This window comes from Halobacillus sp. H74, assembly GCF_052246715.1.
In the GTDB taxonomy this organism is placed as follows: Bacteria; Bacillota; Bacilli; order Bacillales; family Halobacillaceae; genus Halobacillus; species Halobacillus litoralis_A.
Genome location: NZ_JBQQCI010000003.1, coordinates 403700 through 519042 on the forward strand (window position 1 = coordinate 403700; position 115343 = coordinate 519042).

The window sequence follows — 115343 nt, forward strand, 5'->3', positions numbered from 1 at the left end:
TGATGCGAACGGAGCGATCAGCGGAGACATTGACTTTAATGATGCCGTGGATACGTCGATGACCGAGAAAGTGTTAGAAATAATCGGTCGTTACGAAAAATAGAGAGGAATGAACCTCAATGAGGCTAAAAATCCACTTCTTCAGAGGAGTGGATTTTGTGCTTTTTTTACAGAATAATATGTAATTTTTGATATTTTATTTCAAAATGATTCCATTGTATTAGGAGTAAAGTTTTGGAAATGAAGGTTTTTTGTGTATATAGGGTCATAAGTGGTATAGACGACTAGAAGGTAAATGAGTTACGCTTGTTACTACAATGTGTAAACGCTTACATATGGGGCGGTGGTATTCAGAGTACAATGTCCACTGTTTTTCGCCAAGGTCATCTAAGTTAAAAGAGTTTGGAAAAGATGGGACGTTTTCCGTGTGGGTAAGCGCCCCGTCTTTTACAAATAGATATGACAAGGAGGAATGTTGAATGTACAGGAGTGGGAGATGGTTGCTCATTTTGATGCTCGCCCTTTGTTTAATGCTGCCTCATATGGTGCCAGAGTCGCAAGTAGCCGCGGCTGAAACATCGGGGGTTTCGGACATGATCATTTTGCAAAATGTCCCAGAGTCGGATGTGACGGTAGAAGGAGATACGTTCACACTTAGTGCCTTGAACGTGTATGAGGAAGGTCATTTCAAAAGAGTGGAGGAAGGAATCCAGTGGTCGTCTAAAAATCAAAATGTAGCCACAGTGGATAAAGGCGGTGTAGTTACGTTCACCGGGCAACCAGGGAGAACATGGATTTCTGTAAGTGACGGTGTTCATAAAGATAGGATTGCCTTAGATTATAAGCCGGTTCGTTCGGACCAAGGCAAGGGGAAACCGGAATTTAAACCGACAATCAAAAAAGGGAAGGGGGAACGGTACAATATTATTTCCCATGCTCTTGAAAACATGACAGTTGAAGAAAAAGTCGGACAAATGCTGATGCCGGACTTCCGTACGTGGGATGGAGAAGACGTAACGAGTATGCTTCCTGAAATCGAAGAACAGGTAGAAGAGTATCACCTCGGCGGAGTTATTTTGTTCCGGGAAAACGTCGTGACGACAGAGCAGACAGCTGAACTGGTTTCTGACTACCAAGCGGCAGCTGAAAAATTTGGTCTTTTAATGACAATTGACCAGGAAGGCGGCATCGTCACGCGCTTGCAATCAGGGACGGATATGCCTGGAAACATGGCCTTAGGCGCTACAAGATCCGAGGAAATCACCCGAAATGTAGGACGAGCGATCGGGGAAGAACTCTCAGCTCTTGGCATCAACATGAACCTCGCGCCTGTGATGGATGTGAACAATAATCCGGACAATCCTGTCATTGGGGTCCGCTCTTTCGGTGGGAACCCCGAGCTGGTTGGAGAAATGGGTGTCGCTTATACGACAGGGCTCCAGGAAACAGGTGTGGCAGCCACGGCTAAACATTTCCCAGGACATGGGGATACAGCGGTCGACTCCCACCTCGGATTGCCAGAAGTCCCTTATGATTTGGAGCGCTTAAAAGAAGTAGAATTGTATCCGTTCCAACAAGCGATGGATGCAGGAATCGATGCTATCATGACCGCTCACATCACATTCCCTGAAATTGATGATACACAAGTCACTTCGCAGAAAGACGGATCGCAAATCGCCTTGCCTGCTACTTTGTCTGAAAAAGTACTTACAGGATTGATGCGCGAGGATATGGGATATGATGGAGTGGTCATTACGGATGCTATGAATATGAACGCTATAGCCGACCACTTTGGCGCTGTTGATGCAGCTATTCGCGCTGTTAAGGCAGGCACAGACATTGTTCTCATGCCTGTTGGTTTAGAAGAAGTTGCGACTGGCTTGTATGATGCGGTTGACGAAGGTGAAGTGGCGATCGAGACAATCAACGATTCTGTCAATCGTATTCTGACACTGAAGTTGAATCGCGGTATCATACAATCGGAACAACCATTACCAGTTAATGAAAAAATTGAACAGGCACAGCAAATCGTCGGGTCTGAAGCTCATCAGCAAGTGGAAAAAGAAGCCTCTGAACGATCGATTACAATGGTGAAAAATGATGGTGTATTGCCACTTGATCGCATCCAGGAAGAGAAAGTGGTTGTGATCGGCAGTTCCTTTGTGGATTCGCTCGGTAATGCCATCATCAATGAACATCCTAATACAACGGTCATCGAAGCTACTTCCTATGACCAATTATCAGAAGATCAAATGCAAGAGATAGGTGAGGCAGATCAGATCATTTACAGCACCTACACATATAACGTATGGACACGCTCAGTGGATCATCCCCAAATGAGGATGATGGGCCGAATCATGCAAGAGACGGATACACCGATCATCGGTGTCGGTATCCGTAATCCTTATGACATCATGGCCTATCCGGAAGTCGATGCGTACTTGGCACAGTATGGTTTCAGAGACTCGAGTTTTGAAGCGACTGCTGCGACGATATTCGGGGATAACAACCCTACTGGACAACTTCCTGTCACGATTCCAGGGGGAAATGGAGAAGTTCTGTATGAGTATGGAACAGGCTTAAGCTATTAAATGAACAGACAGAGGTATCTGAAAATTCATATCGAAATATTGTACACGAGTTCAGGGGTGGTGGAGAAAGAGTTGCATTTACCGTCCAAGCGTATTAAGCCCCTACAAGTTATTCCAAGAGGTCTAATTAGTCACTCAGATTAACACAGAAATTAAAAAAGGGAGAGGTTTTTTTGAAAAAATGGTTAGTATTCGCTCTTGTACTCACGATGACATGGTCTACTTTCTCAGTCGTTTTTGCCGATCATAATGGCAATCCGGGCAAGCATAAAGGGCATGACAAGAAAAAGGAACAGCCTTTCAAGCTTGGTGTTGAGATCCTTTTAGATGAAGAGAAAGAGCTGATCGAAGGCAAGAAAGTCGGATTAATCACGAATCCAACAGGAATCGATCAGGATTTTAACAGTATTGTCGATGTGCTTCACGAAGATGACGACGTTGATTTAACAGCATTATATGGTCCGGAGCATGGGGTCCGTGGAAGTGCTCAGGCTGGAGATTATGTTGAATTTTATACTGATGAAAAGACAGGCCTTCCTGTATACAGCTTGTATGGTGAGACACGAAAGCCTACGCCGGAGATGCTGGAAGATATTGAGGTTCTTTTATTTGATATTCAAGATGTCGGCACTCGTTTCTATACGTACATCTACACGATGGCTTACGCGATGGAAGCTGCTGAAGAAAATGATATTCCTTTCATCGTCCTGGACCGTCCGAACCCGATTGGTGGGGAGAAAGTAGAAGGGCCTGTCCTGGATCCTGAATACAAATCTTTTGTTGGGAATTACCCGATTCCTCTCCGTCATGGAATGACAGTGGGAGAGCTGGCGAAGTTGTTCAACAAGGAATTTGATATCGGGGCGGATTTAACAGTTGTTGAAATGCAAGGTTGGGAGCGGAATATGGACTATGAAGATACAGGTATGTCCTTTGTCGCTCCATCCCCGAACATGCCGACAGTAGAAACGGCGTTTGTTTACCCAGGTGCAGCATTGATCGAAGGTACGAATGTATCTGAAGGGCGGGGGACGACCAAACCATTTGAATTGATAGGTGCTCCCTTTATTGATAGTACAGAACTGGCAGCGGAATTGAACGATCGGAACTTGCCAGGTGTGAAGTTCCGGGCCGCTTCATTCACTCCTTCATTTTCCAAGCATGCAGGTGAACTGGCTCATGGTGTTCAACTGCACATTATTGATCGGAAGGAATTCAATCCTGTGGAGACAGGCCTCAATCTCGTGAAAACGATCCATGACCTGTATCCGGAAGATTTCGCTTTCCGTTCTGAAAACAGTGCAGGAATTTCCTTTTTCGATTATTTGATCGGGAACGGATGGGTGCGTGAAGCCATAGAAAAAGGAACCCCTGTCGAAGAAATTCAAAAAGAATGGAAACATGAACTTAAAGACTTCAAAAAAGTAAGAAGTCAATACCTCCTTTACAAGTAAACTATCTTCCACCTCAGGTCATCCAGATTCTGGATGACCTGAGGTGGTTTTTATTTTCCATATAGAGGAATCATGTAAGTCTTATCTCTTATCTGAAAGCGTTTCTATTACAAACAATGATGAATTATGATAAAATTTGTAAATATTCATACAAATTCGACTATTTTAATACAAAGAAAGCGTGGGTGAACCTATGAATGATCAATCAACTTTAAAGACTTTTTGGCAGCGTCTCTGGGGTATGCATCACCAGGCCAAAGACCTGATGAAATTCATGGCTACTGGTGATTCGGAAAGGTCCAATCCATCAAATTCTAAAGAACAATCCGTCGAGGAGGGAAATGGTGGCCCATCATTCGACATGAGGCAAAAAATCGGACTGCTTTTAGGGCCGCTTTTATTTGTGCTAACGCTGATTTTTTTAGAAGCGGACGGGCTCTCTGATAGTGCTGTAGCGATATTAGCAAGCACGCTTTGGATAGCTACCTGGTGGATTACTGAAGCAGTGCCCATTCCTGCTACTTCATTGCTTCCGCTTATTCTCTTTCCTGTTACCGGAGGTCTTGAAGGGGGAGCGACCGCTTCTTCATACGGAGATAATACGATCTTTTTATTTATGGGCGGTTTCCTGATTGCATTAGCGATGCAAAAGTGGAACCTGCACAAAAGGATGGCATTGTTCATTATTGCCTCTGTAGGAACGAGTACCGAGCAAATCGTGCTCGGTTTCATGGTAGCTACCGGGTCGCTTTCCATGTGGATTTCCAATACAGCGACAGCGATGATGATGGTACCGATCGGGATGGCGGTCATATATCAAGCATCTGAACAGTTGAAGAAAAAGGGGGAAACTGTTGATCATTCTGACTTCCACTTTGGCAAGGCTGTCATGCTCGGGATCGCCTACAGTGCCTCCATCGGTGGTTTAGCCACATTGATTGGTACGCCTCCTAATACGATATTCAAAGGAGTGGTTGAGCAGACATATGGCATAGAAGTAACGTTTGCCGGCTGGATGGCATTCGGAGTCCCTCTGGCAGTTATCTTCTTAGCAATAGCCTGGTTTTATCTAGTGAAAATGGCATACCCTATGAGAATTAAAGAGCTTCCAGGTGGGCGTAAGGTCATCAGAGAAGAACGTCAATCTTTAGGGGTGATGTCCTCAGAAGAAAAAATCGTCATGACTGTGTTCTCTATTACTGCACTTGCGTGGATTTCAAGGTCATTCATTTTAGTGGAAATCAATGAAAATATTAATGACACGATGATTGCCATGACTGCTGCCGTGCTTTTATTTCTGATTCCTTCCAAAAACAAAAAAGGGGATTTCCTTCTCGACTGGGACACAGCCAAGGGACTACCATGGGGGATTTTACTTCTTTTTGGTGCTGGATTAGCGATTGCCACTGGCTTCCAGGAAACTGGGCTTGCTGAATGGATAGGAAACCAGCTTACGATATTAGAAGGGGTCAATCTGATTCTCATTGTCGTAATAGTGGCAACGCTTGTCATTTTCTTAACAGAGATTACATCCAATACAGCGACAGCGACTATGATGTTCCCGATTATGGCCTCTCTTGCAAGCGCCCTCTCTGTACACCCGTATAGTCTGATGATCGCTGCAGGAGTAGCAGCTAGTTGTGCTTTCATGCTTCCCGTTGCGACGCCGCCCAACGCTGTTGTTTTCGGTTCCGGTTACTTAAGAATTCCAGACATGGCGAAAGCTGGATTTCTACTGAATGTAATCGCTGTTATTCTCGTTACGCTTGCCATCTATTTTTATTTACCTCTAGTATGGGATATCGATTTAACGTCGTTCCCAGAAAGGTTCAATCAATAAATAAAGGATGATCAGAATGGAAGCGAATTGCGAAAACGTTACACCCTACACACCGGACGAAATGAGTTTTTGGCGTGTAACCATTGCATTGATGCTCGCTTCCTTATCCGTTTTCTCAACACTTTATGTTTTCCAGCCACTGCTCCCCGTTTTTACGAGTCAGCTGAACATTTCAGCAACAGAAGCAAGCTTTCTTATGTCCGCTTGCGTACTGGCCATGGTGGCGGGTCTTTTCGTGTTAGGCTTCGTTGCCGATCGTTATGGACGCTCCCTTGTCATGAAAGGGTCCCTGATTATCACAGCCTTGTCCTTACTTGTCATTCCTTTCACACCTTCCTTTGAGTGGATGGTGACTTTCAGAGTGATACAAGGTTTCTTTCTAGCTGGGATTCCGGCTGCTGCCATGGGTTATTTGGGAGAGGAAATGGCGCATAAACACTTAGGTCTTGCCATGACTTTGTATATTTCGAGCAATGCTCTTGGAGGGATGGGAGGACGAATTGTCGGTGGTTATATGACCGATTTTTTCGACTGGAGAGTCACCCTATGGTCTTTTGCTGGATTCAGCTTAATTGCCACCTTCTCATTTATGTTTATGCTTCCTGAGGAGCGATTTTTCAGGGAAACAGATCAGCGTATAGTTGAGGATCTGCAAGGAATGCTTGTGCACTTAAAAAACGCCTATATGCTCGCGTTGTTTTTGCTGGGAGTTTTGCTGCAAATTGTATTTACAGCTATCTGGACTTATGTACCTTTCTACTTACAAGAAGAGCCATTCACATGGTCCTTGAAATGGATAGCGCTCACATACTCTGCCTACATCTTCGGTGTTTTGGCGCCACCTATAGCCGGGAGATTCTCAGATGCTTTCGGTTTGAAAAAAGTCATGTTTACAGGCGTCATTCTGCTGATCATCGGAGTAATGTTGACCTCTATTTCATCCGGGACACTGATTCTGTCCGGGTTATCTTTAATTTGTATGGGGTTCTTTGTCGCTCACTCAATGGCAGCAGCGCTTGTAAGCAAATCTGCGACACACCACCGGAGCGGGGCCTCAGGATTCTATTTAATCAGTTACTATATCGGTGTCGCCATCGGCAGTACAGCCGTAGGCACCTTATGGGAACAATTTCAATGGAACGGAGTAATCAGTGTAACTTTCTTGTTAATCATTCTTTTCCTCTTACACCCCTTGTACAAAGGTGAATGAACCATTCTCTTATTTTCCTTTCCCTTCGTTTTCCTCAGGTCATCCAGATTCTGGATGACTTGAGGTGTCTATTTTTGGAAGGGGATGAAATGTTATAATAGTAGGAATTATGTAAGTGGATTCATCTTAGTCGTTTAACCTTAATTAAAAAGAGAGTTTAATAGGAATGAAATAGGGCCGATAAGAATTTGAGTGAAAGCTCTTTAAATTATGGGGGGAGTTCTTATGAATCTTCATGTCAAAGGTACAGCAGTTGACCCACAAACCCGATGTGCTCATTACAATACCGAAGTGGACATCATCGCGATCAAGTTCCACTGCTGTCAGGAGTATTACGCCTGCTACTATTGCCATCAGGATCATGCTGATCATCCTCCTACAAAGTGGCCTCAGGAAAAGTGGAATCAACAAGGTATTTTATGTGGAAATTGTCAGCATGAATTAACGATTCAAGAGTATATGGAAGTGAGAGGTTGCCCGAAATGCCATCACACATTCAATGAAAGATGCAGCCTGCATCACCCGCTTTATTTCAATATTTAAGCGGCCGATTATGTTGGAATTGGACGTTTTCAACCACAAAATAATAATGTGAATTTATCGTGGGATTGGCATGACGTTATGAAATTGATTGTTTACCAAATATGAACCAGGGAATCTGCCACTAGAAGAAAAACAGCTGAGCTCATGTAATATGAGCTCAGCTGTTTTTCTTATGGGATGGATTTTTTCGTTTACTGCTCTACGACGAATTCAAAGTTTCCTTCGAATTTAACATCCTTTCCTAACAACATACCGCCTGTTTCGATGGCGGCATTGTATGTCATACCGTACGCTTCACGGTTGATTTTTCCGGTGACATCAAAACCGGCTATTGTGCTGCCGTCCAGCGGGCTTTTGGAAGTTCCGTTGTACTCGACGGTGAAAGTTTCTTCGTTCGTCACACCTTTGATTGTAAAATCTCCTGTCACTTCGTATTCTTCGTCAGAGATTTTTTTAATGGATTTACTTTCGAACACGAGATGCGGGTGTTTCTCTGCTTCAAAAAAGTCACCTGAACGGAGATGCCCATCGCGTTGTTCGTTCCTTGTATTGATAGAAGTGACTGGGATGGATACTGTAACCTGGGCAGAAGTAAGGTCATTTATGTCGCCAGCGAACTGAACGTCAAACTTCTGAAATTCACCTTTTGCCTTGGAAACCATCATGTGTTTGATTTGAAAATTAAGACTGCTGTGAACTTGGTCTAATACTAATTTAGTCATAAAAAAACTCCCCCTGTATATATTTATTTTGGATTCTAAATAAAATAATACTCTCTATTTATTTCGAAGTCAAGATATATTAATTGAAAGTATTTAGCAGACACCTATCAAGTGCTTCCGAATTTCCGATTGGTCCTAATGATTGCGTTATGCAGGGAATAGGAGATATAAAAAAGCCCTAGACCTAGGGGTGTCTGAGGGCTGCCTGAACAGATGAGGAATTTATTTATTCAATTTGAAGTGGGCGTTCAATTGACCGCGCAACATTCTTTCCATTACTTTTCCTTTGTTAGATCCTAAAAGATCTTTCCTTATTTCATACGTCTGGACGCCTTCTTCCCGTTTATCTGCAATTTGCATAAGCATCTCGACATCGGAAAATGAATACTTCCGTGTTCCTCTTTTCGTCCTCTCTGGATAAATCAATTGTCTTTCTTCGTAATAGCGGATCTGTCTCAGGGACAAACCGGTTAATTCGTTGACGGTTCCTATAGAGATAACCTTTTTGTTCTTATATGATGACATCACTTCTCCTCCTTAAAGATACTTGAGTCTTAAGGGCGGTGAATCCGTTCAACTAAGGTCTCTAATTCAGTCAATGTAAGGGAGCGGAGCGCCTTGTCGGAATGATGATACATTCCTGAATCGATGAGTTTTTTAATGTAATGTTCTTTCATACTTTTTACAGCGATTCTTAAGTGGTTTTTTATGGTATTTCACTCCCGTTTTATTGTAGTGAATTCGGTGATTAGCACGACTGGTGTTTACCTCCTATTTGATGTATTGACTATAGAATAATGGAATCGAAGCTTGATGTCACTATTTATGTTAGGAAATCTAACATAAATATTTTAATATGTCATGATTCCTGACATGAAGTTAATCTTGTTCCATTGCCCGCATACTATTATTTTCAGACTATTTGTTAGAGTATATAGAGAAATAAGGGAGTTGGGTTTTGGGAAAAAGGGGCCGGAAAAGTAGCGACCCTGAGAATGACAGGTCCATTGGATAACATTTCGTTGCCAATTCTTACTATGATTTTGCTTGGTTGAATAAGGAAAAGAAGAATCTCGTTTCACATATTGGTGTGGCAGGAAGTAGAAAATAATATGCACTCCGTTATGCAGTACGACATAATTATCGCACCGCAGATTTTTCTGTCTGGGAAACGGTTGGTCAATAACCTGTACCTCCAGCTGCATCCTCTCCAGTGTAGTAATTAACCCCCTTCGCTGGATTAAATAAGTGTGTCGTGGCCGGATAGGACGGTTCGCTTTTGTTATTTCGGTTTAATCCTTGGTGAAAAAGTGAATGAATGGGGTATAGGTGGTGAAATTAAATGTGGATCAAACACTCATTCTTCAAATACATAACAGCGGCAATCCTCATCTTGATTCTATATTATTTCCTGGAAAAATTGGAACTGCTGCAACCGGTTAAAACGATTATTGGTACGCTGTTCTATCCATTGTTGATCGCGGGATTTCTTTTCTATATATTAAGGCCTGTTGTTCATTGGATCGCTAAGGTGGTTCCTTTGCCTGTTGCGATTTTAGCAGTGTATGCGGCTATAGGGGGTATTCTTTACGGTGCATTCCGGCTGTTGGCAGGAACAATTCAAAAGCAAGTAAGCAATATTTCTCGACTCCCTGATAAATTAAAACAAACAGCTGAAGAAGCGAGTAAAAAAATCGAGGAAAACGATATGGGGGTAGTGTCCGCGGTATCTATACGTCAACGAGTGACGGAATACTTCGGGAACCTCACTACGAAAATCGGTGAACATATGACAGAGGTATTTTCTACGATTGCCGGGGCTACGACGGTTTTGGTCATCGTACCCTTTGTTTTATTTTTCCTCCTGAAAGATGGCCATAAGTTGATCCCTTTCTTGAAACGGGCCTTACCTAGTAAGCATAAGCCTAGAGGCGAAAAGCTGTTGCAGGACCTAGATTATATGGTATCATCCTACATCGTCGGTCAAGTGACTATCGCAGCGGTGGATGGGGTGCTGACGTATATCGGTTATGTGTTGATTGGACTGGACTATGCTTTACTGTTAGGTATATTAGTGCTTTTCACTTGTGTCATTCCATTTGTCGGCCCCGTGATTGGTGCGATTCCAGCCATAGTAATCGCGCTGATGCAGGCACCATCCATGGCGATTTACGTAATCATTATCTTTATCGTCGTTCAACAATTGGAAAGCAACCTTGTCGCTCCGTTTGTATTTGGAGAGCGTTTAGATATTCATCCTTTGACTGTCATTCTTTTGCTCGTTGTAGCTGCCCCTTTATATGGGGTGGTAGGAATGATTGTTGCTGTACCTACCTACTCCGTACTGAAGGTGCTGGCAAAGCATATATATCAGTTTTATCGATTGTACCATCCAACGTGAGGTGAACCCATGGGGTTCACCTCATTTTTTTGGTGCTTGCATTCCATCCACGTCCTTTAAAGAACTATCTCCGGGATCGGTCTCTTTCGTAATTACTGAAAACGACCCATCTGTTTCAAGTACTACCGCTTTCACTCGCCCTAGCGAATACACTCCTTGTGATCGGATCGCCTGCCTGATCTCATCTGCTTTCACACGCTCCTTTTTCATAGCTGTTTCCACCATCTCCCCCTGGTACATTAGCAATTGCGGTTCGCCTTTTACAAAAGAAGTGAATGTTTTTGAACGCACCTCCAGCCATGTTACAGCGTATTGAAGAAAGATAAGGGAGGATAACGCAGCGACCCCATCCAGCCATTTGACTTGACTCGATAAAAGGATAGTAGCAACGGTCGATCCTATAGCTACAGTAATAACCAAGTCAAACATGTTCATTTTTGATAATGTTCGCTTTCCTGAAATTCTTAATAGCAAAATAACGGCAGGATAAATGAGCAGCGCCATCATAATTATTTTGAAAACACTTATCCAACTATCAAAAAGCATTTTATTCTCTCCTCTATTGGTATGTGAGTAACGAATAACGCTCAGAGCCTTTGCCCTGAGCGCCTCGTTGTAACCCCATTCATTTATAATGGACATTCTTCATAATGAACCCGCTTTTCGGAAGGGCGGGCATTTTTTTTAAGCTGTAGCTATAATCCTGTTTCGGCACCTCATAACCGAGGTGTTTTGTCATATAACGAAAACTCGCCTGAAGCACTTCGATTGTCGCCCATTCGCCTGGACAGCGGTGTCCCTTATAATAACCGCCGCCCCCTTGCGGAATGAGATCAAACAATCCTCCGTCCCAATTCAAAAACCTTTCTGGGTTGAATTCGTCCGGCTTCTCCCATATCCGTGGATCGTGATTGATTCCATAAACATCAATCAAAACTAGCTGATCTTTTTTGAAAAGGTACTCCTGCCATGTGAAGTCATGGTCGACTCTCGCCCCAAGAAATGGGACGAATGGATAGAAGCGTCGGATCTCTTGAGTGAACATGAACAAATATTCATCATCTAAAGAAACGCGAGTTCGTGTTTCGGGGTATTCCTCCAGCGCAACAGCGCCGAAAGTCAGAAACTTCGAGATGGCGACGAGTGGCCTAATTACGTTAAGCGTTTCAATAGCTGCCATACGTGCATCTAATGACTCGCCCTCTACATTTCGGTGCATAGCCATCTCATATACAGCTTTTCCTTTTTCAGCTTCCATTTCTCCATTTCTGACTTTTATGATCAAGTCCTCGATCCACGCTTCCGACCGTTTCCGTGCACGTCGGCTTTCAATATGTTTCGGCCCGATGGCACTGAAGCCATCGATCATGTTGCTCAGGTCACGCGTGCGTTTATTCACTTCTTTTTCATTTAAAGGAATACCAGCCCAATCACACGCTGTCCGGCAGAGGAGTTCTCGTGACTCATCATAGAGGTTGACCTTTTTCATCTTGCTCCACTTTTTCGTGAATTGTGCCCAGTTTTTGGTCGTGATTTCGTATAAGTGTTGCAAAGATTCAGGAGTCATCAAGGACATGAACAAAAGCTTACGGTGGGTATGGGGGTCGCCGTCCATCGTCTGGATTCCACCTTCGCCGAATAGTGTTTTCAAAACTCTTGTCGGCAGTGCTCCTGACCGGTTCATCCGATTTCTGTCATAAAAAAGCTCCGCCCCTTCGATTCCGCTGAGGAGGGCGACTTTTTCTCCTAATACTCTCGTTTCATATACATCCAAATGATGATTCTGTACACGGTTGGGGATGAAATTGTAACCATCCTTGAAAATAGCCAATGTGTTGTCAATCGTCTTATCTTTCGGTACTTTGACGGCCATATGTACTCCTCCTATCTATCAGTCTCTTATTGTTCTAGATTCCTCCTTCTAGAAGAAGATAAACCGATATTAGAATCTTTTAAAATACTATTGAATTTTTATGCGATAAATTGTATAGTTACTAACTATCGAATAATGTTTATTTATGCATTTATTTGTATGAAAATGATAGAGGGGGAAGAAACATCATGGCAATTGAACAGACGAAAGTTACAGAACCAATTCAGCAATCCTCATCCTTTACAATGAAGCAATGGATGAAATTTCTCATCCCTTCGTTTATCGGTGTCCTTTTATTCCTAGTCCCAATTTCCATAGATGGTCGAGTGACCATTGGGTTAGGAGTCCTTGCAGATGGCCTCCAGGCTGCTATCGCTGATTATATTCCTTTATTCATGACGAGTATTATCGGAGCATCAGCTGTAGGGAGTATCGTTATTAAAGCTTTACCAAAAGGAAGAATAAGAGAGAATTCATTCATATCTAATGTATTTGATATAAGTCCGCTTTGGATCAGCTTGCGCTTTTTGGGGGCAGCCTTTGCGATTATGACGTTAACAGGATTTGGACCTGGGTTTGTTTCCTCAGATATTACAGGTGGAGTTGTGCTATACGATTTAATCCCTGTATTGATGGTGTGGTTCTTGTTTGCAAGTTTGTTCATGCCATTACTATTAGAATTCGGGTTGATGGACTTCATCGGAACGGTCGTTCGAAAGGTTATGCATCCATTATTCAAACTGCCTGGTCGTTCATCCGTTGATGCAATGGCATCTTGGATGGGGAGCGGAACTGTTGGGGTTTTGCTCACAACACAGCAATATGAAGGTGGATATTATTCAAAAAGGGAAGCTGCTGTAGTTGCAAGTAACTTTTCCATTGCTTCGATTGCGTTCAGCTTAGTGATAGCTAAATTCCTTTCAATCGATCACATGTTCATTTCGTTTTATTTCACAGTTGTTGTGTGTGGAGTTGTGGCAGCGGTCATCTGCCCGAGAATCCCGCCACTGTCCAAGAAAAAAGAAACCTATCATGAACCAGTGGGTAAGAAAATTAATGAAGTTGTACCAGAAGGTGTTTCCACTTTAAGGTGGGGGCTTGATAAAGCTATTGAAAAAGCTGACCAAGTGAAGAGCGCAGGATCCGTCGTGAAAAAAGGTGTCTATAATGTAGTGGATATCTGGTTCGGTTTGATTCCCCTTGTCATGGCACTTGGAACGGTCGCCCTTGTCATCGCGGAGTTCACACCAGTTTTCACCTACTTGTCTTATCCGTTTATACCTTTCATGAATCTTCTCCAAATACCTGAAGCAGCAGAAGCAGCCCCGGCAATGATTGTAGGATTTGCGGATATGTTCCTGCCGGCGGTCATCGGGAGCGGCATCGAATCTGAGTTGACGCGTTTTATCATTGGGGTCATGTCTCTGACACAGCTCATTTATATGTCTGAAATCGGTATTCTTTTAATTAAATCGAAGATCCCGATCAACTTTTTCGAGTTGTTTGTCATTTTCTTGCAACGTACGGTGATTACCTTGCCGATTGCAGCACTCCTTGCCCATCTATTATTCTTTTGAACATAGTAATGAGTACTTTGAGTTGGTTTTCTTAGCCTATGATAATGGATTAAGAGAATCGGGGAGTTTTTCAAGTAGAAAGGGCAGGGATATAAATCAGCTCACATTGGTGTACACTGACTCTGCTTGGGGGAGCTCAATCTGAATAATTGAAAAGTAAAAAGGCGCAGCTGAATTCCAGCTGCGCCTTAATATTTATCAATAGGGGAGGTCATTACATTCAGAGGTTTCGGATCTGCATATTTCTTTGGGGGGGTCTTTTTAATTTATTCCTGAAAAAATTATCGCTCAGCGAAATGTTTTACATCAGCTTGTTTTGCAACTGATAGAGCTGCTTGCTATTATGGATTGGTGTATTGTAGTGTATGAAAGAGCTTGGAATTTAAGAAAGAAGGAATTTTCATGGAAGATATTCAAAACAAACAAGGGAATGGATGGAGTTTACTTCCCTTTGGTGTATTTATATTACTCTTCATCGGTTCGGGAATCCTCACCGGGGATTTCTATCAAATGCCGGTCTTGGTGGCTTTGTTTGTCGCCATTCTCGTCGCCCTGTTCATGAACAGGCGCAAAGACTTTCACTCAAAGCTTCAGCAGTTGACGGAAGGAGGGGGCCATTCGAATATCATTTTGATGGTGATCATCTTTCTCTTGGCTGGGGCATTTTCCACTGTTGCTGAAGGGATGAAAGCAGTCGATTCGACTGTCAATTTAGGATTGAGCATATTGCCAGGTAATCTTTTGATTGTCGGTCTTTTCATTATCGCTTGCTTCATCTCCATTTCGATGGGTACATCTGTGGGAACGATTGTAGCCCTGGCTCCAATCGGGATGGGGATTGCTGATCAGACAGATGTAGCCGTCGCTCTCACGATGGGGGCGGTGGTCAGTGGTGCGATGTTCGGGGATAATCTTTCCATCATTTCTGATACGACTATTGCTGCTGTGCGAACCCAGGGCACAGAAATGAAGGATAAGTTCCGGGCGAATTTCTTTATTGTTTTGCCTGCCGCCATCGGAACGGCAATCATTTTTGGTGTACTGACGGCAGATGCTTCTACAACACTTCAAGGCGAGCATCCTTTTGAATTGGTGAAAGTTCTTCCTTATTTAGGGGTCCTCATCTTTGCGCTCATCGGTGTGAACGTGATTTATGTGTTGATGGGAGGTATCGGTTTCGCTGGGATCGTGGGTCTGATGATGGGAGACTTCACCTTAATGGAATTCGTCACGCTTGTGGGTGACGGCTTCTCAAGTATGCAGGAGTTGGCCTTAGTCGTTATACTTTTAGGCGGACTTGTAGAACTAATTCGTCAAAACGGCGGGATCGAGTATTTGTTGCATAAAATAAGTCGTGGTGCCAACTCCAAGCGAGGAGGGGAGTTCAGCATCGCTGGTCTTGTGAGCGCTGTTAACGTATCTACAGCGAACAATACAATTTCGATTATCACGGCAGGTCCTTTAGCCAAACAGATATCTGCAAGGTTTGATATTGATGCTAGAAGGTCTGCCAGTATTTTGGATATTTTCTCAAGTTCTGTCCAAGGATTACTTCCTTATGGTGCGCAAATACTTTCTGTGGCAGGAGTGGCGAGTATTTCACCTGTCTCAGTCGTTCCTTTCTGTTTGTATCCGATCCTTCTTGCATTATCAGGGATCATCGCTATATTCATCCGTTTTCCAAAGTTTACGACTCGATGAAAATGGTTGGTATTCATGTGAATAGGGAATAAAGCGAGTACCAGGGGGAACCCCTGGTACTCGCTTATATTATAGAGGTGAACAAACGATGAGTGTAGAAATTGTCAATATACAGCTTCATCATTTAAAGACATTACATAAATGGGAGATGGATGAAGAACTGCAAGTAAAGACTGGAGTGGATGTTCCCAGGACTTTTGAGCAATTCAGGCATTCTTATGGTGCTTACTTCAGAGGGGAAAAGCCTAATTTACTACTGAAAGCAATTGAAACTGAAGGACGGGTCATAGGAAAGTTAGAGCTTTTTCGTACCCAAAAGAGAGACTTTCTGGGTATCGTAGTCGCCGAAGAGCGAGGAAGTGGTATTGGAACAAAAGCGTTGCAGCTGTTCCTTGATGAAATCAATAGAGATTTTGGAGTAAAAGATATATTTGCCGAAGTGTATGAAGATAATTTGGAAAGTCTGCGTTTTTTCCAAAAAAACGGTTTTGAATGGAATGGAGAGCAGAACGAAGAATTATTCAGAGGTATGCCCCGCACATTACTTACCCTTCAAAAAGAAATTAAAAGAACGCCCATCTTTCCTCATTGAAAGACGGGCGTTCTTTATAACTTCTTCTTTATGCTTTAATTTCCACACGACAACCCTCTTGATGGGAAATAGCTGCTGCTTCATTCACAAGTGTGAGATCCTGAGCATCTTTCACTGTGATGGACGGAGGAGTGCCATCTATTATTTCCTTGACCCACTGTTCAAAAGGAGTTTCCAGGGGCAGCGGCAGCTCATCAGGGGTCGTCCACTTTTCCAGTCCATGTTTTTCACTTTTCACACGAATTTGGTCGCTCTCAATTAATAGAGTGCCTTCTGTACCATACAACTCTAATTGAAAAGGACTCCCTGTAGATATGAAGCTCGTTTCTAAGACTGAAAGTATCCCTGAATCATATTCAACCGTAACGGCAGCATGGTCATCGACCCCTAGCCCCATCAGTGAGTGGAGTCTTGCGCTTACATATTGTGGTTTTCCTGCTAATCGGTTTGCTAAATAAATGGGATGGGCACCTAAATCAACAAGCGATCCTCCGCCACATTGTTCGGCATCGAAGAAACGTTCAGGAAGCCACCCGGTTGAATGTTGCTCGTTCGGAACAGCCCCGTTATGGGCTACCCGGCAGCGGATCATGTTCACTTGTCCGAGCACACCTTGATCCATCATTTTTTGCGCATACAAATAATAATCAGCTGTCAATCTTGGCATCGAAATCATGAACTTGACCTGGGCTTCTGCAACCGCAGTCAAGACTTCTTCACCATCGTTCTTAGTTAAAGTTAAGACCTTCTCTGTAAAAATGTGCTTTCCATATTTTGCTGCTTCCACCAATAGATCGTGATGACGGGCAGTAGAGCTTGTAAGGATAATGGCGTCAATGTCCGGGTCATGGAAAATGGAACTAACATCATCTTCAAAAGGAACACCCAGCTCATCTGCCCATGACTTTCCTCTCTCAGCATCTTCATCCCATACTTTGTCGATCGAGACAAGCGGGTGAGCGGACGCTTCTGCAGCATAATCATCAGCGTGGACATGCCATCGGCTTAATAAGGCGACACGAAGCATTGTTATCCCCCCTTATACTTTTGAGTCATTGATGGTAATTAGTGCCTGCTTCAAATCACTAAAAGTTTCTAATTCTTCGAAATTCATTTCTGATTGGATAGCTGCCGCGGCCATTTCAGTGCGAATTCCTGTCAAAACAGTGCGCGTGCCCAGCAATTTAATCGTTTTTGTCAAATTGAATAAATCGTTGATGAATACTTCATCAAAGGTTGCGATTCCTGAAAAATCGATAAACAAGAGACGGAGGCCGTGTTCTTTTACCTTGTGCAAGGTGTGATCTTTGACGACATCGAAACGCTCAGGTGAAAACTCACCGACTAAAGGAAGGACAGCTTGAAATTCATCAATCAAGACTACCGGAGAAGAAACCGTGTTAAAGTGTTTTTCCATTTCTTCATGTTCCGACTCCTTCGTACGGTTATAACTATCCGTCGTGGCCCGGATCGCAGCATCAAATGCGGTTACGACTTGTTCCGTTACTAGGAAACCCTCTTCCACTTCTGCTTCTTGGATCAAATCGGACCTTCGCATATGTTTTATTAAAGAGAGTCTGAAGACGCTGAGCACGTCGACGGTTTGTTTCAAAAGAACTCCTTGTGAGTATAAATAATTCTCTGTATCATAACCGATTTCAGCTGCACTCATTTCTTCAGGGGGCTGCAGTAAACTTTCCCCGACCCGATCCAAAAGTAGACGCAACATTTCAAAATGATAATTCAAGTCATTATCATTATAGACGATTTCAAGTTCATCGAGAGTTTGCGGTAAAAGTTCATTGACTAATTTAGTTTGGTTATTTTTAAAGTATTTCGCTAAACGTGCGTTCAAATTTTCCATATCGTTCTCCTCTCCTATCCGTTGTTCTTCCTATTCCCTATTTCAAAATACTATAACTATTTTTTTAGATTAGGAGAGATGAAGGTATTGGAGGTGGATACAATCAAGGAAACTAATTATCATGCCAAAACAGTAAAAATACCTGGCACAATAAAGGCATGTGGTACCAGGTATTTAATGCGATTGTTATGAAGAGGGATGACCGCATCAAGAGTCTGTTGCCGTTCCGAGGACAGCTGCGTATTGATTATCAAAAAATGGACTGAAGCGCTGCCCATCCCAGCTTAATGGCGTCTGGACCAGTCCAAGTCCATCTGCATTATATTGACCGACGATTCTTTGTAAAGCATATAAATCATATACCCCGTCGCCATCAAAGTCGACAGGATAAAGCTGGTTCAATCCGGAAACCCATCCTTGCAATGGTGCTTTCAGAGTTCCATCCTGGTTATAAATTCCATTTAAATACTCCTGGTCCCGGTTGCTCAAATCAATGATGAAAGTTAGATTCAACGTTTGATTGATTAATTCAACTTTGTAATGATCTTGATAATTGACCTCATATTTGTAAGTTTCGTCAAAGGTCTCGTAATCGAAAAGCACCATCGGTTGGTTGTTAACAAAAGAATAAAGGTAATAGTAACCAAACCCGCCGCTTCCCCCTGAATCCATACTTATCAATATGTCATCGGTGCCATCCCCTGTGAAGTCTCCCAGGAACAGACGAGGTTGATACCCCATGTTTGTTTTCAGAGGTACATTATAGAACAAATTAGTCCGGCCATCTTGAATGATTAAAGTGATGTCAGTGATATAAGGACTATCCGACGTTTTTTGTCCTACAAGATAAACTTGATCTTGAATGTAATCACCATTCACGTCTCCTTGAGCGAACGCAAAAATATTTGAAGTTCCAGCAGGTTGCTGCCGAAAATTATAGGAATATGTGTACATAGAAACCTCCATCGTTTTTCAATAGCATATGCCTGATGAAGGAAGTGTGACTTGCATGGCAGGTTATTTACAGAATGGAGTAGCTGAAAGTTATTCAATAGGGGGCCGAGAAAAGAAAAAACGTAGGGGGCACTGTTTATGAAAAGAAGTGAATCTCAAAAGGACATAAAAAAGAGCAACAGAGTGGGAATCATTCTCCTCTGTTACTCATCCTATGTCATCTGACAGACTGTTTTTTATAAGCGGCTGAACCCTTCTTGCTCCAGGAAGTTTACAGCTTCTTCATAAGAATTGAACGCACCTTCCAACTGCTCATCTGCATACACATTGAAGCCATCGTCTTCTCTCATCAGTATGAGAGCCTGGTCATTTGTATTCAGCCACTCTTCCATGACGGGGTTTTTCTCGGCAGGGGATAGGGAAAGGGATTCAATCGCCTCCCGGATAAGTTCGCGAAGCCCTTCAGCACTGAAATCTTTGATGTTGACCATTCCTTTGTCATCTGTGGGGTGGTCTTCGATCTCACCAGCAAATACAAATCCATTGCCATTCGGGTGCAGGCGGTAAACGACGATTTGCTTTTCATAAAGACTTTCCTCATAGTGGAAGTTAACACGACCAAGGGAAATTTCTTTCTTTTCAAGTTCTGGGAATTCTTCGATGATGCTGAGCTTTTCTTCAAATGTAAGCATATAATCCTCCTGAGGTTTGTTCTTTTATCGTAAATAGACCAAGTGTAATTTATAAAATTAAGCCCGAGATCTTGTCTATCATAATCCAGTTGCAGAAGCCGTTCTCATATCATCCCTTTGTTTCCGAAGTTGCTTCCTATCGTGTTTATGACCAAGTATAGCACAAAGGATGTCTTGCAAAAATATCATTGCTTTCTATTTTATAGGATGGTATAGTATTAGAGCGATGAGCTGTTTGTGTAAGACGAAGTATATGCTTTTTATAAAGCTAAACGACGAATGTGGTCGTCGGTACATTCGCGACAAAATTCGAAAAGCCTTCCCTGATCAGGGGAGGCTTTTTTTGTTGTCAGGAAATTGATGAAACAATTGTTCCTATGCTTGTCGGGGGTGAACAAGGCGCTTGCGCTTTTAATTCATCCAGCTCCAGCGCCTACCCCCTCGAGGTCTTAAGCTAGCCCTTTGCAATGGCAAAAAAGCGCTGCCACTTCAAAGGTTTGCTTAAGCTTGTCGGGGGTGAACAAGGCGCTTGCGCTTTTAATCTGGAATCATTCATTTTTTCCGAAGTTCATTCTTGTATATCTTCCTCTTACCATTTGATAAATTCCATAAAGGATCAATCCTACCGCAGCAACAGCTAAGAGCCATTGTCCGTGTGGTTGTTGAGAGAGCTCTGATAATGCTCCATCTAACCCCTTAGCTTCGTTGGGGTTTGAAGAAAGTGCCGTTTGAACGAAGAAGAAACCTATGAGGCCAAGAACTATGCCACGAGCCGATAGACCAAAGCGTCCTGCATTTTTAGCGGTCTTCTGTTTCTTTTTATCCATATCGCTAATATGGAATTTTTTCATGAAGCTGCATGAGGCTCCCTGATAAAACTCATAGATTCCATAACCGATGATGATCACTCCAACGAGGCCGACTATCCATTGACCGAAGGGTTGGGAAAGGAGTCTGGCAGACATGGTCTGCTCTGTATTCCCACTTCCAGCTCCTACGCTGATTGCAATTTTGAATGCATTGTAAGCCAGGCCGGAATATATGATGCCGCCGACTAAATAACCGGTGCGAGTAATCACACCTTTTGTATCATTTCCATGATTTTCAGGATCTTTGAATGCTTTGATGAAGATCCATAGTATGTACCCGATCAATCCGGTTCCGATTGCCCAAAGAAGGACTTCCCCAAACCGGATACTGGCTAATGAACGAAACATACCATTCGTGCCGGTTGTTTGCCCGCCTAAGCCCAGCACGGCCATTATCGTCAGGATTCCAATGAAAAAGTAGACAGTCCCCTTGGCCATGAACCCGACTCGCCCTACTCGACGTATCCATGGCTTGATTTCTTCTTTGGCTTCTCTTATTTCCTTGCTGTTGTTCATTGATGCATCCATTATGATCACACCCACTTATAAGTTTGTTTGTCCATCATAAACCTTCCCTTGAGGGGGAAGAAACAAACCCCGGGCTTTTTAGTCATAGAATAGAGGAGGGAAAAATGATATTATTGAGGTGGTAAAGAAGGTGAATAGATGTATTTGACAGTCAAAGAAACCGCCGCGTACTTGGAATTATCGGAAGACTATATTTTGCATTTTATCCGGCACAATAAAATCAAAACCTTACATGACGGAGATCGCTATTTAATCAATAAAAATCAATTTGATAACCATCTCGATCAAATGGAAAAGTACCGGATGATGATTCAAGAATATTTGAGTGAACCTATCCCGGAGGACCCGGATGTAAAAGATGAGGATTAAAAAAGCAGAGCCTAATTGTATGCTCTGCTTTCCTTCTATATAGGTAGTATGATTCAACTTTACCGTTTGTAAAACACATATTTTCAAATGTACTAAAAGACCGGTTACCCTCGTGCGGCAATAGCTTCGATTTCAACTTTTGCCCCTTTAGGAAGTTTACTGACCTCGACAGCTGCGCGTGCAGGATATGGTTCATTTAAGTAACTGGCATAAACTTCATTGACAATAGCGAAATTGTCCATGGAATCAAGATAAATGTTCATTTTGACAAGGTTTTGATAAGTAAGTCCAGCTTCTTTCAGGATGGCACCAATATTTTTCATTACCTGTCCTGTTTGTTCTTTTACATCATCAGATACAAATTCCATTGTTTCTGCGTTCAAAGGAATTTGACCAGAAATGAATATAAGGTTTCCCAGGTCGGTTGCCTGTGAATAAGGTCCAATAGCGCTCGGGGCTTGATCAGTAGATACAGATTTGAACATGACATTCACTCCTATGATTATTTTTCATTAATCCTAACACTTTTCGACTTGATGTGAAATTATTTTCATTTCCTGGGCAATAAACGACATTTTTATCCGGAAATAAATAGTGAAAAAGGCTTACGTTATTCTCCCTAAGACCGATAAAAGAAAAGAGAGATCCCCATTCGATAATTAAAGAAATCATCTCGGAAAAAGTTTTGGAAATAATCGTTTAACCGCATCAATTGAGGGTATTTTATAATTAAGAGGAGTGAACATTATGTACAAGGAGAAATTAGAACAGCAAATTGAAGAACTGCGAATTCGTATGTATGAGTTATATAATAATAATCCTGCTGATGAAGAGTTGGTGCGTATTTCTCAAGAATTAGATGGTTTATTGAATCGATTCAGAAAAAGAACAGCTGATGTGCAAATCGATATGAATCGTGTTAATTAAGGATACATAGTTGAAGTTCAAGTTCCATATGCCAAAAGTTGAAATGCCCAAGTTTCTATGGTAACTTTAATTTAATGCCACTCTTGCATTCGGAAACGACTGCGGGAAACTTAACCATTTCTAAAAAGGGTGGCAGGTTTTTAATTTAAATGATGACCCCCTGTGAATCCACAGGGGGTCTTTTTCTATAATTCGTGGAATTTTTCAATTTCGACCTGCGATATCATGTACTACACGACCATTCTTTTCCTACACCTTGACTGGTATGATTTCTTGTTAACACTATAACTTTTTTCACAAATCATTTAATAATCAATATGAAGTTTATTCGAGAGAAGAGGCCCTGTTTATGAGGGGACTCAAATATTAATACTAATTAAGTGCAAACGCTTTATTTCTAAGAAAAAAAAGATAAAAAAATCAATTTTCAGAAAATGGGTTGTTTTTCGACAAAGCTATCGCTAGAATACTCCTTACATTAATGTTTGAGAGGAGGCTCAGCGATGATTACATTTATCGCATCAATTGTACTACTAATAGTCGGATATCTTGTATATGCAAAAGTTGTCGAACGGATCTTTGGAATCAATGATCAGAACACAACCCCTGCATACAAGAAAAATGACGGATTTGACTACATGCCAATGAGCTGGTGGAAAGCGAGTCTTATCCAATTACTAAATATCGCTGGGCTGGGACCTATTTTCGGAGCAGTATTAGGAGCTTTGTATGGACCGGTCGCTTTTATATGGATTGTTGTCGGCTCGATATTCGCTGGAGCCGTGCATGATTACTTTTCGGGGATGCTATCACTTAGACACAACGGGGCGCAGTACCCGAGTCTTGTGGGGAAATACTTAGGCAGACCTGCCCAGTCAATCATCAATCTTTTGTCCATTGGTTTGATGGTATTAGTAGCTGCTGCATTTACAGCTGGGCCTGCCCAGTTGATGGCAGAAGTGACACCACTCGGTTTTTTCACATCCATCCTGATCATTTTTGCTTATTTTTTAATAGCGACATTGCTGCCAATCAATAAAATTATCGGAAAAGTATATCCTATTTTTGGTGCCGTTTTGATTTTTATGGCTGTTTCTATCGGTGTAGGCATGTTTTTCTTCGATCAGCCTATTCCGAACTTAACGTTGAGCAATCTCCATCCAGAAGAATTACCCGTTTGGCCGATGTTGATGGTAACAATCTCTTGCGGGGCCATTTCAGGTTTCCATAGTACCCAAAGTCCAATCCTTGCCCGTACGCTGAAAAAAGAGAGTGAAGGACGCAAAGTCTTTTACGGTGCAATGATTGCTGAAGGAATTATTGCGCTGATTTGGGCTGCTGCTGGAATGACCTTCTTTGGCAGTACGGGAGGCTTGCAATCTGCCCTTGCTAATGGAGGCCCGGCAGGTGTGGTCAACGAAATCAGCACAACTACACTTGGAACATTTGGTGGCATTTTAGCTGTACTCGGAGTTATTATTCTTCCGATCACAACTGGGGATACCGCTTTACGTTCTTCACGGATGATGCTTGTCGATTTTGCAAGACAAGTGAGTAAGAAGAGCTTGAATGGTAAATGGATACCTATCATATTCGCTCTCCCAGTAGCAGTACCGACGTTTATGCTTACACAAATGGATTACAGCTTTCTTTGGCGTTACGTAGGCTGGTCTAATCAGGTGGTCGCTACAGTCATGCTTTGGACAGGTGCTATGTATCTTTTGAAAAATCACAAGTTCCACTGGATTTGCAGTGTTCCTGCATTATTCATGACAGCAGTTGTAAGTTCGTATATCTTTTACGCTCCAGAAGGATTCGGCCTATCTTATTCTACCTCAATGGTGATTGGTGCAATCATTTGGCTGGCTGTCGTTTTATGGTTCATAAGGCAGCTCCTTAAGAATAAAGGAAGAAAAGAAAAGAAAATCATTACTTCAAAAGCTGGATAATTACTATTTGGAGAAGAACCCGCTTTCCCTTAGTGAAAAGCGGGTTCTCAATTTATTGAGGTTTATTCCTAGTAACCCTATAGGTTTTATTGATAAAATGAAGGTAAGAATTATTTAGAAAGGAGCCGGTTCGATGAGCAAAATTTACATTCTCCATGAGAACGATGAGTGGACCGATCATTTAACACAGCGATTAAAAGAATTAAATCTTCCGTTTGAGTTGTGGCATTTGGATGCAGGCACCCTTGACCTGACAAGTGTGCCGCCGGAAGGGGTTTTTTATAATCGGATCAGTGCCTCTTCACATACAAGAGATCACCGCTATGCACCAGAATTTACAGAGGCCGTCTTGGCATGGCTGGAACGTCACGATCGTACGGTCGTCAATGGAAGTCGCGCGCTGCGGTTAGAGGTTAGTAAAGTCAATCAGTATATGGCTTTGAATCAAGCCGGTATTCAAACCCCGGAAACCATTTCAGTAGTAGGGAAAGAAAATATCCTGGAAGCCGCTCACCAATTAGATGAGAATTCGTTTATAACGAAACACAACCGTGCAGGGAAAGGGCAAGGGGTTCAACTTTTCCATTCCAAAGAAGCCTTGCGTGAATATTTGGATGGTGATTCGTTTGAAGATCCCGTGGATGGGATTACACTGATTCAGCAATATATAGAAGCCCCTGAACCCTATATTGTGCGTCATGAATTCGTAGGTGGGGAATTTGTTTATGGAGTTAAAGTTGATACCTCGGAAGGTTTCGAGCTGTGCCCGGCTGATGCTTGTTCGATTGAGGACCTTTACTGCCCGACTGACGCTGAATCACAAAAAACGAAAGCGAAATTCGAAGTTTTAGAAGACTACAATCCGTCCATTGTGGACCAGTATAAAGCATTTTTGAAAAAACAGAATATCCAGGTTGCTGGTATTGAGGCGATTAAAGACAAGGACGGAAATTTGTACACTTATGATGTGAACACGAATACAAACTACAATTCTGATGCAGAAGAAAAAGCAGGTATTTATGGCATGTTGGAATTGGCTGAATATTTGGGTGGACTTCTCGAAAAGGCTGAGGATAAAAAAGGGGCTGGGACAAAACACTAACTGCTACAGGAAAAGACGAACAATAGGTTGCAATGGATCAAATGGAGCGTAGGCATTTATTGTTTCATAAAGAAAACCCGAACGAATTTCGTTCGGGTTTTCTAGCGGAAAAATTCTTTCGTCCCAGCCTCTTTTTATTACATGTGCAGGCACTTTTAATGCCGTTTGCTTAACCAGAGGACGCCTGACTTAGCTAACCTCGGGAGCACACCTGTCATCGGTTTTTGCAGCATATTGCCGAAACCGTCGTTTTTTCCGAGAGAACCGAGTGCGCCTTTCAGCTTCACATGACTTGGACGTTCAGGTACTCGCCCTTTTAGAACAGATGCGAGGACTTCCGCTGCATTTTCACCTTGTTGTCCTGCTAGTTGTGCACTTGGAGAGTGTTCAGATGAAGCACAATCTCCGACAATGTAAACGTTCTGATGGGAAGGGACCTGGTAAAAATCGTTGACAATCACTTTTTCCTGGTCGTCTTTTTCAAAAGGCAATTCACGTACAAGGTAGTTCGGACGTACACCAGCTGTCCAGACAGTCACATCATTGATGTAACATACGCCATTGTTACATACGCCGTCTTTTTCAACATATTCGACATTAGCACCGTGGATTACTTCCACGCCATTCTCTTTGAACCATTTTTCAACATAATTTTGAATCTTCGAATCGAAAGCTTTTAGTACAGTTTCACCGCGGTCCAATAAACGGATGTTTAAATCAGGCCGGCTTTCACGAACTTCTGAAGCAACTTCTATGCCGCTCAAGCCTGCTCCGACAACGGTTACTTTTCCATAGGCTTTCAAATTGTTAATAGCGTAGCCAGCGCTTCTCGCCTTAGAGAAAGTTTGTACACTTTCTGTAAATTCACGCGCACCTTCGATACCATGATAATTGTCTTCACAGCCAAGCCCGATGAGCAAGTAATCATATGGAATAGCTTCTACTCCACCTTTAATCAGTACCTTTTCATTTTCTGTATCGATTTTTTCAATTTCATCAAAAACATAGTCTACTTGCTTGTGCTCTGGAAAATCCACTCGTGCATGACGGTCGGATTCTGTACCAGCTGCTATGGTGTAGAATTCTGTTTTTAATGAATGATATGGGTTTCGGTCGATTACGGTAATATGTACATCTTCTGATAAATCATCGAGCAGTCCGTGCAAAATATTCATACCACCATAGCCGCCCCCCAAAATAACGACTTCTCTCATCTTTGTTTCACCGCCCTTTTACTAAATGAATCCCTGTCGCAGCAGGTGATTCCCCCTAATATCCGAAAACGCTTCCTGTTTTCTTACATTTTTAAGACTACCAAAAAAAGCGTCGAAAAACTAGAAGAAGTAAGCATTTATTCATACGTTTAGTCAAAAGTTCTTCTTTTTACTACTTTACCCAGAAGAGGAGCAAGATAAAAGTACTGAAACAAAATCATCTTATATTCGTATCTAAAGGAAATAAAAAGAGAGGGAGGAAAGAGTTTGAAGAGTAATCGGTTTGTTTTGTTGGATTTGATTTGTTATGTCGTTTTTCCACTTGCTGTTTGGAATATCACCAGAGATTATATCGGTGATTATTATGCGATGTTACTTTCATCAATACCGGGAATCATTTATGCCATTTATCGTTTCAAAGCATTAAAGAAAGTAGGAGGGTTTTTCTATATAGGAAAAATTATTAAGAACTCCCCTGGACTAATCCATGAAGTTCAAAAAGAAGTGGGACAGGAAAAAAATAAGATGAGGGAAGCCTGAAGTAAGCAATTAGCCAGCTTTAGTCATTACCAGGACGAACAAAGTGTAGATAAAAGGGGGGACTGATTGCTTTGTCGAAGAAATTGAAAAGTGGTAAATTAAAGTCACAGTCTTGCAGAAGAAAGGAAATTTGGCATGAAACAAATACATAGTGATCTATTACAATTCCGGGGCACTCATTATGATTTTGGGGTCTACCAAGGGAGTTTGATAAAAAAGTCTTTAACTGTGAGTAATCGTGAAAAGCAATGGCGCGTTCGCAAACCGCGCTTTACTGTGCAGGAAGAAGAGGTGAGGGATGCAATCACCCGGTTCGCTCCTGGTGTATGGGATGAGCTTTTAGGACTTCGTGATGCGCTAGAATGGCCAATGGAACGAGTCATGATGGAATTTGGAGGGTACCGAATCGACTACAAACGATCCGGGTGCTCGATCATGACGGGGGAGGGTTATTTCATCCGTAATTATGACTATATGCCAAAAACATATGAAGGGCGTTATAGTTTGTTCCAACCGACGGATCAAGGTTATGCAATTATCGGACCGACCCAGAGAATTACAGGACGGATGGATGGAATGAATGAAAAAGGACTTGTAATGGGCTATAACTTTATGCACCGTAAACGTCCGGGTGCTGGCTTCATTTGCTGTATGATCGGTCGTTTGGTACTGGAATCATGCGCTGATGTTCACGAAGCAACGGAAATGCTGCGGAATATACCCCATCGTCATTCTTTCAGTTACACAGTATTCGATTCAACCAACCAGTCTTTTGTGGTCGAAGCTTCTCCGAGAGGTGTGGAAGTACGCCAATCTGATGTGTGTACAAATCATTTTGAAATCATGACTAAGGAAAACCGTAATCATCTCGTCGATTCGATGAAAAGAATGAATGTGATCAACTCAAATCGTGACCAGTTGAAAGACGCTTACGAAGCATTCCGTTTGATGAACGATACAAATCGAGGTGTTTTTTCCAAGCTATACAACAACTGGGCGGGCACGATCCACACATCCGGCTATTTACCACAAAAGTTAAGGAGCTGGTTCGCCCTTGGTGGTGACCAGCAACCGGTTGAACTCAATTTTATGAACTGGTTGGAGGGGGATGACATCTGTGAGCGGAAAATATACGGCGAAGTCGATACAGATCTACCTTTTGCACATATGGAAGATGGAGCTTACTGGACAGGGAAAAAGTGATCTCAGAGCTTTCGATTAATAGAAAGGAGTCCTTCGTATGTCTGAAAAAGTAATCGTATCCTGGAGCGGCGGAAAAGATAGCGCTCTTGCTCTGCATAGGATGATAGAAGATAGAAGATACGAAGTGAAAGGTTTGATTTCAACAACCTCTGAAGCAACGGGACGCTTGCCTATCCATGAAGTGAAGACAGCATGGCTGCGCAAACAAGCGGATGCGGTCGGTCATCCGCTCTATGAAGTTCCATTGCCTCCCCATGCGTCAAATGTGATATATGAAAACAAACTAAAGGAACAATGGCATACTTTCAAGAAGGATGGAATAGATACTATTGTCTACGCAGATCTTTTCTTAGAAGATATAAGGAAGTATCGAGAGCAGCTGTTAACAAAGGGTGGAATGAAGGGACATTACCCTTTGTGGGGAAAGGGTTCAGCAAAAGTCTCAGAAGATATTATTCAGCTTGGGTATGAGGCATTGTTGACAACTATTGATACAGAGGTACTTGATCACAAATGGCTCGGCCATCACTATGATCGTCATTTTCTTACATCCATATCAGCCGACATCGACCAGTGTGGAGAACATGGAGAATTCCATACGTTTGTCTTTGCTGGTCCTATCTTTCAAAATTCTGTTCCCGTTAAGGGTGGGGAAGTCTTCGAAACGATGGAAGGAAGGTTTGCCCATGTCGAACTGAAGGGGAGACAGATAGGGTTGTAATTGTCTTCCTCATTTCTTAAAGATGTATGGGAGCTGTTATGATAAGATAGAAGAAATCTTTGTGTTAGATGGAGGTCACTATGGAAGACTTATTAAAATTGAAAGATAAAAATATCGTAGTCATGGGCGTGGCTAACAAAAGAAGCCTTGCGTGGGGTGTGGCTAAATCCCTTTATCAGGCAGGAGCCAATCTGATTTTTACATATCGTAAAGACCGCTCACGGACGAAGTTGGAGAAGCTTTTAGAAGAAGACAACTTGCAAGCGGAAGCGATCATCCAATGTGATGTGAACAGTGATGAAAGTATCCAAGAAGCTTTTCGATTCATTGGTGAAAAAGTTGAGGTCATTCATGGGATCTGTCATAGCATTGCTTTTGCTCATGCAGAGGATTTGAAAGGTGATTTTCTTGATACCTCTAGAGACGGTTTCGCTTTTGCTCAAGATACAAGCGCTTATTCGCTGGTTGCCGTCGCTAAAGCAAGTCAACCTTACATGACAGAAGGCGGGTCACTGATTGCGATGAGTTATCTTGGTGCTGAACGTGTGGTAGAAGGATACAACGTCATGGGCGTGGCAAAAGCCTCCCTGGAAGCTGCAGTCAGATACTTAGCCGCTGACCTGGGTGAAAACAACATTCGTGTAAATGCTATTTCTGCGGGAGCTGTCCGTACTCTGGCAGCTAAAGGTGTCCCGTCCTTCAATGAGATTTTACGTAAAATTGAAGCAACCTCACCACTTAAAAAGAATGTCACACAAGAAGAAGTGGGCGACATGACCCTCGCTATGATGAGTCACCTTTCCAGAGGCGTAACAGGAGAAATCGTATATGTGGATTCAGGCTATAATATTTTAGGATAACCATTTTCAGACTCCCTGCTTTAAGGGAGTTTTTTATTTGCAGCGAACTAGAGTGAGTGCGTTTTTTGTCAATTCAACCGATGGAAACGTTTCATTAAGCTGAAATGGGGAAAGATGTTTTTAGACAAGGAGAAATATCACAGGACAAAATCATCAGAACGGAGGCTGACGGAATATGCAAAGACAACAATCGATTATAGAAGAATCACTGAAAGCAGTCATGGAAGATGAGGAGTTTCTTCCTGATTTAAAGGCTCAGACCCGCGATCAGGCTTATAAATCCTTAGTTGCCCTTCTTTCAACACCTAACCACATACATAAGTCCTTTTTGAGGGTAGCTTTAGAAAATGGGACCATTGTCCGTATTCCCGCATTCCGGGTCCAACACAGTGATACAGTGGGACCTTATAAAGGTGGTATTCGTTTTCACCATTCGGTAAACGACGAGGAGGTCGCTAATCTAGCCAAATTAATGACATTGAAGAATGCATTGCATGAACTTCCTTTTGGTGGAGGAAAAGGCGGTGTAGTCATCAATCCGAAAGAATACACAGTCAAAGAGCTTAACTTGATTTGTAAAAAATATGTGCAATATTTCAATGATATCCTCGGACCGGATAAAGATATACCGGCTCCGGATGTGGGCACAGGTGAAAGAGAAATGGACTGGATGATGGGGGAATTCAAAAACATTCACCCAGGAGAGCCATATCGTAACAGTTTTACAGGAAAGAGTGTTGTAAATGGTGGTTCGCTCGGACGTCGTGAAGCCACTGGAAAAGGCGTGTATTTCACTTTCCGCTATATGATGCATAACTTTGTGAAAGAAAATAAAAAATGGTTAGGTGATACTGAAAATATTTTCGCTCATGCAGCTCTCGATCATGTTGAAAAGAAATCTAAAATTGCAGTGCAGGGTTTCGGTAACCTTGGGTCTGTGGCAGCCTTAGAGGCCTACCAGTGCAATTATCTTCAAAACAAAGTGGTAGCCGTAAGTGATGCGAATGTGATGCTGTACAATGAGGATGGACTTGATATCCCCGCGCTTGTTAAGTTCACTGAAGATCATGACGGTGAACTTCCTAAAAATGAAGAAGAGTTAGTAGAATGTGAATCGAAAGCAGAAATAAAGAATCGTGATGATCTATTGGAAATGGATGTAGATGTCCTTATTCTTGCAGCACTTGAGGACCAAATTCATGAAGACAATATGGAGAATATCAAAGCAAAAATCATCGTTGAAGGTGCCAACGGTCCGATTACAGAAAAAGCAGATTCTTATTTAGCGGATAAAGGAATACTGATTATCCCGGATATTCTAGCCAATGCCGGCGGTGTCATCGTTTCCTATTATGAATGGGTCCAGGGCAGAGAAGCCCAATTCCTGACTGAAGAAGAAGTGTTCAAACGCCTATACGATAAAATGAAAGTGACGATGGATACGATTTTACCGCAATTTTTCGGGGATCCGTTCCCGCTGCGTCAAAATTGTTATATCCATTCCGTGATGAAACTTTCTACAATCATGTATCGCCAGGGTAAACTATATTAATAACTGGAACTCAGCCATTTTCATGGCTGAGTTCTTTTGTAGTAATTCAGGAAATAATAATATATCAACACTTCCCCTGACACTGCCATCGTACAGGTAAGGGAATAGTTTCCTGATTATTATTTCAGTATAGATTCTTCAACCCTGCCAAATCATTAAAAATTCTTTAGCGGATATATCATTAAATAAGGGGCTGGGTCAAAATACTAACTGCCACTGGAAAAGACGAACAATAGGGGAGAATGGATCAAATGCTGCCGGAGCGGCGTAGGCATTTATTGCTTCATAAAGAAAACCCGAACGAAAAAATTCGTTCGGGTTTTCTAGCTGAAATTTTCTTTTGTTACAGCCTCTTATTAATAAGTTATCATTTTAACAATCAACCGGTGTTCCGCAGTCCTGCCGCAATACCACTTATCGTCAGCAATACTTCTGTCAGGATATTGTCATTCTTATCTTCAACGTTGCGCAATTCTTTTATCAATTCCACTTGCAAAAAGTTGAGTGGATCAACATAAGGGTTACGCAGACGGACAGATTCTTTGATTGTCGGCTGGTGGTCGAGCAGTTCCGCATCTCCTGTAATCCGGAGGAGAATATCCTTTGTGCGGTCATACTCATTGACGACGTTTTGGAAAATTCGTTCGCCAAGTTTTTCGTCATTAACGAGCGCTTTGTATTCTTTAGCTGTTTGAATATCCGCTTTTGTCAAAGCCATCTGTAAGTTGTTGATGGTGGAGCGGAAGAACGGCCAATTCTGATACATTTTTTGAAGTTTCTCTAGATGTTCCACACTGCGATCAGCATACTCTGTCAGGCCTGTCCCAGATGCGTACCATGCAGGAATCAGATGACGGTTCTGGGTCCAGGAGAATACCCAGGGAATCGCTCTTAAATTTTCGAACTTTGAACTGTCTTTTCGTTTCATCGGGCGGGATCCGATGTTCAATTCGCTTATTTCTTGTAATGGGGTTGCTTCGTTGAAGTAAGTCAAGAAATCTTTATCCCCGAACACAAGTGACTGGTATTTTTTCAGAGAAATTTCGGAAATATCTTCAAGCGCTTGTTCCCATGCTTCTTCACGATGGTAAGCCTGCTCTGATTCTTGTGAAACATTTGCTGCACCTTCAAGAAGAGTAGAAGCACCTTGTTCAAGGCTACGATAAGCGATATCCCTCAATAAGTAACGGGAGGATAGTACTTCACCTTGCTCGGTAATCTTCACCCCATCGCCTAATGTTTCAGCCGGCTGGGAAAGCAGACTGCGGTTTAATGGGCCGCCGCCGCGACCTAATGATCCGCCGCGTCCGTGGAAGAACTTAAGTCCTACGTTGTACTCGCGGGCCATATCGTGAATTTCCTGTTGGGCTTTGTACAACCTCCAGTTGGCGGTTAGTGTACCACCGTCTTTACTGCCATCAGAATACCCCAGCATAATTTCCTGGTGATTGCTTCGTTTGTTCAAGTGTTTATGATAAACATCCATTTCAAACAATGTTTTCAAAATTTCTGGACCAGCCACTAAGTCATCGACGGTTTCTAACAATGGAGCAATATTAAGGTTGCTTTCAACAGTACCATCGGCGTGAAGACGATAAATACCTGCTTCTTTGGCGAGCACAAGAACTTCCAATAGATCACTTGCAGACTCAGTCATACTGATCAGATACACTTCAATTGAGCGTTTGCCATATTCCAAGTGTGCTTTGCGGATCATTTGGAAGACGTTCAACATTTCTTGGGTGGCTTCTGAATAGTCTTCATTCAATAAGGAAATCGGTCGCGGGTCTTTCAATACCTCTTGAAGAACCTCTAGTTTTTTCTCTTCGGATAGGGAAGCATAATCATTCTGAATCCCCACCTTACGCAATAGTTCCGTTACAGCTGATTCATGTTCACCGCTATGGTTACGGATATCCAAAGTAGCTAAGTGGAAACCGAATAGTTCCACCTGACGAATCAACTTACGCAGCTTTTTCAATTCGTTCTTTCCAGGCTGGTGAGTTTTTGCACTATCACGAATTTGCCGTAAGTCATCAAGTAACTGTTCTTCAGAATCATAGCCGATTTCTGATTGACCGACCTGACGTAAACGTTCTAAAATAATCGCGAATTTACGGCGGTAAATCTCTTTTTCGACACGCCATTTCTTCCCTTTAGGAAGCATTGGTTCTTCGTTTTCAATGGCGTCCTTCAGTTCATCTGTCACCGTTACTTGAGCGGAAGAATGGCTGAAACGCTTCATCAATTCCACAAGCACTGCGTCATATTTCTTCAGGACGAGCTTACGTTGTTTTTGCAGGGTCTGCCACGTGATGTCAGGTGTTACATTCGGGTTTCCGTCACGGTCACCGCCGATCCATGACCCGAAGCGAAGGAAGTTCGGTACAGACCAATCTTCATCCGGATAGTGATCTTCCAAACGGGCTTCAAGCTCCTGGTGAATATCTGGAAGTACGTCGAATAGCGTTTCATCGAAATAATAAAGGCCATTCCGCACTTCATCCATGACAGTCGGTTTGCGTTCCCTAAGCTCGTCAGTTTGCCATAGGGCAGTTACTTCGTTTTGTAAACTGTCTTGTAAATCTTCACGTTCACTTAGTGTCATTTGCGGGTGATCCAGCTGCTGTAGAATGGTAGCAATCCGTTTTTGAATTTCTAAAACTGTCCGTTTTGTTGCTTCCGTAGGGTGAGCAGTGATAATCAACTCTAAGGATAGCTTGTCCAGCACATCCTGGATGACATCTTTAGAAAATTCGTTGTTTTTCAAGTTAAGGACAGCGCTCTCTAAAGAGAATGGTTGTGCCCCATGATCTTCACGCAGCTGATATTCGCGACGGCGGCGAACTCGGTGGTTTTGCTCAGCAATGTTTACGAGGTGGAAATAAATTGAGAATGCGCGGATGACTTGGGAGCGCATTGGTGGTTCGAGGCTTTGCATTTCTTTTTTCAGTTGTTCATAAGTTGATGGATCTGGGTTTTTACGCAGGTCTTTCGTCAATTGACGTATCGTTTCTACTTTATTCAGCAGTTCTTCTCCCCCATGATGGACGAGAATGTTACCAAGCATTTTTCCTAATGCGTGGATATCACGTCTTAGTGGAGTCGTATGATCGTTCGTATTTTTTACGGTAGTCACACTTTCACCTTCCTGTCAGTTCTTTAAGTAATTTTGATTGTCTATGTGTTTCATAATGTTATCAGAATAATTTGTATAGTCAAATGCTTGGAATCGTGATAGTATCAGTGGTTAAAATGAGTTTTATTCTGAAAAAAATGGTAAATGTATTTATAATCATATTTGTAAGCGCTACCTTTTTAAGAAGGTAGGTTTGATTACTTTCATTGTAATTTTTTTAAGATTAAATGACAAAATGATTGCTTGTGCATTTGAACAGGAAATAAATGTTACCATGAAACATAAGCCACATTCAGGAGGGTTTATATGGCTGTCGAATTAGTTTTGAATACCAAGTCGTCGCTGGGAGAAGGCCCGAGTTGGGACTCAGAGAAAGAAGTCCTCTATTGGGTGGATATTCTGCAAAAAAAGATTCATCAGTATGACCCTGCAAAAAATGAAAATAAAACGGTTGAATTAAATCAAATGCCTGGCACCATCGCTCCGCGGGAAAGTGAGGGAGTTATCCTGGGATTAGAACAAGGCATCTATTTTTATAATTGGATATCAGAAAAATTAGACCCGATTGTTGATCCGGAAGAGCATATGCCGGAAAATCGTTTTAATGATGGAAAATGTGATCCTGCCGGAAGATTCTGGGCCGGCACAATGGAGTTGGACGGAAATCCAGGCGAGGGTTCGCTTTATTGCTTGGGAACTGATCTTGAACTTATGAAAAAAATAGAAGGTGTAAGTACCTCAAATGGACTTGGATGGTCACCTGACCTCAAATCGATGTATTACATTGATACACCGACAGAACAAGTCGTCCACTACGACTTTGATTTAGACACAGGGGAAGTTAAGAATCCGAAACCCGTGATCCATTTTTCTGATGAAGAAGGCTTTCCGGACGGAATGACAGTTGATGAAGAAGGCATGCTGTGGATTGCTCACTGGGGTGGTGGGGGAGTCTCGAAATGGAACCCTGAGACAGGGGAGAAACTTGAATTCATCTCTGTACCGGCTGTTAACGTCACCTGCTGTGTTTTCGGGGGAAAAGACCGGAATGAATTGTTTATCACTACCGCAAGAAAAGACATGACAGAGGATCAATTGGAACAATATCCGGAAGCAGGAGGCCTTTTCAAAGTTTCTACGAAGACAAAAGGCATGCCCTCTTATCCATTTAAAGGGTAAAGAAGAGTAAGTAAAAAACAAGCAGGGGTGAACATCAATTGTTCACCCCTGCTTGTTTTTTTCCCACTCCATTTTGGTCATACTCATTTCAAGAAGGTTCCAATATTCATTTCCGACTTTTCGATGGTTTCTCAGGAGGTTTTTCTTTTTGAAACCAACTTTTTCATAACAACAAATGCCTGCTGTATTAAAATCGAATACTCCCAGTGTAACTTCTTTCAAGGATAATTCATTGAACGCGAATGCTAACATCTTCTTCATTATTTCTGTGCCGAGACCACGTCCGCGTTTCGAAGAAGGAACCATGATTTTCCCAATGCGAGCTTTTCTTTGTTCGGGATCGATGCGTCCTATTGAAATATGCCCTGTGGTTTCCCCGCTATTCTTGTGAATAACTTTAAATGAGATGCGATCACTGGTTTGCGAATAATCCTTCAACTGTTCTTTATTCAAAGGATAATGGAAGGTGGGACCGGCCCATTGCATCAGAAAGGCAGGGGTGTCGACCCATTGAATCAGCTGGTCATAATCATCCGCCGTGAATGGTTTTAATTCAATCATTCAGCTTTCCCTCTGACTGCTGGTTCTTTTTGATCCCTTTATAAGCTTTTTTGAATCCTTCATAGGAATCGATCATGCAGGCAATGGCTATACCAATCAGCACACTGACCCCTAACCAAATTAGAACCTCCGTGCTTTCCATATTTAAATTATCTCCTATTATCCTGATGGCACTATTGTTGAATAGTCTGGGATCGGTGATTATGATCCAAGCGAAAATAAAAAAGACTGCATTGGTACATGCATTGATCCATGCAAGGCGTTTCGTCCATTGTCGTACCCGCCATTTATAAACAGCTATACCGATCTCCAGTACAACGGACAGGCTGACAATACCCCAATAGGCAAGCAAGATGTCTTCATTAATAATAGAGGTCGCAAATTGTAAGCCATTATTCGAATTCTCATAAATGGCAATCAACCTGGGGGTATTAAAATACAATGATGCCCATATAGCCGTCCATAATAATCCTAGAAGAACCTCCCATCTTTTTATTTCACGTTTCTCGTGGATGATAGGACGTTCTTTCAACTGTTCCGGTGTCCATTTTCTATTGAAAATATTTTGATGCTCTTCCTTTCGGGGAGCGAACCTTTCTATCAAAATGAACACAATTGTAATCCAGAAAAATACGTGGATCGCTGCATTGATGGCAGATCCCGATAATTCAGCGAGTAATCCTGCGAAAATGGAAAACAAACCAGTATCACCTGAATAAATGAAAATCTCTTCAATTGCCGTCACTAAAAGAATGATGAAGAGAATGATAGGCATCGCCATTTTTAATATCGACAAATATTTGTCATATAAACCCGGCCCGATCAAATAGGAAGGGCGATCATTGTATCGACTTGCAAGCAGTGCCGGGTCACCGAGTGTTACTAAAACTTTCTTTATCTCTTCCTCTGTATAGTTCTCCTCTGGCAACATATCTAAGATCGTCGAACGGAGCTCCATTTCTATGTCATCCCTGTTTTTTTCAGGCAGACGGCGGGTCACTTCATGGATATACAAATCAATGAGATTCATAATCTTCCTCTCCTTGCAATAGGTTGTTTAGTTCAGATGTCGTCTTTTTCCACTCCTCTTTCAGTTCTTTAAACACTTTTTCTCCATAAGTGCTGAGCACATAGTATTTTCGAGGTCGGCTTTCGGTCGTATTCCATGTACTAGTTACAAGTGTTTGTTTTTCTAAACGACGGAGAAGCGGATAAAGGGTGCTTTGATCAATAGCGATACCTGAGGATTCTAGTCTTTGGACTAAAGAGTAACCGTATTGGGGAGAGGAGAGCTGACTGAGGACGGCTAAAGTCAGATACCCTCTCCTCATTTCTGTAATCAATGATTGAGATAGCCTGGTCATAATTTCACCTCTCCTTATACTGTATATAATACACTAATGTATAATAACTAACAATTATATATTAAAACTATCCTTATTATTGCCACTTATTTACTTTAAAGTGTTAAATATTCGCTATTTATTAAGGACGGGTGGAGGTGTTAAACTGTAATGGTGCAGTAATGTATAAAATGGAGGAGGGAGTCTAGTGGCAGATCAAGAAAAAGATCAAGTTATCGATGAAGCATTAGGAGAAAAATCCATTCAACGATTAGAGTTTCGGGGAGGCGTATTTGCCGCCACCATCCCTTTAGTGTTTTTCATTATATGGGCGATTGTGTTAAGTATCACTGAACTCGTGACTGAACAAGCACTTGTATTGGGAATGGTCATTGGTATAGCACTAGGACTATTTTTTTGTAAATCTAAATGGGCGGATTACGCTCAAAGCCTGATTTCAGGAATGGCACAGCCGGTCGGGGTCGTGGCGATTATTGCCTGGTTTTGGGCTGGGATGTTCGCCAATATGCTTTCTGCAGGTGGATTAGTGGACGGACTGATCTGGTTCGGATTCCAGTCTGGCCTTGAAGGCGGAGCTTTCGTCGGAATCACTTTTCTTTTGGCCGGTTTATTTGCGACAGCCGTCGGTACTGGTTACGGGACGGTTGCAACTTTCGGTGTACTTATGTATCCAGCAGGGGTCATACTAGGTGCAGACCCTGTTATTTTGTTAGCAGCTATTTTGAGTGGTGCGGTATTCGGTGATAACCTGGCACCTGTCTCAGACACCACCATTGTTTCCGCCACAACCCAGGAAGCGGATGTTCCTGGAGTCGTTCGCTCAAGGTTCAAATATTCTATAGCAGCAGCTATCCCAGCACTTATATTATTTGTTATTTTAGGTGGAGGTGGCGACGCTGGAAGCCAGCAAGTCGTCAATCAATTACAAAATGAAGTTTCACCAAGTGGATTGCTCATGTTGGTGCCATTCATTTTGGTGCTTTATTTGGCACTGAGTGGCCAACACTTATTGACCTCTCTTTCATGGGGCATACTAGCATCCGTGGTATTCATATTCCTGAGTGGAAGATCATTGACTGAAGTGCTTCATATTTATAAAAACGACGCTGGTGAAGCAGTTGTTGAAGGTGCTTTGATTAATGGAATCGGTGGATATTTCAATATGGCGATATTGATCTTATTCATCTTAGCGGCGGCTTATTTATTGGAAGTGGCTGGAACGATGGACGTTATCAAGAACTTTTTCCTTCGAATTATCAATAATGTCGTCCGTCGGGCTGAGTTGTCAATTTTCGGAATCGTTGCTTTCTTGAATATGTTTATTACAATCAATACGGCGGCAGAAATAGCTGCGGCGCCATTCGTAAGGAAGTTAGGGACGGAATTGAATATTCATGCATACCGCCGGGCGAACTTCTTGGATACTGTCACATCCTCTCTCGGTTATATTTTCCCTTGGAGTGGTGGAGTCCTGCTCGCCTGGGCAACAGTTCAAGGTGCAGCAGAGCAATATGATTTCCTTCCTGTGGTCGGCCCTGCAGAAGTCTTCCCATTCGTTTTTCAGGGCTGGGGACTATTGATTGTCATGTTCATCGCTGCCTGGACAGGCTGGGGGCTTCGTTATTCTGGCAAGAATGGAGAAGAAATCAAACCGAAGGATTATAAAGCTCAAGAATAAACGGAAACCCCTGAGTCATTACGCAATGACTCAGGGGTTTTCGTTTTTCTCGCGAAGAAATTCATCTAGTAATCATACGTATTTTAATGATTGAGTGCCGCTCTCACTTCTTTCATTTGATCCAAGTGGCGTAATTCATGCCATCCAATGAATTCAATCCATTGTTCCAAACTCAGATCACCGAATGCTGGGTGAGGAAAAGCACGATTTTTCAAGGTTTCCTGCTCTTTATTATTAACGAGGGATAGAGTGGACTCCCGGGTCTTTTTCAACCCTTCCTTGGCATCATCAAGGTTCATGAATTCTCCTTTTGGCCGCACCGAAGCGGGAGCTTCCACTTTATAGTCCCGGTCCGTCGTACGATGGAGAGGCTTTTCGGAAGCCTGGTGGTCGTCACCTTGTTTGATGGCTTGGTTAATTTGATAAACGACAAGTTGTTCCATCAAATAAAGATGTTCAAGTACTTCTAATATGGACCACTGATCTTCGCCAGGTTTAAGATGTGCTTGTTCTTCAGGTACTTCATTTACAAAGTCTAACACTTGATTTCTTTTTTCGTCTAAGCCATACATGAAAACTCTTCCTTTCACCATTAAGTTTACCTCGAGTCTATCATAATAAAAACGGATTGTTCTTATAAGAAACCTCAAATCCTTTGAAACTTTGCTTTACTATGTACGTATATAAGTAAAGGTGGCGTAATTATGAAGAAAATCATGTTTTCACTCTCGATTTTCCTCTTGTTTATCGGGGTTGTCGTGTTTCTCGTTAAGTGAATTCCATTGAAAGAGAGTGGCAGTGTAATAACTGCAAGCTTATAAGGGAAGCGCAATTTCACTTGGAATCACTCCATCATGGTATAGGGAAGCCCTTTATCATAGAATAAAAGGGAGCATACATAAGGAGGAGAAGAGATGAGTAATTATTCGATTAATGAGTTCATAAGGCAGACAAAACAGGATGATACAGAAAATGATTATTTTGAGTTAGAAACTCCAAGGATTTTAGAAGTCAATTTACTTGATCAGGTTTGGGCTAAAGCAGGATCGATGATTTCTTATAATGGGGGCATCAAATTCGAACGCGAAGGGATATTAGAACATGGAGTCGGTCGCCTTTTCAAAAAGGCAGTGACAGGGGAAGGCAGTTCGTTGATGAAAGCTACCGGACGCGGACGACTTTACCTCGCCGATCAAGGAAAGAAAATAACGATTTTCGATTTAGACAATGAAGCAATTACGGTCAATGGAAATGATTTACTTGCTTTTGAGCCAAGTATTGAATGGGATATCAAGTTGATGAAAAAAGTTGCCGGGATGGTTTCAGGAGGATTATTCAATGTGACCTTGAAGGGCAGTGGCCGTGTGGCGATCACTTCCCATTATGAACCATTGACTTTACTTGTACGACCCGGTCAACCGGTCATCACAGACCCGCACGCAACGGTTGCTTGGTCCGGTCATCTAGAACCTGATTTCAAGACGGATATCAGTTTCAAAACGTTTATCGGACGGGGAAGTGGTGAATCGATCCAAATGGAGTTTGAAGGGGACGGTTTTGTGATTGTCCAGCCGTTTGAGGAGGTTCATACCACAGGAAGTCAGTGAAAAAGCACATTTTTTTTCGGACAGGCATGAGTATGGTACTCTGTGAATACAATGGTAGCAGGAGAATGGGATAGGCTGTTTTTGAAAATTTTTAAGCAGTAATCCTTTACTTCGATACAAAAACATTGTAGGATGATAATTAACAAAAAATAAATAACGGAAACTTCTTATCCAGAGAGGCGGAGGGACTGGCCCTTTGATGCCCGGCAACCATCGAATCAATCCAAGGATTGACGAGAACGGTGCCAATTCCTGTAGGATGGTTAACATCCTAAGAGATGAGAGGATCGTGCGGATATTAGCGACCCCTTTTCTTACTGGATAAGAAAAGGGGTCTTTTGGTTAATTAAAACCGTCAGGCTCTCGGAAGAAGTTGCGTTAAGGGAAAGGAACGATGTCAAATGGCAACAGCTATTTTCGGTGCAGGATGTTTTTGGGGTGTAGAAGCTTTCTTTGAAAAATTCGAAGGAGTCACAATGACTAAAGTCGGCTATATAGGCGGCAAATTAGAACACCCTTCATATGAGCAGGTAAAAGCAGGCGGTACAGGACATGCAGAAGCGGTGAAAATCAATTATGATCCAACAGTGATCACTTACGCAGAACTGGTGAATATCTTTTTTGAAGCTCATGATCCGACCTCTCGTAATAGACAGGGGATTGATATAGGTCACCAATATCGTTCAGTTATATTCTATTCTGAAGCAAGTCAAAAGTATATTGCGGATGAAAAGATTAAAGAGTGGGAAGAAAAAGGAGTCTTCAAACGTCGGATTGTCACAACAGTCGAGAAAGCGACGACTTTCTATGAGGCAGAAGAACACCATCAGAAATATTTACAAAAAAACGGTTCCGTCGCTTGTGGAATTGGCTGAAGTTAAATTTAAGGTCTCTTGAAAAAGAGGTCTTTTTTTATCGTCCATGAAATTATAAAATATTTAATAACTTTCAGGATTTGGTGAAAGGTCAATCGTCAGTAGTCTGAAAAAGGAGGGAGGCAGCGTGTGGTTCAATGATGGCATTTTAATTGTTATGTGCATATTCATGATGCTCGGGGCTTTGGATTACTATGTCCTTAATCATCGTTTATCTTTAGGGTGGAGGTTTTATGAAGCCTTCATGATGATGGGTCCATTAGCCTTATCCATGGTCGGAATCATTTCCCTTGCTCCTGTACTATCGAGATGGCTGGCGCCGATTATTTCTCCCCTTTTTCATTGGTTCGGTGCAGACCCTTCCATGTTCGCCTCCATGCTGCTGGCTATTGATATGGGAGCGTACCCTCTAGCAAGTTCACTGGCATTGGAGGAAAGAGCGGCGGTATTTTCCTGGTCTTTGTTAGGGACGATGATGGGACCTACCCTCGTTTTCACCATTCCGGTCGCTTTGACGATTGTAAAAAAGAAAGATCGTCCTTTTTTTGCTAAGGGTATTCTAGCTGGCTTGGTAACCGTCCCGATTGGCTGTTTAATAGGAGGGTGGACCGCAGGTTATGATTGGCTATGGATGTTGCGCAATTTAACACCAGCCATCATTCTGTCTGTAGTGATCGGTGCTGGTTTATGGTTATTTACAAATATGACTATCCGCTTATTTTCTTATTTCGGAAAAACTATAGAACTGATCATCATCACCGGTTTAGCTCTGATTATTATTGAAACATTGACAGGAATGGTTCTTTTACCAGGGATGGCTCCTTTGTCAGAAGGAGTCACTATCGTCGGTCGGATAACTGTGACGTTAGCAGGTGCTTATCCATTAGTTGCTTTTATCAATCAACATGGAGAAAAAGGTTTAGCGAAAATGAGTGCGAAGATGGGCATAAACACTATAGCAATGACGGGGCTGATCGCTTCTTTAGCTCATCATCTGCCAATGCTGGCGACGATGAAGGACATGGATGACAGAGGGAAGACAGTGAATGCGGCTTTTGCGGTAAGCGGTGCTTTTGTGTTTGGCAGTCATTTCGCATTCGTAGCAGGTGTTGAAAAAGATATGATATTATCCGTGATCGTCGGTAAATTGACAGCTGGAGTATTAGCGATACTATTGGCTCTTTTAATGACTAAAAGTGAAACTGCTGACTAACAATCGACTCGCTCCGGGATGGACTGATATTAAAGAAAAGCCCAAACGTCCTTCAAATTTGAAAGACATTTGGGCTTTTCTTCATAATACAAAACTCTTAAAAGAAGAAAATAAGAAAAATCCAGTAACAATCAATAGAAGGACCCCTGCCTGGATACAGATACCTATGATACTGCATACTTTTCCTCCGATGGCAAAGTTCTTTCCTTCTGATTCAACCTCATTCATTTCCTTAAAAGATTGATTGGCATAGATGAGACCGAAAATGCCGATGATCAGGCCGACTATTGGAATAAAAATGGACATAATGCCTAAAGTGAGGGATGTAATGGCTTTATTGTTCATAAATTTCCTCCTTAATACAATTGTATCAAGGACACGGGTTATTTAGAATCATTTTGTGTATCGATTGGCATAGCTGCTTGCGACGATCGAATCAGGTTTGATTTTCGGCTCTATTCCTAATGATTCAATTCTTGCAACCATTTCATTCACATAGACCCTTGTCCGATTTCGTTCTCCAGAACCAATGTCGATATGTCCTTCAATAGTAAAGGTCGCTCCTTTATAAATATGGGGGAGGACGATTTCAATCAATTCGTTTTTCTTCTCTTCTGTAAATAAAGCGGCTACTTTTTCAGTCAATGACGTTTCATAAGAAATCCGTTCATGTAAAGTGGTCATTTCTCTATGGACAATTTCTTTTCGAAAACAAGCCCACGCCCCTTTGCCGACACGTTGGATAACGATGCCTGTAATAAATAGCGTATTAGAAGGATGAACTTGAGAATCAGTCCCGACCATTAAACGGTAATTTGCGATTGGTTCCTTTTTCATAAAGGTGATGATATGGGAGAACACCTCAGAGAAATTCATTTGCTTATAAGTGAGATTTTGAAATACATCTGATTGATTCACAACAGACAGCTCCTTTATTTTTTCACAAGGCTCTGTTAACTTTTTGTCTTGTTTATGTTTGTTGTCGGGGGGGGGGGGGGTGCCTCAAGAAAGAACGGGGAGGAGGCAAATACTTAAGTTTTATTCCCCTTGTTATTAAGATATTCATAGACCTATGTGAAAGATAACATGAATTTATCGAGAGTATGTGTCAATATTGGTATAATTATGCAATCAGGAATGCTTAAAGATGACTTCTGATTTACCTTTGTTAATATGCATGTTTACTTATAAAAAGCGAGAGCATCGTGGTTACGTACTTTTCAATACATATGAAAAACTGACGTCTTTTCAGTTATGACCTGGTTGAGGTGGTGCTCTAACAACCAAAGAAGATTAACTTCCCTTTACTCATCGAATGACTTGGTCGTGAAGAACAACAGGGTTTCTCAGCGGGTCCGAAAATAAGGAGTGATACATTGTGAAAGGTTGGAGCAACTTTTGGGGATCATTACCCCACCTTCAAAAGGGAGAAAGGTTCATAGTTGGAATAGATGGATTGAGCCGGGCAGGAAAAACGACAATAGTGAAAGAACTGGGGGAGCAGTTATGTGGAAGATATGATGTTCACACTTTTCATATCGATGATTATATCGTTAGTAAATCTAGACGTTATCATACTGGCCAGGAAGAGTGGTTTGAGTATTACCAGCTACAATGGGATGTGCTCTGGTTAAGAAACCATTTTTTTGAACTTTTGAAAATGGAAAGAGAATTTAAGTTACATAAATACACAGCTTCGTTGGATTGCTGTGAATGGCAAAATGTTACGTTACCTGATACTTGTGTGGTTTTAATAGAAGGTATCTTTCTCCAACGTGAAGAATGGCGGGAATTTTTCGATTATGTCATATATTTAGACTGTCCTAGAGAAAAAAGATTTGCTCGGGAAAAGGTAGCAACACGAAAGAAGGAAGCAAAGTTCGAGAGGAGATATTGGAAAGCAGAAGACTATTATTTACAAACGATCTATCCTGAGAAAAAGGCTGATTTAGTCCTTCAAGTATAATCAGACAATAATAAAACGGGCTGGGACAAAACACTAACTGCCACAGGAAAAGATGGACAATAAAGTAGAATGGATCAAATGAAGCGAAGTATGTTGCCGGAGAAGCGTATGTATTTATTGCTTCATAAAGAAAACCCGAACGAATTTCGTTCGGATTTTCTAGTGGAGAAATTCTTTTATCCCAGCCCCGTTTTATTAAAAGATGAAGATCCATATGAGGATAATTGTCAGGACAAAAGTGATCGTGTAAATAGTGGTTAACATAGGGATGCTGTTGGAACTTTTGCTTTCACTTTTCAATAATTCCAACTCCTGATCCGGAGAAGATTGATCATCCTTGCCTATATTTTTCGCAATCACGATGGTACTGATAAGGGCTATGATTGAAACAAGAATGACGACGATATAATAAATCGGGTACATGAACATCCGCTCCTATGTTAGTCTTTCTTCTATTATAATAGAAGGAAGGCGATGCGGGAAATATTCCCTTCTACATTTGGAGTGGAGCTTGAATTCCCAATATATTCAACCCGTCTTTCAAGACCACTGTCAAAGCGAAAATGACCGTCAAACGTGCTTGCTGCTGGTCACTTTCCAGTATTTTCGTTTTGGCATAATATTGATTGAACGCTCTCGATGCATCTAAGAGGTATTTAGCAATTTTGGAAGGGTCATAATCTTTGTAAGCATTCTCTACAACCTCTGGATAATTCCGTACAAGCTTGATGATCGGCCAAGCAAGCTCATCATCAAATGTGGTTACGGCATCTTTTATTCGGAACGAGCCTTTTTCTAATAATGAAGCAGCCCTTGCGTGGGTGTATTGGATATATGGTGCTGTATTGCCTTCAAAGGTCAACATATCTTCAAGAGAGAACTCCACATCATTGCGGCGGTCATGTTTTAAATCATGAAAAATGACAGCACCGACGCCCACCTGTTCTGCAATTTCTCCAGCATTTGCTAATGTCGGATTTTTCTCCTCGATATTTTCCTCAGCACGAGTGATCGCTTCTTTTAATACTTGTTCCAACAATACGGTTTTTCCCTGGCGTGTGGACATTTTTTTGCCGTCTTTCAGCATCATCCCGAACGAAATGTGCTTCAAATTCGGAGCCCATGAAAAGTTCATTTTCTGCAATACTTGCTGTATTTGTTGAAAATGAAGAGTCTGTTCATGACCGACGACATATAAAGCTTTATTGAATTGGTAATTATTAAAGCGGTCAATAGCTGCTGTTAAATCACGTGTCGCATAGATTGTGGTTCCATCACTTTTGCGAATGAGACACGGAGGTAAACTCACCTCGTCCAAAGGTACTACTTGCGCTCCTTCTGAGTCAACAAGCAATTGTTCATCCTTTAGAAGATTGATGGTGTCACTCATCTTATCATTGTAATAGGCCTCTCCTCGGGTCAAGTCGAAGTCGATGCCTAAGAGTCGATAGATTTTTTCAAACTCTTCCAGTGAAGCATCCTTGAACCACCTCCAAAGTTTCACTGCCTCCTCGTCTTGTTCTTCCAATTTTTTGAACCAGCTTCTCCCTTCATCAATCAAAGAAGGATCTTCTTTGGAAGCTTCATGGAATTTAACGTAGATTTTCGTAAGTTCCTGGATGGGGTTTTCACGCACGGATTTTTCATCGCCCCATTTTTGATAGGCAGCTAGCAGCTTTCCAAATTGTGTTCCGTAATCTCCGATATAATTGATCTTTACGGTTTCATACCCGCACTTTTCCGCCAGGTTAGCCAGTGCATTACCAATGACCGTTGAACGTAAATGACCCATAGAAAATGGTTTCGCGATGTTAGGAGCGGACATATCAAGTACGATTGTTTCCCCTTTCCCGAATTGATGGGCTCCAAATTGACCAGGATCTGTAAGCAATTGCTGAAGCGTATGATTGGCGATGAATGATTGATTTAAAAATATGTTGATATACCCTCCAACTGGGCGGACTTGTTGAAACACCTGGTGTTGAAGTTTTGGTGCGATTTCTTTGGCGATTTCCGCGGGGCTTTTACGAAACGTCTTAGCTAGTTGGAAGCAGGGGAAAGCCAAATCACCATGATCTGCCTGTTTAGGTGTTTCAATTAATCCATGCACCCAGTCGCGGGGAAAATTCTCCCCGAGTATGTGCGATAGTTGAAGCGCTAAAATATGTTTTTCCACTATCAATTCCTCCTTTAAGTTGTTTAAGTTAACCTGTTTGTGGACGAACTCTTCGGATTTATTTATTAAACTCAGTAACGGAAACCTTTAAAATATCTCGAAACTGAGTTTCACAAATAAGAGGGCTAATTGAATGAAATAAAAAAACCTCGTCTCTAATTGAAGAGACGAGGTTTATGCTCGCGGTACCACTCTAATAGCTGAATCAGCCACTCGAAGTTGTTAACGGGGGGACACCCCGGCTTATATCCCTACTTGTTCTTCAGGATAGCTTCTCAAAAGTCCGGTTCACTATCAGAAATCCGATCAGGCTCTCACCATCCCTGATTCGCTAAGCTGTTTCCATTATAGCTACTCTCTTTTTCCTAGAATTTAGATATTTGAAAAGATTATAGCGGAAAACACCTTCTTTTGCAACGCTTTTTAAAAGAATATCTCATAAGATATGGGAAAACATATGAAATAGTGAGGTGAGCTAATGGATTGGATATGGAAAGCTGTTTTAATCATACTGGTCGGTACGATCATACTGAGGATTGCAGGTAGGAAGTCAATCTCGCAAATGACTCTGTCGCAAACGGTAATTATGATCGCTATCGGGTCATTACTGATTCAGCCGGTGGCAGGGAAAAATATTTGGGTGACGTTCGGAGTAGGAGGTGTCCTTGTCCTAACGTTGATTGCGATGGAATTTACCCAGGTGAAATTTGATTTTATGGAGCGTTTCTTGACAGGAAGGTCAGTATCCATCATTGAAAATGGCCAATTGAATGAGAAAAATTTGAAAAAAGTACGTTTCACTGTCGATCAGTTAGAGATGAAGTTAAGGCAAATGAATATTACCTCCATAGCAGATGTCAAATCTGCTACCCTTGAGCCGAATGGGCAGGTGGGTTATGAATTGAAAGAGGAGAAAAGGCCAGCAACCAAGAAAGACATTGATAATCTTAATAAGCAAATCCAGTCATTAAGGCAAATGTTGAATCCGAATCAAGCTGTACAGCCTGATGAAGCGAATCCGCTTGCTGAAGACCTATTCAAGGAAGTCGAAACGAAACAACACCAGCAAGCCCATCCTGATCGTTTGCAATAGATAACGACCTTTTAAGTGTACTGAAAGCACTCTTTTTTCTTGTACATTGAAAGCAGCCGAATTGGACGATGAAATCGTCCAATTCGGCTGCTTAATTTAGTGCTTAACTAAAAAATGCAGTAGTTTAGTGATCACTTCAGTGAGGTATGTTTTTTTAAGAAGGCAATTTTACCCTGGGTTTTGTTTTTCATCATTCTTTCAATTACCATATTTTTCAAATTTGATTTATCCATTTTTGGTCGGCACTTTCGGCTTCCCCTTCTTAGCTACTCCAATTATACTTTTGTTGATGTAAGAAGTCTGCCAGCACAAAGTCACTTCAATATGTTGACGTTTACTAGTGAATACAGACAAGCTTCTAGGTTTATGATTGCAGAATAAGGGATGATCTGTCTTAAGCGATCCACTAGCTTGAATGAGGTGTGGAAAATGAGGCAATGTTGAGGTATATTCAAGAAAAGGGCATTTGAAAAGGGGGGTCGTTTATGACAAGTAATAATATGAATCCTAAGGTTGATGAATTCTTAAGTCAATCCGAAAAGTGGAAGCAAGAATATGGGATGTTGAGAGATATTATTCTGGACTGTAATCTGAATGAAGAATTGAAGTGGGGTAAACCTTGCTATACGTTTCAGGAAAAAAACATCGTTTTAATTCATGGATTCAAAGAGTATTGTGCGCTCCTGTTTCACAAAGGAGCTTTGCTGAAGGATGCTCAAGGAATTTTAATACAGCAAACAGAGAATGTACAGGCTGCGCGTCAAATTCGGTTCACCAATGTGCAGGATATAGTTGATCGGAAGAACATTGTGAAAGACTATATTAATGAAGCTATTGCAGTTGAAAAAGCAGGTTTGGAAGTGGAATTTAAAAAGAAAGAAGAGATTCCTGGAGAACTTGAAAGAAAATTCGATGAAATTCCGGATTTGAAAGCTGCTTTTGAAGCCTTGACACCTGGTCGCCAAAGAGCATATATTCTTTACTTTTCTAAAGCTAAAAAAACTACAACGCGAGAGTCCAGGATTGAAAAGTATGTGCAGCACATTTTTAATGGCAAGGGATTAAACGATTAATTACTTTTACGAGCAAGCCCGAGTCAGTCAGTGACAGGTGAAACCTCTTAAAAACAGGGATTCAGCAACAGGCATTGTGTACCAAATTCTCTGCTAGCGTGATTTAAATATACTGTATAAAATATCAATTACAGGTGAAAGTAATATTGATATAAATAAAAGAACGCAAACAAGCCACATTCCCTTTAACAGCTTTGTGGCTTGTTTTTATTCTAAGATATGAATGGATATGACCATAAAAGTCAATATCACTCCAAAAAACTCTTTCAGACACTTATATTAATCAATTGTTTAAACGAGAAAATTCAATCTATTTATTGGTATAATGAAGATAGAGGTGAGCACATTGGAATCTATACATTCTATAGAAGAATTGAACACGTTTGTAGATGATCAGGGATTGTCAATAGTCTTTGTATCCCGGCCAGGTTGCTCCGTATGTCATGGATTACTTCCTCAAGTAGAGAATTTGCTGGAACTATACCCACAAATTGAGGCGCGGCAAGTCAATGCAGATGAAATACCACAAATCGCGGGAAGGTTTTCCGTCATGACAGTTCCGGCCGTCCTGATTTACTCAAAAGGGAAAGAGCTGTTCAGGAAAGCGCGCTTCGTACCGATTGGTGAACTGAACCAGCAACTGGCAAAACTGAATCATTTTATCAATGAATCCTAGAACATCTGTTGGAAGTAATCAACAGATGTTCTTTTTGTTCGTAGAGGGTCAAAGAAATCGTTCTTTTATGCTATTGGTATTATTTAAATGAGTGTATTTCAAAGATTTCATACGCACTTGATAATTGTCAGTAAATTCCCTTAATTTAGTGTTATCCGTTTATTCTTGAAATTTCAATGCGCAAATATAAGCGTGAGACGAGATTATTTCCGATGAGAAGCGATGAAGTGGAAATATCTCTCTGTGAAACCGTTTACACTAACTAATTGGCTCTTATAGACCCGACATGCAAAAAACCCCTTGAATATGTTTTGCCCAGTGTTATGATGAAACACGTCTTAAATAAAGCGAACAAAAAACGCGAACGGGAGAGATTAACCCAAATGATTAAACAAACGATTGCTTTTCTAGGTGCAGGTTCAATGGCTGAAGCGATGATTTCAGGAATGGTGGAATCCGGTAATATTCCAGCTGAAAACATCATTGTAACCAATCGAAGTAATCAACAACGTTTAAATGAAATCAATTCGAAATATGGAGTACGCACAGTCTTGAAAGATGAGTTGAATTTCGCTGAAGTCGATCAATTCATTTTGGCAATGAAACCAAAGGACATTGATGCTGTACTTGAAGATTTAAAAGATAAATTGACACCTAATCAAGTACTTGTATCTGTACTTGCTGGTATTTCAACATCATATATGGAAGAGCGTCTGAACGATCGCCAAGAAGTGATCCGCGTTATGCCGAATACTTCGAGTATGCTGCGCGAATCAGCTACGGCAATTTGCCCAGGTCAATTCGTTGCAATGGATAAAGTGATTGTTGCAAAAGAATTGCTGCGTTCCATCGGAGAGGTCTTTGTCATCGAAGAAGACAAAATGGATGTTTTCACAGGAATCGCAGGAAGTGGCCCGGCATATTTCTATTATTTAATGGAGCATATTGAAGAAACAGGTCGTGCCGAAGGGATGGACCGTGAAACGTTGCGCGAAATCGGAGCCCAAACACTACTTGGTGCAGCCAAGATGATGCTTGAACGTGATGAAAGCCCGACAGAACTTCGCGAAAACGTAACATCACCGAATGGTACAACTGCTGCAGGACTTGATGCATTAAATGAAAATGGCGGCGGGCAAGCAATATCAGAAGCAATCAAAGGAGCGGCCAGCCGTTCTAAAGAATTGAGCAAAGAACTTGAAGGACTACTTGTAGGAAGCAAATAATCGAAAAAAATCGATGCAAAAATGCTAAATAGGAGTGATATGTTGACTCAAAACAAAAAAAGGGTAGTAATTAAAATAGGGAGTAGTTCCCTCACCAGTATGCACGGAGAAATCAGCCGACGTAAATTAGAAAAGCTAGTAGATGAAGTCGTTCGATTAAAAGACGACGGCCACGAAGTTTTACTCGTATCCTCAGGAGCCGTAGCAGCAGGCTATCGCAAACTCGGATGCTTAGAGCGCCCGAGCACATTGCCGGAAAAACAAGCTGCCGCATCCATTGGTCAAGGATTGTTGATGGAATCATATTCCGATCTCTTCCTATCCCACGGCTATATGGGTTCTCAAATCCTTATTACACGTAGTGACTTTTCTGATGAAGATCGTTACAACAACGCTCGTAACACAATCAATGTATTGCTCGAACGTGGGATCATCCCGATCGTAAACGAGAATGACACGATCACAATAGACAGACTGAAATTCGGTGACAATGATACGCTTTCAGCTAAAGTGGCAGGACTTGTCGACGCCGATCAATTGATTATTCTATCTGATATTGATGGACTATACGATGCGGACCCAAGAAAAAATGAGGACGCTCAACTACTCGACAAAGTCCACGAAATAACCCCGGAAATCGAAGAAGCGGCTGGTGACCCAGGTAGTGCTGTAGGTACTGGTGGTATGAAATCCAAAATCGATGCATTCAAGATTTCTATGGCATCTGGCATTTCTTCCTTCTTAGGCAAAGCCAATACACCGAGCATCGTTTATGATGCCGTTTATTACAACGCCAAAGGCACGTACTTTGAAACAACAACAGATTCAGAAAACTTGGATCAGAAGAAACAATGGATCGCTTTCAACTCAGGACCTGAAGGGGAAGTGATTATTGATCATCGTGCCAAGGAATCAATCATTGAAATGAAGAAGAGTTTGCTGCCAATGAACATTCATCATGTTAAAGGCCGCTTTAAAAAAGGCTCTGTCGTGCGTATTCACGATCTCACTGGCGATGAAATTGGGCTTGGAGTCGTAAATTATTCTTCAGAAGAAATGGAAGAAATGATCAGTCTGACCGAACCGGAATTAGAGTCTTATGATAAAGCAGCTATTGAACGTAAAGACTTTGTCTGCCATTTAGAAGTTGCCATGCCTGTAGGTGTTTAAAATAATCAAGGAGGTCTTTGATGACACTAACTAAAAGTAATGTGAACGTTGAAGCGCAAGCAATGGAAGCTAAGAAAGCATCCAAAAAACTGCTGGTTCTTTCTGAAGAAGAGAAAAACCAAGCACTGCTTCATTTAGCTGATGTTCTTGAACGGGAATACGAAACGATTCTTACCGCGAATGAAAAAGACTTAGAAAATGGACGTAAAAAAGACTTTACTGATGCCTTCATGGATCGTCTATCTTTATCTAAGGAACGTATCGCTGGTTTTGCTCAAGGATTGCGCGATGTTGCACAGCTTGAAGATCCGACCGGCCAAGTACTTTCAGATTGGACACTTGAGAATGGTCTTCAAGTTGAAAAAGTGACAGTACCACTTGGCGTCATCGGTATGATTTATGAAGCACGCCCCAACGTAACTGTTGACGCGACAGGGCTTGCTTTGAAATCCGGTAATGCAATTGTATTGAAAGGAGGATCTTCTGCTATCAACTCCAACCAGGCGATTGTTGAAGTGATGCACCGTGGTTTAGCGGAAACGAAGATTCCTAAAGAAGCTGTCCAGTTCATCGCATCAACAGATCGTGCTGCTACAAATGAACTCTTTACGATGAAAGAACACATTGATGTGCTCATTCCTCGTGGTGGCGGTAAGCTTATCCAAGCCGTTGTCGAAAATGCGACCGTACCAGTCCTTGAAACGGGAGTAGGAAACTGCCACATCTATGTAGACAAAGATGCAGATGTAGAAAAAGCGATTGCTATTCTTGTGAACGCAAAGACAGATCGTCCTGCTGTATGTAACGCAGCGGAAACGCTAGTTGTGCACAAAGAATGGTTGGAACAGTATAAAGATGCTTTGATAACTGCATTGAAAGCGAATGATATTGGGGTACACGGTGATGAATATATTCAGGAAATCATTCCAGGATCAGTGCTTGCCGGTGAAGAAGACTGGGCGAATGAATACTTGAGCACTGACATCGCTGTAAAAGCCGTTGACAATTTAACAGACGCGATTGCTCATATTGAAACGTACGGCACCAAACACTCTGAAGCGATCGTAACTGAAGATGCAGAGGCTGCCGAAAAATTCTTCGCACTTGTTGATGCAGCGGCTCTTTACCATAATGCTTCTACTCGTTTTACTGACGGTAGTGCACTGGGATTCGGAGCGGAAATCGGCATTTCCACTCAAAAATTGCATGCTCGAGGCCCGATGGGACTTCCTGCGCTAACAACAGTGAAGTTCTTGATGAAGGGTACCGGTCAAATTCGATAAAAATGATAAAAAGGAAGGGAGACTCTCAGAATGAGTCTCCTTTCTTTTTGTTTGAGTGAGCCTCTCGGAGAATGATCTTTGACATCTCCTTTTACAAAAATAACCATCTATTATATGATGGTGTAATATTTATTTATCCAGGGAGGATGAAAAATGAGGCAAACAAAGGCTGTAGAGGCTATCGTACATAGTTTAAGAGAAGATAATCTAGTAGAAGCTGTCTTTCTTAAAGGGTCAATGGCACGTGGAGAAGAAGATGAAAATTCCGATGTCGACCTTTATGTATTAGTCGAAGAGGAAAATAAGGCTGCATTCTTACAAAATAGAAAAAAACATCTCGAAAGTTATCAATCCATTATCTTCTACGATGATATTTTCATTATTGCTCCACAAATCATTGTTGTTTATGAAAACTTGTTGCATGTCGACTTATTTACGGTTACGGAAAAAACACTTGTACATAAAGATTATTTTAAGGTGCTCTATGATCCCGCACGACGTATGGACAGATTCCAAGATCATCAAAACTTATGGTTGTCACAAAAAGATTTTCATTATGCAGTGGAAGATGTGGCTTTTTTTCTTTTACAATATAAAAAAGCAGCTGACCGTGGGAATGACTTTTGGGCAGTGAAGGTGGCAAATGATCTAGGGATTAATATAGCGAAGGTTTTGTTGCAAAGGTACTGTCCAGAACGTGCGCAATTAGGATTAAAAACGATCGATCGGACGCTGCCAGTAGAAGTGGTGGAACCAATGAGAATAGTCTATAGACACCTTTCAGCAAAGGAGCATCCAAAAGCCGTATACAGCATGGCTTTGATTATACAAGACCATATCATATGGTTATCTTCACAATTTGAAAAAGAGAAGTATACCATTCCTTTTCTTAAAAGAATGTTGAATGAAACGATAAACTAGAACTCCTTAAGAAGGGAGTTCTAGATATATTCCTTAGCCATAGCCTGGGATAAAGTGGCGGAGGTCTTCACTTGGCTGAAATTGATTCCTAATTGAACAGCGGTTTGGGCGATTTCAGGTCTGATGCCGACAACAGTTGTAACGACGCCAATCAAGCGCAATCCATCAATCAATTGGAAGATTTGATGTGCAACCATCGTATCTACAAGATAAACCCCGGTCAAGTCAATGAAGAGATGATCGATTTCCTGGTCTGTGCATTTTTGTAAAGTATTTTCTAATATTGCTGTTGCCCGGTCTGTATCAATATTTCCAACCAATGGGAGCAGTGCTCTATCATTTGCCAGTTGAATCAGCGGAGTACTCAATTCATTAATAACAGATTTCTGTTTCTCAATCTGATTATTTAATTGTGTCGACTTTTCCTCTGCTACTTGAAACATGATTTGGTCGAAAGCCTCAATCAGTTTGCGTTTCCACGACTCTTCTAGATCACGGGAAATATGTTTATCTTCATGGGCGATAAAATCATTGAGAAAATCTAAGTACTGTTCTCTGACTCTCATGAATTCACGCATAATATCGTGTGTAGGGGTCTCAAGATGATCTGGGTCCCGTGCGATTTTCAAAATCCATTCATTGATTTGCTGATAGAATTCTTCTGTCTCTAGAATGAACAACTGTGACAAATATCTATGAAATTCGTAATTTTTCTTTTTCAGCTGTTTGACGGTTTCTGCATCCTGGGCAGCATAAACTCCCGAAGACTCACTTTTATCCAAGGATTCATACCATTCTTCTGTAAGCGCAAAGGATCGATTTAATAAAAAATCATGCAACGATCGGTTCAAGTCCACAAAAATAGCTCCTCTCTACTTAAAATACTTTTATAATTAAAACGGTCGCAATTATTTCTATTATAAAGTTAAGTACTAATCTTTTCCATTTCCATGCATCGGAAAAGGGAAGTTATCGGATTAACCTCATGAAAATGGGGAATGTTCATTATAAGGAGGTGTTAATATGGGCGTTAGGGAAATCCTGCTAGAACAACTTCAGTCCGTATATGATGAAAACAATTGGTTTGTCTGTTTTAATGTGGCTGTTAAAGAGTTGACAGAGGCAGAAGCATCAGGGAAAAAAGAGGATCATCCATACTCCATCGCTGAGCTTGTCCATCATTTATATTTCTATAACGAAAGGTACTTGAATCGGTTCTGTGGAAAGGAAGTGCCTGAACTTCCCCGGCATTACAATACCTTTCAAAACCACGATCAAATCTCCTGGAACAGAAGGGTTTCAGCATTTCAAATGGTCATGAGTCAATTTAGGGCGGAGATTAAAACATGCAGTGATGAGAAGCTGGAAATTTGGAGTGAAACGCTTTCCCATCTATTCAATCATAACGCTTATCATATCGGCCAAATTGTTAACCTTCGTAAACAGAGCGGTTGGTGGGGAACAAATCCTGTAGTAAAAGGATAAAATGACCTTCTTTTGTGGGTCTTTTTTTATGTGAAATATTAATTTTGACCAAGCTCTATCCTTAGTAACGGGAACCTTAAAATATTTCGAAGCAGAGCATTCAAGATAAGAGAGCAATATTGAAAAGTTGAAAAGTGAGGGAATAGAAAAATAGACGGGTGGTATAAGGGCAATTGCCAACCCACTTTCACTTCATATACATATCTTATTATACCTACAGCTTTTCTTGTAGGTTCATGGATTACCACACCATGAAAATTTTCTCTACGATAGATGCCGGAATACACTGGCATCTTTTTTAATTCGAAAAATGAGTATCCATTCATTTATGTTGAATTTTCAGAATAGTAGGTATAAAATGGAAGCATACTAACCGGTTGGTATGTTTGGGAGGAAAGGAGGAAGATGAAATGAATTTCGATTACACAGAAAAAGTAAAAAACTATCAAGATAAGCTGAAGGAATTCATGGAAGAATGGGTTTATCCTAACGAGTCTATTTACGAAGACCAATTAAAGTCACAGAAAAGTCGTTGGGATGGAACACTGCCGATCATGGAAGAAATGAAGGCTAAGGCTAAAGAACAAGGACTATGGAATTTATTTTTACCGCATGATACATATGGCGCAGGATTGAGCAACCTTGAATATGCTCCTTTGTGTGAAATGATGGGACGATCTTTAATTGGACCTGAGGTTTTCAATTGCAACGCTCCAGACACTGGCAATATGGAGGTTTTAGCCCGTTATGGAAGCGAAGAACAGAAGGACACATGGTTAAAGCCGCTTTTACAAGGGAAAATACGTTCTTGTTTTTCCATGACAGAACCAGAAGTGGCTTCCTCGGATGCTGCGAACATCGAGGCGCGGATTACAAGGGACGGGGATGAGTACGTCATCAATGGGAGGAAGTGGTGGTCCTCCGGAGCAGGTGACTCTCGTTGCAAGGTAGCTATTTTTATGGGGAAAACGAATCCGAATGCGCAAAGACATGAGCAACAATCTATGATTCTAGTACCACTGGACACTAAAGGGGTACATATCCGCCGCATGCTGCCGGTGTTCGGATATGATCATGCTCCACATGGTCACGCGGAGATAGACTTTGTTAATGTGCGCGTACCAAAAGAGAATATCATATGGGGAGAAGGAAAAGGATTCGCAATCGCTCAAGGAAGACTTGGGCCAGGTCGCATCCATCATTGTATGCGGTTGATCGGAGCAGCTGAGCGAGCACTTGAAGATTTATGTAAGCGTGTACAAACTCGTGTAGCCTTTCATCGTTCTCTGGCTGAACAAGGGGTGGTAAGGGAATGGATAGCTGATTCAAGAGTTGATCTGGAGCAAGCGCGACTATTAACGCTGAAAGCTGCTTATATGATGGATACTGTCGGAAATAAACAAGCAAAAACAGAAATAGCTATGATTAAAGTTGTCGCCCCTAATATGGCCTTACGTGTCATCGATCGTGCTATTCAAGCACATGGAGCAGCGGGAGTCAGTGAAGATTTCACGTTGGCTGCCCAATGGGCGAATTCACGGACCTTACGCCTTGCTGATGGTCCTGATGAAGTCCACCGCCGCCAAATAGCTAAACTGGAGTTATCAAAATACAAGGAGTGAGACCATGCATGTAAAGGAACTTTTTGATTTGACGGGAAAGACCGCTCTTGTGACTGGTGGAGGAAGGGGACTTGGTGAACAAATTGTTGAAGGATTAGCAGAAGCAGGTGCGAACATTATCGTCTGTTCACGAAAGAAGGAAGCCTGTGAACAAGTAGCCCTTCGCTTGGAAAGTGATTTAGGGGTACAGACGTTAGCCCTCGCCTGTGACATCACAAAGCCAGAAGATGTTGAACAGGTGGTTCAAGAGAGTGTGGATCGATTCGGTACAATAGATGTTCTTGTCAACAATAGTGGAGCCACCTGGGGTGCGCCCACCCTTGATATGCCTTTAGAGGCTTTTCAGAAAGTGATGAATGTAAATGTAACAGGGACGTTCTTAATGTCTCAAAAGGTCGGCGAAGTAATGCTTAAACAGAAGTCAGGTAAAATCATTAATATCGCCTCAGTCGCTGGACTGGGTGGAGCAGATCCGCGTTTTATGCAAACGGTCGGCTATAATGCAAGCAAGGGGGCTGTCATCACTTTCACCAAAGATCTTGCTGTCAAGTGGGGAGAAAGCAACATCCAGGTAAATGCTTTGGCACCTGGTTTCTTCCCCACGAAAATGTCCAAAGGCGTTCTTGAACAAGGCGGCGATTTCATTTTGGACCGGACTCCATTAGGACGTTTCGGATCTGAGCAAGATTTGAAAGGTGCGGCGCTTTTCCTGGCTTGTAAAGCTTCTGACTATGTGACGGGTGATGTTCTGGTCGTAGATGGAGGCATGCACGCCTCTTGTTAATAAAAAGAATACTAACGATGGGACGATGAGTATGAAGGAACAAATGATGAAAACGAGCATTGAACTATTCGGCAACAAAGGATTTCGTTCCACGTCTATTCAAGACATCGTCGAGGCAAATGGAGCTACAAAAGGAACGTTCTATTATTATTTTAAAAATAAAGAAGATGTACTTGTACAGATCCATGAATCGTTTATCGATCACTTGTTAAATGGACAAGAACAAATAATGCAAAACAAGCAAAGTACAAACCACGAGAAGCTCTATCAAATTGTTGAAACACTGATTAGGAATATTCGTTCAAAAGGGAATAGTGCAATGGTTTTTTTCCGTGAAATGAGACATCTCAGTGACGAAAAAACAGCTGCTATTCTCCCTAAAAGGCAATTGTTCCAGGAAAATATACAAAAGGTAATTGAAGACGGCATCCACATGAATGAATTCCGTAAAGACCTTAGGGCGGATATGCTGTCTTACGCTGTTCTTGGAATTGCGAATTGGAGCTACTTTTGGTACGAGCCGGATGGTGATGTGAAAGAGAATGAGCTGACAGACATTTATATGTCTATGATTTTTAAAGGAATTGAGGGGGAGTAGCATGACAATAACCAAATTGACAGTGGTTGGAGCGGGAAGTATGGGGCATCAAATCGCTATGCTGGGGGCTTTGGCAGGCTATGATACAAACTTGCAGGATATAAGTCAGGAGTCATTGGATACAGCTCGTGAAAAGTTGACAACCATCATGGGGAAATGGGTGGAAAAGAAAAAAATAACGAGTGAACAACGCCAGCATGCTTTTGAACGACTTCATTTCATCTCTGACCTAAGAGAAGCTGCCGCAGATGCCGATATCGTCATAGAAGCCGTCATCGAGAAACTGGAAGTGAAGCGGGAAGTATTTGCTCAATTGGATGAAATAGTACCTTTTCATACGGTGCTGGCTACCAATTCATCAACGATCGTCAGTTCCTTGATTTCCGATGCAACTTCGAGACCGGAGAAAATTTGCAATATGCACTTTTTCTTTCCGCCATTAGTAATGGATTGTGTGGAAGTGGTCAAGGGTGAACACACCTCTGAGGAGACAGCATCATTGGCTATGGAAATTTGTGAACAGATGAACCGCACTGCTGTATTATTGCAAAAGGAAATTTCAGGGTTCGTAGCTAACCGTATCCTATTCGCTATCCAAAAAGAAGCGATGAGTTTATACGAAGGTGGATATGCAGACTATGAAGATATCGATAAGATAGTCAAAAAAGCATTGAATCACCCAATCGGACCTTTTGAATTAATGGATTTATCAGGAATTGATGTCGGTTATTATGTAATGCAGCAACAATATGAAGAGACTGGTGATCCAAAGGACAAGCCCTCTCGAACCTTAGCAAACAAAATGAAAGCGGGAGAGCTCGGTCGCAAAACAGGCAAAGGTTTTTATACTTATGATGCTAAGGTGAAAAGTTGAGGAGGAAGGACCATGCATGAACATGAGGTAAAAATCCGTTTTTGTGAAACGGATTTATTAGGACACGTCAATAACAATAATTTTTTTATTTATATGGAAGATTCCCGTATTCGTTTCTTCGATGACTTAGAGCTTGTAGGAGATAACTGGAATTTCATTCTCGCTTCTACAAAGTGCGATTTTATCAAACAGGTATATTTCAGCCAAACACTTGTCATTCAAAGCCATGTGACTAAGGTAGGAAATTCGAGCTTTCACTTGATACAGGAAATGTTTGAGAAAGAATCCGGCAAGCTTGTGGCTAAGGGGAAAAGTGTAATCGTTCAATTCGATTTCGAGAAACAGCAAAGCCACCCCCTTTCAGAGAAGATGAAGGAAACGTTAGCGTCCTATCAATTGGCAGCCAATTAAGGGAGGTTTGAAATGGTCTACACAAATGATACGAAGCCGGTCCGTGCGGGGGAAGAGTTGGATGCAAGTAAGATCGCTTCTTTTTTAAGAGAGACAATGGATGTACCAAAAGGAGAAATGGATGTACGTCAGTTCGGAGCCGGCCATTCCAACTTGACCTATGAACTATCGGTCGGAAAGAAATGGAAGGTTGTACTCCGGAGACCGCCGATGGGGCCAGTGGCTCCGAAAGCTCATGACATGGAGAGAGAGTACAAAATACTAAACTCCTTGCACCCGGTCTTTCCGTTGGCACCGAAGCCTTTTCTGTATGAGTCCGGTAATCTGATAGGGCGACCATTCTTTGTTATGGAAAGAAGGGAAGGGCTTGTGTTTGATCAAGAATTTCCTGATGGAGTAGCAGCAACTGCCGAGTTAGGTGAAAGCTTATCAGAAACAATGGTCGATCGTTTAGTGGAGCTTCATGCAATTGACTATAAAGAAACCGGTTTGCGGGAAATGGTTAAGCCTGAAGGATTCATGGAACGTCAATTTCATGGGTGGATGAAACGCTATGATCGAGCACGGACGGATGATGTCGTATCTGGTGAACGATTGAAGAAATGGCTCCTGGATCATATACCGAATTCGCCCGAATCATCAATTATCCATTACGATTACAAGTTGAATAATGCGATGTTCAGTAAAGAAAACCCATCTCAGATGGTCGGCTTATTTGATTGGGAAATGACGACGGTGGGGGATCCGTTAGCTGATGTAGGCGCTGCAATGAGCTATTGGATACAACCGGAGGACCCTGAGCTTTTGAAGACAGGACTCGGTAAGCCCCCCGTTACAGTACAAGGTGGATTTTTCAAGAGGGATGAATTTCTCCAACGATATGCAGAAAAGAGTGGACGTGATTTAAGTGAAATCCACGTATATATGACGTTCGCGTATTTTAAGTTGGCTGGCATTATTCAACAAATCTATTACCGGTATAAGCAAGGACAGACAGAAGATCCCCGTTTTGCAGGGATGAATGTGTTTGTTAATAATTTGATCGAACATGCCGAAGAAACGGCAGGTCTCTAATTATGGGGGATGTTCAAGTCATCTTCAAAAAGAGGATATTCGACCTGAAGACTTGCTGGGGAAAACGGTGGTCGTATTTGATGTGCTATTCGCTACCTCAACGATTACAGCTGCTATAGCTGATGGGGCTGCTTCAGTCATACCAGTTCACAACCCTGAAGAAGCAAGAATAATAGCGAAGGAATCAGCGGACTCTTTCATCTTGGCTGGAGAAGATCAGGGGAAAAGGATTGAAGGGTTTTATCCGCCGTTACGAACGCACTTGAGCCCGGTCATTAAGGATAAGCACTTAATTCTGACCACTACAAACGGCACTGTTGCTTTACATCAATCAAGAAAGGCTTCTAACTTATATGCTTCATCATTATTGAACAATCCTGCAATGGCTGATCACCTATTGCAGTTTCACAAAGACGATTCCATCATTTTAATTTGTTCTGGGTCTAATAGTCGATATACGATGGAAGATTTTATGGAATCGGAAGTTTAGTGAGTCATATGCGAGGGGGGGGAAGAATGGAATTTATCCGATGCAGCTATAACCGCCCTTCTTTTTTATAAAGGGAATAAAGATGCAGCTCACCTTCTGCAAAATTCACGAATTGGGAAAATGTTGATGAGCGCAGGGCTGGATCAGAAAGAAATTGACTTCGCTGCACAGGAAGGTTTGTTCAACAGCATACTTATTTATGACTCAGTTAAGGGTCAAATCAAGGAGGGAAAGCATGCAAGCAATTAAACAAAAAATTCGTGGAGGAGAATTTTTGACCACTGATATATCTGTTGAATGTATTTTCACGCCTGAGGACCGAAGTGAAGAACACAAAATGATTGCTGACACAGCTCGACAATTTATTTCCCGGGAAATCCACCCTAACAGGAAGAAAATCGAGGGAGGTGACTTCGAGTTTGTTGCTCGTAAAATGCGGCAGGCGGGTGAACTAGGGCTGCTAAGTCACAGCATTCCTGAAACTTTTGGAGGCCTCGGGCTGGATAAAGTCAGTAAGGGAATCGTTGGAGAAGCTTTAGGTAATGCGAGTGGTTATAGTGTTGCTCATTCAAATCACACGTGTATCGCTACTCTTCCGATTACATATTTCGGAACAGAGGGACAAAAACAAAAATATCTGCCTAAACTAGCTTCCGGAGAATACATTGGTGCTTATTGTCTGACAGAGCCAGATGCTGGTTCAGATGCATTATCAGCAAAAACTACAGCTGTTTTGAATGAAAGTCAGTCTCATTATTTTCTGAATGGCACAAAAATCTATATCACTAATGCTGCTTTTGCTGATACATTCATCGTTTATGCAAAAGTTGATGGAGAGCATTTTACAGCATTTATCGTGGAAAAAGATTTCCCCGGCGTTACTATTGGCCCGGAAGAAAATAAAATGGGTATCAAAGGTTCATCCACATGCTCGGTCATTATGGAGGATTGTGAGGTTCCTGTAGAAAATCTACTGGGAGAAGTAGGTAAGGGGCATCGTATTGCTTTGAATGTTCTTAACCTTGGAAGATTCAATTTGGGTTTCGCTACCACAGGAGCCGCGAAGTATTGCTTTCAATTAGCTCTTGAACATACGAAGGAACGTAAGCAATTTGGAAGAAGCATATCAAAGTTTAATGCCAGTAAAGAAAAATTCGCTCTCATGGGTGCCCACCTATACGCAGCTGAATCCCTCCTTTACCGAACGGCCGGCCACATTGAGGCAGAATTAGGAGCTCATTATCAAACATCAGACAAGTCGGCAACCGCCAAGGCTATGAATGAACACAAGCTGGAATCAGCCATTTGTAAAGTCGTGGGATCAGAAATCCTTGATTTAATTGTTGACGAAGCTCTACAACTTCACGGTGGTGCCGGGTTTATTAAAGAGTATCCGATTGAACAAGCTTATCGTGATTCAAGGATCAATCGTATTTTTGAAGGGACCAATGAAATTAATCGCCTTCTCATTCCTGGTGCGTTCTTTCAAAAAGCCGGTCAAGGAGAACTTGATGTTCAATCATTAATGGAAAAAGCAGAGTATTCTTTGAAAAATGCTGAATTCAAAGAACGTGGGAATCACTGGATGGATAAGCTTGAGGAGCCAGTGTCAGTGTTTAAAGATTTGTACTTGGTAACCGCTGGTGCCGCCTATCGCACTTATGGGAAATCTATACAAAATGAACAAGAAACGTTGATGAAACTTGCGGATATTGCCATTCACATTTATCGTGCGGAGTCCGCCGTTCTGCGTACAAAAAAAGCTTTTCAAAAGGAAAGTAAGTACGACTTGAAGAAAAGGCTGACCCAGACGGTGATTGAACAATCCGCTTTAGTAGTTCATCAAGCGACTACTGGCTTACTTTCCTCTTTGCTCCAAGGAGAAGAAAGGGTAAAGACTTTGAGAAATGTTTCTGCACTCTTAAGTGAATACCAAATGGAGAATAGCTTGAAACGAAATCGTGATATTGCGGAAAAAATGTTAGAAGCAGGCCAATATGTATCTTAAAAGGGGAGAATACTTATGAAACTGGGAAACGAGCATTTGAATGTTTCTATTAATGGACCCGTCATGTCTTGTATGTTGAATCGGCCAGATTCCTTAAATGCTTTTTCAGATGATATGATCATAGGTTTACAGGAAGCTATCAAGGTAGCATCTGAAAATGATGAAGTGAAGGTAGTTGTCCTCTCAGGTGCCGGGCGGGCATTTTCAGCAGGCGGTGATGTGAAAAATATGGGGGAAAAAGTTACAGCAAATCATTTATATGAACACGTGGGCGAATTGAATCGTTTGGTATTAATGCTCAAAGATATTCCTAAGCCCGTGATTGCGGTCGTTCATGGATATGCCGCTGGCGCAGGTTTCAATTTAGCTCTTGCCTGTGACCAAATCATTGCAGGAGAAGAGAGTAAGTTCGTACTGAGTTTTGCCCAGGTAGGGCTAGTGGCAGATGGCGGTGGCCACTACTTTTTATCAAAACTGTTAGGCCCTTATCGAGCTAAAGAGTTGTTATTCCGGGGAGAACCGATACCGGTTGAAACAGCTGTGGAGTGGGGCTTGGTCAATCGGGTTTTACCATTAGAAGACTTGGAGGAGGGAGCGATGAATTATGCACTTCGTCTTGCGAAAGGACCAGGTCGCGCACTTGGCATGATGAAAAAAATTGTTGATCAAGCAGACAAATCAGACCTGGCTACAATCCTTGAGCAAGAACGGGTGACTCAAGCGATGATGGTATCAACTGAAGATCATAGAGAAGGAGTCCAGGCTTTTAAGGAAAAACGAAAACCAAATTTTATTGGAAAATAGGAGGGAAATGATGAAAGCTATTCAATTTAAGGAATATGGGAATCCATCGGTTTTAGAAAGGGTAGAAATGGAACTTCCGGAAATCTATGAAGGAGAAGTACTTTTGAGAGTGACAGCGATTGGCGTGAACTACGCAGACACAGCGAGGCGTGAAGGTGCTTATGTAATACCTACGCCTCTTCCTTTCATACCTGGGGCAGAAGTGGCTGGTGTGGTAGAGGAAGTAGGAGAAGGTACGAACCGTTTTAAAAAAGGGGACCGTGTAGTGACTCTGATTGGATCGGGTGGCTATGCTGAGTATGTCACGACCAAAGAAAGCTCTTTAATTCCTCTGCCAGATGGTGTAAATGATGAGACAGCCGTTGCATTGCCCCTTCAAGGACTGACAGCATACCATTTATTAACAACGATGGGGAGGCTTGAAAAAGGGGAGACGGTCCTTGTCCATGCTGCAGCCGGAGGTGTAGGGTCCCTTGCTGTTCAACTAGCCAAACAATTCGGGGCAGGGAATGTGATTGCGACCGCAAGTTCTGAAGAAAAACTACAGTTAGCAAAGGAGCTAGGAGCAGACCATACAGTTAATTATACAAGTGAACATTGGGGCGATGAGGTTATGAAAATAACTGATGGAAAAGGTGTTGATATTGCCCTGGAAATGGCGGGTGGCGACATATTTCATGAAACTGTCAAATGCATGCGTGCCTTTGGTCGAGTTGTCGTATATGGGGTAGCTAGTGGGAACCAGGCAGAGATGTACCCATCAGGTTTGATGAATCGTAACTTATCGGTGATCGGTTTCTTTTTACCGCAAATTATGAGAAAGCCTGTCTTGTTTGAAAAAAGTTTGGATCACCTGTTGAAGATGGTCAATACTGGTGAATTGAAGTTAACCATCGGAGGGGTCTATAAATTAGAGGAAGCTGCTCATGTTCATGAAATGATGCAAAATAGAAAAACAAAAGGTAAACTGGTTTTGAAACCTTAACTTTTCCCTATTCATAGTTTGGGTGAATCTATATGTGAATACCACAAAAGGGGACAGCTCATCTGAACAAGCGCTGTGTGAATCATGGACAGCGCTTGTTCAATTAAGGAGTAAAATTTCAGTTATCGAACGAAATGCAGATGTTAATGGAGGAGGAGTATGGGATGTTTGTACATAAGGTAGATGAAGATCTTTCACTGAAATTAATAGATTATCAAGATGCAGAGGAGCTTTATAACCTTTCGGATCGATCAAGGGATCATTTACGCACATGGCTTCCATGGATCAATTTCACCCATTCGCCTGACGATACGAAAAAATTCATTCAAGCGAGCTTACAACGATATGCAGACAACGATGGACTCACGGTGTGCATTTTATATCATGGCAAAATTGCAGGTGTAGTAGATTTTCTGGAATTTGATTGGGGAAACAAAAATACGAGTGTAGGTTATTGGATGGGGGCGGATTACAAGGGAAAAGGATTGCTCACAAGATCTTGTCGTACACTTTTTGGTTATGCTTTTCAAGATATGGGACTCAATCGTATTGAAATACGGGCAGCAGAAGAGAATATCAAGAGTCGGGGGATACCTGAACGCTTAGGCTTTGTGCAAGAGGGTGTCGTTCGTCAAGCTGCTCTCTTGTATGATGAGTACACCGACCATGTCGTGTATGGAATGCTTGCTGAAGAATGGAATAGCAATCGATAATACAAAAGCTTACTAGGTTAAGGAGACTATTGAAGAACTGCCATTTTTAGTGTTATACATCAAACGAAGGAGCCGAGTTGAACGATAAAATCGTCCAACTCGGCTCCTTTCAATGGACAAGAAAAACAGTGATTTTCTTTGTCTCTTTTTCAGATGGGCCACTGTTGATTCCACGAGGAGCGTTCGGTGGTGACGCCTGCGGGAACAGCGCGAGCCGAAGATCCACTTGGTCAAGTGATCTTCTTGACCGAGTTAGCTGAGGCCGTGCCCGCGGTAAGCACCCACCGTCAAGCAATTCGTGAGAAGTAACCACAAACTTTAATTGTAGACCGACAATGGGAAAGGATTCTTTATTTTACGATAGCTAGGACGAACCCATCATAACCTTTACTTCCCACAGTTTGGAACGCGGTAGAGTCCATTCGCGAGTCATTTTTCAGCATTTCGAACATTTCACGAATTCCCTGAATGCTGGAATCTTCACTTTGGGCTTCTAATATATCGCCATTCCTTACGACATTATCAATGATGAGAGTCGTTCCAGATTGAGACCGTTTTAAAACTTCATTTACGTAAGGAGGATTGTTATTTTTATCTGCATCGATAAAAATAAAGTCGAAAGGTACGTTCATTTCTAGTGTAGGGAGCGTATCTAAAGCTGGCCCGACGATGATCTCGATTTTTTCTTCGACTCCAGCTTTTTTCATATTCGCTGCTGCTATCTCTGCATGTTTAGGATTGAATTCAAGTGTCGTCATCTTTCCATCCTCAGGTAAAGCTTTTGCCATCCAAATACTGCTGTAACCGCCGAGGGTGCCAATCTCCAAGATGTTTTTTGCACCTTTCATCTTCACTAAGAGGTGAAGGAGCTTTCCTTGAGTAGGTGATACATCAATGGATGGAAGTCCTGCTTCTTTATTTGCTTCCAAAACCTCTTCCATTATAGTTCCTTCAGGAAAGAGGTGGTCCAGGAAGTACTGATCCACATTTGTCCACATATCTTGAGAATTCACTTTATCCTCTCCTTACACGTATTATTTGCGAAAAGGTGTTCAAACAGCTTTCAACGAGTGGAAAACTCACCTATGGGTTGTAATTGGATACCGGCACCTCTTAGGGTTTGACTTATATAATTGGCAAATTCGACAGCACGACTTCCATCACCATGGATACATATAGTTTGAACATCAATATCCACATCAACTTTTTGAAGGGAATGGACTTTGTTTTCTTTGACCATACGTATGACTTGGTTCACTGCTTGCTCATGGTCTGTGATTAATGCGTCGGGCTTCCTCCTTGAAGTGAGTGTTCCATCCTGTTGATATGTTCGGTCTGAGAACACTTCATTTGCTGTTCTCAGACCGTATTTTTGCCCCGCTCGGACAAGTTCACTTCTGGATAGTCCAAACAAAACGAGGTTACGATCGACGTCGTACACAGCTCTAGCTATTGCATCAGCCAATGATGGTTTGTTTGCTGCCATATTGTATAAACCTCCATGCGGTTTTACGTGCTGTAATTGACCTCCTTCTGCATCGACAAAGCCTTTGAGGGCACCAATTTGATAAACGACCATGTCATAAGCTTCTTCTGGGGTGATGTCCATAGGTCTGCGGCCGAATCCCGCCAAATCAGGAAGTCCTGGGTGCGCCCCAATACCTACTTTATGCTCAATAGACATGCGGACAGTTTTTTTCATGATCGAGGGGTCGCCCGCATGGAAACCGCAAGCGATATTGACGGAGGTAACGTACTTCAATATTTCTTCATCACGTCCGATTTTATAAGCACCGAAGCTCTCCCCCATATCGCAGTTCAAATCAACGCTGTACATATTTGTGCCTCCTTAGTGATGTTTTGAATGTATTCCACGTTTTAGTTGGCGCAACTGATTTTCCCTTTTGAGATACAAATGCTGGGCTTCTGCGTGACTGATGTGTCGAAAAGTCATATTTTCTCCAGGTTTCATTTGAGCAATTCTTGGTAAATCTACTGAAGCAACTTGCCCGATCTTAGGATAGCCACCTGTGGTCTGACGGTCAGCCAATAGGATAATAGGGTTCCCTTCTGGAGGGACTTGAACTGTACCGAACGTAACAGCTTCTGAAACGATTTCTTTTTTTTCTTTTAAAGATAGCGTTGTTCCTTTTAAACGATACCCCATTCGATCAGACTTAGGATCGATTTTGAATGTATTTTTCATGAAGTTATTTTGGCTCGCATCATCGAACAATTCAAATTCCCGGCCACGCATAATACGTATGGGCTCGTTCGTCTTAGTGTAGCTAGTAATTTCAGGCGCTACAAACCAAGGTGCTTCGATAAAAGAATCTTTTCTAATTTTAGATGATAGAGATTGGAAGATGCCGGATAAATCTGTGTCCGGATATACAGGGATCTCATCTCCTTTCTCAAGCATTCTGCCCTGGAAACCACCAACTGCAGCGCGCATATATGTGGAAGCACTATTCATGACTCTAGGAACATCAAAACCACCAGCTATAGCTAAATAAGCACGGAAGCCTTGCTTAGGCTGTCCGAATCGTAACTCGCTCCCTTTTCTGACATAGATTAATTTCCACATGTTCACGTGTTCACCATCAATCATTGGGGAAAGTTCTCCCCCACATATAGAAATCAATGTATCCTCTTGAAATTCAATGACTGGACCCATCAGGGTGATTTCCAATGTTGGTGTATTAGACGCATTATTAACAAGGAAGTTTGCGATGCGGTGTGCTACGGAATCCATGACTCCCGATGCGATTATTCCATGTTTTTGATAGCCATATCGTCCAAGATCCTGAATGGAAGTCAGAAGTCCGGATTTTAAAATGCGAATCATCGTTCATCCTCCTTCATTGACTTGTATTCATCTTCTGAAATACGAGTGAACTTGATATGGTCACCCGCTTGCAGTAGGGAAGGAGGGGCTTGCTCGGCTTGAAAGAGTCTCAGTGGTGTGCGTCCGATCAGTTGCCACCCTCCAGGAGTTTCGATTGGGTAGACTCCTGTTTGAGACCCGGCAATCCCTACAGAGCCAGCTGGGATTGCTAATCTGGGGTCATCTCTGCGTGGGGCAGCAATTTTTTCATCCATCCCGCCAATGTAGGGAAAGCCTGGAGCAAAGCCAATCATATAAACCAAATAATCCCCGGCCATATGGGTTTTTATTACCTCTTCTTCACTCATTTTGTTGTGAGCAGCTACAAACGAGAGGTCTGGTCCCAAGTCTCCACCATAACTGACAGGGATTTCAATCGTTCGGTCTGTCTGATTGCGATCAATTGTATTCTTGGATAACAACTCTTCTACCTGCTGCTGCGCCCATTCGTAGGGGAGGGGAGTTTCTCCACCGACCTGGTGGCTTATGTACAGTGGATCATAAATGATTGTCACTGTCGTAAATGCTGGAATATATTCAATCATCCATTCAGGACTGCTGGCATCAAGGTGGGCAGAAAACTTTCTTACTTCTTTATTTGTTTCCTTATTAATGGAGCTTCCAAATTCAACAAGGATCGCCTGATCCCCGAATGGTTGGACATTTATTGACATGGAAAGACCTCCTAAATATGTTTGATGATTTCCGCTATTGAAAGTGAAAGAGATTTACATAAATATAAGAAAAATCTGACTGTTTTCATCCTATCCTATTTAATAAGACCTTTCAATCTGGACTTCGTCGTAGGTGGGTAAATAAATTGTTTATCAACGTCAGGATGCGGTAATTATATATCTATAAACAAAAAAGGAGGACGACCTAATGCCTTGGGATACGGAAAATTATCCAAGTTCACTCAAAAACTTAAATACTCCAACAAAGAAAAAAGCCATTGATATCGCTAACGCAATGATTGATGAAGGGTATGACGAAAACCGGGCAATCCCTATTGCCACAACACAAGCAAAAGAATGGTACGACAATGCCGGAAAAGAAGAAATCAATCAAGTGAAACAGATGAGCGATCAAGCTTTGAAGGGCAGAGATGAAGAGGACGAACAGTATGAGAATAGACCAGAGTTGTTAGATAAGGGTGAACACGTCATTTCACATGAAGATGGATGGGCCGTTAAAGCAGAAGACGCGAAAAAACCATCTAGTGTATTTGAAAAGAAAGAAGATGCAGTTAAAAGGGCGAAAGAAATAGCTGAAAACAAAGGGACGCAAGCCATTATTCACAAAGAAAATGGCAGTATTCAAGAAAAAAAGTCATATGAAAGTAAATCTTAGGTTTACAAAATTTTCAAGACGGATATATAGCATATAAATCAACTTAAGGAGGAATGAAATTGGCTGACACAAGTAATCAGGCCGAACATGTTGTTTCACATGAAGATGGGTGGGCTGTAAAAGCTGAGGGTGCTGAACAACCTACGAAAGTTTATGATAATAAACAGGATGCCATCAACCGCGCGAAAGAAATTGCTCAAAATAAGGGTACCTCAGCAGTTATACACACAAAAGAAGGTTCCATTCAAAATCAATATAATTATTCAGATTAATAGTGATGAATGAAAAAAGCACCTGGTGAAGGTGCTTTTTTATGATTCCGGCAGTTATAAAATACTGACTTTCGAGTCCAGTGCTGCATAAATCACTTCCAATCCCGGCACTTAGACTTTCGAGGTCTTTGGCCCACGGGGCGTTTTTAGCCGAACTCAATCTGCTTTGACAAAAAAGTTTGCTTAACCCTGGGGAAGTATGACAAGGTTACTTGTGGTTTAGTTTTGGGACGAATACGAGGATGGATATGGTAAAATAGCTGAGTAATGCTTATATTTTGGAGGGATCCTAATGGATGGACAGACACGAAGTAATATTAATATTGGAGCAGAAGTGGATATTGTACTGAAAAAAGATCAGAGAAGTGGTGCATTGACTCGTGGGAAAGTGAAGGATATTTTAACAAAGTCTCCGAATCATCCTCATGGCATCAAAGTACGACTGGAAGATGGTCAGGTCGGCAGGGTTAAACAAATTCATCCTTGAACAAAAAAATAGCCCCCGTGCGTGCAGGAGGGCTATTTTTTAATCTTTATTTCTCTCATTTATGAAATGATGATAGGGAAGTTCAATGGTGAAAAATGCACCATCCTCATCCTCTGTAGCTTCTAAAATCGTGTAATAAGTACCGAAAATCTGCTCCATCGCATAATCACCATTTTTATAGGGCTCACGGTCAAGGGAGAATCCCGAACTTAACAAGGTATGGCGGTCTTCTTCAGTAAAACGGCTAATCTCATTGAGTAGGACCATCGGCCGTATGAGAGTATCTCCAGCTTGTTCTTCTATGATGTCGTAATCAATCTCTACATTTACAAGGCCCCGAGCTTCCCCGAGCATATCAGTGACAAACTCCTTGAACTCAGAGAGATCCATGAGAAAGCGGACATCTTCCGGATCAATACGTCCTATGTACTGTGACATGAAATGACCTCCTTCATAGCTTCTAAAGTTTATATTACCATGAAAGCAAGCGTCTTAAACCTATAAGAATTGGAAAAAGCGAGTCAGACCGTCGTCTCACTCGCTTTTGTATATGTTTCGGAAAATATCAAGTTATTTTTTCTTGTTATCTACAAGTTCATTTGAATTAAAAATCCATGTGCCGCGGTTCATTAATTCTACATGGTAGTTTTTTGTCAACTTAAACGACGCAATCCCTACCTCTATCGCATCCTTACAGCTCCGAAGCTGATCCAGTGTGATTAAGTTGTATCAAAACGTAGCAGAATGCCAGTCTCATACAAATCACTCTTTTCTTTTCCGAGTTACCTTCTTCTGAAGGCACTATCTAATAGTATAGTTTAAATATTCTTGTATGTCAACATATGGCCTCTTATAAAGACTATCACTATCAATGATCCATTTTTACAATTGAACGTCCGCGAGTTTGCCCTTGTAGAATCTGTTCAAGCGTGTCCTGTACATCGGAAAGGGAATGCACGACTTTAATACGGTTGAAAGATTCTTTGACTTTCAGATCATTAGCCATCCGGTGCCAAACTTTCTTTCTCGTATCCATTGGACAGAAAACAGAGTCGATACCTAAGAGACTGATACCCCGTAAAATGAAAGGGTAAACTTGAGTAGGAATTTCTGTTCCTCCAGTCAATCCGCTGACTGCTGCTCCTCCATTATATTTCAGTTGGCCAAGCAAAGAAGCTAGCTGTTCACCACCGACTGGATCGACAGCGGCTGCCCAGCGCTGGCTGCCAATAGGTTTGAGTTTTCCATCATAAACCTCTTCACGTGAGATCACTTTTGATGCGCCCAAATCTTTTAAGTATTCTTTGTGCTCAAAGCTGCCTGTACTTGCTTCTACTTCATAACCGCGTTTCGCTAACATAGCGACTGCCATGCTGCCTACACCACCCGTAGCACCTGTGACCAACACAGGCCCGTCATCAGTGGACAAGCCATTTTGTTCTAAACAGTGGACGGACAGGGCTGCAGTGAATCCTGCCGTACCGTAAATCATCGCTTCTTCCAACGTGATCCCTTCGGGTAATGGGACAATCCAATCGGCGGGAATATTTGCATATTCACTGAATCCACCATGATGGTTAACGCCGATTTCATAACTGGTAGCAATCACCCGATCACCTTCTTTGAATCGTTGATCGGATGATTTAACGACTTCCCCAGCGAGGTCGATACCCGGGATAATCGGATAGTCTTTAACCAATGCATTGTCTGGTTGGGAGACTATACCATCTTTGAAATTAATGCTGGAAAAACGGACACGAATCAATACTTCGCTGGAAGGAAGGTCACTTAAGGAGAGCGTCTGAATCTCTCCTTGGACCCCTCCATCGGTTTGGTCGATTTTAAATGCTTGAAATTTTGTCATAATTCCACCTCACAATTAAGGTCTTAAATCTTCGTTATATTTTTCTTCAGAAGAGGAATCGTTCTTTGATTTCCTTCCTTTTTTTTGTTCGCGCTCTTCTTTTTTAACATCTTCATCTGGAATTTCATCTGTCAATTGTTCTTTCTTCAATTTTTCTTGGAAGCTTTGGTCATTCTCCGCTACTTTGTTTCGTTTTTTATCAGCCAACTCTTTCACCTCCAACGAATAAAGTTTCTTGAGTACATTTCCTTTTTTTCTATGAATTTAAACGTAGGGAGTGGTAAATAAAGTAAATATAAATATAATCATCCGCCATATGGATACGGACGGATGATTACTTATTATCTATGAATCTGTTTTTAAAAGATTTAACTAATGAAGAATGGAGAAGATAGTCAAAGACTGTGCTGAGGATCAAACCATGCATAATTACCCCTAATATTGTAAAGATGACGATGATTATATGGCCCATGAAGGTTTCAGGCTCAAAACCTGAACGTCCGAAAAAGGTGAGAGAAAGTACAGCACTCCACCAAGCATCACTATATGAATCCAGTTCGTTTTCAATGAGATTCAACGGGATGATCAATAAGAATATGAGAATGAACGTCACACCAGTTACCATAGTAAGGTGTTGTCTTTTTAGAAAACGGATAAAAGGCATGGTGTAATATTTGGTGATGGATTTCAATCTTAGCAGATGAAGGATGCGAGCAAACCTTGCAAACTGGAAGATCGCATCAAGGGGGATGGCTGCGATCACGATGAATGGATGCTTTTTAATGAATCCCCATTTGCTCTCGCTTTTGAAAAGACGGTAAAGAAAGTCCAAGAAAAAAATGCTCCATGTTGTCCAGACGATGACACTATTGTATCCTGTCTGCTGCCAAATGGTAGCTACAGATAAGGCGGCGAGAAAAATCATGATTATTTCATAGAATGTTCTCCCGGGTTTTCTATTTAATAATTTCATAATTTTTCTCCCTTCCTCTGAATTTGTCGAATTCACCTTATTATATCATTCGAACTAGTAAAGGGCACGGCGTCTCAATCCAACTGTAAACAAAGCAGCCTGAATCTTGAAGTGGCGTGTCGTTATTTAATTCAATTTAATAGTGTCTTAGTGAAAGTAAACAATTTATAATTTATACCCTGAATTAACGCACTATCAGTCAATGAAATTATCTCGAAACATTAAATAAGCGTATTGAATGAATTAAATTATTTAGATATGGGACGAGCTGTGATATTCTCAAATTAATCACTTCAAGAAAGGGTTGTCTTTGTGAGAATCCTAAACAGTCTAATGGCTTTGTTTTTTTGTTTCGGTATTATCCTTGTTTTATTTTTATTTTTGCTGCCTCAAATGAAACAGGAAATGCCTCAAGGCCTTTTTTATAAAGAAGAAGTACCTCTCCCGAGCCGTTTGCACCCTGAAGTAGAACAGAAAAAAGACGAGTTGGTAGCGAGAGCTCAAGAAAAAGGAATCGATATTATCATCACTGAAGGCCATCGGACAAAGGAAAGGCAAAATAACCTTTATGAACAAGGACGTTCCAAAGAGGGGAGTATTGTCACTCATGCGAAAGGCGGAGAGTCTTATCATAATTACGGGCTGGCAATTGATTTTGCCCTTAAGACGGATGATGGGGAGGTCGTATGGGATACAGGACGTGACGATAATGGAAATGGCCGTTCCGATTGGATGGAAATTGTAGATGTTGCAAAAGAGTTAGGGTTTGATTGGGGCGGGGATTGGGAGAACTTTAAAGACTATCCTCACTTACAAATGGATTTTGGATTGTCGATCCGTGAACTGAAGTTTGGCAAGCGCCCGAATGTGGATGATTACGCTGATGAATAAGTAGTTAAGAAGGTGCTTCCAAAATGGAAGCACCTTCTTAATGTTCGTAAGCTTCAAAAGGTTTGATAATACCGAATATTGTTTCGATGTACGGCATAGAGAGGTCTACTTCACTGCCTAATCTCAATGCTCCTCCATGAAGGTGCTCGACTTCAAGAGGCATCCCCTTGGTACGATCCTGATGCATGGAAGACGTCATCCCATCATCTAATCCACGGAGTTTTTCGAAGGCATTTTGTACGTGTTCATCTGTAAGATCAATTTTATGAGCGTTTGCTAAGTCCTTCATCTCTTCAAGCATACGTTCTGCAATTCGGAATGTTTGCGGATAGCTCCTGACTTCACCGATCGTTTGATTAACAGCTGTCGTAATACCGGAAAAGGCTGTGATGAACATGTACTTTTTCCACATATCTTCTAAAATGTTCGGGCTGAGCGTTCCATTTAGGTTCGCTTGATTACAAGCAAGTGCGAGTTCTTCGCAAATCGCTTGTTGGGAAGGGTGGAGAGGGCCGAAAACAAGGTCATGGAAAGAACTTGTATGGAGGACATGGCCTACATCATCCAATGTAGCAATAATATAGGAAAGACCGCCGAGCACAGCTTCTTCACCAAGCTCTTGTTGCAAGGTATTGATGTGCTCCATTCCGTTCAATACAGGGTAAACTTTTGCCCCTTTCTTGACTAGTGTTTTCAGCCATTCAAGTGTTCCGGGAAGATGGTAGCCTTTAACAGCAAGGAAAACGAGATCAGGATTGTCAATTTCCTCAGGACTTTGAGCTATTTTAGGTTCAGACACTTTGTAGTCGCCCATCTCACTATGTAGGGTTAGACCGTTCTTTTCGATTTGCTTCGCTCGTCCTTCACGGACCAGGTTAATGACTTCATGGCCGGCTTCTTCCCAACGGGACCCAAAATAAGCCCCTAATGCCCCTGCTCCTAATACTACAATTTTCATTCGATGCACCTCCAAAAAAATTGATCAATTCGGCTGTGGCGTACGTTCGGTAGTAAATCTTGAAGTAATTACACGGTTCATTTCTACCAGCTCTTTGATATTTCCATCTAAGTAATGGATGATATCATCGGAACCTACGGACTTCATAACTTTGTAATAATGGGCTTCATCATTGAAGACAGACTGACCAAGTAATAACTCTTCATCCTCTTCCATTTCAACCAAATTCAAGATGCCCATGGACCCCTGTTTTCCAGTCAGCTCTTTCGAGTAGAGAATATTATGGTCTACAGCGCCATGTGACATCAAAACCTCGCCGGATTTTGATGTCACTTTTATGAATTCTTCTAAATTCCTTTGGTTAACTCTGAATATGCAAATGATTGTATACATCTTTTCCCTCCCCTGATACTTGATGATGCGATAGATGTTCGTGCTTCTTATGCTTTTTTTTCCACTCTTGTGGAGCGCCCAGCATCAATGAGGAGGATGATTGCCGTAATTGTGTGCATGATCCAACCCACAACGGGAATCGCTCCAATGGCGCTCGTAATCATACCAAGCACACTACCAACGTATGTGCGCTTATCTTTTACAGATACCACCAATGTTATGAGGTGGAAGACGAACATAAACAACAGAGCGGACCATCCGCTGCTGAATATAAATAATCCTCCAGCTAAAGGAATGGCTAAGAAAGCTTCACAGCCTCCAGTCAACCATTTTAATATTGTAGAAAATTTCATATGAAACGACTCCTTATTTCCAGTCTCTCTAGAATGTATTTCACTCTAAGAGATCTGGTGAAACATTTTATCAGTAAGTGTTGTACATTATCTACGTTACATGCTTCAATTCGACAGAAAGAAACACAAACCCTTTAAAATAGTGAAAAGACTTGAAAAAGAAAATGAAAAACCCCTTCATGAAAGATACTCATAAAGGGGGCAGGTTAATGGCTGAAGGATACTCGCATAAGTCAACTGTTTTGCGAGCCTCCCGGTGGGGATTTCTTACTTACTTGCTTTTTGCAGTTTTTGAATCATTTTCAATGACCGTCCTGTACCGATGGCAACGGATTCTAATGGGCTCGGCGCCATGTGGACGGGCACGGAAATTTCATTAGCTAACCAATCCTGCATGCCATTCAGGAGAGCGCCACCTCCGGTTAAAATAACACCATGGTCGACAATGTCTCCACTTAATTCCGGTGGGCATTCCTCAAGAGTCGCCCGGATAGTTTCAAGCAATTGCTCTAATGATTCTTTAAGAGCTCCTTGAACCTCTGTTGATTTCAATTCGATGGTTTTCGGAAGTCCTGTCACCATATCACGACCACGAACTTCCATAGTGGCTTCGGGGTGCTCGATCAAGGCATACCCGATTTCCATTTTAATGAGTTCGGCTGTACGCTCACCAATCAATACGTTGTAAGCTTTTCGGACATATTGAATGATTTCTTCATCCATCACATCACCACCAGTACGGATGGATTTACAGGATACAACACCGCCGAAGGAAATAATAGCAACCTCACTTGTACCTCCTCCGACATCGACGACAACGTTGGCGATCGGTTCATCAACAGGTAGATCAGCTCCGATAGCTGCGGCGATCGGTTCTTCAATCAAGTGGACATTTTTAGCACCATAACTTTTCACAGCATTGTGAATGGCGCGGCGTTCGACTGAAGTAGAACCTGAAGGCGTGCAAATCACAACGGTCGGTTTGCGCATAGAAATTCCGGATTTTTTGGAGACCTTCTTCAACAATTCTTTTAACATTTGGGCAGTCATGTCATAATCTGCGATGACTCCATCGCGTAACGGGCGGACAGGGATGATATTACGAGGAGTCTTTCCGACCATTTCTTTTGCTTCTTTTCCTACAGCCACTACACTTTTAGTTTCTGTGTTATAAGCTACAACGGATGGTTCGTTCAAAAGGATTCCCTTAGATTTTGAATAGATTAATATATTTGCAGTACCAAGATCGATACCGATTTCTGCATTAGATAACATTTAGGCGTACCTCCAAAGATGACAAATTCTCTTATATATCTTCTCATATGATAGGAGTTTTATGGGGGTTAAACAAGAGGAAATTCGTGGGGAAGTATTAAGGTGGTCTTAAGGCTTGTGACCCATGTATAATATAAATAATGATAGATGAAGGAGTTTTTCCTTATGAATTTTTTAAAACATAAAGAAATATTGAATAGATGTGAAAAAATCAATCAATCCTACGAAATTGACGAGCAATTCTTTGATGGTATCGTTGATGATCTTTTAGATAGTGAAATGGACACTGACACGGTTATCCTGCAAGGGTTCGAAAAATTATTGGCAGAAGTCGACCATGAAATTGAGCGTATGGAGGATTTCAGTTCTATGAAGCCGAATTGTTTTATGGGATGTGCTTTTTGTTGTTATTTTCCTATTGTCATGACTAAGATGGAAGCGAAAATGATGTTCCGATCCATTGAAAAGTTTTCGGATGAACGGAAAACGGCTATTTTTAATCACTGGGAGCAGTATTACGTTCAGCAAGAGGAAAAATTGACGAAAGCTTTTGCGATGGACCATGAAGCGCCAGAAACTAAATTGGAATATAAAAAACTGAATTTACCCTGCCCCATGCTTGATCCTGAGACTCAGCTTTGTATGGCTTATGAGGTGCGTCCTATTCCTTGTCGGACATATTTGAACTACAGTGATCCTCAAGTTTGTGCAGAAAACCATATGCCGGCTGAACCGTTCAGTTATGAGTTCCTTTACACTTTTTACTTTGGTGCAATCAATGAATTGGTTCAGGCCCTTTATGAAAACGGTGAAGAGGTATTCGTAGATTATCCGATGGATGCATGGACCTATGACTATCTTCCTTCATGGGTGAAAAAATGGAGAGAGGGGACGTTAAGTGAAGTATAAACTATTATCTTTGAATGTTGGGCGTCCAGAAACGTACGAAACAGATAAAGGTGAGTTGCAAAGTGCTTATAGGAAAACTCCAGTCGGTGATACCACTTACTTGACACACTTGAACTTCGAAGGTGATGAGCAGGCCGATAAAAAGCATCATGGGGGAAAGGATAAGGCGGTTTGTTTGTATCCTGCCCAACATTATCGCCATTGGGAAGAGCATTATGGCAAAAGTTTCTCTTTTCCTTCTTTTGGAGAGAATATCACAGTGGAAGGGATCAAAGAGGAGAACGTAAGGATTGGAGATATTTATTCACTGGGGGATGCTGTGCTGCAAGTTTCAGAACCAAGGAAACCATGCTATATCATTGCAAGGACGCATGGAATCGACGACTTTCCCGCAAGAGTGACAGAAAAGGGCTACACTGGATTTTATTTACGCGTTTTGAGAGAAGGAAATGTAACCCCTGGTGCCTATATGACATTAATTGAACAACATCCGGATGGAGTGACTGTTGAAGATGTCAACGAGGTGCGCTATCACGATCGCGATAATAAACGGAAAATTAAAGAGATAACCTCTGTAGACCCTCTATCCGAAAGCCTGAAGCAAGCCTTATTAAAGCTTTTATAAAGTTGGGTTTATTGCCGGTGGTGTATGAAAATAAACATAAATAAGGAGCGGTATTTATGGAGTACGGCCATCTAATCGAGGAAAAAATCAAAAAGTCAATACAACGGGGAGAGTTCGATGACTTACCTGGAAAAGGGCGTCCCCTACCTAAAGATGAGTTTGCCTATCTTCCTCAAGAACTTCGGAACAGTTACCGGATCTTAAAGAACGCTAATATGCTACCAGAAGAAATGGTGGTTAAAAAAGAAATCTTAGAATTGGAAGAACTCCTTCACGAGGTGAAAGATCCACAATTATCTATGTACTACAAAAAAGAATTCAAAGAAAAGAAGCTGAGATACGATATGATGATGGAAAAGAGAAAATCAAGTGAGTCAGGAGCCTATCGTCAGTATGAAAATAAAATTCACCGTCGTTTCGGTTTCTGACTAATAAATCATTGATTAGGTACGTTTTCAAAGCACAGTTGAAACTGTGTTTTTTATTTAACGAAAAAAGTGACGGGAGCGTTATTCTCTTTATAAAGCCTTATTATTCAGAAGCGAGTCCAGGTTTATACGCTTTTTGCAGGGTAAAGCAGAATATAGAGGGAATGGATAATATAGTAAAGATTAAGGAGGGGTAATAAATGTGTGGACGTTATACATTGCTTGCAGAAGAAGCAGAGATATTGAGAGAATTCGGAATAGGACAGCCGATCAAAGGTTATGAGCCAAGATATAACATTGCACCAGGTCAAAAGGTTTTGTCTGTCATTCATGATGGGCAGCAAAAAAGAGCGGGTTATATGAAATGGGGGCTTGTACCGCGTTGGGCCGACGATCCGAAAATCGGTTATAAAATGATTAATGCTCGAAGTGAAACCGCCCATGAGAAGCCAAGCTTTAAAACATTAATGTCAAGAAAGAGATGCTTAGTCATTGCTGATAGTTTTTATGAGTGGAAAAAAACCAAAAGCGGCAAACTACCCATACGGATATCTCCGAAAGGTAAATCGTTATTCGCATTTGCCGGCCTTTGGGACCGGTGGGAAAAAGAGGGTGAAGATCTCTTTACATGTACGATATTGACTCAGGAAGCAAATGACTTTATGCAGCCGATCCATGATCGCATGCCGGTCATTTTACCTAAACAGAGTCAAGATCATTGGATTGAACCGGTAAAATGGTCCCCTGATGAAGCAAATGGATTTATACAGCAGCTATCCATGCAGGATTTAGAGGGATATGAAGTGAGCGAGTATGTAAGTTCAGCTAAAAATGAAGGGGAAGAATGCATAAGGCCAATAACCTGATGAACTGTATTATGTGGACTTTTATTTGGGTCTTTAGCCCTTCGTAATATTGTTAATATGATTCAAAGCGAGGAGTCTAACACTGGAAATGGATACAAACACCCTGTTACATTTTAAAGACTGGAAGGCTTTATAGAAAATAAGAAACCAGCACCAGTCAATTGAAGAAAGTATGGGGAGCAGTGAAAAACTTATGCGCTTCCCGTTTACATAATTATCGACAGTTGCTTCAAAGAATGAACGTTCTTGAGATGAATGAGAAAAACCCACGGTAGGCTATATCCAGCCCCGTGGGTTTTATTTCATATTGAGTTTCACGGGCATTGTGCGTAACTCATTGAGACGCACAATTCATATCCATTTGAAATTTACCCTGTCTGTCGTTGTTCTTTTTCCTGTTGTCGTTCTTTTTTGGCTACTTTTAAAAATTTATTGGTTTCAGAAGCTACTACACCTGATAAGAGTAATAGTCCAATCAAGTTAGGGAAGGCCATGAGACCGTTCATAACATCAGCGAAAACCCACACTGTATCAAGCTGTGCAATGGAGCCAATCAGAATGAATGCAACGAAAATGATTTTGTAAAGTCCGATACCTCGCTGCTTCGTTATATAACCGAAACATTTCTCTCCATAGTAAGACCATCCGACGATAGTAGAGAAAGCGAAGAAAACCAAACCGATGGTTACAATATACGAACCGATATCGCCTAAGAAAATTTGAAAGGACGTGGAGGTAAGGTCAGCCCCATCCAATCCCCCTTTATATTGTCCAGCCATAACAATGGTTAGTCCAGTCATTGTACAAACGATAATCGTATCAATGAACACTTGCGTCATAGATACCAATGCTTGACGACCGGCATAATCCGTTCTAGCTGCCGCTGCAGCAATTGGCGCTGAACCCAAACCAGCTTCATTGGAGAAGACTCCTCGAGCGACACCGTACCGTATTACTGTACCCAATAAACCGCCTCCGAGAGCACTTGCGGTAAATGCATCATTGAAAATCGTTCCAAATGCGGGTAGAACCATATTGTAGTTAAGTATAAGAATAATAAGAGCACCTATCACATAAAAAATAGCCATTATTGGTACAAAGAAAGCAGTCACTCTTCCAATGCTCTTAATACCGCCTAACAAAACAAGACCAGCTAGTGCTGTCAAGATAATGCCTGTCACCCAAGTCGGGACATTGAAGGTTCCTTCCATGACGTCTGAGACAGAATTCGATTGAACCATGTTCCCGATTCCGAAAGCAGCTACAGCACCGAAGATTGCAAAGAGCATACCAAGCGGCTGCCCCAGCCATCTTGTCTTCAGACCCCGTGATAGATAATACATCGGTCCACCCGACATTTCACCATTTTTGCCTTGAATACGGTATTTCACTGCAAGAACAGCTTCAGCGTATTTAGTAGCCATTCCGAAAACTGCAGTGATCCACATCCAGAAAACGGCTCCAGGCCCACCTAAAACTACTGCGGTTGCTACCCCAGCTATATTACCTGTCCCAATGGTAGCGGCAAGAGCAGTGGTGAGCGCCTGGTAGTGTGAAATGTCTCCTTTTTCTTCTTTCTTCTTCTCTTTTCCTGGTTTAAAAGCAAGCTTAAGCGCATAAGGCAATGTCTTAAATTGAAGAAATCCAAGTCTAAGTGTTAAATACACCCCTGTACCTACTAAGAGTATAAGTAAGACAGGTCCCCAGACAATCCCGCTTAAATAACTGAGAAAATCGTGCATGATCGTCATCCCCCTTTTGGTATTATGTTTTAAAATCGTCCATGTATAAAATATTCCGAAAATTTCAAACAAATGTCAAGGTTATTTCGTACAAACATTAAAAATACGGTTGATATCGACATGAAATGGGAAGATATTCACTATGAACTGGCTAGTTCAGCAGGATTTTTATAGTTTTCATAGAAATTAAAGAGTTAGAAATACTATAAGTGGAGGCAGAAGCATGATACGTGTTTTATTTGTTTGTCTAGGAAATATTTGCCGTTCTCCGATGGCGGAGGCAATTTTCAAGGATTTAGTTAAACAATCTCAACTTGATGGTCGAATTTCGGCAGACTCTGCGGGAATCGGCCATTGGCATACAGGGTCTGATCCTCATGAAGGGACCCGGAAAGTGCTTGAGGCAAAAGGGATTTCTTATGAAGGAATTTCCGCAAGACAAGTGAAAGAAGCGGATTGGGATGACTTCAATTACCTGATAGCTATGGATGATAAAAATATCCAAGACTTGAAAGGCATACGGGAAAAGAATGATGTAGTGGTCGGCAAATTGATGGACTACGTACCATACACAAAAGAAGTGGAAGTACCCGATCCGTATTTCACTGGAAATTTTGATTATGTGTTCGAATTGGTGGAAGAGGGTTGTCAGCGATTACTAGAAAAAATTATACAAGATCACAATCTATGAAGGAGGATGTTTATGGGACAGCAAAATTTGTGGAAGGGTATTTTATTAGGGGCAGCAATCGGAGGAGCCATTGCGCTCATTGATCAAGATACGCGGCGTTATGTAGGAGAGAAGTCCAGGAATGCAGGAGCAACATGCCAAGGTTATGTTAAACATCCATCAGAAGCGATTCACAGCTTAAGAGTATGCTACGACTCTTTTTCCTCTCAACTTAATAAAGGAGTTGAAGATCTTCTTGAATTATTACAGAAGGCTGAGAGTATGCTTAATAAGGTAGGAGAAATCAATCAAGAAGTGAAGCAGCAGCTAGAAGCTGTCGATGATCCAAAAGAGGCTTCTTGATATCAAGAGGTGAAGGAATATCGTGAAGTCCATCATGAATTTCGGCAAAGAGCTGTTCTCCCGTTTTGGTGAAGATGATGTAGGAGGGATGGCAGCTCAACTTGCCTACTTTTTTTTACTATCTTTGTTCCCGTTTATGATATTCCTGCTGACACTGCTTGGCTATTTACATATCGATGAAGAAAGGGTATTGGCTTTCGTTAGTACGTATGCTCCTCCGGATACATTCGATATGATTACAGAAAATGTTTCCTCATTATTACGCAGTGAAAATGGCAGCTTATTGTCCATCGGTCTCATCGGGACTTTATGGGCTGCTTCTAATGGGGTGAATGCCATTATGCGTGCATTTAACCGTGCCCATAATGTGGAAGAGAATCGCCCTTTCCTTATTAATCGTTTTATTGCAATCATTTTGACAGTTGCAATGGTTCTGGTAATAGGGATTGCCTTTTTGTTACCTGTTCTAGGCCATACAATCGGCGTCCATTTGTTCTCCTTTTTTGGGCTTTCGGAAAGTTTCATATCCTTATGGAACGCTATACGCTGGGTGATTTCGTCAATAATTTTTTATATTGTCTTATCGTTTCTATATGTGACAGCTCCAAACAAACGCTTGAAATACAAAGATACTGTGGCCGGTGCAGTATTTGCAACTTTCGGGTGGCAGTTGGTTTCGTTGATGTTCTCTTTTTATGTGAGCAGTTTGGGTAATTTTTCAGCTACGTATGGAAGCTTAGGTGGTGTGATTGTATTGATGATTTGGTTTTATCTATCTGGGGTTGTCATTATCCTGGGAGGAGAAATCAATGCAATGATTCATCACCGCCGTACTAAAAAAACATGGGGATAAATAAAAAAAGAGTCTGGGATAAAAGAATTTTCCCACTAGAAAACCCGAACGAAAAAAATCGTTCGGGTTTTCTTTTTGAAGCAATAAATGTATACGCCGCTCCGGCAACATACTTCGCTATCCGCGGACACGGCCTCAGCTTCGTAAGCAAGCAAAGACAGCTTCCTTCCGGGGGCTTCGCCTCGTGCTCTTCCCGCAGGGAGTCTACGTATGTTGCTACGCTCCATTTGATCGATTCTATCCTACTGTTCGTCTTTTCCAGTGGCAGTTATCGTTGTGTCCCAATTTTATTTTTTATGGTTTGGGAACAGCTTTTGTTTATAGAAATTCATAAATAATACTGATTATTGGATTAAAAACCTTTATTACACGATTACCCTTTTAATAAACGCAACCCATTTAAAATGACCAGTATCGTACTTCCTTCATGTCCGATGACCCCTAAAGGAAGGTCGAGAATCTGCAGAAAGTTACTGACGATTAAAAGCATGATCACAATAATTGAAAAAATAATGTTTTGTTTAATTATGCGATTCATTCGTTTCGAGAGGTATAGGGCATTGGCTATTCTGGGAAGATCGTTCTTCATCAAAACGACATCAGCCGTTTCCAGGGCGACATCCGTTCCTTCCCCCATTGCGATACCAATATCAGATTCAGCGAGTGCAGGAGCGTCGTTAATCCCGTCTCCCACCATTCCTACATGGGAAAAATGTTTTTGCAACAGTTTTATTTCCTTTAGTTTTTGATCAGGCATACATTCACTTATATATTGGTCTAACTCAGCTTCTTCAGCTATGGCTTTTGCTGTTGAGGTAGTATCGCCTGTCAACATGATGGTATAAATCCCCTGTTTCTTGAGTGACTTAATTGCTTGTTTCGTTTCTTCTCTTACCGTATCTTTCAACGCGAAAAGGCCAATCACAACGTCATTTTGTTTCACGAATATAATCGTTTTCCCTTCAGAAGCTAATTGTTCAAATCGTCCATTTTGAAAAGAATCGGCCGCTTCTTTTCCTACAAAGTCTGCTTTTCCGATTTTCCATATTTCATTTTGATAAATTCCTGTCACACCGTTCCCACTGCTGTTTTTTACATTAGTGACTTCCACGGGCTCGATCTCTTTTTGTTTGGCATATTGGACAATTGCCTTAGCTAAAGGATGATTCGACTGTTGTTCAATTGAAGCCACAATCGATAATACGAATTCGGGGGATACATTTTCACTCGTCATATAATCCGTTAATTTCGGCTGACCTTTGGTTAATGTCCCTGTCTTATCAAATGCGATTGCTTCCAGGTGAGACAAATGCTCGAGGTGAACACCACCTTTAAAAAGGATCCCTTGCCGTGCCCCATTTGTAATGGCAGATAATGTAGCCGGCATGATTGAAGCTACGAGTGCACAAGGAGAGGCGACTACTAGAAGGATCATGGCTCGGTAAATCGTCTCCATCCAGCTCCATCCAAATATAAAGTGGGGAAGAATGAGCATGCTTCCGACGATAAACAGCACAACTTTTACGTAAGTACTTTCAAAACGTTCGATGAAAAGCTGAGAAGGAGATTTTTTACTTTGTGCGTTCTGAACCAAAGTAATAATCTTTTGGAAAAGGGTGTCAGAAGCATCTTTTGTGACAGTGACAATGAGACTTCCATCAATATTCATCGTACCTGCAAAAACGTTTCCCTGCTTTTCTTTTGTGACGGGAATGGATTCACCAGTAATGGTGCTCTCATCAATGGAAGAGGTTCCCTTCTCAATGATTCCATCTACAGGGACTCGCTCCCCTGGTTTAATGAGGATGCAATCACCGACTACTAAATGGTTTACCGGGGTCCATTCGTAACTCCCATTTACAATGCGAAACGCTTCTTCAGGCTGTAAACTCATCAGACCAGAAATTTCTTTGTGACTTTTGTTCATTGTATAAGTTTCTAAAGCACCACTTAGAGCAAAGATGAAAATCAAAATAGAACCTTCCGTCCAGTAACCGATGGATGCTGAGCCGATAGCGGCAAGAATCATCAGCATTTCGACATTGAGTGACTTGTCTTTAATCGTTTCTTCTATACCTTCTTTAGCTTTTGCGAACCCTCCAATAATGAAAGCAGAGAGGTAAAGGGGGACAAAAACAGAAGGTGGCCCATAATTCTCACCTATCCACGCAAGCAAAATCAAAACTCCACTAATCAAAGCAGCTATTAACTCAGTGTTTTGTTTATAAGTAAGAAGAAATCCTGGTAACTTAAACCATTCTTCTCTGGATGAAGTACTTGAGTTATCCATATTTATTCTCAACTCCTTCAAGTAATTGATAATGAAAATCACTTTTATTAAGTACAGGCGATCTCAGATTATAATAGTTTTAATATTGTATACATTATTATATTACCACACTATCATGAATAATCAATGGAATCTTTAACCTTGTAAAAATAAGAGCAAGGCAGTTGAAAATACATGTGTTATGTTGCTATATTAGACAAGTGCAAAAAACATTAGGAAGGTGGACATAACCAATGCGCAAAGGTCTTTTATTTATATTCATGCTTATGCTCTCAGCATTTCTTGTTGCTTGCGGATCAAGTGAAAGCAGCGATGAAAGTGCTTCTGATAATAACGGTGGAGAAGAAGCTTCCGATTCAAAGTGGAGTGAAATTCAAGAATCAGGGGAAATCGTCGTCGGTACTTCAGGAACACTTTTTCCTGCCTCTTACTACCCGGAAGACTCAGACCAAATGACCGGCTACGATGTAGAAGTCATGAGAGAAGTCGCTGACCGGCTGAATCTGGAATTAAAGTTTGAAGAATATGGTGTTGATGGGCTGCTGTCAGCAATCAAAAGTGGTCGTATTGATGCAGTGATCAATGATATGGAAGTTACAAAAGATCGCCAGGAACAATTTACGTTCAGTGAACCATATAAGTATTCATATTCAACGATGATTGTCCGTGAGTCTGATCTTTCAGGGATTGAGAAATTGGAAGATCTAGAAGGAAAAACTCATGGAGGGGGAGCCACGACAGTCTTTTCCCGTATTGCTGAACATTTCGGTGCTGAAACGAAAACATACGGAAATGTAACAAATGATGTATATTTGCGTGATGTGGAGAATGGAAATACAGACTTCATAATAAATGACTACTACTTGCAGTCTTTAGCTTTGAAGGCATTGCCAGAACTTGAAGTTAAACTTCATCCTGATTTGAAATTCCATCCTACAAATTCTGCAATCGTTATGCCGAAAGAGGCAGATAAGATGAAAGAAGAAATTGATGCTGTACTTAAAGAAATGAGAGAAGACGGTACATTGACAAAAATTTCTGAAGAATTCTTCGGAGGGAAGGATGCTTCAGAAAAACCTGAAACAGATATCCGTGAACTTGAAGGACTAGACCTGTAAGGGGCTTATTATGTTTGGAATAGAAGTGAACGAAATCCAAATCGAGAAGCTTTTCAATGCTGAGCGTGCCTGGTCTAACTTGCCTTTCATCCTGGAAGGAGTTCCTTTAACGCTCTTTGTGGCCGTTATTGGAATGGCAATCGGGCTTGTACTAGGTTTCTTCTTGGCTCTTGCACGAGGATCGGATCATATTTGGCTCAGATGGCCGGCACGATTTTATATTTCTTTCATGCGGGGGACACCGATTCTTGTTTACTTATTCGTTTTGTATTTCGGCCTCCCGGTCGTCGGCGTTAAAATGCCGGCTACCCTGGCTGCCATCATCGGTTTTGGAACAAATAGTGCTGCTTACATTGCAGAGATCAATCGTGCTTCACTCAACAGTGTTCCTTACGGTCAGTGGGAGTCAGCACGTGCTCTTGGTTTTACTTATTGGAAAACGATAAGAAGAATCATTATGCCCCAAGCGACGAGAATTGCGATTCCTCCGCTGGGAAACGTATTTCTCGACCTATTGAAAGCCACCTCGCTCGCGGCTATGATTTCTGTGCCTGAGATTCTGAACAAAGCACAAATCGCAGCGGGTCGAACAGTGGATTCGATGACAATGTATATCACAGCGGCGCTGATATACTGGCCGCTTACGATGGTTTTTTCAGCATTGCAGGATTATCTGGAAAAAAGATCCAATCGTTATCTTTAATGATCAAAAGCCAGAGCATCCATCGCTCTGGCTTTTGATTGTCTGGAAAATGATAAAAACTGCTAGTGGACTGGGCTTGAAGGCTATGCAGAGAATATTTCAAAGTTTATTCAACCCGGAGGAACATGCATTTAAAGGGAAGAGGTCTATTGCGACAAAGAAGCATCACAACGAGATTCATGATCTTGGTCGAAAAGGTCCTCATGAAAGATATTGAGAATGAAGAAAACTAACTACTTTTCAATTATGGAACAAATGTAAATTTGCTGACTTAAACGTTATCAAAATAAATGAAAGCTGCGGACAGACATCCGCAGCTTTCATTCGTTTATTAGATTAACCATTAACCACATTAGTAGGTGTTAGCTTAGACCCCTGATCATGCCTGTGAAGGCGTAGAAGTGGGCTCTTTTTTATAAGCAGTAGCAAAGAAAACAATAATGAGCAGGGCGACGATAACGTAAAAAAACGACAGATCCGGGAAAATGTCCAGGAAGAATCCTGATAAAAACGGGCCCAATATACTTCCTATACTGAAAGACATTCCACAGAGTATGTTTCCAGCCGGTAAAAGCTCCCTTGGAAGTAAATCTGTCATAAAGGAGATCCCCAGAGAAAATAGTGAACCGACAAATAACCCACCTAATGCGAAAGTGGCAAATAAAGCTGCAATGGAATGTTCAAGGAATGCCGCTAGCAAAAATGCAAGAATGCCTCCTGAAACAACGGTGAGGATCACTTTTTTTCTGCCTATTCTATCACTCAATGATCCAAGTGGTATTTGTGAGAATAAACTAGCTGCAGCAAAGCTAGGGATAATAAGGGATAGAACATTGACCTCATGCCCTATCCGCATGCCATATACAGGGAAGATGCCATGCAATGTCGCTTCTAGAAACCCGTAGGCAAGAGGGGGCAAAAATGCAACCCACGCAATTTGAATGGCCCGTATGAACCTTTTGATTGAACTTGTCCCATAAGCGGTGGTATGGTCTTTTTCAGGAGTTTCGTTCCTAACCCGGAGCATAAATAACCATACGCACATGCTTAAAAGAGAAGAAATCAGAAAGGGTACATACACCCCGTATTCAAGCAAATTGGTCATCAAAGGCCCGATTGTGAATCCGACACTGAAAAACAATCCATAATAGGCGATACTTCTTCCCCGAGAGCTTTTCTCGGCAGTGGCAGTAATCCATGTTTGTGTACCGAAGTGGAGAATTTGATCTCCGATTCCGATGGTGACTCTTAAAATGAACCAAAACCAGAGGGCTTGCCAAAATGGAAAAAGAGCCAATGATATGAAGACTAACGCACCGCCGATCATTATCACAGGTTTATAACCAATCCTTTGAAGTGGTTTTTCCATGAAAGGGGAAGAAAGCAAAATCCCTATGTATAAACCGGTCGCATGTAATCCATTGATGGAGGAAGATACGCCATTCTGTTCGAGAATGACAGCGATCAAAGGCAGAAGCATCCCTTGAGAAAATCCAGAAATGGTCACAAGACCGATCAGAATCCAAAAACGTGTTTTTGTGGATACCATAGAATGACCTCCTGTCTGTCATACTTTCTAATCGTATAGGAAAAGCTGTATTGGGAACAAGTCTTTCTTCCTACAAAATGTTATTTCCATAGCAAAAACGGTTATTATATATGTATGATGCCGTAAACTGTGAAAGGAGTGTGTAAGTAATGGACTTTTATTTGAAAGAAAATGGTGTACGCACATCGTTTGATTATGGACAATTGAACATATCGGGAGATGAATTATTCGGCTTTCGCCCCTATCAACTGATGGTCGCTTCTATAGCTGGCTGTAGTATCGGCGTATTCCGGAAAATTCTCGACAAGCAAAGAGTGGATTATGAAGATATTAAAGTGACTGCAGAGGTCACGAGGAATCCAGAGGAATCAAACCGAATTGAAAAAGTCCATCTTCATTATGTCATAAAAGGATATCATTTAAATCAAGACAAGCTGCTGAAGAATTTAGATATATCACGAAACAATTGCTCGATGGTACAATCGGTCCAAAATAGTATAGATGTCGAAGAAACGCTTGAGTGTATTCAACTAAGCAAGTAAGATAAAGGGAGCCTTATCCAGATTTTTCTTGGGTGAGCGCTCTTTTTTTGTGTCCTAATCTTGACCCATTTAAGCCCCCTTATCAGGAAGACTCAGTTTCGAGACTTTTGTATGCGGGGATGGTGGCTGGGAATACGGATCGCTTTCCCCCTCAAGTAATTTTGAGAAACGCATATCGCAAGGGGCGTTGAGGGAGGGGGAGACTCCTAACTTAAAAGCGGAAGCACCTTCTTCAACAGCGTATGGACGGGACTGAGCTGGAGGAGATAAAGGAAACACGAAGAACAGAGTGATTCGATGTTGACTTATCGTACAGAAGTGAGGGAAGTCTCACTAGCCGTTAGGTGCTGGAGCTGGATAGCACATGTGTAGCAAAATTACTCTCTATAGGAGATGGCAAATATCGGCTAATAAGCGGGAGAAGGAGCTAGGCGAGACCCCACAGGGAGTGCCCACGACTGAGGACGCTCGCAGGAAAGCGACTCCTTCCCCTACGTCCCTAACTTCCTCCAAACATCTCAACATCAAGTCTCAAAGTATCCTGCACGATTGTTGCATAATATTTATTGCTATTTATTAAATACAAACCATAAAGAGAAAAGAGGAGTACGATGAAAAATATAATGATTAAAGCATTTTTTTACATGGTCGGTTTAATTGTCATTTCCCTCGGCATAACACTTACAATCAAATCTGATTTAGGAGCAGGTGCGTGGGACGCTGTAAATGTCGGTCTCACAGAACACGTCGGTTTGACGGTAGGATCGTGGGTCATCATTATCGGTGCTTTACTTATTTTGACAAACGCTGTCATTGCAAAAGAAAAGCCGGATTTACTGGCTGTGATGACGATTTTAATCATTGGAAAGTTCATTGACTTCTGGATGCTTACTGTGTTTGATACTTTGCAACTGAATACAGTGTGGACCCAACTTTCTGTGCTTGTTGGTGGCATCATTATTATAGCATTTGGTGTTTCATTATATTTACAACCGAAGTTTTCATTGAATCCTGTTGATGGCTTTATGGTCGCTTTACAAAAAAGATTCGGTCTCAGTTTGACGAAAGCAAAGACTTTGACAGAAGCTTTCGCACTTGTTCTGGCCATAGCTCTCGGAGGGCCGATTGGGATTGGTACGGTTATTATTCTGGTCTTGATCGGACCGTTCATTCAATTTTTTGATGGGAAAGCGAATCATGTTATGAATAAAATGCTTTCCTAGAAAACATGTATAGTCTGGGCCATTTTTCGCAAGATAAGAAAAAATGAAAGGTGGCCCATGATGTGAAAAGAAAATGGTTAGGACTGATCGTATTTATTGGGATTATTACTTTAGTCAGTGCTGGTTCCATTTCAGCTGAAAATAAAAAGGCGGACAAAGAGAACGAGATCCCGAATCATGTATTAAATATATCTAAAGACAATACGTATCCGAATTCAACGGATGACCAGGAATTACTGGAAGCTGAGGAAATCACGAAAGAATTGATGGAAAACACGGAGGTTCGTATTACGAATCCTCAACTGATTGAAATGTTGAACGAAACCTCCTTAAAACCCTCCCCGTTCGCTATTGGATATCGAGGTGAAATCTTTTTAGGGAGATGGCCATTGGCCTATGAATCGAAAGAAACCAATATCAATTGGGAATATCAAGATATCAATAAGAATGAATTGAGTAATCATGGTGGTAAACAGACAGAGAACATCAGTTATGTACAGCAGGAAGAGAAACAGATCAAAGGAGGTTTGACCTCAAGAATCAGTCACAGTGAACAAATGATGAAATTGATTTTACTTGAGGCCCAGAAGAACACAAAGCTCCCGTTGTCCTTCAATACAGTCATAGGTAAAGGGACTAAACAAAATAACACGTATGCTGTCCCGACGAACAAAGTAGGTATTCTTCATGCTTATGCCCCTGCTGTCAACGAAAAAGGGGATGTAGCTTTCGGTGATGTGTACATCCAATTGAAAGGTTCGAAGAAAACACTGAATATCAAGAATGTGACCCGACAAGGAATAGGAGCATGGATTCCTATCCAGGATCACGTAAGCTTTTCGTTTGAATTGAAGTAACGATCATTTTCCTCACTGTTCTGTGAAGAATTGATTTCTACGCGCTGTTCTGCCATGAGGATGTTGTGATCATACATCGTTTCGGCAAGAATACGGCGTGTTTTTTTTGCGGCTGTCCAATAAACGAGGTCATGGACAAGCCCGGTGATCGTATATTCATAACCACGATGCTGGTCGTTCAAAGAGGACATGCCATAAACTTGGAAAGGTTCAAGCGGTTTATCAGCAAGATCCATTTTTATATAATCGCCCAGCTCTTCATTAAGTCGATCACATGCTTCTTCTAAAACACGGAACATTCGACGTGGATCTTCATGGAAGCTTGTTGTAATTGTTTCTATGACGCGCATATGTTCGAAATTGTAGTTCTCGATTGTTTTGATTTGTCCATTGCTGATGGTTAACAGTTTGCCGCTCCATTCACGCAACTTCAAAAACCGTAACCCAATATCTTCGACAGTCCCGTGAAAGGTATTGTTTAGGGTGATGAAGTCCCCTTTATGAAGCTGTTTTTCGTATAAAAGAAACAAACCGGCAAAAAAGTCCTTGATCAGGCTCTGGGCTCCGAAACCGACAATAATCCCTATTACACCCGCACCTGCTAAAATGTTACGTATTGGTATGAATTCATTTAGGACAATGAGTATGAAGCTGATAATCGCGGCATAACTGATGATCGAATTCAACATGGATTCCAGTGTTTTCTCTTTGCGCTCTTCAATGAAATCTGTTTTCTTGAAAAACGAGTGAATGATTTTTCGCAAAATGATGACAGCGAAAAAAAGAATCACGCCGCTGAGGAGAAGTTTCAAAGTAATTGTATTATCTATATAGTCAAATAGATCTGAAAGTGTCATAATCGTACCTCCTGTTCATATACGGAGAATATTATAGCATGTTTATCAGTTATTATGTCCCGCATGGACAGGTAAGTAAACTTGTACTATGATGGACATGGAAAAAAATCGATTGTGAATATAAAGGAGCATGAAAGATGACACAACACGAAAAAATCCAGGACTTGAAATTGAGATTAGCGGAATTCATGGGTCGTATCGAACGTCTGGATCCTGAAGAAACTTCCGTCGAAGATATAGATCGTTTAATCTCCATGTTAGAAGAGTTAGAAAGAAATATGGAGTAGTGAAAATTCATTTTCTGAATTGGCTCTCTTTTTACTTGAGGGTTGATTTTTTTAAAAATATGCTTTAACATGATAAATCGCTAATGCACGAAAATGTTTGAGAGGAGAATGTGTTATGGCTTGGGCAGTCGTCATATCTGTCCTCGTAATGACCGTGTTAAGTTTATTACGTGTGAACGTCATCATTGCCATTCTTGCCGCTGGTTTGACAGCAGGATTTATGAACGGGGAATCATTAAAGAGTTCTTTGGATATCCTTGTCGGCGGTATGGGGGATCAGGCAAGTGTTGCTTTAAGTTATATATTATTAGGTGCATTTGCCGTTGCTATCAGTTATTCAGGAATTACCTCCTTATTAGTCGGTTATCTATTGCGGGTGCTGAAAGATAAGCGGACGATGATTGTATTTGTCATTGCTGCTGTAGCAAGTTTATCCCAGAACGTAATTCCTGTTCATATCGCATTTATACCTATTTTAATTCCACCTTTGTTGAAGTTATTTGATGAAATGAAAGTTGACCGTCGTGCTGTAGCGGCAGCATTGACCTTCGGTTTGAAAGCCCCTTATGTAATGATTCCGATCGGTTTCGGCTATATTTTCCACGAAACCATCCAAACTTCTATGAAATCAAACGGAATGGAGCTGGGTATTGGATCGATCGCACAGTCATTAATCATCCCGGGTTCAGGGATGATTGTCGGTTTATTCATCGCTGTATTCATCACTTATCGTAAAAAGCGTGAGCCTGCCGCCCATTCTTTTGAAGAAAATGATGAGATGAAAGAGACGATTTTTGAAACGAAATTCACTCTTAAGCATGGACTGACCGTTGTTGCTATCTGCGTAACGCTGCTGATTCAAGCGGTTTGGTCGAACCTTATACTTGCCGCTCTGGCTGGACTTGTCTTGATGTTTGTCTTTCGGATTGTCCCGTATGCGAAAGGCGACAGAGTCGTAAATGATGGGATTGGAATGATGGGTTTCATTGCTTTTGTCATGTTAGTTGCCGCAGGGTATGCGAATGTTCTTACGGAAACAAAGTCAGTCTCGGCCCTCGTTGAAATCAGCTCCGAGTACCTTGGTAATAACCAACCGTTCATCGCATTCATCCTATTATTAGTAGGTCTTGTTGTCACAATGGGAATTGGTTCATCGTTTGCTACCATCCCTATATTAGCCGCTTTGTTTGTTCCTATTTGCTTAACTGCAGGGTTCTCTCCTATGGCTACAGCAGCTTTGATTGGCACAGCAGGTGCGTTAGGTGATGCTGGTTCGCCTGCATCAGATAGTACACTTGGGCCGACTTCGGGGTTAAATGCAGACGGAAGACACAATCACATTTGGGATACGTGTGTACCGACATTTTTGCACTACAATATTCCTCTGTTCTTATTTGGCTGGGCAGCTTCATTATTATTATAACCAAGCAAGTGGGGAATTTTCCCACTTGTCTTTTTTTATATTCTTTCCACCTTCACACATACTAAGAAAAAAGTGAGTGGTTGTTATGTGGAAGAAAATTTTGGTGGCTCTTATGTCCATCACCATCTTGTTTTTACCCAGCTATGTGTCTGCGGAAGGATGGGGATATAAGAAAAGCATGGACGGATCTGCACCTGATGTAGGACGGTACGGAGCAATGCTTGAAAAATATAATGGGTTTTATGTCGACCCCTCCGGAGACCCTGTAATATATTTAACATTTGATAATGGATATGAGCAAGGTTACACAGGACAAGTACTCGATATCTTAAAGGAGAAGCAAGTACCTGCCGCCTTTTTTGTTACCGGCCACTATATTGAGAGCGCTCCTGATCTATTGAAGCGAATGGCTGAAGAAGGACACTTGATAGGGAACCATTCATGGAGTCACCCTGATTTCACTAAAGTTTCTAAAGAAAAAATGAAGACAGAACTTTCTCGTGTTGAAGAGGCTGTAAAGAAATTGACTGGTCAACAAGTAATGACATACGTAAGACCGCCGCGAGGTACCTTTAATTCACAAACGCTAAAGTGGGCTGAAGAATTTGGGTACACTCATGCTTTCTGGTCACTTGCCTTCAAGGATTGGGAAACAAATAACCAAAAAGGATGGGAGTATGCTTATAATAGTGTCATCGAGCAAATTCATCCTGGGGCGGTCGTACTTCTTCATACTGTTTCTCAAGATAATGCCGAAGCTTTATCGCAACTTATCGATGAATTGAGAAAAAGAGGATATCAATTTGGAAGCTTGAACGACTTGATGATCAAACAGATGGTTCCTTCTCCAGTCTGGGGACTGTAATCTGACGCCATGCTTATGCATGGCGTTTTTGAGTTGTCCAGAAAGATTTCAGTGATAAAAAAATCAAGGCAAAAGGAGTTCATCTTGTCTACAAGTGTTATTATATGTAGAAATAAGTTTCAAAACCGATAAAATAGGCAACAGAGCGGAATGAAGGGTGGTTCAATTTGCCTATTATGAGTTTTTTGATAAAAAAAGATAGGAAAAAGGAGGAAATTTCACTTGTGGAAAGAAAGATTTAAAGCAACTAGTTTTTATGATTTTGATTACACTCTCCTTCGTTGGCAACTTGATCCATTGACTCAGTTGAATAAGGAGGAACGTTGGGTTGATATTCCCGTCAAGTTAGAAGGCGATTTTCACATTGCCCGTGTCCAGGGGCTAGGGACGACAGTTGAACCTGGTTTTGAGGTTTCGAGTGAAAGTGAGGAAGAAAAAGAAGCTATTCTGGACCATATTAAGGATTTGTTCCAGTGGGACAAAGACATAAAAAAGGTCCACCGTCATTTCTTAGGAACCAATCTAGAACAATTGTTTTCAGCACACCCGGGGACACCGATCGTCAAAGATTTTCATTTATATGACTGTTTGATGAAAGTCATCATACACCAACAGCTGAATATGAAATTCGCTTATACTTTGAGTACACGATTTGTTGAAAAACTAGGTAGTAAAAAAGATGGTGTCTGGTTTTATCCCTCTCCTCAAACAGTGGCAGAAACATCGTATGATACATTGAGGGAGCTTCAATTCAGTCAACGGAAAGCAGAATATGTAATTGATACTTCACGTTTGATTGCTGATGGTGAGTTGGACTTACAGGAACTTTCTGAAGAGTCTAATGAGGATATCATGAAGACGTTAGTGAAAATTAGAGGTATTGGTCCTTGGACGGCTGAGAACTGGCTTATGTTTGGAGTAGGACGGGAGAATCTTTTTCCAAAAGCTGATATTGGAATTCAGAACGCGCTTAAATTTTATTTTGGCATGGACAAAAAGCCGACGATCCAACAAATGGAATCTTGGAGTGAAAATTGGGAACCTTACTTGAGCTATGCTTCCTTAACTTTGTGGCGCAGTATAGAAGGATGAAGAAAACAGTCATATTTTTGCAAACGGTACCATATTATGTAATATTAAGAAAAATAAAGGTTAATTCATTTGGAAATATTCAAAATTTCACTTGATTACGTTATAATAAAAACTGTACTGGAAAATATTGAACGGCTAAAAGGAAAGAGGTCTTAATATTGGTAATAAGAGAGAGGTATTCTGACCAAGTTCATAGTGGGGAAATTTTGGATGTTTTAAGTTTGAATGGTACACCGGCATGCTTACTGGATTTGCGCTTACAGACAGTAACGCTCAATCAGGAAATGCAGGGAACTCTTCAACTGGAAAAAACAGACATGTCGTTCTCTCAATGGATCCGCAGCTTCCGTCATACTGCTCAACACCGCTTGCAACAAGTGTTGCATGAGCTTTTGACTGAAGGTTTACGGGAAACGTCTGTCCAGTTGACGGACAAAAATAATCTACAGGAGTATCACTGTAAAATGGTTCATCTTACAAATGGACAAATTACATTTACATTGAGAAGGTCAGTTGAACAACAACCGATAACTCCAGAACCATTGACTCTCTCTTCTAAGGAGAATGAAGAGAAGCGTCCCCCCTTGAATCAATTCACCGGAAAGCAAGGGAAGAGACAAACCATTCATTTTTCCGAAACTAATCACGCCCGGTCGAATCATCGTATGACTCAATTGGTAGACAAGTTCCCCCATGGCTTAGCGATTATCAATCATAATTGGGAAGTTACCTATGCGAATCCAAAAATGGAGGATTTGACAGGTGTATCTTTCTTTGATAATTATGAAAGGAAGTTATGGGATATCTTCCCGATTGATGAATACTATTATTTTTTTCAGAACTACTTAAGAGCTATGGAAACACAGGAAACGATAGAATTTGAGGGATTTTTGAAAAAGACAGAACTCGCTGTCCAAGTCACTGTCCATCCGACAGCATTGGGGATAACAGTTTTCCTTCAGGATGTCACGCAGTATAAAAGACATTTAGAAGCATTGAGAAACTCAGAGGAAAGATTCGCTTTACTCGCTAATAATATGAAAGATGTCTTTTGGATCAGTCAGCCGGAAGATGATGAGCTTCACTATATCAGCCCGGCTTTTCAAAGCCTGTTCGGAATTTCCAGGCGTGAGGTCTTGGAAAATCCAACTATCATCATGAAATGTATTCATGAGGCTGATCGGGAGAAAGTAACGGCCGCATTTCACCAGATGGCCGAACAGGAGCGGGAAATCGATTATCGGGTGGAAAGTATGGATGGAGTGTCAAAATGGGTTAAAACAAAAGGATTCCCCGTTGACTACAATGGTAAATCCTACGTCCTTGGTATCCATGAAGATGTGACGGAATATAAAGAGATGTTGGAATTCAAGGAGAAATCTCAACAGCTTTCTACGATTACTCAAATGTCTGCCGGCATTGCTCATGAAATTAAAAACCCTCTCACAGCTATCAAAGGATTCTTACAGATTGGCGCAGCAAACCCTGAATTGAGAGATAATTACCAAGAGATCATTTTGGATGAAGTCAATCGGATTGAAGCGATTGTCCAGGATTTCATGATGTTGTCTAAGCCGAAGTCCTCCCTCCAGCTTGAACAAGTCGATCCTGAGCAACTGGTCTCTTATGTATTAAGGCTGTTGGAGCCTGAAGCGAATGAAAAGCAGATTCTTCTCTTGTTTGATTGTGAAACAACTCAGGGTACATTTGAAACAGAGCCGAAACGCATGAATCAGATTTTGATCAATCTTGTCAAAAACGCGATTGATGCTGTAGATTCAGGTGGAGAAGTCCGGGTGAGTATTGAAATGTCAAGCGAAGAGCTAACGCTTTCCGTTAGAGATAATGGTCCAGGACTGACATCCCAAGAACTTACTAAAATCGGTGAGCCTTTCTTTACTACCAAAGAGAAAGGAACGGGTTTGGGTGTCATGGTAACGAAGAAAATCGTTGCTGATTTGAACGGAATTATTTCATATGAGAGTCAAAAAGGAGCAGGGACGACTGTTACTGTACGCTTACCAAAATAAATATAGTAGGGGAGCATCAACACTTCGAAGTGTTGATGCTTTTTTGCTGTCTGGGAATTTTAGTATTTCCACAGCTATGGAGGGCTTGCCAGGCGGTTGCCAAGTATATGATTTTATGTTCTATTCTAATGCAATGAATCGCGTCAATCGGTTTAGTGTGCAATTCCTGGTTTATCTCCCATACGCTTATTAATTAATCCATAACACCAAAAACATGGGTGAATAGTAATGGAATAGACTGGAATATCTTTTGGATAACTAACGAAAACCTTATCCTCACAAATTGACTGCATATTATAAATATCGGCATTTTTTGATAATTTATAAAATATTCTTTCCAAAGAAAATGGTTTCACAACACTTAATCTTTTGAAAATTTAGCCTTCAATCGCTTACAAAAAATAAAATATTTTTTTCTGAACAAAGCTGTTTACAAACGGTTATAAGGGCTCTATAATCCCGATTGTACTACAATTTTCGTTCGACAAATTTTTCATATACCACAGAAAAGGAGGCTTTCTGATGTTTAATAAAGTGTGGTCATTTCTTTTAATGAATTTAGGTTCACTAGGAGTAGCAATAAATGTTCATTTCTTCTTGTCACCGAATGATTTAGCTACAGGAGGAGTCAGTGGTCTATCAATCGTTTTGAATAAAGTGTTCCCAGACCTGTCACTTGGTCTTATTATGATTATATTGAATGTCATATTATTCATTGTCGGTTTTATCTTTTTAGGATTTCAGTTTGGACTCAAAACGATTTATGCAAGTTTCGCTTTGTCCTTCATGGTATGGGGGCTAGAAGCCTATTTTCCAATGCAGGAAGCTTTGAGCAATGACTTATTGATCCAGTTGATCATCGGTCAAATTATCGCTGCTTCTGGTATGGCATTAGTTTTTCATCAGGGAGCTTCTACAGGCGGAACAGATATCCTTGCTATGATCTTGAATAAATTCTTTTCTATCGAAGTCGGGAAAGGTGTTCTATTCTCAGACATCGCTATTGCTACATCGTCGATTTTCCTATTTGGTCCTACTGTGGGGATGTACGCCTTCTTCGGAGTGATTTTAAACGGACTCGTCATCGACTATATGTTGCAACAGTTTGAAGATAATAAGGAAATCGTCATTATCAGTCGGGAAAGTGAGCTGGTACGCCACTTCATCGTAAATAAATTGAAACGAGGAGCGACCATTCACCAGGCTAAAGGTGCGTTTAGGCAAGAAAACAAAGAAGTGATTACGACGATATTAAGTCGGAAAGATTATACTCGCTTGAAAAAATATATGACATCTGTGGACGAGCAAGCCTTTATCACCGTCCATTCAATGAATGAAATTCTTGGTGAAAACTTCAAACGTTTAGCATAAAAGGTGGGATATCATCCGAAGACAAACATTTACTGATACCGTAAAAGAGAGACAATCACGGACAGAGGATGTATATGAATATTTGAAGGAATTTATTTTATTCCGAAAAATTGCTCCGGGTACTCAACTTGTCGAGAAAGCGATTGGAAAAGAACTTAAAGTTTCTAGAACGCCGATTCGCAATGCTATGAACAGACTTGAAAGTGAAGGGCTGGTCAAAATCGTTTCCAATCGTGGTGCTTTTGTGGTCCAGCCCACGAGAGATGAGATACGCCAGGCATTTGATATGAGACGCCACTTAGAGAAAATGACAGCTGAGTTAATTCATGAAACGATCTCAGAAGATGATCTTCTCCAAATGAGTGAGTGGATAGAGCATGAAAAAAAGACCTACGAGACAAAAGATATCCTGCAATATTTAGAAGTCAATAAACAGTTTCATATGTCGTTGGCTTTAAAGACTAAAAACTCTTTCCTCATCGATTTTACGGAGCGGATTCTTGATCAAATAAATGTCTATTTAATGTTATATGATGTCTTTTTCGATGAAAATCTTGATGAAAAGAAACGTTTTAAAGAACATGAGTTAATATTGGAAGCTTTCAGAGGGAAAAACCTCGGACGGTTACTTCATTTAATCGATCAACATATGGAAGCGAGTCTTCGTTATATGTCTTTGGATGAAAGAGATCGGTTCGAGTATATAGATAAGAAATAGAGCCTTTAGGTTGTGTGAAATACAACTCAAAGGCTCTTTTTCTTTTTGAGGCGTAAAATCTTAATGAAAGCTGTAAGGTTTATGAGTAAGAGCGTAATGACCGACGCAATCGTATAGTTGAAATTATTAGTCACAAATGAAATAAAAAGAAAAGGGATGATCATAAAGGTCGATATGAAGAGAGCGAGCTTTGGTGTCAGCGTATGTATCTTCATTGGACGTGTTTCCATTCAGCCACGGTCCTTTCTTTTTCTTATATCTCATTATAGGAGAAGGTTTAATTATCTGTCAATTTAATAAGGGCAATTCTGTTTCCTGTGGTCAAATATAGTATTTGAAAGATTTAGAAAACTTGATATAATGGAAATGAACCAAACTGAACAGTCGCTCATTAAAGGGGAGGAATAGAAAATGAACAGAGAAGAATTGATTGCTCCTGAAAGATACAATGTTGTCTCAGAAATGGAGAAGTTTGCGGATGAAGCTGGTCGCAAAGCATTGTTATGGTTGAACGAACAAGGAGAAAAAAGAGAAGTTACATATGATCAATTGATGAAGAATGCAAACAAAATTGGAAACGCTTTCCTTGGGCAAGGTCTTACACCAGGGGATAAAGTGCTCGTGATGATTCCAAGGCTGATTGAGGCATATCAAGTCTATATTGCTGCTCTTAAAACAGGGCTTGTAGTTATCCCGAGTTCTGAAATGTTGCGGACAAAAGATCTACAATACCGTGTATCACATGGTGAAGTCAGCGCTGTGGTGAGCTATCATCCCTTCACAGATCAATTTCACGATGTGAAAGAATTCGAACGACTTATCACTTTTTCTGTAGGCGGGTCTAAGGAAGGCTGGCTCGCTCTCGATGAGTTGATGGAAGATTACAGTGATGAGATGGTGCTCGCTGATACTTCAAGAGATGATATGGCATTTCTATCATACACTTCAGGAACCACTGGGAATCCTAAAGGTGTCGTCCACACACATGGGTGGGGATATGCTCATTTGAAGACCGCTGCAGATAAATGGCTCGCAATCAAAGATGGTGATACCGTGTGGGCTACAGCTGGTCCAGGCTGGCAAAAGTGGATTTGGAGTCCGTTCTTGTCGGTGTTAGGTACAGGGGCACAAGGCCTGATTTTTCAAGGTAAATTCGACCCGAAGAAATACTTGAGCTTGATGGACGAGCACGAGGTGAATGTGCTGTGCTGTACACCGACAGAATACCGTTTGATGGCGAAAGTCGATAATTTATCAGATTATAGGTTATCAGGATTGCACAGTGCTGTTTCCGCCGGTGAACCATTAAACAGAGAAGTCATTGATACGTTCACAAACCATTTTAATGTTACGGTCAGGGATGGCTATGGTCAAACAGAAAATACACTTCTTGTTGGTATTATGAAAGATATGGAGGTGCGTCCAGGCTCAATGGGACGGCCAACCCCGGGAAATCAAGTGGAGATCATTGATGAAATGGGAGCTCCAGTAGGGCCGGGGGAGGTGGGAGATATTGCCGTTCATCTGGATACCCCGGCGCTTTTCAAAGAATATTTCAAAGATCCAGAACGAACAAAAATGTCAAGGCGCGGAAATTATTATGTAACTGGGGACCAAGCAGCAAAAGATGAAGATGGATACTTTTGGTTTGAAGGTCGGAGTGATGATATTATCATCAGTTCCGGCTATACCATCGGACCTTTTGAAGTTGAAGATGCACTCGTCAAACATTCGGCTGTCCAAGAGTGCGCGGTTGTAGCGAGCCCGGATGAAGTTCGCGGGAACGTCGTCAAGGCCTATATCGTCTTGCAGGATGGATATGAAGCAAACGAAGATTTAACCAAGGAATTACAGAGCCATGTTAAAGACTTGACCGCTCCTTATAAATATCCAAGAAAAGTAGAATTCATTAAAGAATTGCCTAAGACAACATCAGGGAAGATCAGACGTGTAGAACTCCGCCAAAAAGAAAACGTCTAGAAATGACGAAAAACCTGAAGGTCGACTATGATCTTCAGGTTTTTTACTGCGAATATTAAGGTGAAAATTAAAAGGAAAGAGGTGTACTTGTCATGTTACGGGAAGCAAATACCAGAGATGCAGAAGCTCTTGTGCCATTGATGAAAACTTTAGGATATCCAACAACAGTAGAAAAGATGAGAACCAGAATGGAAAGGATCTTTTCTAAGGAAGAGTACCAAACGTTTGTATGGGAGGAAAATGAGAAACTATCAGGTATGATAGGGATGAGATTGAGTTACGCATATCATACGGATGAACCTCATGTTAGAGTCATTGCCTTTGCTGTATATGAAGATAGTCAGGGCAAGGGTATTGGAGGGAAGCTTATGAAAGCAGCAGAGCAATGGGGGAAAGCAAATGATGCGACTACAGTGATGCTGAACAGTGGCAACAGGAAAGAAAGAGAGGCTACCCATGAAATTTATCGTCATTATGGATTTGAAGGTACAGCGACAGGCTTTTACAAACACATCTAGTAAAGGAGTTTTTAAATAATGAGGCAGATAGGAGGGTACAATTAAAGGAAGAGGTAATTAAACGGAAAAGGAGGGAATGAAATGAAAATCACAATCGAACTTACATATAAGACCCCGAAGAAAACAGAGGCCTTTTTCAAATCAGAAGAAATGTCAGTGGGGGAGGCACTTCTCATTGCTGAGGATTTAGAGCGGTCGGGCAGAGCACATCGTATAACTTTTGTAGATAACTATGATACGACATGGAAGATGAAGGATTTGAGAAAGTATCTGGCAGGTTTAGAAAAAGAGCCACATCATCTGACCGTTTATTTTGATGGAGGATTTGAAATCGACAACCGTAAGTCAGGGTTAGGATGTGCCATCTATTATGAGCAAAATGGTAAATCCATGAGATTAAGGAAAAATGCAAAAGTGGAGGAACTTGCTACAAACAATGAGGTGGAGTATGCAGCTCTATACTTGGCCATCCAAGAACTGGAAATGCTTAACGTGAAAAATCTTCCGGTAACTTTTTCAGGGGACTCACAAGTGGTCATTAAGCAATTGAATGAAGAATGGCCGACTATGGATGACGTTTTATTGAATTGGGCGGAGCGAATTGATGAAAAGTTGGAGCAAATGGGTATTACTCCAAGTTTTGAACTCATCACCCGTAAAGATAACCGGGAAGCAGATCGTCTGGCCACTCAAGCATTGAATGGCGTAGAAGTTACAAGTACGATTGATCGAGATGAAAAAAGAGGGCAGTAATTACGAGGCTACTGAAAAAACCTTTTCAATCTAGAGGAGCTGAGTTGAACGATAAAATCGCCCAACTCAGCTTTTTCTTTGATGTATAACTCAGAAATTCGCAGTTCTTCAGTAGCCACATAATTACAAAGGTGATGGGCTTTGCCATTCTCTTTTAATGTAAAGTTTTCGGAGGCTTCTATTTTCTGTTAGGAAGGAAAGGGGGAGCTCGTTTTTATTTGGGAAATCACTGGACCTAACCCCGCTCAGCTCCTGTTCCCCCTCCCCTTTCTGTATCTGGTGCAGACGAACATAGAATAATTTGGTTGATTCTTTATGAGCTAAAGATGAATGGTGACAGGCGTACCGATTGGAATAGTCCTGGCTAGTTCTTCAACATCATCGTTGAACATCCTGATGCAGCCTTTGGATACTGCTTTACCAATAGAACTTGGATTATTTGTACCGTGTATGCCGTAGTGTTCTTTGGACAAGCTCATCCACATCGTCCCAAATGGGCCGCCCGGATCGGGTGCTTTATTTATGATTATGAAATTTCCGGTGGGAGTGTTGGACAGCATTCTGCCAACAGCGATGGGATATTGTTTTTGTAATATCCCATTTTTATATAAGCGTAATTGACGATTGTTAACAGATATATCGATCCTATAAGGGATGGTTTCTATCGGGGGAAAACCAGGGATTTCGAGTCTTTGGCCGGGATAAATCAAATTAGGATTTGGGATTTGGTTTACAGACAGTATTTCTCCAAGAGGAGTACGGTAGTCTCTTGAGATTTGCGTTAAAGTTTCCCCGGGTTTAACCGTATGGATCATGTAGATCGCCTCCACAGAAAGATTTCTCTCTACGAACATTCTATGTCCAGGTTAAGGAGAATTTCATAAAAAAACAAAACCTGGAAGGGGACCAGGTTTTGTTTATAGACAGAAAGGTGACCAAAAGCCATTGTCCTTTACTCATTCGCTTAAAAAACGATTGTCTTATTCTCGTGAACGAGGACGCGATCTTCGATTTCCCATTTCACAGCTCGTGCTAATACACTGCGTTCAATCAGTCTTCCCTTTTTCTTCAAATCATTGACACTATTGCGATGGTCTACTCGAATGACATCTTGCTCAATGATAGGTCCTTCGTCCAAATCATCTGTGACATAGTGGGAGGTTGCGCCGATCAGTTTGACTCCACGTTGATAAGCCCGTTTATGAGGGCTCGCTCCAATGAATGCCGGCAAGAACGAATGGTGGATATTAATAATGCTTGAAGGATGAGTCGCTACAAACTTTGGTGTAAGGATTTGCATATATCGGGCTAAAACGATCAAGTCGATTTTATACTCCTCAAGTAATTCAAGTTGTTTTGCTTCCACCTCATTCCGGATATCTTTGTTTGCTGGGATGTAATGAAAAGGTATACCGAAGGATTCGACCAGCTCTCGTCCTGTTTCATGGTTACTGATTACAAGCGAGATATCTGTCATGAGATCTCCGCTTTCCCATTCATATAATAATTCCCTTAGACAGTGAAGTTCCTTGGAGGCGAAAATGGCTGTCCTTTTTAAATTGTGTAAAAAGCTCATTCGCCAATTCATGTCAAATTGGTCAGCAATGGATTGGAAGTCTCTTTTCAACATTGTTTCTTTATCTTTTATATTATTCGATGCAAAAACGATGCGGAGAAAAAAGGTCCCCTCAACATGGTCTGTTGTATACTGGCTTGATTCTACAATGTTGGCTTCATGTTCATATAAAAATTTGGAAATGCTTGATACGATCCCCGGTTGATCGGGACAACTGACAAGTAATCGAGCCTTGTCCTCGTTTTTAGTCAGATATTGTTGGATTTGTTGATTAGTCGAAGACATGATTCCTCACCTTTCCTTATTGTTGTACCAATTATAGAGGAGTAAAGTGCTTTTGAGAAGTGGAGCAGAGAACAGATAATGTTTGAAAGTGGAAAAAAACGGTTACAGTCTTTCAGAACGATAAAAAATTCGTTTACTAAAGGAGACGTGTAAAATGCGTAACTACTTGAAGCACTATATAAATGGAGAATGGATAGACTCAACAGGGGATGAGACAGAAGATGTCATCAATCCCGCTACAGAAGAAGTCATCGGTACCATCAGTCTAGGTACGAAAGAAGATCTTGATAAAGCTGTAAAAGCAGCCCGTGCTGCCTTTCCTTCTTTTTCTCAAACTTCAAAACAGGAAAGAATTGAATTACTAGAAAGAATTGCCCAGGAATATGAAAAAAGAAAAGACGATATAATCGAAACGATTACAGACGAATTGGGTTCTCCCTTGTCGGTATCAGAAAATGTACATTATATGATGGGGTATAATCATTTTGCCCAAGCGGCAGAATCACTGAAGGAATTTTCTTTCATTGAAAACCGAGGCGGGCATATCGTCATGAAAGATACGGTCGGTATCAGTGGTCTTATTACACCTTGGAACTTCCCGACAAATCAGACGTCCACTAAGATTGCAAGTGCTTTTGCTGCCGGTAGTCCTGTCATATTGAAGCCTGCAGAGCTTACGCCGTTCGCTGCTGTCATTTTAACAGAAATATTTGAAGCGGCTGGTGTACCGAAGGGTGTATTTAATTTAGTGAATGGTTCTGGCTCAGTGATCGGTAATGGAATCAGCTCTCACCCGGATATCGATTTTGTATCGTTTACAGGTTCAGGAGCTGTCGGTCAAAAAATTATGGAAAATGCATCTGAAACAATCAAAAACTTTGCCCTTGAGTTAGGTGGGAAATCGCCACTTGTCGTCCTTGATGATGCAGATGTTGAGCAAGCTGCCAGAACAGCGGTTGGACATATTGCTACAAACACCGGTCAAGTTTGTTCCGCAGCAACTCGTGTTCTTGTTCCATCTTCCATGAAGGAATCCTTTGAAAAGGCTGTTAAAAATGTTCTTCCTGAATTCCCGGTTGGAAATCCACGAGAAGACAATCGTACTGGTCCCTTGGTTGCGAAGAAACAGTGGGATACTGTCCAATCATATATTGAAAAAGGACAGGAAGAAGGAGCTACTCTTCTTGTCGGTGGAACAGGTAAACCTGAAGGATTGGATAAAGGTTATTATGCAAAACCGACTGTCTTCACAGATGTGAAAAATGACATGGTAATTGCTCAGGAAGAAATTTTCGGACCGGTCATGTCCATCATTACCTATGATTCCATTGATGAAGCGATTGAGATAGCTAATGATACGTATTATGGTTTAGCGGGCTACGTGGTCGGTGAAAATCCAGAGAACCTAAGAAAGGTAGCTTCAGGAATCAGGGCTGGGCGTGTAAAAGTGAATGACGCTGAAGCTGATTTTGCTGCTCCATTCGGTGGCTATAAACGGTCAGGCATCGGAAGAGAGTGGGGAGATTACGGAATTGAAGAGTATTTGGAAACGAAAACAATTTTAGGCTTCCCTGAATAAAGATAAGAAACAGGAGTGGGCATCACTCCTGTTTTTTTATCTTTTTTTGTATTTATATAGGAACTTTTTATAATTATATGAAACTATCTCCATTTTTTTCCGTAGTATATAGTATACAATCATATTTTATTGAATTTACATACAGATAAATTGGAATAAAATACCTATTTTATGTTATGATAGACATGGTAAAGAGGTGAGAGGATGGGGAGAAAACTTTTAGTGTTGATTGGAATCGTGACATTGATTGCCAGTTGTGTCGTCTATATTGACCAAAGGTACTTTTTTAATCCTGTCGTTTTCAGTAAAGATGCCATCACTCCCCATAGCTGGAGTGATTATGAACGCCCTTTGACGCTTACCTATTACAGTTTGGATGGGGAAGAACGGACGTCATACAGGGTTGAGCAGGAAGGGGATATCCGTCAATTCCTAAAGGCGATGAAAAATTCCCCTCAAGCGCAAGAAACAGAAGAAACGACCGAGATTAATGGTGCACTGAAATTGAAGAGTAATAATGACACTCTGCTTGAAGTATATTTTTATTCTGATTACTGGCACGTGCTTAAACAAGATAGGTCAATATACCAAGTGACACAAGCATTAAAAAGATTAATCGATAAATTATAGCCAGCGAGGTTCTGAAAGTGGACCTTGCTGGCTTTGTTGTTTAAAAAAGATACTTTTCTTTCTTAAAAAAATAGGGTGTAATATACTTGGGAAGGATATAAACTGAACAATCATTTGAGGAGGATGCCGAATGAGTAAGTGGTTTACTCATATTTTCAATATACTCGTCGGTTTGTTGATTATTGCAGAAGGTACTGTTTATATATTCATGAATAATAAGGATGGGGAACTTCATATTAGAAGTATGATTATGACGGTGCTGCTTCTATTGGCATGGGCGATGTCATATCGGAAGCAGCTGACTAGTGATAACCAGAGTGCTTGGCTGATTTTAACCATCATCATTATGATTCCAATGATTTTACCGTGGCTATTTTTCATCTGACTTATAATAGCCACATGGATAGCCCGAGACTAGCAAAAATGAGTGCCGAGGCCAGGTAAATATACCCGTAGACTTGGTGCTTCCTTGCTTCGTCATCTATTTCAACAGCACCTGCAAAAACAAGAAAAAAGATGCCGACTATATATAAACTTATTTCTACTCCTGAAAACGGATGGGATTTGACCAAAAGCCATCCTTCCAGGGGGAATACAGTCACCAATGGAAGGTATAACGGATTACACCGATCTCTCCACGATTTTTCTTCAGCCAACCTCAACCCCTCCTTCATGTATTCTATAGTAATTTCACAATTGATCAAACGAAAAAATAAAAATCATCTTCATAAATGTGGACGGCTGTTATGCTCGCATTTTCCACTTACATGACAGTTAACTCCCTCTGCGTTTTAACATATAGGATTAATAACACCATCGGATTCAATTAGATAAGCTAAATGAGCTGCTTCATTCCCCTTTATCTTCTCCTGGATGTCGCAAATTGTCGTAATTGAAAGATTATCCCCGCTTCCTGTGCTTATGTCTTTCAGAATAGGGTATAAACTATACAGACCATATTTGTCCCCTGTCTATACAATTGTTACAATGATGCTTGTGTATTTAAAAGATGTTTCAACATTCCACCCCTCTCCTGCATGTTTCAACCCTTTAAAGAACAAACTAAATTACAATGAAGATGAAAGGATGTATGTCACTTGAAAACGAAGTTGATTGATTGGCCTACTTTTATTGGCGCATTGATTTTACTATTCGGTGTGACGATTCCACTGATTGTTTTCCCTGAAGCTGGGAAAGTGTTCGTTTCCGAAGCAAATGCATTCATGACTGAGAACTTCGGTGTTCTTTATATGATCATGGGTTTTGTTATCTTTGCTTTTCTTATTTTTGTAGCTTTTAGTAAGAATGGGTCGATTAAACTTGGCGATGAAGGGGAAAAGCCTGAGTTCAGTACTTTTTCATGGGCAGCTATGCTGTTCGCTGCAGGAATCGGTTCCAGTATTTTGTATTGGGCTGTAATTGAATGGGCTTATTATTACCAGGGCCCTCCGTTTGGGGTAGAGCCGGGATCCAAAGAAGCGATTCAATGGGCTTCTGCGTATGGTATATTTCATTGGGGACCTATTGCATGGGCGATTTATACATTACCCGCCCTCCCGATAGCATATTTCTATTATGTGCGGAAGAAACCAGTACTTAAAGTAAGTGAAGCTGTCCGCCCGGTTTTAGGCAAAACGGTTGATGGTCCATTGGGAAATCTCATAGACATTTTATTCATGTTTGGGTTACTAGGTGGAGCCGGAACAACATTAGCTCTTGGAACACCTATGATAGCACAGGGAATCAACAGTTTGACCGGTATTCCGGTAACTCTTGGCATGAAAACCGCCATCATGCTTTTGTGTACCATTATTTTTGCCGTCAGCTCATATTCTGGTTTGAAGCGTGGTATTAAGGTTCTGAGTGATGTGAACCTTTGGCTTTCGTTATTCCTGCTTGCCTTTATCTTCATTTTTGGGCCTACGCGCTTTATTAGTGAAACGACGTTCAACTCTTTAGGAATTCTAGCTGATAACTTCTTTAAAATGGCCACGTGGATGGAGCCATTCGGAAACTTGGGTCAATTTGAACTGACAAGCTTCCCCGAGAGTTGGACGATCTTCTACTGGGCATGGTGGCTAGTGTATGCACCATTCGTAGGTTTGTTCGTTGCCAGAATTTCCAGAGGGCGCACAATTCGTCAAATGGTTCTTGGCACAATGGTTTATGGGACGATAGGTTGTGTGCTTTTCTTTGGAATCATGGGTAATTTCGGTTTGTATATGCAATTGACAGGAAGTTTTGATGCGATTGCATTTATGGATCAATATGGAGCTCCAGCCACGATTATTGAGATTATTAATCAGTTGCCATTGGCGAAATTCATGGTTCTGGTCTTTACGGTATTGGCGATTATTTTCCTTGCCACGACGTTTGATTCTTCCTCTTACATTCTGGCTTCTGTAGTTCAAAAGAATGTAGAGGGAGAGCCGCTGCGCTGGAACCGTCTTTTCTGGGCATTTGCTTTGTGTATCATGCCTCTGGCTCTCATGTTTCTCGGTGGTTTGGATACTTTGCAGACAGCAAGTATTGTCGGTGGTTTTCCACTGATTTTCATCATGTTCTTACTTGCATGGTCATTTATGAAAGCTTCTAATACAGATATCCGGGAATCGGATGATTATGAACCGAGTACTATCCATATTAAACGTTGGAAGAACAGAAAGAAAAAGAAAAAACGTTCGGCACTTGAAGCACTTGAAGACAAGCCTGAAAATGAAGATTAAAGATTTAAAAGCAAACCTCTCCACTTACTGGTAGAGGTTTGCTTTTCGGGTTTAATTTCCATATTAACCCACCTCAAGCCATCCAGAATCTGGATGGCTTGAGGTGGGTTTTTGGTTTTTTACATAAAATTATGTATCCAGATAAGGGGTGACGGAGGGAAGGTGAAAATCCCCGCTATCCTTAATGAATCCTTGGAGAAGATGAAGATGATCACTGCCGATTAACACAAGGATGCGATCATTTGGCTGGGCGATTCTGGCAATATTAGCGGCAATAGCTAAATCTCTGTGGTGCCACTGTTTTAACCATTGTACACCGATCTGATGTTGACGATCTCCGACTCGAGCGAGCTTTATATAAATTCTTTGAAGTTCCTTTATATAATCAGAGTCGTTGATATAACGCAGTACGTCCAGCACTGTCTCACCTTTTTCCATCTTTTTTAAATGTGACTGAACTTGGAGGATTTCTTTGAAAAGTTCCGGCTGATGCTCTTTAGCCCATTCAAAAACTTGATTCAAAGAAGGGGAGGCCATATCCACAATTTCATCGACAGGGTGAAGTTGCGGGAGATTTAATTCATGGGCGATTCGAAAAGCGAACTGTTCAACTTCGTCATACGCAGGCGCCAGATCCCCGTTCAGAAACTCACGATATTTACGCATCAACTCTTCTTCAATTAAGAATGATTTTTCAACAGCGATTTTCGTAGGTCGGAATTTTTTTAGTGAATGGACAATATCTTGGATCTGTTGTTGCTGATCATTTACTTTCTGTGGGTCCATAGCCATATGAAAAGTGCCGACCAACATTATTTCAGGCTTGTTCATTTCCAGTCTCCCCCTTTTCGTAAGATACTTATATACTCAGGAGCTCAGCTTCATTTCTAAAGAATATCATAAATTCTTTGCTACGGAAGAACTGCAACTTTCAGAGTTATGCATCAATGAGAAAAGCTGAGCAGGACAATTTTACACTTCAACTCGGCTTCATTATTTCGATGAGATTCGGGTTCTTACTACTCCATGAGCTTTAGTATTCGCTTTATATTGACTGTGAATATCGTCACCGGCCCTTGTACATGCAAAGTGGATTTCGCTTATAAATCAAAAAAAATATTCTTTTTAGATGGACAGCGTTGATTCCACGATGAGCGTTTGTTGGTCATGGGGATTGGCGGAATAATGGAAGAACGTCTTCACCGAGTTCCTGCATCACTTCACTTATAGGGCGCTTATTCTTTGACAGTCCGAACATGAGATGATTGACTCCTATGGAACGGTATTCTTCAATTAAATTTATAAGATTTTCACGCCCCACTCGATATCCGGCTGGTATTTTTTCAGCGGGATGAGAGGGGTTGTCAGATAACTCTAAAGGGAGCGGCATGAGGAAAGGGCGGAAGACATCCCCATGATAATGTTTCACTCTTTCTCGATACTGTTCGATGGTCTGTTTCTGCTGCTCGGGCCGCTGGGGGTAAAACATCCATCCGTCTCCATGTTCAGCAATCCAATCTATTGTCTGCTGACAATAACCGGTCATTAGTGTAGGAATGCGTTTCGCCGGTTTAGGTACCACGTTGGATTTTTTCAACGCTCCATATGGTGATTGCAGTTCTGGAAACTCTTCATATATAGCTTTATTAAAAAAATGAAAAGCCTCTTTGAACCACTCTCCTCTTTCCATGATCGGAATATTGAGACCTTCAAAATCTTTCCTGCGGTCGCCTGAAGAAATACCGAATATCATGCGTTCTGGGAAGAGCTTTTCAATGCTTGCTACTTCTTTAGCTGTACGCAAAGGGTGACGTAAAGACATCACAAGGGCTGCGGTTCCCAGGTTTATGGAGTTTGTATGTGAAGCTAAATAAGTCAAGTAGATAAGACTGTCGAAAATCTGTCCAGTGGCTGGATCTTCAAAAGTCGGGTCTTCCAGTAATACGTCTTGAAGCCATAGACAGTGGAAGCCCATCGTTTCAGCTAATTGCGCCATTTCAATTTGGTCAGTCATTGAAGGGGGAGTCTTGTCATAATTTTCTAATGGAATAGTGAGTCCGAAGCTAATGTGGTTATCTTGTAACATGGTTTGGTATCCTCGATGGTTTTGAAACAATTGGACCCCTCCTTTTTAGAATAGATTCTCTCCTAATTATAATGAGGATGGAATAGAAGTTCTAACCAAAAAGGTTGGAGAAACGGAAAGACCCCGCCCTTCCAGAGGACGAGGCCTTTCCTTATGATATTTATAGAACGTAGATGGCTAAATAAAGGACCGTGGTCAAGAAGGCGGAACCTCCTGCAACACTTGCAATTTCTGTTGCATCATATTCGATACGTTTTTTCATGCTGAAAGCCCCTTTCTGTTATTTGAATTCAAAAAGTCATGCATGCAATTTTTTACAGTCTACTTATTAGACGATTGAATAGTCAGAAAGGTTTCATTTATGTTACAAAAATATATCATTTTTATTTCTTTGGTTTTCAACAAGAACTAGCAAGTAGTCTACTTCCTTTTCGCAAAACTGCATGAATCGCTCCAATTGCTTCCTCCTTGTGCCATTTCCATTCTCAAGGTTATCGGAACGTGTGAAAATTCTGATATAATGAAAGAAGCTAGTATTAGGAACATGGTGTTTACATAGAAAGGAAGGGACTTATTCATGGCGGAATATAATATGACATGGGATTTAGATAGCATTTTTGAAGGGGGCAGTGACTCACCACAATTAAGAGATTATATCAAACAGACAGAACGTCATCTTAGTGAGTTGGAAACTCTTCTTCTATCATTTACACCTCCACGCAACACAGACCAGACAAAAGATTTATCTACCATCCTGGAAAACGTTCAATTAGTGATAAAAAGATTAGGAGAGTTCGGTGCTTACGTCAGTTGTTTGAATGCACAAGATGTTCACGATGTAAAAGCTGGTGCTTTGCAATCCAAGAGAAGCGAATTAGGCGCCAGGTTGGATAACCAATTGACACAATTGGACCAAACACTTGTACAAGTAGATGATGACGTATGGAAATCATTAATGAACCAGATTCAATTTAAAGAAGTATCTTTCATACTTAATGAACGTCGTCAACTGGCAAAGGATAAATTGGAAGTGAAGCGGGAGTCTTTGATCAATGATCTGAGTGTTGATGGCTACCACGCATGGGGCCAGATGTATGACAGTCTTGTTGCCAAGCTTTCTATTACGATGGATGGGGAAACATTATCTGTCGGGCAGGCATCAAATAAATTGGATTCTTCTAATCGTCGGGTTAGAAAAGAAGCTTTTCAAAAGCTGCAAAATACATGGGC

General features: G+C 41.4%; 118 protein-coding genes, 1 pseudogene, 1 riboswitch and 1 other annotated feature (2 of these 121 running past the window's edge). Of the genes and pseudogenes, 76 read left to right on the forward strand and 43 right to left on the reverse strand.

The window, feature by feature from the left end:
* The 6 genes from ACTWPX_RS08340 to ACTWPX_RS08365 form a co-directional block, all read left to right on the forward strand.
* On the forward strand, positions 1–103 hold the end of the coding sequence (locus ACTWPX_RS08340; RefSeq protein WP_443119326.1) for an ABC transporter substrate-binding protein. Its footprint begins 977 nt before the window's first position; only the last 103 of its 1080 coding nucleotides appear in the window; its start codon lies off the left edge, out of view; its stop codon occupies positions 101–103.
* A gap of 376 nt (positions 104–479) precedes the next feature.
* A complete protein-coding gene (locus ACTWPX_RS08345) occupies positions 480–2591 on the forward strand; it encodes a glycoside hydrolase family 3 N-terminal domain-containing protein (protein WP_443119327.1) in 2112 nt (703 codons plus the stop codon).
* Between the two features lie 209 nt (positions 2592–2800).
* The gene (locus ACTWPX_RS08350) at positions 2801–4045 is read left to right on the forward strand and encodes an exo-beta-N-acetylmuramidase NamZ family protein (RefSeq protein WP_443119516.1); all 1245 of its coding nucleotides are present in this window, start codon (positions 2801–2803) and stop codon (positions 4043–4045) included.
* Positions 4046–4238: 193 nt separating this feature from the next.
* Positions 4239–5885 carry an SLC13 family permease gene (locus ACTWPX_RS08355; RefSeq protein WP_443119328.1) on the forward strand — a complete coding sequence of 549 codons (1647 nt, stop codon included), beginning with the start codon at positions 4239–4241 and terminating at the stop codon, positions 5883–5885.
* A 16-nt stretch (positions 5886–5901) separates the two neighbouring features.
* Entirely contained in the window at positions 5902–7095 is a 1194-nt protein-coding gene (locus ACTWPX_RS08360; RefSeq protein WP_443119329.1) for an MFS transporter, read from the forward strand.
* A gap of 225 nt (positions 7096–7320) precedes the next feature.
* Complete coding sequence (locus ACTWPX_RS08365; RefSeq protein WP_443119330.1) at positions 7321–7638, forward strand: CHY zinc finger protein; 318 nt, start codon at positions 7321–7323, stop codon at positions 7636–7638.
* Between the two features lie 191 nt (positions 7639–7829).
* Here the strand turns inward: ACTWPX_RS08365 and ACTWPX_RS08370 are convergent, their stop codons facing one another.
* From ACTWPX_RS08370 to ACTWPX_RS08380, 3 genes are all read right to left on the reverse strand, one after another.
* Positions 7830–8360 carry a YceI family protein gene (locus tag ACTWPX_RS08370; RefSeq protein WP_443119331.1) on the reverse strand — a complete coding sequence of 177 codons (531 nt, stop codon included), beginning with the start codon at positions 8358–8360 and terminating at the stop codon, positions 7830–7832.
* Between the two features lie 222 nt (positions 8361–8582).
* Positions 8583–8885, reverse strand: a complete 303-nt coding sequence (locus tag ACTWPX_RS08375) for a MerR family transcriptional regulator (RefSeq protein WP_128524251.1) — start codon at positions 8883–8885, stop codon at positions 8583–8585.
* 29 nt (positions 8886–8914) lie between these two features.
* Positions 8915–9037: a Fur-regulated basic protein FbpA gene (locus ACTWPX_RS08380; RefSeq protein ID WP_443119332.1), complete on the reverse strand. Its 123-nt coding sequence runs from the start codon at positions 9035–9037 to the stop codon at positions 8915–8917.
* A gap of 665 nt (positions 9038–9702) precedes the next feature.
* On the opposite strand from ACTWPX_RS08380, the gene ACTWPX_RS08385 reads away from it, so the two are divergent.
* Positions 9703–10761 (forward strand): AI-2E family transporter, encoded by a 1059-nt coding sequence (locus ACTWPX_RS08385; protein WP_443119333.1) that lies wholly within the window; start codon positions 9703–9705, stop codon positions 10759–10761.
* 21 nt (positions 10762–10782) lie between these two features.
* Here the strand turns inward: ACTWPX_RS08385 and ACTWPX_RS08390 are convergent, their stop codons facing one another.
* Together ACTWPX_RS08390 and ACTWPX_RS08395 are read right to left on the reverse strand one after the other, a co-directional pair.
* Positions 10783–11307, reverse strand: coding sequence for a DUF421 domain-containing protein (locus ACTWPX_RS08390; RefSeq protein WP_443119334.1), 525 nt, complete (start codon positions 11305–11307; stop codon positions 10783–10785).
* A 79-nt stretch (positions 11308–11386) separates the two neighbouring features.
* Positions 11387–12634 carry a cytochrome P450 gene (locus ACTWPX_RS08395; protein ID WP_443119335.1) on the reverse strand — a complete coding sequence of 416 codons (1248 nt, stop codon included), beginning with the start codon at positions 12632–12634 and terminating at the stop codon, positions 11387–11389.
* 188 nt (positions 12635–12822) lie between these two features.
* Between ACTWPX_RS08395 and ACTWPX_RS08400 the strand changes: the two genes are divergently transcribed.
* The 3 genes from ACTWPX_RS08400 to ACTWPX_RS08410 all read left to right on the forward strand — a co-directional run bounded on the left by ACTWPX_RS08400 (position 12823) and on the right by ACTWPX_RS08410 (position 16504).
* Positions 12823–14211 carry a YjiH family protein gene (locus ACTWPX_RS08400; RefSeq protein WP_443119336.1) on the forward strand — a complete coding sequence of 463 codons (1389 nt, stop codon included), beginning with the start codon at positions 12823–12825 and terminating at the stop codon, positions 14209–14211.
* A gap of 411 nt (positions 14212–14622) precedes the next feature.
* Positions 14623–15912, forward strand: a complete 1290-nt coding sequence (locus tag ACTWPX_RS08405) for a Na+/H+ antiporter NhaC family protein (RefSeq protein ID WP_443119517.1) — start codon at positions 14623–14625, stop codon at positions 15910–15912.
* An 88-nt stretch (positions 15913–16000) separates the two neighbouring features.
* Positions 16001–16504, forward strand: a complete 504-nt coding sequence (locus ACTWPX_RS08410) for a GNAT family N-acetyltransferase (protein WP_443119337.1) — start codon at positions 16001–16003, stop codon at positions 16502–16504.
* Positions 16505–16532: 28 nt separating this feature from the next.
* Here the strand turns inward: ACTWPX_RS08410 and ACTWPX_RS08415 are convergent, their stop codons facing one another.
* The 5 genes from ACTWPX_RS08415 to ACTWPX_RS08435 form a co-directional block, all read right to left on the reverse strand.
* On the reverse strand, positions 16533–17531 hold the full coding sequence (locus ACTWPX_RS08415; protein WP_443119338.1) for a Gfo/Idh/MocA family protein: 999 nt from the start codon (positions 17529–17531) through the stop codon (positions 16533–16535).
* Positions 17532–17543: 12 nt separating this feature from the next.
* Positions 17544–18368 carry an STAS domain-containing protein gene (locus ACTWPX_RS08420; RefSeq protein WP_443119339.1) on the reverse strand — a complete coding sequence of 275 codons (825 nt, stop codon included), beginning with the start codon at positions 18366–18368 and terminating at the stop codon, positions 17544–17546.
* A gap of 207 nt (positions 18369–18575) precedes the next feature.
* A complete protein-coding gene (locus ACTWPX_RS08425) occupies positions 18576–19322 on the reverse strand; it encodes a VCBS repeat-containing protein (protein ID WP_443119340.1) in 747 nt (248 codons plus the stop codon).
* A gap of 236 nt (positions 19323–19558) precedes the next feature.
* A complete protein-coding gene (locus ACTWPX_RS08430; protein WP_443119341.1) occupies positions 19559–20014 on the reverse strand; it encodes a hypothetical protein in 456 nt (151 codons plus the stop codon).
* Between the two features lie 548 nt (positions 20015–20562).
* On the reverse strand, positions 20563–21411 hold the full coding sequence (locus tag ACTWPX_RS08435) for a DUF1206 domain-containing protein (RefSeq protein WP_443119342.1): 849 nt from the start codon (positions 21409–21411) through the stop codon (positions 20563–20565).
* A 138-nt stretch (positions 21412–21549) separates the two neighbouring features.
* Here ACTWPX_RS08435 and ACTWPX_RS08440 point away from each other — a divergent pair, with 138 nt between their 5' ends.
* On the forward strand, positions 21550–21780 hold the full coding sequence (locus ACTWPX_RS08440) for an excisionase family DNA-binding protein (RefSeq protein WP_443119343.1): 231 nt from the start codon (positions 21550–21552) through the stop codon (positions 21778–21780).
* Between the two features lie 104 nt (positions 21781–21884).
* Here ACTWPX_RS08440 and ACTWPX_RS08445 read toward each other — a convergent pair whose 3' ends face one another.
* Entirely contained in the window at positions 21885–22265 is a 381-nt protein-coding gene (locus tag ACTWPX_RS08445; protein ID WP_443119344.1) for a RidA family protein, read from the reverse strand.
* Positions 22266–22527: 262 nt separating this feature from the next.
* On the opposite strand from ACTWPX_RS08445, the gene ACTWPX_RS08450 reads away from it, so the two are divergent.
* The 3 genes from ACTWPX_RS08450 to ACTWPX_RS08460 all read left to right on the forward strand — a co-directional run bounded on the left by ACTWPX_RS08450 (position 22528) and on the right by ACTWPX_RS08460 (position 25758).
* Positions 22528–22707: a Spo0E family sporulation regulatory protein-aspartic acid phosphatase gene (locus ACTWPX_RS08450; protein ID WP_443119345.1), complete on the forward strand. Its 180-nt coding sequence runs from the start codon at positions 22528–22530 to the stop codon at positions 22705–22707.
* A gap of 503 nt (positions 22708–23210) precedes the next feature.
* The gene (locus tag ACTWPX_RS08455; RefSeq protein WP_443119346.1) at positions 23211–24656 is read left to right on the forward strand and encodes a carbon starvation CstA family protein; all 1446 of its coding nucleotides are present in this window, start codon (positions 23211–23213) and stop codon (positions 24654–24656) included.
* A 133-nt stretch (positions 24657–24789) separates the two neighbouring features.
* On the forward strand, positions 24790–25758 hold the full coding sequence (locus ACTWPX_RS08460) for an ATP-grasp domain-containing protein (RefSeq protein WP_443119347.1): 969 nt from the start codon (positions 24790–24792) through the stop codon (positions 25756–25758).
* 155 nt (positions 25759–25913) lie between these two features.
* Here ACTWPX_RS08460 and ACTWPX_RS08465 read toward each other — a convergent pair whose 3' ends face one another.
* Complete coding sequence (locus tag ACTWPX_RS08465; RefSeq protein ID WP_443119348.1) at positions 25914–26972, reverse strand: NAD(P)/FAD-dependent oxidoreductase; 1059 nt, start codon at positions 26970–26972, stop codon at positions 25914–25916.
* Positions 26973–27239: 267 nt separating this feature from the next.
* On the opposite strand from ACTWPX_RS08465, the gene ACTWPX_RS08470 reads away from it, so the two are divergent.
* The 5 genes from ACTWPX_RS08470 (at position 27240) to ACTWPX_RS08490 (ending at position 31848) form a co-directional block, all read left to right on the forward strand.
* A complete protein-coding gene (locus tag ACTWPX_RS08470; RefSeq protein ID WP_443119349.1) occupies positions 27240–27512 on the forward strand; it encodes a hypothetical protein in 273 nt (90 codons plus the stop codon).
* Positions 27513–27647: 135 nt separating this feature from the next.
* Positions 27648–28715 carry a C45 family autoproteolytic acyltransferase/hydolase gene (locus ACTWPX_RS08475; RefSeq protein WP_443119350.1) on the forward strand — a complete coding sequence of 356 codons (1068 nt, stop codon included), beginning with the start codon at positions 27648–27650 and terminating at the stop codon, positions 28713–28715.
* A 37-nt stretch (positions 28716–28752) separates the two neighbouring features.
* Positions 28753–29436 (forward strand): diphthine--ammonia ligase, encoded by a 684-nt coding sequence (locus tag ACTWPX_RS08480; protein ID WP_443119351.1) that lies wholly within the window; start codon positions 28753–28755, stop codon positions 29434–29436.
* Between the two features lie 80 nt (positions 29437–29516).
* A complete protein-coding gene (gene fabI, locus ACTWPX_RS08485; RefSeq protein ID WP_443119352.1) occupies positions 29517–30296 on the forward strand; it encodes an enoyl-ACP reductase FabI in 780 nt (259 codons plus the stop codon).
* Between the two features lie 175 nt (positions 30297–30471).
* Positions 30472–31848 carry a Glu/Leu/Phe/Val family dehydrogenase gene (locus ACTWPX_RS08490; RefSeq protein ID WP_443119353.1) on the forward strand — a complete coding sequence of 459 codons (1377 nt, stop codon included), beginning with the start codon at positions 30472–30474 and terminating at the stop codon, positions 31846–31848.
* A gap of 379 nt (positions 31849–32227) precedes the next feature.
* Here the strand turns inward: ACTWPX_RS08490 and ppc are convergent, their stop codons facing one another.
* A complete protein-coding gene (ppc, locus tag ACTWPX_RS08495) occupies positions 32228–34987 on the reverse strand; it encodes a phosphoenolpyruvate carboxylase (protein ID WP_443119354.1) in 2760 nt (919 codons plus the stop codon).
* A 306-nt stretch (positions 34988–35293) separates the two neighbouring features.
* Between ppc and ACTWPX_RS08500 the strand changes: the two genes are divergently transcribed.
* The gene (locus tag ACTWPX_RS08500; RefSeq protein ID WP_443119355.1) at positions 35294–36166 is read left to right on the forward strand and encodes an SMP-30/gluconolactonase/LRE family protein; all 873 of its coding nucleotides are present in this window, start codon (positions 35294–35296) and stop codon (positions 36164–36166) included.
* Positions 36167–36208: 42 nt separating this feature from the next.
* Here the strand turns inward: ACTWPX_RS08500 and ACTWPX_RS08505 are convergent, their stop codons facing one another.
* The 3 genes from ACTWPX_RS08505 to ACTWPX_RS08515 are packed head-to-tail and all read right to left on the reverse strand — an operon-like array spanning position 36209 to position 38091.
* Positions 36209–36727, reverse strand: a complete 519-nt coding sequence (locus tag ACTWPX_RS08505; RefSeq protein WP_443119356.1) for a GNAT family N-acetyltransferase — start codon at positions 36725–36727, stop codon at positions 36209–36211.
* On the reverse strand, positions 36720–37757 hold the full coding sequence (locus ACTWPX_RS08510; RefSeq protein WP_443119357.1) for a hypothetical protein: 1038 nt from the start codon (positions 37755–37757) through the stop codon (positions 36720–36722). The genes ACTWPX_RS08505 and ACTWPX_RS08510 overlap by 8 nt, the downstream gene beginning before the upstream one ends.
* Positions 37744–38091 (reverse strand): PadR family transcriptional regulator, encoded by a 348-nt coding sequence (locus ACTWPX_RS08515; protein ID WP_443119358.1) that lies wholly within the window; start codon positions 38089–38091, stop codon positions 37744–37746. Before ACTWPX_RS08515 ends, ACTWPX_RS08510 begins: the two co-directional genes overlap by 14 nt.
* A 187-nt stretch (positions 38092–38278) precedes the next feature.
* On the opposite strand from ACTWPX_RS08515, the gene ACTWPX_RS08520 reads away from it, so the two are divergent.
* Positions 38279–39769: a Na+/H+ antiporter NhaC family protein gene (locus ACTWPX_RS08520; protein ID WP_443119359.1), complete on the forward strand. Its 1491-nt coding sequence runs from the start codon at positions 38279–38281 to the stop codon at positions 39767–39769.
* A gap of 83 nt (positions 39770–39852) precedes the next feature.
* On the opposite strand, the gene ACTWPX_RS08525 is transcribed toward ACTWPX_RS08520, so the two are convergent.
* Positions 39853–40341 carry a DinB family protein gene (locus ACTWPX_RS08525; RefSeq protein ID WP_443119360.1) on the reverse strand — a complete coding sequence of 163 codons (489 nt, stop codon included), beginning with the start codon at positions 40339–40341 and terminating at the stop codon, positions 39853–39855.
* A 342-nt stretch (positions 40342–40683) separates the two neighbouring features.
* On the opposite strand from ACTWPX_RS08525, the gene ACTWPX_RS08530 reads away from it, so the two are divergent.
* The 3 genes from ACTWPX_RS08530 to eutH all read left to right on the forward strand — a co-directional run bounded on the left by ACTWPX_RS08530 (position 40684) and on the right by eutH (position 43464).
* Positions 40684–41376: an AIM24 family protein gene (locus ACTWPX_RS08530; RefSeq protein ID WP_128524201.1), complete on the forward strand. Its 693-nt coding sequence runs from the start codon at positions 40684–40686 to the stop codon at positions 41374–41376.
* Between the two features lie 164 nt (positions 41377–41540).
* Positions 41541–41661, forward strand: a riboswitch (SAM riboswitch).
* A gap of 116 nt (positions 41662–41777) precedes the next feature.
* Positions 41778–42251, forward strand: a complete 474-nt coding sequence (gene msrA, locus ACTWPX_RS08535; protein ID WP_443119361.1) for a peptide-methionine (S)-S-oxide reductase MsrA — start codon at positions 41778–41780, stop codon at positions 42249–42251.
* Positions 42252–42378: 127 nt separating this feature from the next.
* On the forward strand, positions 42379–43464 hold the full coding sequence (eutH, locus tag ACTWPX_RS08540; RefSeq protein ID WP_443119362.1) for an ethanolamine utilization protein EutH: 1086 nt from the start codon (positions 42379–42381) through the stop codon (positions 43462–43464).
* A gap of 81 nt (positions 43465–43545) precedes the next feature.
* Here eutH and ACTWPX_RS08545 read toward each other — a convergent pair whose 3' ends face one another.
* Together ACTWPX_RS08545 and ACTWPX_RS08550 are read right to left on the reverse strand one after the other, a co-directional pair.
* Positions 43546–43809, reverse strand: coding sequence for a DUF4190 domain-containing protein (locus tag ACTWPX_RS08545; protein ID WP_443119363.1), 264 nt, complete (start codon positions 43807–43809; stop codon positions 43546–43548).
* Positions 43810–43857: 48 nt separating this feature from the next.
* On the reverse strand, positions 43858–44340 hold the full coding sequence (locus ACTWPX_RS08550) for a ribonuclease H-like YkuK family protein (RefSeq protein WP_443119518.1): 483 nt from the start codon (positions 44338–44340) through the stop codon (positions 43858–43860).
* A gap of 502 nt (positions 44341–44842) precedes the next feature.
* Between ACTWPX_RS08550 and ACTWPX_RS08555 the strand changes: the two genes are divergently transcribed.
* Positions 44843–45430 carry a kinase gene (locus tag ACTWPX_RS08555; RefSeq protein WP_443119364.1) on the forward strand — a complete coding sequence of 196 codons (588 nt, stop codon included), beginning with the start codon at positions 44843–44845 and terminating at the stop codon, positions 45428–45430.
* A gap of 195 nt (positions 45431–45625) precedes the next feature.
* Here ACTWPX_RS08555 and ACTWPX_RS08560 read toward each other — a convergent pair whose 3' ends face one another.
* Positions 45626–45853, reverse strand: coding sequence for a hypothetical protein (locus tag ACTWPX_RS08560; protein WP_443119365.1), 228 nt, complete (start codon positions 45851–45853; stop codon positions 45626–45628).
* Between the two features lie 70 nt (positions 45854–45923).
* On the reverse strand, positions 45924–47609 hold the full coding sequence (gene argS, locus ACTWPX_RS08565; protein ID WP_443119519.1) for an arginine--tRNA ligase: 1686 nt from the start codon (positions 47607–47609) through the stop codon (positions 45924–45926).
* Between the two features lie 157 nt (positions 47610–47766).
* Positions 47767–47982: a binding site (T-box leader), on the reverse strand.
* A 102-nt stretch (positions 47983–48084) separates the two neighbouring features.
* Between argS and ACTWPX_RS08570 the strand changes: the two genes are divergently transcribed.
* From ACTWPX_RS08570 to ACTWPX_RS08600, 7 genes are all read left to right on the forward strand, one after another.
* Positions 48085–48699, forward strand: coding sequence for a DUF421 domain-containing protein (locus ACTWPX_RS08570; RefSeq protein ID WP_443119366.1), 615 nt, complete (start codon positions 48085–48087; stop codon positions 48697–48699).
* Positions 48700–49184: 485 nt separating this feature from the next.
* Complete coding sequence (locus tag ACTWPX_RS08575; protein WP_443119367.1) at positions 49185–49772, forward strand: YdeI/OmpD-associated family protein; 588 nt, start codon at positions 49185–49187, stop codon at positions 49770–49772.
* A gap of 337 nt (positions 49773–50109) precedes the next feature.
* Positions 50110–50448 carry a thioredoxin family protein gene (locus ACTWPX_RS08580; RefSeq protein ID WP_347232266.1) on the forward strand — a complete coding sequence of 113 codons (339 nt, stop codon included), beginning with the start codon at positions 50110–50112 and terminating at the stop codon, positions 50446–50448.
* Positions 50449–50831: 383 nt separating this feature from the next.
* Positions 50832–51674, forward strand: coding sequence for a pyrroline-5-carboxylate reductase (proC, locus tag ACTWPX_RS08585; protein ID WP_443119368.1), 843 nt, complete (start codon positions 50832–50834; stop codon positions 51672–51674).
* A 39-nt stretch (positions 51675–51713) separates the two neighbouring features.
* A complete protein-coding gene (proB, locus tag ACTWPX_RS08590) occupies positions 51714–52844 on the forward strand; it encodes a glutamate 5-kinase (RefSeq protein ID WP_128524183.1) in 1131 nt (376 codons plus the stop codon).
* A gap of 20 nt (positions 52845–52864) precedes the next feature.
* Positions 52865–54127, forward strand: a complete 1263-nt coding sequence (locus ACTWPX_RS08595; protein WP_281974919.1) for a glutamate-5-semialdehyde dehydrogenase — start codon at positions 52865–52867, stop codon at positions 54125–54127.
* Positions 54128–54280: 153 nt separating this feature from the next.
* The gene (locus ACTWPX_RS08600) at positions 54281–55048 is read left to right on the forward strand and encodes a nucleotidyltransferase domain-containing protein (RefSeq protein WP_443119369.1); all 768 of its coding nucleotides are present in this window, start codon (positions 54281–54283) and stop codon (positions 55046–55048) included.
* 20 nt (positions 55049–55068) lie between these two features.
* Here the strand turns inward: ACTWPX_RS08600 and ACTWPX_RS08605 are convergent, their stop codons facing one another.
* Positions 55069–55905, reverse strand: coding sequence for an STAS domain-containing protein (locus tag ACTWPX_RS08605; protein WP_443119370.1), 837 nt, complete (start codon positions 55903–55905; stop codon positions 55069–55071).
* A gap of 166 nt (positions 55906–56071) precedes the next feature.
* Here ACTWPX_RS08605 and ACTWPX_RS08610 point away from each other — a divergent pair, with 166 nt between their 5' ends.
* The 13 genes and pseudogenes from ACTWPX_RS08610 (at position 56072) to ACTWPX_RS08670 (ending at position 67205) form a co-directional block, all read left to right on the forward strand.
* Positions 56072–56533, forward strand: coding sequence for a DinB family protein (locus ACTWPX_RS08610; protein WP_443119371.1), 462 nt, complete (start codon positions 56072–56074; stop codon positions 56531–56533).
* A gap of 410 nt (positions 56534–56943) precedes the next feature.
* The gene (locus ACTWPX_RS08615) at positions 56944–58155 is read left to right on the forward strand and encodes an acyl-CoA dehydrogenase family protein (protein ID WP_443119372.1); all 1212 of its coding nucleotides are present in this window, start codon (positions 56944–56946) and stop codon (positions 58153–58155) included.
* A gap of 4 nt (positions 58156–58159) precedes the next feature.
* Positions 58160–58939 carry an SDR family oxidoreductase gene (locus tag ACTWPX_RS08620; RefSeq protein ID WP_443119373.1) on the forward strand — a complete coding sequence of 260 codons (780 nt, stop codon included), beginning with the start codon at positions 58160–58162 and terminating at the stop codon, positions 58937–58939.
* A 31-nt stretch (positions 58940–58970) separates the two neighbouring features.
* Complete coding sequence (locus ACTWPX_RS08625) at positions 58971–59537, forward strand: TetR/AcrR family transcriptional regulator (protein WP_443119374.1); 567 nt, start codon at positions 58971–58973, stop codon at positions 59535–59537.
* 1 nt (position 59538) lies between these two features.
* Complete coding sequence (locus ACTWPX_RS08630) at positions 59539–60411, forward strand: 3-hydroxyacyl-CoA dehydrogenase family protein (protein ID WP_443119375.1); 873 nt, start codon at positions 59539–59541, stop codon at positions 60409–60411.
* A gap of 12 nt (positions 60412–60423) precedes the next feature.
* Positions 60424–60822, forward strand: coding sequence for an acyl-CoA thioesterase (locus ACTWPX_RS08635; protein WP_443119376.1), 399 nt, complete (start codon positions 60424–60426; stop codon positions 60820–60822).
* Between the two features lie 12 nt (positions 60823–60834).
* Positions 60835–61896 carry a phosphotransferase family protein gene (locus ACTWPX_RS08640; protein ID WP_443119377.1) on the forward strand — a complete coding sequence of 354 codons (1062 nt, stop codon included), beginning with the start codon at positions 60835–60837 and terminating at the stop codon, positions 61894–61896.
* A pseudogene (locus ACTWPX_RS08645) lies at positions 61871–62635 on the forward strand (2-phosphosulfolactate phosphatase). The gene ACTWPX_RS08640 and the pseudogene ACTWPX_RS08645 overlap by 26 nt, the downstream one beginning before the upstream one ends.
* Positions 62622–64394, forward strand: a complete 1773-nt coding sequence (locus ACTWPX_RS08650) for an acyl-CoA dehydrogenase family protein (protein ID WP_443119378.1) — start codon at positions 62622–62624, stop codon at positions 64392–64394. The pseudogene ACTWPX_RS08645 and the gene ACTWPX_RS08650 overlap by 14 nt, the downstream one beginning before the upstream one ends.
* Before the next feature lie 15 nt (positions 64395–64409).
* On the forward strand, positions 64410–65198 hold the full coding sequence (locus tag ACTWPX_RS08655; protein WP_443119379.1) for an enoyl-CoA hydratase/isomerase family protein: 789 nt from the start codon (positions 64410–64412) through the stop codon (positions 65196–65198).
* A 10-nt stretch (positions 65199–65208) separates the two neighbouring features.
* Positions 65209–66183 (forward strand): quinone oxidoreductase family protein, encoded by a 975-nt coding sequence (locus ACTWPX_RS08660; protein WP_443119380.1) that lies wholly within the window; start codon positions 65209–65211, stop codon positions 66181–66183.
* Between the two features lie 164 nt (positions 66184–66347).
* Complete coding sequence (locus ACTWPX_RS08665; protein ID WP_443119381.1) at positions 66348–66896, forward strand: GNAT family N-acetyltransferase; 549 nt, start codon at positions 66348–66350, stop codon at positions 66894–66896.
* Positions 66897–67082: 186 nt separating this feature from the next.
* Positions 67083–67205 carry a hypothetical protein gene (locus ACTWPX_RS08670; protein WP_443119382.1) on the forward strand — a complete coding sequence of 41 codons (123 nt, stop codon included), beginning with the start codon at positions 67083–67085 and terminating at the stop codon, positions 67203–67205.
* 41 nt (positions 67206–67246) lie between these two features.
* Here the strand turns inward: ACTWPX_RS08670 and ACTWPX_RS08675 are convergent, their stop codons facing one another.
* Genes ACTWPX_RS08675 through pxpB form a run of 4 tightly spaced genes read right to left on the reverse strand, consistent with a single transcriptional unit; the run spans position 67247 to position 70457 of the window.
* Positions 67247–67909: an O-methyltransferase gene (locus ACTWPX_RS08675; protein ID WP_443119383.1), complete on the reverse strand. Its 663-nt coding sequence runs from the start codon at positions 67907–67909 to the stop codon at positions 67247–67249.
* A 50-nt stretch (positions 67910–67959) separates the two neighbouring features.
* Positions 67960–68733 (reverse strand): LamB/YcsF family protein, encoded by a 774-nt coding sequence (locus ACTWPX_RS08680; RefSeq protein ID WP_443119384.1) that lies wholly within the window; start codon positions 68731–68733, stop codon positions 67960–67962.
* Positions 68734–68745: 12 nt separating this feature from the next.
* Positions 68746–69744: a biotin-dependent carboxyltransferase family protein gene (locus ACTWPX_RS08685; RefSeq protein WP_443119385.1), complete on the reverse strand. Its 999-nt coding sequence runs from the start codon at positions 69742–69744 to the stop codon at positions 68746–68748.
* Positions 69741–70457 carry a 5-oxoprolinase subunit PxpB gene (gene pxpB / locus ACTWPX_RS08690; protein ID WP_443119386.1) on the reverse strand — a complete coding sequence of 239 codons (717 nt, stop codon included), beginning with the start codon at positions 70455–70457 and terminating at the stop codon, positions 69741–69743. Before pxpB ends, ACTWPX_RS08685 begins: the two co-directional genes overlap by 4 nt.
* Positions 70458–70665: 208 nt before the next feature.
* Between pxpB and ACTWPX_RS08695 the strand changes: the two genes are divergently transcribed.
* The 3 genes from ACTWPX_RS08695 (at position 70666) to ACTWPX_RS08705 (ending at position 71892) form a co-directional block, all read left to right on the forward strand.
* Positions 70666–71133, forward strand: a complete 468-nt coding sequence (locus ACTWPX_RS08695; RefSeq protein WP_443119387.1) for a DUF2188 domain-containing protein — start codon at positions 70666–70668, stop codon at positions 71131–71133.
* Between the two features lie 53 nt (positions 71134–71186).
* The gene (locus ACTWPX_RS08700; RefSeq protein WP_443119388.1) at positions 71187–71405 is read left to right on the forward strand and encodes a DUF2188 domain-containing protein; all 219 of its coding nucleotides are present in this window, start codon (positions 71187–71189) and stop codon (positions 71403–71405) included.
* Between the two features lie 292 nt (positions 71406–71697).
* A complete protein-coding gene (locus ACTWPX_RS08705) occupies positions 71698–71892 on the forward strand; it encodes a YwbE family protein (RefSeq protein WP_128524142.1) in 195 nt (64 codons plus the stop codon).
* Between the two features lie 39 nt (positions 71893–71931).
* On the opposite strand, the gene ACTWPX_RS08710 is transcribed toward ACTWPX_RS08705, so the two are convergent.
* The 4 genes from ACTWPX_RS08710 to ACTWPX_RS08725 all read right to left on the reverse strand — a co-directional run bounded on the left by ACTWPX_RS08710 (position 71932) and on the right by ACTWPX_RS08725 (position 74729).
* A complete protein-coding gene (locus tag ACTWPX_RS08710; RefSeq protein WP_443119389.1) occupies positions 71932–72330 on the reverse strand; it encodes a hypothetical protein in 399 nt (132 codons plus the stop codon).
* A 430-nt stretch (positions 72331–72760) separates the two neighbouring features.
* Entirely contained in the window at positions 72761–73756 is a 996-nt protein-coding gene (locus ACTWPX_RS08715; RefSeq protein ID WP_443119390.1) for an acrylyl-CoA reductase family protein, read from the reverse strand.
* 15 nt (positions 73757–73771) lie between these two features.
* Complete coding sequence (locus ACTWPX_RS08720; protein ID WP_128524137.1) at positions 73772–73963, reverse strand: hypothetical protein; 192 nt, start codon at positions 73961–73963, stop codon at positions 73772–73774.
* A gap of 127 nt (positions 73964–74090) precedes the next feature.
* Positions 74091–74729 carry a hypothetical protein gene (locus ACTWPX_RS08725; protein WP_443119391.1) on the reverse strand — a complete coding sequence of 213 codons (639 nt, stop codon included), beginning with the start codon at positions 74727–74729 and terminating at the stop codon, positions 74091–74093.
* A gap of 393 nt (positions 74730–75122) precedes the next feature.
* On the opposite strand from ACTWPX_RS08725, the gene ACTWPX_RS08730 reads away from it, so the two are divergent.
* Positions 75123–75620 carry a M15 family metallopeptidase gene (locus ACTWPX_RS08730; RefSeq protein ID WP_443119520.1) on the forward strand — a complete coding sequence of 166 codons (498 nt, stop codon included), beginning with the start codon at positions 75123–75125 and terminating at the stop codon, positions 75618–75620.
* A 37-nt stretch (positions 75621–75657) separates the two neighbouring features.
* Here the strand turns inward: ACTWPX_RS08730 and ACTWPX_RS08735 are convergent, their stop codons facing one another.
* The 4 genes from ACTWPX_RS08735 to mreBH form a co-directional block, all read right to left on the reverse strand.
* Positions 75658–76578 (reverse strand): ketopantoate reductase family protein, encoded by a 921-nt coding sequence (locus tag ACTWPX_RS08735; protein WP_443119392.1) that lies wholly within the window; start codon positions 76576–76578, stop codon positions 75658–75660.
* Positions 76579–76602: 24 nt separating this feature from the next.
* Positions 76603–76971, reverse strand: coding sequence for a DUF1428 family protein (locus ACTWPX_RS08740; RefSeq protein WP_443119393.1), 369 nt, complete (start codon positions 76969–76971; stop codon positions 76603–76605).
* Between the two features lie 47 nt (positions 76972–77018).
* Complete coding sequence (locus ACTWPX_RS08745) at positions 77019–77324, reverse strand: hypothetical protein (protein ID WP_128524130.1); 306 nt, start codon at positions 77322–77324, stop codon at positions 77019–77021.
* A gap of 267 nt (positions 77325–77591) precedes the next feature.
* The gene (gene mreBH / locus ACTWPX_RS08750; protein ID WP_443119394.1) at positions 77592–78599 is read right to left on the reverse strand and encodes a rod-share determining protein MreBH; all 1008 of its coding nucleotides are present in this window, start codon (positions 78597–78599) and stop codon (positions 77592–77594) included.
* Between the two features lie 165 nt (positions 78600–78764).
* On the opposite strand from mreBH, the gene ACTWPX_RS08755 reads away from it, so the two are divergent.
* The 4 genes from ACTWPX_RS08755 (at position 78765) to ACTWPX_RS08770 (ending at position 81427) form a co-directional block, all read left to right on the forward strand.
* Positions 78765–79508 (forward strand): YkgJ family cysteine cluster protein, encoded by a 744-nt coding sequence (locus ACTWPX_RS08755; RefSeq protein WP_443119395.1) that lies wholly within the window; start codon positions 78765–78767, stop codon positions 79506–79508.
* Complete coding sequence (locus ACTWPX_RS08760; protein ID WP_443119396.1) at positions 79498–80133, forward strand: MOSC domain-containing protein; 636 nt, start codon at positions 79498–79500, stop codon at positions 80131–80133. The genes ACTWPX_RS08755 and ACTWPX_RS08760 overlap by 11 nt, the downstream gene beginning before the upstream one ends.
* 56 nt (positions 80134–80189) lie before the next feature.
* Positions 80190–80561, forward strand: a complete 372-nt coding sequence (locus ACTWPX_RS08765; RefSeq protein WP_443119397.1) for a J-domain-containing protein — start codon at positions 80190–80192, stop codon at positions 80559–80561.
* Between the two features lie 200 nt (positions 80562–80761).
* Positions 80762–81427, forward strand: coding sequence for an SOS response-associated peptidase (locus tag ACTWPX_RS08770; RefSeq protein ID WP_443119398.1), 666 nt, complete (start codon positions 80762–80764; stop codon positions 81425–81427).
* A 368-nt stretch (positions 81428–81795) separates the two neighbouring features.
* Here ACTWPX_RS08770 and ACTWPX_RS08775 read toward each other — a convergent pair whose 3' ends face one another.
* Complete coding sequence (locus ACTWPX_RS08775) at positions 81796–83169, reverse strand: alanine/glycine:cation symporter family protein (RefSeq protein ID WP_443119399.1); 1374 nt, start codon at positions 83167–83169, stop codon at positions 81796–81798.
* A gap of 223 nt (positions 83170–83392) precedes the next feature.
* On the opposite strand from ACTWPX_RS08775, the gene ACTWPX_RS08780 reads away from it, so the two are divergent.
* Genes ACTWPX_RS08780 through ACTWPX_RS08790 form a run of 3 tightly spaced genes read left to right on the forward strand, consistent with a single transcriptional unit; the run spans position 83393 to position 85055 of the window.
* Complete coding sequence (locus tag ACTWPX_RS08780) at positions 83393–83860, forward strand: low molecular weight protein-tyrosine-phosphatase (RefSeq protein WP_443119400.1); 468 nt, start codon at positions 83393–83395, stop codon at positions 83858–83860.
* Positions 83861–83872: 12 nt separating this feature from the next.
* Positions 83873–84202: a YtxH domain-containing protein gene (locus ACTWPX_RS08785; protein ID WP_443119401.1), complete on the forward strand. Its 330-nt coding sequence runs from the start codon at positions 83873–83875 to the stop codon at positions 84200–84202.
* Positions 84203–84224: 22 nt separating this feature from the next.
* Positions 84225–85055, forward strand: coding sequence for a YihY/virulence factor BrkB family protein (locus ACTWPX_RS08790; protein ID WP_128524113.1), 831 nt, complete (start codon positions 84225–84227; stop codon positions 85053–85055).
* 373 nt (positions 85056–85428) lie between these two features.
* Here ACTWPX_RS08790 and ACTWPX_RS08795 read toward each other — a convergent pair whose 3' ends face one another.
* On the reverse strand, positions 85429–87345 hold the full coding sequence (locus ACTWPX_RS08795) for a heavy metal translocating P-type ATPase (protein ID WP_443119402.1): 1917 nt from the start codon (positions 87343–87345) through the stop codon (positions 85429–85431).
* A 233-nt stretch (positions 87346–87578) separates the two neighbouring features.
* Here ACTWPX_RS08795 and ACTWPX_RS08800 point away from each other — a divergent pair, with 233 nt between their 5' ends.
* Both ACTWPX_RS08800 and ACTWPX_RS08805 read left to right on the forward strand, forming a co-directional pair.
* Positions 87579–88463, forward strand: coding sequence for a transporter substrate-binding domain-containing protein (locus ACTWPX_RS08800; protein ID WP_443119403.1), 885 nt, complete (start codon positions 87579–87581; stop codon positions 88461–88463).
* Positions 88464–88473: 10 nt separating this feature from the next.
* The gene (locus ACTWPX_RS08805; RefSeq protein ID WP_443119404.1) at positions 88474–89166 is read left to right on the forward strand and encodes an amino acid ABC transporter permease; all 693 of its coding nucleotides are present in this window, start codon (positions 88474–88476) and stop codon (positions 89164–89166) included.
* Positions 89167–89545: 379 nt separating this feature from the next.
* Here ACTWPX_RS08805 and ACTWPX_RS08810 read toward each other — a convergent pair whose 3' ends face one another.
* Positions 89546–90715 carry an MFS transporter gene (locus ACTWPX_RS08810; RefSeq protein WP_443119405.1) on the reverse strand — a complete coding sequence of 390 codons (1170 nt, stop codon included), beginning with the start codon at positions 90713–90715 and terminating at the stop codon, positions 89546–89548.
* A gap of 149 nt (positions 90716–90864) precedes the next feature.
* Between ACTWPX_RS08810 and ACTWPX_RS08815 the strand changes: the two genes are divergently transcribed.
* The 3 genes from ACTWPX_RS08815 to ACTWPX_RS08825 all read left to right on the forward strand — a co-directional run bounded on the left by ACTWPX_RS08815 (position 90865) and on the right by ACTWPX_RS08825 (position 93337).
* Positions 90865–91257, forward strand: coding sequence for an OsmC family protein (locus ACTWPX_RS08815; protein ID WP_128524104.1), 393 nt, complete (start codon positions 90865–90867; stop codon positions 91255–91257).
* A gap of 611 nt (positions 91258–91868) precedes the next feature.
* A complete protein-coding gene (locus tag ACTWPX_RS08820) occupies positions 91869–92480 on the forward strand; it encodes a YczE/YyaS/YitT family protein (RefSeq protein ID WP_443119406.1) in 612 nt (203 codons plus the stop codon).
* A 62-nt stretch (positions 92481–92542) separates the two neighbouring features.
* Positions 92543–93337 (forward strand): YfkD family protein, encoded by a 795-nt coding sequence (locus ACTWPX_RS08825; protein ID WP_443119407.1) that lies wholly within the window; start codon positions 92543–92545, stop codon positions 93335–93337.
* On the opposite strand, the gene ACTWPX_RS08830 is transcribed toward ACTWPX_RS08825, so the two are convergent.
* The gene (locus ACTWPX_RS08830; RefSeq protein WP_443119408.1) at positions 93307–94194 is read right to left on the reverse strand and encodes a mechanosensitive ion channel family protein; all 888 of its coding nucleotides are present in this window, start codon (positions 94192–94194) and stop codon (positions 93307–93309) included. The genes ACTWPX_RS08825 and ACTWPX_RS08830 overlap by 31 nt on opposite strands.
* Positions 94195–94331: 137 nt before the next feature.
* On the opposite strand from ACTWPX_RS08830, the gene ACTWPX_RS08835 reads away from it, so the two are divergent.
* From ACTWPX_RS08835 to ACTWPX_RS08880, 10 genes are all read left to right on the forward strand, one after another.
* Positions 94332–94481: an SE1561 family protein gene (locus tag ACTWPX_RS08835; RefSeq protein ID WP_443119409.1), complete on the forward strand. Its 150-nt coding sequence runs from the start codon at positions 94332–94334 to the stop codon at positions 94479–94481.
* A gap of 115 nt (positions 94482–94596) precedes the next feature.
* Positions 94597–95904, forward strand: a complete 1308-nt coding sequence (locus ACTWPX_RS08840; RefSeq protein WP_443119410.1) for a Na+/H+ antiporter family protein — start codon at positions 94597–94599, stop codon at positions 95902–95904.
* A gap of 85 nt (positions 95905–95989) precedes the next feature.
* Complete coding sequence (pdaA, locus tag ACTWPX_RS08845; RefSeq protein ID WP_281974886.1) at positions 95990–96769, forward strand: delta-lactam-biosynthetic de-N-acetylase; 780 nt, start codon at positions 95990–95992, stop codon at positions 96767–96769.
* Between the two features lie 222 nt (positions 96770–96991).
* A complete protein-coding gene (locus ACTWPX_RS08850) occupies positions 96992–97861 on the forward strand; it encodes a DNA-3-methyladenine glycosylase family protein (RefSeq protein WP_443119411.1) in 870 nt (289 codons plus the stop codon).
* 158 nt (positions 97862–98019) lie between these two features.
* On the forward strand, positions 98020–99891 hold the full coding sequence (locus ACTWPX_RS08855; protein WP_443119412.1) for an ATP-binding protein: 1872 nt from the start codon (positions 98020–98022) through the stop codon (positions 99889–99891).
* 522 nt (positions 99892–100413) lie between these two features.
* The gene (locus ACTWPX_RS08860; protein ID WP_128524090.1) at positions 100414–101262 is read left to right on the forward strand and encodes a YitT family protein; all 849 of its coding nucleotides are present in this window, start codon (positions 100414–100416) and stop codon (positions 101260–101262) included.
* Positions 101263–101275: 13 nt separating this feature from the next.
* Positions 101276–101980, forward strand: coding sequence for a GntR family transcriptional regulator (locus tag ACTWPX_RS08865; protein ID WP_443119521.1), 705 nt, complete (start codon positions 101276–101278; stop codon positions 101978–101980).
* Between the two features lie 411 nt (positions 101981–102391).
* A complete protein-coding gene (gene mbcS / locus ACTWPX_RS08870) occupies positions 102392–103960 on the forward strand; it encodes an acyl-CoA synthetase MbcS (protein ID WP_443119413.1) in 1569 nt (522 codons plus the stop codon).
* Positions 103961–104052: 92 nt separating this feature from the next.
* Positions 104053–104478, forward strand: a complete 426-nt coding sequence (locus ACTWPX_RS08875) for a GNAT family N-acetyltransferase (protein ID WP_443119414.1) — start codon at positions 104053–104055, stop codon at positions 104476–104478.
* Positions 104479–104559: 81 nt separating this feature from the next.
* The gene (locus tag ACTWPX_RS08880) at positions 104560–105231 is read left to right on the forward strand and encodes a reverse transcriptase-like protein (protein WP_443119415.1); all 672 of its coding nucleotides are present in this window, start codon (positions 104560–104562) and stop codon (positions 105229–105231) included.
* Positions 105232–105551: 320 nt separating this feature from the next.
* Here the strand turns inward: ACTWPX_RS08880 and ACTWPX_RS08885 are convergent, their stop codons facing one another.
* Together ACTWPX_RS08885 and purU are read right to left on the reverse strand one after the other, a co-directional pair.
* A complete protein-coding gene (locus ACTWPX_RS08885; RefSeq protein WP_443119416.1) occupies positions 105552–106046 on the reverse strand; it encodes a L,D-transpeptidase family protein in 495 nt (164 codons plus the stop codon).
* Between the two features lie 149 nt (positions 106047–106195).
* Positions 106196–107092 carry a formyltetrahydrofolate deformylase gene (gene purU / locus ACTWPX_RS08890; RefSeq protein ID WP_443119417.1) on the reverse strand — a complete coding sequence of 299 codons (897 nt, stop codon included), beginning with the start codon at positions 107090–107092 and terminating at the stop codon, positions 106196–106198.
* A gap of 154 nt (positions 107093–107246) precedes the next feature.
* Here purU and ACTWPX_RS08895 point away from each other — a divergent pair, with 154 nt between their 5' ends.
* The 3 genes from ACTWPX_RS08895 to ACTWPX_RS08905 all read left to right on the forward strand — a co-directional run bounded on the left by ACTWPX_RS08895 (position 107247) and on the right by ACTWPX_RS08905 (position 109686).
* Positions 107247–108671 (forward strand): aldehyde dehydrogenase family protein, encoded by a 1425-nt coding sequence (locus tag ACTWPX_RS08895; protein ID WP_443119418.1) that lies wholly within the window; start codon positions 107247–107249, stop codon positions 108669–108671.
* Positions 108672–108875: 204 nt separating this feature from the next.
* The gene (locus ACTWPX_RS08900) at positions 108876–109301 is read left to right on the forward strand and encodes a hypothetical protein (protein ID WP_128524076.1); all 426 of its coding nucleotides are present in this window, start codon (positions 108876–108878) and stop codon (positions 109299–109301) included.
* Between the two features lie 130 nt (positions 109302–109431).
* Complete coding sequence (locus ACTWPX_RS08905) at positions 109432–109686, forward strand: hypothetical protein (RefSeq protein WP_128524074.1); 255 nt, start codon at positions 109432–109434, stop codon at positions 109684–109686.
* Between the two features lies 1 nt (position 109687).
* Here the strand turns inward: ACTWPX_RS08905 and ACTWPX_RS08910 are convergent, their stop codons facing one another.
* Positions 109688–109957, reverse strand: coding sequence for a hypothetical protein (locus ACTWPX_RS08910; protein ID WP_443119419.1), 270 nt, complete (start codon positions 109955–109957; stop codon positions 109688–109690).
* A gap of 441 nt (positions 109958–110398) precedes the next feature.
* On the opposite strand from ACTWPX_RS08910, the gene ACTWPX_RS08915 reads away from it, so the two are divergent.
* Positions 110399–112027 carry a BCCT family transporter gene (locus ACTWPX_RS08915; protein ID WP_443119420.1) on the forward strand — a complete coding sequence of 543 codons (1629 nt, stop codon included), beginning with the start codon at positions 110399–110401 and terminating at the stop codon, positions 112025–112027.
* 129 nt (positions 112028–112156) lie between these two features.
* On the opposite strand, the gene ACTWPX_RS08920 is transcribed toward ACTWPX_RS08915, so the two are convergent.
* Positions 112157–112858 (reverse strand): DUF5694 domain-containing protein, encoded by a 702-nt coding sequence (locus tag ACTWPX_RS08920; protein WP_443119421.1) that lies wholly within the window; start codon positions 112856–112858, stop codon positions 112157–112159.
* 334 nt (positions 112859–113192) lie between these two features.
* Positions 113193–114113, reverse strand: coding sequence for a TIGR03571 family LLM class oxidoreductase (locus ACTWPX_RS08925; protein WP_443119522.1), 921 nt, complete (start codon positions 114111–114113; stop codon positions 113193–113195).
* Positions 114114–114690: 577 nt separating this feature from the next.
* Here ACTWPX_RS08925 and ACTWPX_RS08930 point away from each other — a divergent pair.
* Positions 114691–115343, forward strand: the start of a protein-coding gene (locus ACTWPX_RS08930) for a M3 family oligoendopeptidase (protein WP_443119422.1). It continues 1123 nt past the right edge of the window; only the first 653 of its 1776 coding nucleotides appear in the window; the start codon lies at positions 114691–114693; its stop codon lies off the right edge, out of view.

Excerpts from the sequence above, each read along its gene's own strand:
- ACTWPX_RS08805 (WP_443119404.1), top strand. The coding sequence starts at position 88,474 with ATGTTTGGAATAGAAGTGAACGAAATCCAAATCGAGAAGCTTTTCAAT.
- ACTWPX_RS08900 (WP_128524076.1), top strand. The coding sequence starts at position 108,876 with ATGGGGAGAAAACTTTTAGTGTTGATTGGAATCGTGACATTGATTGCC.
- ACTWPX_RS08770 (WP_443119398.1), top strand. The coding sequence starts at position 80,762 with ATGTGTGGACGTTATACATTGCTTGCAGAAGAAGCAGAGATATTGAGA.
- ACTWPX_RS08725 (WP_443119391.1), bottom strand. The coding sequence starts at position 74,729 with ATGAAATTATTAAATAGAAAACCCGGGAGAACATTCTATGAAATAATC.
- ACTWPX_RS08705 (WP_128524142.1), top strand. The coding sequence starts at position 71,698 with ATGGATGGACAGACACGAAGTAATATTAATATTGGAGCAGAAGTGGAT.
- ACTWPX_RS08595 (WP_281974919.1), top strand. The coding sequence starts at position 52,865 with ATGACACTAACTAAAAGTAATGTGAACGTTGAAGCGCAAGCAATGGAA.
- ACTWPX_RS08420 (WP_443119339.1), bottom strand. The coding sequence starts at position 18,368 with ATGGAAAATTTGAACGCACGTTTAGCGAAATACTTTAAAAATAACCAA.
- ACTWPX_RS08660 (WP_443119380.1), top strand. The coding sequence starts at position 65,209 with ATGAAAGCTATTCAATTTAAGGAATATGGGAATCCATCGGTTTTAGAA.
- ACTWPX_RS08895 (WP_443119418.1), top strand. The coding sequence starts at position 107,247 with ATGCGTAACTACTTGAAGCACTATATAAATGGAGAATGGATAGACTCA.
- ACTWPX_RS08410 (WP_443119337.1), top strand. The coding sequence starts at position 16,001 with ATGAGTGTAGAAATTGTCAATATACAGCTTCATCATTTAAAGACATTA.
- ACTWPX_RS08615 (WP_443119372.1), top strand. The coding sequence starts at position 56,944 with ATGAATTTCGATTACACAGAAAAAGTAAAAAACTATCAAGATAAGCTG.
- ACTWPX_RS08885 (WP_443119416.1), bottom strand. The coding sequence starts at position 106,046 with ATGATCCATACGGTTAAACCCGGGGAAACTTTAACGCAAATCTCAAGA.
- ACTWPX_RS08775 (WP_443119399.1), bottom strand. The coding sequence starts at position 83,169 with ATGCACGATTTTCTCAGTTATTTAAGCGGGATTGTCTGGGGACCTGTC.
- ACTWPX_RS08680 (WP_443119384.1), bottom strand. The coding sequence starts at position 68,733 with ATGTACAGCGTTGATTTGAACTGCGATATGGGGGAGAGCTTCGGTGCT.
- ACTWPX_RS08600 (WP_443119369.1), top strand. The coding sequence starts at position 54,281 with ATGAGGCAAACAAAGGCTGTAGAGGCTATCGTACATAGTTTAAGAGAA.
- ACTWPX_RS08375 (WP_128524251.1), bottom strand. The coding sequence starts at position 8,885 with ATGTCATCATATAAGAACAAAAAGGTTATCTCTATAGGAACCGTCAAC.
- ACTWPX_RS08490 (WP_443119353.1), top strand. The coding sequence starts at position 30,472 with ATGCAAAGACAACAATCGATTATAGAAGAATCACTGAAAGCAGTCATG.
- ACTWPX_RS08685 (WP_443119385.1), bottom strand. The coding sequence starts at position 69,744 with ATGATTCGCATTTTAAAATCCGGACTTCTGACTTCCATTCAGGATCTT.
- ACTWPX_RS08875 (WP_443119414.1), top strand. The coding sequence starts at position 104,053 with ATGTTACGGGAAGCAAATACCAGAGATGCAGAAGCTCTTGTGCCATTG.
- ACTWPX_RS08425 (WP_443119340.1), bottom strand. The coding sequence starts at position 19,322 with ATGTACACATATTCCTATAATTTTCGGCAGCAACCTGCTGGAACTTCA.
- pxpB (WP_443119386.1), bottom strand. The coding sequence starts at position 70,457 with ATGTCAATAAATGTCCAACCATTCGGGGATCAGGCGATCCTTGTTGAA.
- ACTWPX_RS08740 (WP_443119393.1), bottom strand. The coding sequence starts at position 76,971 with ATGTATACAATCATTTGCATATTCAGAGTTAACCAAAGGAATTTAGAA.
- ACTWPX_RS08355 (WP_443119328.1), top strand. The coding sequence starts at position 4,239 with ATGAATGATCAATCAACTTTAAAGACTTTTTGGCAGCGTCTCTGGGGT.
- ACTWPX_RS08925 (WP_443119522.1), bottom strand. The coding sequence starts at position 114,113 with ATGTTACAAGATAACCACATTAGCTTCGGACTCACTATTCCATTAGAA.
- ACTWPX_RS08695 (WP_443119387.1), top strand. The coding sequence starts at position 70,666 with ATGCCTTGGGATACGGAAAATTATCCAAGTTCACTCAAAAACTTAAAT.
- ACTWPX_RS08745 (WP_128524130.1), bottom strand. The coding sequence starts at position 77,324 with ATGAAATTTTCTACAATATTAAAATGGTTGACTGGAGGCTGTGAAGCT.
- proB (WP_128524183.1), top strand. The coding sequence starts at position 51,714 with ATGTTGACTCAAAACAAAAAAAGGGTAGTAATTAAAATAGGGAGTAGT.
- ACTWPX_RS08920 (WP_443119421.1), bottom strand. The coding sequence starts at position 112,858 with ATGAACAAGCCTGAAATAATGTTGGTCGGCACTTTTCATATGGCTATG.
- ACTWPX_RS08730 (WP_443119520.1), top strand. The coding sequence starts at position 75,123 with ATGAAACAGGAAATGCCTCAAGGCCTTTTTTATAAAGAAGAAGTACCT.
- msrA (WP_443119361.1), top strand. The coding sequence starts at position 41,778 with ATGGCAACAGCTATTTTCGGTGCAGGATGTTTTTGGGGTGTAGAAGCT.
- ACTWPX_RS08505 (WP_443119356.1), bottom strand. The coding sequence starts at position 36,727 with ATGATTGAATTAAAACCATTCACGGCGGATGATTATGACCAGCTGATT.
- ACTWPX_RS08840 (WP_443119410.1), top strand. The coding sequence starts at position 94,597 with ATGGCTTGGGCAGTCGTCATATCTGTCCTCGTAATGACCGTGTTAAGT.
- ACTWPX_RS08450 (WP_443119345.1), top strand. The coding sequence starts at position 22,528 with ATGTACAAGGAGAAATTAGAACAGCAAATTGAAGAACTGCGAATTCGT.
- purU (WP_443119417.1), bottom strand. The coding sequence starts at position 107,092 with ATGTCTTCGACTAATCAACAAATCCAACAATATCTGACTAAAAACGAG.
- ACTWPX_RS08610 (WP_443119371.1), top strand. The coding sequence starts at position 56,072 with ATGGGCGTTAGGGAAATCCTGCTAGAACAACTTCAGTCCGTATATGAT.
- ACTWPX_RS08780 (WP_443119400.1), top strand. The coding sequence starts at position 83,393 with ATGATACGTGTTTTATTTGTTTGTCTAGGAAATATTTGCCGTTCTCCG.
- ACTWPX_RS08365 (WP_443119330.1), top strand. The coding sequence starts at position 7,321 with ATGAATCTTCATGTCAAAGGTACAGCAGTTGACCCACAAACCCGATGT.
- ACTWPX_RS08455 (WP_443119346.1), top strand. The coding sequence starts at position 23,211 with ATGATTACATTTATCGCATCAATTGTACTACTAATAGTCGGATATCTT.
- ACTWPX_RS08860 (WP_128524090.1), top strand. The coding sequence starts at position 100,414 with ATGTTTAATAAAGTGTGGTCATTTCTTTTAATGAATTTAGGTTCACTA.
- ACTWPX_RS08380 (WP_443119332.1), bottom strand. The coding sequence starts at position 9,037 with ATGAAAGAACATTACATTAAAAAACTCATCGATTCAGGAATGTATCAT.
- ACTWPX_RS08525 (WP_443119360.1), bottom strand. The coding sequence starts at position 40,341 with ATGTATGGCTTAGACGAAAAAAGAAATCAAGTGTTAGACTTTGTAAAT.
- ACTWPX_RS08345 (WP_443119327.1), top strand. The coding sequence starts at position 480 with ATGTACAGGAGTGGGAGATGGTTGCTCATTTTGATGCTCGCCCTTTGT.
- ACTWPX_RS08545 (WP_443119363.1), bottom strand. The coding sequence starts at position 43,809 with ATGAACAATAAAGCCATTACATCCCTCACTTTAGGCATTATGTCCATT.
- ACTWPX_RS08445 (WP_443119344.1), bottom strand. The coding sequence starts at position 22,265 with ATGTTCAAATCTGTATCTACTGATCAAGCCCCGAGCGCTATTGGACCT.
- ACTWPX_RS08360 (WP_443119329.1), top strand. The coding sequence starts at position 5,902 with ATGGAAGCGAATTGCGAAAACGTTACACCCTACACACCGGACGAAATG.
- ACTWPX_RS08800 (WP_443119403.1), top strand. The coding sequence starts at position 87,579 with ATGCGCAAAGGTCTTTTATTTATATTCATGCTTATGCTCTCAGCATTT.
- ACTWPX_RS08385 (WP_443119333.1), top strand. The coding sequence starts at position 9,703 with ATGTGGATCAAACACTCATTCTTCAAATACATAACAGCGGCAATCCTC.
- mbcS (WP_443119413.1), top strand. The coding sequence starts at position 102,392 with ATGAACAGAGAAGAATTGATTGCTCCTGAAAGATACAATGTTGTCTCA.
- ACTWPX_RS08630 (WP_443119375.1), top strand. The coding sequence starts at position 59,539 with ATGACAATAACCAAATTGACAGTGGTTGGAGCGGGAAGTATGGGGCAT.
- ACTWPX_RS08710 (WP_443119389.1), bottom strand. The coding sequence starts at position 72,330 with ATGTCACAGTACATAGGACGTATTGATCCGGAAGATGTCCGCTTTCTC.
- ACTWPX_RS08755 (WP_443119395.1), top strand. The coding sequence starts at position 78,765 with ATGAATTTTTTAAAACATAAAGAAATATTGAATAGATGTGAAAAAATC.
- ACTWPX_RS08635 (WP_443119376.1), top strand. The coding sequence starts at position 60,424 with ATGCATGAACATGAGGTAAAAATCCGTTTTTGTGAAACGGATTTATTA.
- ACTWPX_RS08460 (WP_443119347.1), top strand. The coding sequence starts at position 24,790 with ATGAGCAAAATTTACATTCTCCATGAGAACGATGAGTGGACCGATCAT.
- ACTWPX_RS08550 (WP_443119518.1), bottom strand. The coding sequence starts at position 44,340 with ATGAATTTCTCTGAGGTGTTCTCCCATATCATCACCTTTATGAAAAAG.
- ACTWPX_RS08640 (WP_443119377.1), top strand. The coding sequence starts at position 60,835 with ATGGTCTACACAAATGATACGAAGCCGGTCCGTGCGGGGGAAGAGTTG.
- ACTWPX_RS08835 (WP_443119409.1), top strand. The coding sequence starts at position 94,332 with ATGACACAACACGAAAAAATCCAGGACTTGAAATTGAGATTAGCGGAA.
- ACTWPX_RS08655 (WP_443119379.1), top strand. The coding sequence starts at position 64,410 with ATGAAACTGGGAAACGAGCATTTGAATGTTTCTATTAATGGACCCGTC.
- proC (WP_443119368.1), top strand. The coding sequence starts at position 50,832 with ATGATTAAACAAACGATTGCTTTTCTAGGTGCAGGTTCAATGGCTGAA.
- ACTWPX_RS08880 (WP_443119415.1), top strand. The coding sequence starts at position 104,560 with ATGAAAATCACAATCGAACTTACATATAAGACCCCGAAGAAAACAGAG.
- ACTWPX_RS08795 (WP_443119402.1), bottom strand. The coding sequence starts at position 87,345 with ATGGATAACTCAAGTACTTCATCCAGAGAAGAATGGTTTAAGTTACCA.
- ACTWPX_RS08785 (WP_443119401.1), top strand. The coding sequence starts at position 83,873 with ATGGGACAGCAAAATTTGTGGAAGGGTATTTTATTAGGGGCAGCAATC.
- ACTWPX_RS08570 (WP_443119366.1), top strand. The coding sequence starts at position 48,085 with ATGGATTGGATATGGAAAGCTGTTTTAATCATACTGGTCGGTACGATC.
- ACTWPX_RS08765 (WP_443119397.1), top strand. The coding sequence starts at position 80,190 with ATGGAGTACGGCCATCTAATCGAGGAAAAAATCAAAAAGTCAATACAA.
- ACTWPX_RS08650 (WP_443119378.1), top strand. The coding sequence starts at position 62,622 with ATGCAAGCAATTAAACAAAAAATTCGTGGAGGAGAATTTTTGACCACT.
- ACTWPX_RS08510 (WP_443119357.1), bottom strand. The coding sequence starts at position 37,757 with ATGAATCTCATTGATTTGTATATCCATGAAGTGACCCGCCGTCTGCCT.
- ACTWPX_RS08810 (WP_443119405.1), bottom strand. The coding sequence starts at position 90,715 with ATGGTATCCACAAAAACACGTTTTTGGATTCTGATCGGTCTTGTGACC.
- fabI (WP_443119352.1), top strand. The coding sequence starts at position 29,517 with ATGGAAGACTTATTAAAATTGAAAGATAAAAATATCGTAGTCATGGGC.
- ACTWPX_RS08820 (WP_443119406.1), top strand. The coding sequence starts at position 91,869 with ATGAAAAATATAATGATTAAAGCATTTTTTTACATGGTCGGTTTAATT.
- ACTWPX_RS08700 (WP_443119388.1), top strand. The coding sequence starts at position 71,187 with ATGAAATTGGCTGACACAAGTAATCAGGCCGAACATGTTGTTTCACAT.
- ACTWPX_RS08440 (WP_443119343.1), top strand. The coding sequence starts at position 21,550 with ATGTATTTGACAGTCAAAGAAACCGCCGCGTACTTGGAATTATCGGAA.
- ACTWPX_RS08665 (WP_443119381.1), top strand. The coding sequence starts at position 66,348 with ATGTTTGTACATAAGGTAGATGAAGATCTTTCACTGAAATTAATAGAT.
- ACTWPX_RS08400 (WP_443119336.1), top strand. The coding sequence starts at position 12,823 with ATGGCAATTGAACAGACGAAAGTTACAGAACCAATTCAGCAATCCTCA.
- ACTWPX_RS08390 (WP_443119334.1), bottom strand. The coding sequence starts at position 11,307 with ATGCTTTTTGATAGTTGGATAAGTGTTTTCAAAATAATTATGATGGCG.
- ACTWPX_RS08715 (WP_443119390.1), bottom strand. The coding sequence starts at position 73,756 with ATGACAAAATTTCAAGCATTTAAAATCGACCAAACCGATGGAGGGGTC.
- ACTWPX_RS08370 (WP_443119331.1), bottom strand. The coding sequence starts at position 8,360 with ATGACTAAATTAGTATTAGACCAAGTTCACAGCAGTCTTAATTTTCAA.
- ACTWPX_RS08515 (WP_443119358.1), bottom strand. The coding sequence starts at position 38,091 with ATGACCAGGCTATCTCAATCATTGATTACAGAAATGAGGAGAGGGTAT.
- mreBH (WP_443119394.1), bottom strand. The coding sequence starts at position 78,599 with ATGTTATCTAATGCAGAAATCGGTATCGATCTTGGTACTGCAAATATA.
- ACTWPX_RS08465 (WP_443119348.1), bottom strand. The coding sequence starts at position 26,972 with ATGAGAGAAGTCGTTATTTTGGGGGGCGGCTATGGTGGTATGAATATT.
- ACTWPX_RS08430 (WP_443119341.1), bottom strand. The coding sequence starts at position 20,014 with ATGCTTACATTTGAAGAAAAGCTCAGCATCATCGAAGAATTCCCAGAA.
- pdaA (WP_281974886.1), top strand. The coding sequence starts at position 95,990 with ATGTGGAAGAAAATTTTGGTGGCTCTTATGTCCATCACCATCTTGTTT.
- ACTWPX_RS08625 (WP_443119374.1), top strand. The coding sequence starts at position 58,971 with ATGAAGGAACAAATGATGAAAACGAGCATTGAACTATTCGGCAACAAA.
- ACTWPX_RS08815 (WP_128524104.1), top strand. The coding sequence starts at position 90,865 with ATGGACTTTTATTTGAAAGAAAATGGTGTACGCACATCGTTTGATTAT.
- ACTWPX_RS08475 (WP_443119350.1), top strand. The coding sequence starts at position 27,648 with ATGAAACAAATACATAGTGATCTATTACAATTCCGGGGCACTCATTAT.
- ACTWPX_RS08415 (WP_443119338.1), bottom strand. The coding sequence starts at position 17,531 with ATGCTTCGTGTCGCCTTATTAAGCCGATGGCATGTCCACGCTGATGAT.
- ACTWPX_RS08620 (WP_443119373.1), top strand. The coding sequence starts at position 58,160 with ATGCATGTAAAGGAACTTTTTGATTTGACGGGAAAGACCGCTCTTGTG.
- ACTWPX_RS08480 (WP_443119351.1), top strand. The coding sequence starts at position 28,753 with ATGTCTGAAAAAGTAATCGTATCCTGGAGCGGCGGAAAAGATAGCGCT.
- ACTWPX_RS08575 (WP_443119367.1), top strand. The coding sequence starts at position 49,185 with ATGACAAGTAATAATATGAATCCTAAGGTTGATGAATTCTTAAGTCAA.
- ACTWPX_RS08530 (WP_128524201.1), top strand. The coding sequence starts at position 40,684 with ATGAGTAATTATTCGATTAATGAGTTCATAAGGCAGACAAAACAGGAT.
- ACTWPX_RS08500 (WP_443119355.1), top strand. The coding sequence starts at position 35,294 with ATGGCTGTCGAATTAGTTTTGAATACCAAGTCGTCGCTGGGAGAAGGC.
- ACTWPX_RS08735 (WP_443119392.1), bottom strand. The coding sequence starts at position 76,578 with ATGAAAATTGTAGTATTAGGAGCAGGGGCATTAGGGGCTTATTTTGGG.
- ACTWPX_RS08830 (WP_443119408.1), bottom strand. The coding sequence starts at position 94,194 with ATGACACTTTCAGATCTATTTGACTATATAGATAATACAATTACTTTG.
- ACTWPX_RS08395 (WP_443119335.1), bottom strand. The coding sequence starts at position 12,634 with ATGGCCGTCAAAGTACCGAAAGATAAGACGATTGACAACACATTGGCT.
- ACTWPX_RS08350 (WP_443119516.1), top strand. The coding sequence starts at position 2,801 with ATGACATGGTCTACTTTCTCAGTCGTTTTTGCCGATCATAATGGCAAT.
- ACTWPX_RS08905 (WP_128524074.1), top strand. The coding sequence starts at position 109,432 with ATGAGTAAGTGGTTTACTCATATTTTCAATATACTCGTCGGTTTGTTG.
- ACTWPX_RS08435 (WP_443119342.1), bottom strand. The coding sequence starts at position 21,411 with ATGGATGCATCAATGAACAACAGCAAGGAAATAAGAGAAGCCAAAGAA.
- ACTWPX_RS08560 (WP_443119365.1), bottom strand. The coding sequence starts at position 45,853 with ATGTACCCGATTTATTATATCGTCGTCATTCTTGTTTCAATCATAGCC.